Genomic DNA, 108,538 nt, shown 5'->3' with positions numbered 1-108,538 from the left:
AACAGACTAAAGTCCATAACACAACACTAGGGTGATATTCTTGCGAATCTCACCCTAGTTATTAATTCAATTCCAGAAAATTTTAATGGATTTCTTTATCTAATAACCCACTACATATTTTTCATAAAAGACTAATTAAACACTATCCTTCTAAATGCAATATTTTCTCAATTTTATCTACATATCTCGTTATTATCTTAATTGTATATTTTAACACTGGAACCCAATACCGATTTGCAATATTTAACAAAACAAAAACATAAATATATGTTGCAAGTGGGGTTTGTAATGCAAGTGTTATTCCAAAAATAGATAAGAAATGCCAAACCAACATTTCTATCATATATTCACTTCCACAAAGATAAAGTGAATTTTTTCCTATATCATTAAACATTTTCACATTTTGAATTATATTCGCTATAATAATCCAAAACCAAATAACAATTAAGGTTTCTATAATTGGTATAAATCGATTTATAAATTTAATATTTCTAAATTCCCCCAATAAATTTACCCCGAAAAATAAAACCACTGTGTAAAATACTGTTCCACATGTTGTAACTATCAAAAATATTTTATTTTTCAAAGAAGAATCTGTTAACAATCTATTTATTTTCTCAAAAGATACATATCCTAGAACAAAATAGATTATATAATATAACATACTACTAATATTATAAAAATCAATATGGATTTTAGATGCCATCAAAAAACATGTGAGTCCTAATGCCAATAAAATAACTTTATTTTGGATTTTTTTAATAAATTGAAATAATATGCTCATTATAAATAAACATGACAAAAACCATAAGCCCGCTGCAAAAAATGTATTTCTTACACATCCTCGTAAAACTAAATATATGTATTCTTTTACATTTCCTAAATTTTCATTTAAAGTTATAACTTTGATAAAAATATCAAAGATTGCGAACATAACAAAAGGAATCCATAGATTTTTTATTTTCTTCCAAATATTTTTTTTAATCGAAGTTTCCTTATTTAACATTTCTGTACAACCAGCTAAAAAGAAAAATAATGCTACATGATGAGTGAAAACAAACTCATATGCCAAACCAGATTTTTCAAAAAAATGTCCTAAGTATATTTCAAACATCCCTATAAACTTCAAGGTATCAATCCAATGTACCCTTTGTTCCCCCGCTTCTTTTTTTACACTTGCCATACCTTACTCTCCTATTTTTACACTTTATACGTTTGGATCTGTAGGATCCCATGTTTGCCATGAAGGAATTTTAATTGTATTCGGTTTCCCTAATGGTCCCGGACTTGTTGCATCATAAATAGTAACTTTTGTTTTCAATGAGCAATTATCATAAATCCATTTTGCATCTCGTACACACAATCTAACACATCCATGTGACGCCGGCTGCCCTAACATATTATAATCTTTTGCATTCAAATTATAACTTGTCATATTTTTCCCTGCCACTGAATGAAAAAGAATATTTCCGGTAATTCTTGTACAATATTGTCCGTAAGACGGTCCCATTAATGTATGCCACCTGTATTTTGCCGGAGTATAAAAAGTTCCGACAGGAGTAGGTGTATTCGGTTTTCCCACTGAACAGGCAAACCTTTTCACCGGAATAATGTAACCGTTATTCCCGTCTTTCGCATAAACAGTTACTGTACAGGCACTTCTATTTACTTTAATATAATAATTTGACTGTTTTGGAAGAATACCGTCTAAATCTAACTGTTTAACACCGTTTTTATAATAAAACTTATATCCTCCCTCATAATACCAGCCATTTTTGAGATTCTTCACTTCTATCCTAACACTTTTTGTTTGAACTTTTCCATTTGCTTTTACATCAATTATAATATAATAAGTTCCTTCTTCCGAAGGCGTCCAATTAATACTGGATGAAGAAGAAAATTCTTTAATTACTCCCCATTTTTTCCAGTTATCTTTTTGCCATACATATTTATATTGTAATTCACCTTTTCCACCGGTAATCTCAGGATATACATTTACCGTCTGTCCTTTTGAAATAGTTGTACTTGTAGATTTTGCAGATAAATATTTATGCCCTCTTACCTTAACCGTTTCTGCATCAAATGTGACTCCTCTATTATCTTTGATGTCAACATAAATATTATATTCTTTATCTTTTTCTATTGGAATTTCTATATGATTTTGTGTTGAAAACTCCTGAACAACTTCCCAATCTTCCCAACCGTTTCCTCTGCGACATACAAATTTATATTGCAAACCGTCAGTTTCTCCCGATGTTTTTGCTTCTACCTTGAGAGTGTCCCCTACAAATCTATCTGGCCTTCCGTAAATTTCCAATTTATCTAATTGCCACGGTGCCTCTAACACCTCATATTCTTTTGTTATTGTTTTCTTTCTTCCGTCCACGTCTTTTATATCAACATAAATTGTATAGATACCTGCTTTTTTCGGATACCAGTTGTCTGTTCGATTAGAATTTCCAAATTCCTGAAGTACTCCCCATTCTTTTCCCCAATCATCTTCGACAGATCCCTTTTTCCAAACAAACTTATATTGCAGATTTTCCGTTTCTCCTGATGCCTTTGCCTCAATAGGTATCTTCGTATATACCTGTTCTTCTATTCCCTCATTAACAACAATCTCTTCCGCATTCCACAACTGTGTAGCAACAAAATAATCCAAAGATTTTGTTCTCGTTTCACCATCACGATCTTTTACATCCACATACAGTTTATACTTTCCACTCTTTTTCGGAGTTTTCCATACTGCCTTATTTTTTTCCGAAAGTTCTTGAATTACTCCCCATTCTTTCCAATCATCTTTCTGCCATACAAATTTATACCGAAGCCCCTTTGTATTTCCACTCATCTCCGCCTGAATTTCTACCGTTTCCCCTTTTTTCTGTATATCTTCAGGAGTTGTCTTTATCTCCTCATATTTCCAGTTTACAGGAATTATCTTATACGGTATCGTTTTGGTTATTATTGTTCCATCGACATCCTTTACGTCCACATAAATCGTATACTCTCCCACACTGTCCGGTTTCCACTCCGCTGTATTTTTTGTTGAAAGTTCTTGAATTACTCCCCATTCTTTCCAATCATCTTTCTGCCATACAAATTTATATTGAAGTCTTTGCGTATCCCCAGAAGTTTTTGCCGTAATACTTATTGGTTCTCCATATTTTTCTTGTGGTGATACATAGTCTGTTACTATTTCGTCATATTTCCAAATATCTGTTTTTACATTATATTCTTTACTCTTTGTAATTACATCTCCGTCCTGATCTTTTATATCGGCAATAATAGTATACTTTCCTATTTTTTTAGGTGTAAATGACACTTCTCTTTCTTCCGAAAATTCTCTGATAACCCCCCACTCTTTCCAGTCATCTTTCTGCCACACATATTTGTACCGTAAACCGCTTCCATTCCCCGATACTTCTGTTGAAATTGTAACTTCTTTATTCCTTTTCAACCCATATTCTTTTGGTAATAAGCCACTATAATTCCATTTGTTTTTTACTATCGTATATTCCCTGCTCAAACTTTCCGTCTTTTTCCCCGGTTCTTTTACATCAACATATATGTAATACTTTCCTGAAGTTTTCGGTTTCCAATTCACTGTCTTTTCTTTAGAAAAATCTCTAATTATTCCCCATTCTTTCCAGTTATCTTTCTGCCACACATATTTATATAGTAAATTCTGATTTTCACTTTTTACATTTACCGAAACATTAATACTCTCTGAAACTTCCTGTGGAGATACTTTATCAAATTTTAAGCCTTCTAATTTCCAGTCTTCTTCACTCACACTCTGAACTATTTTCTTTTCTCCCCGATTATCTTGTGCATAACTCAAGTTTCCTAATGTTGTAACACACAAAGTAACAGCTAAAATAAAACTAACCGTCTTTTTCCTCATATTATTCACCTCTATTGAACATTAAATACTTTATTGACTGTTTTCACATTCCCTGCTGCATCCTTTACATCTACTATCATTGTGTATTGTCCTTTTCCGTTCGGTTTCCATGACATCATTGAATTTCCACTAAAGTCTTTTATCACTCCCCATTCCTTCCAGTTATTCTTCATCCACACATATTTGTAGGCAAATCCATTCGTATTCCCCTGAATAATTGGTTTGATTTCTAATTCTCCATTCTGTTTTTTATTCACCGAAACTTCATTATATGCCCATTTACCTACTTTTATCTGTATCGTTTTTGTTTTTGCCGGAGTATTTCCCTGTTTTACGTCAACGCATATTGTATACGTCCCCTCTTTCTTAGGTATCCAGTCTGTATTATTTTTAGTGGAAAGATCTTGTATTACTCCCCACTCTTTCCAATTATCCTTTTGCCATACAAATTTATATTTCGTATTGCTGTCGCTACCTCCAACCAGTGCTTTTATGTTGACTTTACCTCCCACATTCTGATTTGTATTCGGCTGTAATTGTATTGTTACTTCTCCTGCACTTTTTACGGTAAATATTTTAGGATAACTTGCTGTTGCTCCGTCACTATCTTTCACATCCACATAAATCGTATATGTACCACTTTTCTTCGGCGTCCATTCCGCAGTATTTTTTGAAGAAAACTCCTGTATCACTCCCCATTCTTTCCAATTATCTTTTTGCCATACAAATTTATATTTTAACCCTGCTGTATTTCCATACACTTTCGCTGTCAATTTTATCTTCTCTCCTGCTATCTGAGGAGATGGATTATCTGCAGCAATTTCAGAAAATGTCCATTTTCCTTTTTGAACATAATAATTTGATGTTTTAGTCGCCGCATTTCCACAATCATCTTTTATATTTACAATAATCTGACAGTCGCCTGACACTTCCGGAATCCAATTTACCGTATTAGAGGTCGAAAAATCTCTAATTACGCCCCATTCTTTCCAGTTATTCTTCTGCCATACAAATTTGTATTGTAAATTCACATTATCTTCTGTAACTTTCTTCATATTTTGCGTGATTTTAATTGTATTTCCAATTTCCGCTCCAGTAGGACTAAATACCGTGTTCTGTACTTCCCATGCTTTTTCTACAATTCGGTATGCCTGTCTTCTTGTACTAACAAATCCCTCTTTATCCTTTACATCTACAATAAGTTCATACTCTCCCGTTTTTGTCGGTATCCAAGTCGCACTATTCGTAGAAGAAAAATCTCTAATCACTCCCCATTCTCTCCAATTATCCTTTTGCCACACAAATTTATATTGCAGACCTGTAGTTGTTCCCTTTACATCTGCAGATAAGTTAATCCGTGCTTTCAATGCACTTGGGGATGTTACGCTTGTTTTCACCCCTGTATAACTCCAATTTTTGATTTGATATGGAATACTGACTGTAACGACCTTTCCTAGTTTATCTTTTACATCCATTAAAATTGTATAGTTTCCTTCTGCTTTTGGAGTCCATGTCGCATAATCTGTTGAAGAAAAATCTTTTATTACTCCCCACTCTTTCCAATCATTTTTTTGCCATACAAATTTGTATTGCAACCCCGTCTTGTTCCCGCTTATATTTGCACTCACCTTTATGGAAGTATCATATAATTGCGGAGAAGAAGGATTTGTATCAATCGTATTTACTGACCATGCTGACTGTCCATCCGACACAATCTTCAAATAATCCGAACTCAAATATGCATACATATTTGAAAAATTATACACTCCGCTACTTGAATTAATTCCTGTTCGTCCGCTATTCAACACCGGCTCACTCTGAATTTTATAAAACTTATTTACAGGATTTTTATCCAAAACCAAAAAGGCACAGTTTGCATTTTTTTTCGTCTTATAAAATGCTGTCGAAGACGTTGTACTTTCTTTTCTTACATTTACTGTGTTTGACGGATAAATCGTATCTTTAATTCCAATTGTGTATCTACGGACATCTTTACTACCGCCATTACCATCTAAAAGCCATGCCATTGCTGCCGCTTTCTCTCCCCAATATGGGTCAGAAGCGTACTTTACATTCATTCCGCTTGCCTTATTTCCCAGAAAAGCACCGTAATATTTCCAATTCTGTGGGTTCAAGTATTCTTTTGACAACCATTTTTCACCGTATTCTTTAATGCACTGAGATACGCTAGCGAAATAATTTGCACTCTGCCCCGGAGAAGAATCTACCGCATTCAACCCGAATAAATTGTTTTTTGTCTTTGCAATATTGCTTGTTCCCCATGCACTTTCATTTGCTGCAATTCCCACCATTAAAATCGCATTTGCTCCGTATGTATTCTGCGTTCTGACAAAGTCATCACCCATATCACGCATTTTCGATGTGGAACTTACTTTATTATTAATTATTGTGGCAAAACTGCTCTCACTGTAACTTGTTTGACTTCTTAAAGGAAGATACTGAAAATAATTATAAAACGGTGTATTCGGATTTACCGAATATGTTCGTGTCTTCTTATTATAATCATCAATCATGTTTCCGAAATTAGATTCTGTATAAAAATAATGTCCGTCATAACTGTAATAATTCACTCCCGATTTTAAATACGACGGTGCCGGACCATTATCTAATGTACTTCCCGAAGCTGCATTATTAATATTCGTGGCAATTTTATGATATAGACGATTATTTGATACATAGTAATAACTGAGTGATTTTGCACTGGATTTATTTACAACCTGCACTTCACTCGCATTCACCGTACCAATAACTCCCGCTAACATAAATCTGACTTTCCCACTGCCTGTTTGTCCAAGATATACTGCATCTGCCGCATATGGTCCATAAGTATAACCTGCTATTCCTGTTTCTTCTTCAATGTAATCCGTTGTTTGTCCTGAAGGTTTTATATTAAAATTGACAATCTGTGGAGTAGCCGCATAAAAAGAAGTACCCTCCTCTTCTACTACACCGCTTTCTTCTTCTGCATAACTTGGCATTCCGGTTAGACTGCCTACAATCAACGCCGCTGTAAGAACCCCTGCTACAAACCGTTTTCCTATCCTTTTTATCATTTTATATTCTCCTTTTCTCTTCCCCTAAAACAACTTCTCCGGATACACTCCCTGCTCCACAAGATTTTTAATTGATGTCACTACAGACTCTTTATCTTCCTTATAAGTTACTCCAAACCACTTATCATGAGATTTCAACACTTTTACATCAATCTCACCATCCTCTAAAAGTCCTCCGATAATTGTCGGAAGAAGATATTCTGCTTTCAAGTTGCTCTCTTCTACATTTTCCAGAAATTCTATGAAACCATTTTCTAACACATGGAAGAAATCCTGATGTAATCCCCACATATTCATAGATACAGGCGCATGTACATCTACCGGAATAATTTCTTCTTCTGTTCTGATTCCTGCACCATCTTCTGTCTTTTCGATATTAGATGTTTCAACAATATCCGTCAGCATTCCTTTTTCATCTACCTGACAAATTCCTCGTGTAACACCACCATTTTCACTTAATGTATTTCCAAGAACAAATCCAATCATAGATGCCTGTACTTTTTCACTATCTGCCTTTTCCTCTGTTAAATACCGGAATGCCTCTCTATATGCTTCTTTTCCATAATAATCATCCGCATTGATAACTAAAAACGGCTCATTTACTACATCTTTACAACATAAAATAGCCTGTCCCGTTCCCCACGGTTTTGTTCTCTCTGCAAATTTCGTCTGAAATTTTTCTGGAATATCCATAAGTTCCTGATAAGCATAAGCCACTTCAATTTCTTTTTCAATTCTGTTACCGATAACTTCTTTGAAATCTTTTTCTAAGTCTTTGCGGATAACAAAAACAACTTTATTAAATCCTGCCTGTTTCGCATCATATATAGAATAATCCATAATAATTTCCCCATTCGGTCCAATAGGTTCTAACTGTTTAATTCCTCCACCAAATCTACTGCCAATTCCTGCTGCCATAATAACTAATGTTGCTTTCTTCATCTTTATAACCTTTCCTTTATCATCCTAATATTGCTTCTAACTATAGTTTTAACATAATTCAAGAGAGCATTCCACAGATTTCTCTATAAAATGCTCTCCAAATTTTTCCTTCTAGTCTTCCAGTTCTTCTTCTACAAGGCGAGCCATTGCTTCTAATGCCTTCTCTTCATTTTTACCTTCACAGATAATTTCAATTTCATCCCCCTGTTTAATACAGGCTGCCAAAACGCTTAATACACTTTTTGCGCTTCCCGTTGTAGCCCCTACATGAAATGTAATTTTGCATTCCTCAAACTCCGCCGCCTTTCTGCAGAACATTCCGGCGGGTCTTAAATGAAGTCCTGTCGGATTATTTATTTTTACTTTCTTGCTAACCATTCACTTCTCCTTTCTTCTGGAGTAACTATTTCTGTTGCCCCGTAAGGACAACCGGAACTGTCACATTTCCAACAAGGGTACAGCCCGGCGGCAATTCTGCCTGCAGTGGAACAGTTATTGTTCCCGCCGTTGTATATTTCTGTAAATCTACAAATACCTTCGGCGCTTCCGTCAGTTTTTCTAATGCAGCCCTCGAACCTTTCACCTGAATTTCTATATTCTCTATTGTTCCTATATTCGCTTTCAAACCTGCCAGAGCATTTTCCAAAATAATATTATTAGCAGGAATACTGAATGCTTTCGTACCGTATTTCTCAACCGAAATCGTAACAATAATCGTTCCCGCCGTATCATCAACTAATTGCAATTTCTTTGGCAAATATTTACTCACATCTACTTTTACCTCGGTTGTTTCTGAAATATTATTCATCTTCAACGCTGTGGCAGGAATATCTATAACATCCAACTCTTTTATGGCGTCCGCCTCACCTGCTACAAGAATCTTTTTCGGCTCATAGAAAATATTTCCGAGAGTATACCCTGACGCCGTACTTATATCCGACATATCAAAACGAAGTGGTATTTCTTTCGTCTTTAATATTTCAACATCCACTTTCACTCCCTCTTTTCCTAAATTATTATCGAAAAGAGCCTGATCAATTACTTTTTCGTTTTCATCATACAGAATTAACTCTGCGTCCACCTGTCCGCTGGAAGAAATTCCTGATACATCTGCTTTTGCCACAACTTTCTTCACACGGTTAATCTGCGACTCGCCGCCCGCCAATGTGATAAATTCCGGATTTGCTGTCGTACTTCCGATTACATTTCCATCTCGCGGTGTTCCAATTGTTGTCACACTAACCGGAAACTTCTTAGTTGTACTCGCCTCTATTTCAATATCAAGATTTTTCGGCGTTGTATACGCATCCTGATACTCTCCCTCAAATCCTACTATAGTCACTTCTGTAGGCAGTGTTGCCTCGGTCAGTGAATTTGTCACTCTGTCCTTAATATCTGCTGTTACGATAATATCAGACGATTTAATTTGCGAAAGTACTTTACGTCTTGCACTTACCGTTACATTTACCGTATCTTTATCATCCACAATTGTATAGGTGCTAGATTTAGACGTAAATATTTCTTCATGAAGTACTTTTACCGGAACATTTCTGAAAGTAATCTCTGCAATCGGGTCATCAATATTGACAACCAAAAGCCACAGCACAATCGCAAAAAGAAGCGACAAAGCTTTCAGACCGAAGTTATTTTTCAATCTTTCTTTCATCTTTCGCCCTTCCTTTCCACAATCTGCTCAACCCACGTTTTTTCTGTTCATCAACTTTTCTGCTTATTTGATTTAATTTTTCCGTGAGTTGTCTTTCATTAACGTGTCTTACAATTCTTCCTCCCTGTGCATATGACACTGCTCCTGTTTCCTCAGAAACAACTATAATCAATGCGTCGCTGACTTCGCTCATTCCAACTGCCGCACGATGTCGTGTTCCCAAATCTTTACTTAAATTGCGGTTGTCTGAAAGAGGCAGATAACAAGTTGCCGCCACAATTCTATCTCCCCTTACGATAATCGCACCATCATGAAGCGGTGTATTATGTTCAAAAATATTAATCAAAAGTTGACTGGAAATAACGCTGTCCAAACGTATACCTGTCCGTTCATACTCCGTCAGTTGAATGGCATCTTCCACAACAATCAACGCACCCGTTTTCACCTTTGCCATCTCAAATGTTGCAGTTACAATACCGTCTATTGTTTCCTGACTGAATTTTTCTTTTTCCTTTGACTTGTCAAACGGAACAACTGCACTCAATAAATTTCTCTCCCCCAATTTTTCGAGTGCTCTTCTAAGTTCCGGTTGAAATACAACGACCGTAACCGTTGCCAAAACCCCTATTGAATTTTTCACAAGCCACAATATTGTGTTCATCTGAAATATTGCAGCGACAGAAATGAATACGGCAAGCACAAGCATTCCCTTTAACAACATCCACGCTTTTGTATTTTTAATCCAAAGCGCTATCTCATACACGATAAAAGCAATGATAATAATCTCAACTACGTCCGTTACCGTTATATGAGGTACATATGAAAAATATTCGTTCATTAATTGTGCTATCCATTCTTTCATCTCGTCACCTCCCCTTTGTAATCTTTCTTATGTTTTACAGAAATTTTATTTTTTCATCAATTCCTGCTCGATAATCTTATCTATATCCGCTTCTCCGGTCAATTGAAGTCTTCCGGTAGCGCCTTTGTTTTCTGCCGTATCAGTTTCCTGACGTTTGTTAATTCTCTTCACCTGTTTCTCCGGTGCAGAAACAGAAACTTTCGGCAATGCTTTTACATAATAATAGTATTCGTCATCTTCAAACTGTAAATACTCTGTTCTCGCATAATCTACAGAAAACAGCATCAATTCCAATATAAATCCAATAAGCACTGACACTATACTTCCAAATATCAACGTAATATAGTGTACCTCCACATCCAAAGCAACGCTTGCAATTACCATAACGATAATGTAAGCAACCGTTCCCGAAACAATCGCTATTTCCCACGCACGATTAATTGATTTTCTGCGTATTGTGTACACGATAAGCAAACAAATCACAATCGCTATAATAACTGTCCAAAGTTCTTTGCTCTGAAAAATCTGTTTGGCAAATGTACCGACAGCCGACAGCATTCCGTTCTCATTTGCCCCCGTAATTGTTGTGGAAAATGTTTTTGCAAATTTAATCATAAAGTAAACCATCGTTCCACAAATAACCGGCACAATATAAATCGGTGTTCCCGCCAATCCGTAAGCAATTGGAATAAGCATAGGTACTTTAAACGCAAATGCTATCGGTGTGAGCAATAAAATAATTGCTTTCTTCGGCGTAAACCGAAAATAAAAAATAAACATCAATATAATGATCCCTGCGACAATAAGTGCAATTCCTTCAGATAAGGCAAACATATGAACAAGCATAAACCCTGCTGAAGCAATTACCGTGACAATCATCGGAAGAAAAGCACATACAACAGCCAACGCAATCGAAAGAATCGGTTTCGCCAATTTCTCCATAAAACCGATATTACTGCTAATTAACAGGAAACTTGTCAGTGCCACAACAAACCGTATTCCCTTATCTATATATGTTGAATATCCGGCGTACAGTAATTGTAGTTTTTCCTTCCACTCCAGTAATCTACTCATCTATCTTATCTCCTTTTCATACATCTTGCTTAGTTGAAGCAGTTCACGATTAAATCTCTTCACACGCCTTCTCGCATCCGCATGTTTCTTCTTATAAATGTTACGTGCTACAACTATTGATATGACAACTGTTGCAATGTATCCGCCAAGCACAATACCTCCCAGTATTAAAAACCGCAAAAGGCTGGGATTGGCAAGAATCTCGTCCAGAAAAACAAGAAGAATTGCTCCGGCTGTTAGTCCATACCCAATAGTCGACCATATAACTGTAGTCCATGTGTGCAGACTTATGTAATCTTTCTGATAATATCCGCTTATTTGAAAATCCTTCTGCCCTTCTTTTGCTTCATACATCGCCATTTGAGCCATGAGTTTCACTCGTTTTTCATTTAACATTACATCACCTCAACACTCGTTTTCTTTCTTTGGCATTATGTTTTAGTATAACATTAATCACAATCCTTGTCCAATACTTATAGTTAGGAAATATGTTTTTTCCGCACCTGCATTTTTCAGCAAAACACTTATAGAGTGGATTGTACTGCCTGTTGTATAAATATCATCAACAATCAGCACACGTTTTCCACATAACTTTCCTGTCGTTTCAAAAGCATTTTCCAAATTTTTCTTTCTCTCTTTTCGTGTAAATTCTTTCTGCGGTACTGTATTTATTTTTCGCCTTACCAACGTTGTATCTACCGGAATACCGATATGCAAACCGATTTCTTCTGCCAAAATTTCAGCCTGATTATATCCTCTTTTTTTCTGCTTCTTCTTATGCAGGGGTACAGGAACAATGACATCAATCTCCCACAAGCGAATTAATTTTCCAAAGGTTTTTGCCATTTCTTTCCCATATACTTCACCATATACCCGTCTGTTTTTATATTTGAAAGCATATATCGAACTGCTTACCGGCATTTTATGAAGCCACAGACTTCTCCCTTGTTCATAGCACAGTTCTTCCCGTTCACAATCATAACAAAATTCCTTTTCTTCCTGCCGAATCGGTTTTCCGCACTTCTTACATCTTGGCTCTCCGATTGCTCCCACCTTTTTCCTGCACTCCGTACAAATTCCTTCTTTACAAATTTTTCCGCAAAATACGCATACACTCGGATATAACCATTCCAATATTCTTTTTATCATGTTTCTTTACAGACTCTACTACATAAATTCCCTAATACGTTCCGCCAGACTTGTATGTCTGTTCTGTTCGTTTGTATTTTCTATCATTTCATAAAACGTACTGTCGCTTCCCACTAGCGTAACACATTTTTTTGCTCTTGTAACCGCAGTATAAAGTAGATTGCGGTGATATAACTGTCTTGGTCCTTGAAGAAGCGGAATAATTACCGCCGGATATTCACTTCCCTGAGATTTATGGATAGTGATAGCATATGCCAGTTCCAGTTCGTCCAATAACTGAAAAGAATACGTCACCTTTCGTTTCTCATCATATTCCACTTCTAAAGTTTCGTTATATGTATTTATTTCCGTGATAACTCCCATATCACCGTTAAATACACCGACTCCTTTATCCACAACAAGACCGAATTTCGTGGAAATTTCCCACTCCAATTGATAGTTATTCTTTATCTGCATCACTTTATCGCCTTCACGGAAAAGTTTTTCCCCATATTCCTTCTCCGCTTTTTTCTTATCCGGCGGATTCATATACTGTTGTAAAATCTTATTAAGCCTTTCCACACCTAAAAGTCCTTTTTTCATCGGTGTTAAAACCTGTATATCATAAGGTTGTGCATCTACATATTTCGGCATCTTTTTCTGCAGCAAAGTAATAATGACACTGATAATTGTGTTGGCGTCCTGTCTTTTCAAGAAAAAGAAATCTCTGCTTTTATTATCTAGCACAACCCTTTCTCCTCTGTTAATTTTATGGGCATTCATCACAATGTCACTCTCCGTTGCCTGTCTGAAAATTTTTGTCAACCGCACAACCGGAAAACATTCTGACGCTATCATATCTTTTAATACATTTCCCGCTCCTACTGACTGTAACTGATTACCGTCCCCAACTAAAATAATCCTTGTTCCAATGGTAACCGCACAGAGAAGTGCATACATCAGCGCCAAATCCACCATTGATACTTCGTCAATAATAATCACATCTGTTTCCAACGGGTTTTCTTCGTTTCGACCAAAACCCGCTCTCTTTTCACTATCCTCAGGATTGCCGATCACCTCCAAAAGTCGATGTATCGTCTGCGCTTCATAACCAGTCGCCTCCGTCATCCTCTTCGCCGCTCTCCCTGTAGGAGCGGCTAAAGTAATATCCAACCCTTCACTTTCAAAATAATGAATCATCGCATTAATCGTTGTTGTTTTCCCTGTCCCCGGTCCTCCGGTCACAATCAAAATCCCATGTTTTGTCGATTCAATAACGGCTTTTCTCTGCATTTCATCTAAGATCATTCCTGTATTATCTTCGATTTTATGCAAACGCCTCTCTACCATATTCTCCGCAATCTCTTCATGAATATCCAAATCATGTAACATTTTCGCTGTATTTAACTCCATATAGTAATATCCTGACGGATACACTCGAATCTGTCCTTCTTTTTCTTTTAAGACAACCTTCTTTTCTATAGATAAATCCATTAAGTATTTTTCTATATCTTCTATATCTACTTCCAAAATTTCTCCCGCTTTTTTCAACAGTTCTTCTTTCGGAAGGTAAATGTGACCGTCCGCCACACTTTGAATAAGCGCATAAAAAATCCCACTGCGAATGCGAAAATCCGAATCCGTATGAATACCAATCCGTAAGGCAATCTCATCTGCTGTCTTAAACCCTACTCCCTGTATATCATCCGCAAGCCTATATGGATTTTCCTCCAAAACCCGATACACACTGTCTTTATATTTTTTATAAATTTTTGCCGCAAGTGTAGTAGAAATTCCATATTTCTGCAAATAAATCATTGCATTTCGCATCTCTTTTTTTCCTTCCACCTGCTCTGCAATTTCCCTCGCTTTTCTCTCGCTGATTCCTTTTACTTCCGCCAACCTCTCCGGTTCTTCTTCAATAATGCGAATGGTGTCTTCCTTAAATCTTCTCACAATCCGTCCCGCCAAAGCACTTCCCAAACCTTTTATTGCCCCCGAACCGAGATACCTCTCAATAGAAAACAAATCTTCCGGCTCTTTTGCCTGATGCGAAAGGACCTGTAACTGTACACCGTATACTTTATGTGTCACATATTCCCCACTCAGTTCCAACATTTCACCTTCACTGATATAATGGAAGTTTCCCACACACGTCAAATCTCCATCGTCCGTATTAAACTGAAAAACTGTATAACCGTTGTCTTCATTGCGAAAAACAATATGCTCCACATATCCTGTAACAACTTCCACCCTGTATTTCCTCCTTTTTAATCGGATTAAAAAAGGCAAGGGATTAATCCCTCGCCCTCTATTTACGCATCTTTTCTTCCACTCATAAATTCAACGAACTGTCCTGTTCCAATTGCAACTACTTTCATCGGGTCTTCAGCAGTCATTGTATTAATTCCGGTTCTTTCTTCAATCAACTCTTCCAATCCGCGAAGCATTGCTCCACCACCTGTAAGAACGATACCTCTATCCAAAATATCCGCCGACAATTCAGGTGGAGTTCTCTCAAGTACTCCGATTACCGCTTCTACAATCTGTCCTGTTGTTTCACGAAGCGCTTCCTCAGTTTCTGAAGATGTTACTGTTACAGTCTTCGGAAGTCCTGTAACAAGGTTACGTCCTCTTACTTCCATTGTTTCATCTTCTACCAACGGATAAGTTGTTCCGATTTTGATTTTGATGTCTTCCGCTGTACGCTCTCCAATCAAAAGATTGTGTTTTTTCCTCATATAACGAACGATTGCTTCATCAAAATCATCCCCTGCAATTTTAATTGATGTATTTACAACTGTACCACCAAGAGAGATAACTGCAATATCCGCAGTACCTCCTCCTACGTCTACAATCATATTTCCACATGGTTTTGCAATATCAATTCCCGCTCCGATTGCTGCTGCTACCGGCTCTTCAATCAAATGAACCTCTCTTGCTCCTGCTGCAAAAGTAGCCTCTTCTACTGCTTTCTTTTCTACTTCTGTAACTCCACTTGGAACACAAATACTAATGCGTGGTTTCTTAAATGTACGTTTTCCCATAGCCTTCTGAACGAAGTATTTAATCATTTTTTCTGTAACAGTGTAATCCGAAATAACACCTTTTCTAAGTGGTCTTACCGCAACAATATTGCCCGGAGTTCTTCCGAGCATCAAACGTGCTTCTTCCCCAATTGCTTTAATTACATTTGTATCTCTATCAAATGCCACTACGGACGGTTCTTTCAAAACTACACCTTTGCCCTTTACATACACGAGAATACTCGCGGTTCCTAAATCAATCCCGATATCTATTGACATCTAAATTCTCCTTTCCAAAACTCATCTATTCTTATATCCTTTGTACTTGTTGATACTAAATCATCACATATGATTCTTATTATAATCAAAATTGTAATAAATGGAAAGACTTTTTTTCTATTTTTAGTTTTTCTTAAGGATTGCGTCAATATACTTTCCTGTATAAGAGTTCGAATTCTCTGCAATTTCTTCCGGTGTTCCTGTCGCAACAACAGTTCCTCCTCTATCGCCGCCTTCTAAACCAATGTCAATAATATAGTCTGCCGTTTTAATCACATCTAAATTATGTTCAATAACTATAACTGTATTTCCGTCTTCCGCCAGTCTTCGCAAAATCTCCGTCAGTTTATGCACATCTGCAAAATGCAGTCCTGTTGTAGGCTCATCTAAAATATAAATTGTTCTTCCCGTACTTCGCTTACTCAATTCGGTTGCCAATTTAATTCTCTGGGCCTCCCCGCCGGAAAGTGTAGTGGATGGCTGTCCCAAACGAACATAGGATAATCCCACATCATATAGTGTTTCCATTTTTCTTCTAATAGAAGGAACATTCTCAAAAAAGTGCATCGCCTCTTCCACGGTCATATTCAGTACATCATAAATGCTTTTTCCTTTATATTTCACTTCTAATGTTTCTCTATTATAACGTTTTCCACCGCACACTTCACATGGCACATATACATCCGGTAAAAAATGCATTTCTATCTTCAAAATACCATCCCCGCTACAAGCTTCACATCTTCCGCCTTTCACGTTGAAACTAAACCTTCCTTTTTTATAACCACGTGCTTTTGCATCCGCCGTTGCCGCAAACAAATCACGAATTAAATCAAATACCCCCGTATATGTTGCCGGATTTGAACGTGGTGTTCTTCCAATCGGTGACTGATCAATATCAATCACTTTATCCAACTGCTCTATTCCTTCAATTCTGTCATGTTTTCCCGGAATCGTTCTGGCTCTGTTCAACTCCTTCGCCAATTTCTTATATAATATCTCATTAATCAGTGAACTTTTTCCAGAGCCCGATACCCCTGTAACACAAGTCAAAACTCCTAAAGGAATATCTACATCGATATTTTTTAGATTATTTTCTCGTGCACCGATAATTTTCAAAAATCCGGTAGGCTGCTTTCTCACTTCCGGAACAGGAACCTTAATGCGTCCGCTTAAGTAAGCACCGGTAATCGAATTTTTATTCTTCATAATCCGTTTCGCCGTTCCTACTGCCACGACTTCTCCGCCATGTTCGCCTGCTTTTGGTCCAATATCTACAATATAATCCGCCTCTAACATTGTATCTTCATCATGTTCCACTACAATGAGAGTATTACCCAAATCTCTCAAATGTTTCAATGTTTTTAACAATTTATCATTATCTCTCTGATGAAGCCCTATACTAGGCTCATCTAGAATATACGCTACACCAACTAATCCTGAACCGATCTGAGTTGCAAGTCGGATGCGCTGTGCTTCTCCGCCTGAAAGTGTCCCTGTTGCTCTTGACAGCGTTAGATAATCTAACCCTACATCAATTAAAAACCCTGTTCTTGCTTTGATTTCTTTTAATATCTGTCCGCCAATCAATTCCTGTGTAGGCGTAAGTTCCAGCGTTTCCAAAAATTCCTGCAATTTTCCTATGGAAAGATTTGTCACTTCCGCTATATTTTTCCCACCTACCGTAACCGCTAAGGCACTCTTCTTCAAACGCTGGCCACCACACTCATGACATGGCGTAATTCTCATAAAAGACTCATACTCCGCTTTCATTGTTTCTGAACCGGTTTCTCTATAACGCCTTTCTACATTTCTGATAATTCCTTCAAATGCCACATCATAAATGCCCTCTCCACGCTGACCTTTATAATAAACTTTCACTTCTTTTCCATTCGTTCCATGAATTAAAATATCCTGTATTTTCTGTGGATAATCTTTGAACGGTGTATCGAGAGAAAAATGGTATTCTTTCGCCAGAGCATCTAATATCGCCCTTGTATAACTTCCCTTTTCGGCACACGACTGCCACCCCATAACAGTAATCGCACCCTCATCAATACTAAGACTCTTATCCGGAATCATCAAATCCACATCAAATTCCATCTTATATCCCAAACCATAACACACCGGACACGCACCAAATGGATTATTAAACGAAAAACTTCTTGGTTCAATCTCTTCAATACTGATTCCACAGTCTGCACACGAAAAACTTTGGCTGAAATGAATTTCTTCCCCACCAATAACATCTACCGTCATCAACCCTTCTGCAAGTGCAAGCACGCTCTCCACAGAGTCTGTTAATCTCTTTTCTATCCCCGTTCTTACAATAAGTCTGTCCACAATGATTTCTATATTATGTTTAATATTTTTATCCAAAACAATTTCTTCAGTCAGTTCATATAAATTACCGTCCACGCGAACACGCACATAACCGCTCTTTTTCGCACGTTCAAACAGTTTCTCATGACGCCCTTTTCTTCCACGCACAACCGGTGCAAGCAATTGTATTTTTGTTCCTTCCGGAAGTGTAAGAATCTGATCCACCATTTGATCTACAGTCTGTTTCTTAATTTCTTTCCCACATTTGTAGCAATGTGGTATTCCTATTCTCGCATAAAGAAGTCGAAAATAATCATAAATCTCCGTTACCGTTCCAACCGTAGAACGAGGATTTCGGTTTGTCGACTTCTGGTCAATGGAAATCGCCGGAGAAAGCCCTTCTATACTTTCCACATTCGGTTTCTCCATCTGTCCCAAAAACTGTCTTGCATAAGAAGACAATGACTCCATATATCTTCTCTGCCCCTCTGCATAAATCGTGTCGAAAGCAAGAGATGATTTGCCCGAACCGCTAAGTCCTGTCAGCACAACCAGTTCATTTCTCGGAATATCCACATCTATATTTTTCAAATTATGCTCATTTGCACCTCTGATTTTAATATATTGCTTCTGCTCTGTTTTCTTTGCCATTTTATACTCCTAATTTTCTATCTCCTGTAATTGTTTCTTTAATTCCACCAATTTATCCCTTACTTGAGCCGCCATCTCGAAATTCAACTCCGCTGCCGCTTTTTTCATCTGTTTTGTCATATCTTTAATCATTTTTTCCAATTCTGACTTACTCATAGATTCAGGATCTTTTTCCATTTGCAATTCTTCCGCTGCAACTTTCTTAGAAATACTTATTAAATCTCGAACCGCCTTCTTTACCGTCTGCGGTGTAATTCCATGTTCCTCGTTATATGACATCTGAACCTTTCGTCTTCTCTCCGTTTCCCGTATAGCATTTTTCATAGAATCCGTCATTGTATCTGCATACATAATCACATGACCTTCTGCGTTACGGGCAGCACGACCGATTGTCTGAATAAGTGATGTTTCCGAACGCAGAAAACCTTCTTTATCCGCATCCAAAATAGCCACAAGTGTAATCTCTGGAATATCCAATCCCTCTCTTAAGAGATTGATTCCGACCAAAACATCAAATACATCCAATCTCATATCTCTGATAATTTCCGTTCTCTCTAACGTATCAATATCGGAATGCAGATATTTTACGCGTATTCCCAGTTCTCGCATATAGTCCGTCAGGTCTTCCGCCATTCTTTTTGTCAATGTTGTCACCAAAACTTTATTTTTCTTCGCAATTTCTTTATTTACTTCGCCAACCAAGTCATCAATCTGTCCTTCAACTCCTCTGACCTCTACTTCCGGATCCAAAAGACCTGTTGGTCTGATAATCTGATCTGCCCTCAGCAGTTCATTCTTCTCTTCATACTCGCCCGGGGTTGCGGAAACAAATAAAATCTGATTGATTTTACTCTCAAACTCTTCAAAATTCAACGGACGATTATCCTTAGCAGACGGAAGTCTGAATCCATAATCTACTAAGGTCGACTTTCTCGACTGATCTCCGGCATACATTCCTGCAATTTGTGGAATTGTTTTATGTGATTCATCTATCATAATCAAAAAATCATCCGGAAAATAATCTATCAGTGTATGTGGAGGTTGTCCTTCTGCAAGTCCTGTCAAATGTCTTGAATAGTTCTCAATTCCCGAACAAAATCCTGTTTCCCTCATCATTTCTATATCAAAATTTGTTCTTTCTGAAATTCTTTGTGCTTCCAGCAGTTTATCTTCACTCTTGAAGTAACGTATTCTTTCTTCCAATTCTTCCTCAATCGCTTTCGTTGCACGTTCCATATTTTCTTTGGAAACAACATAGTGCGAAGCTGGAAAGATTGCCACATGATTCAACACATTTTTAATTTCCCCTGTAAGCACATCTATCTCCGTGATGCGTTCCACTTCATCTCCAAAAAATTCCACACGAACGGCATATTCCTCTGAAACTGCCGGAAAAATCTCCAAAACATCTCCCCTGACACGAAATGTTCCTCGTTTAAAATCTATATCGTTTCTGTCATATTGTATTTCAATTAATTTTGCCACAACCTCATCTCTGTCTTTTATCATTCCCGGACGCAAAGAAATTACCATCTCCTGATAATCAATCGGCGAGCCCAAGCCATAAATACAGGAAACACTTGCCACAATGATAACATCCCGCCTCTCTGAAAGCGCTGCCGTTGCCGAATGACGTAACTTATCAATCTCATCATTGATAGATGAGTCTTTTGCAATGTATGTGTCTGAGGACGGAACATAGGCTTCCGGCTGGTAATAATCATAGTAGGATACAAAGTATTCAACCGCATTATCAGGGAAGAATTCTTTAAACTCTCCATATAACTGGGCAGCCAGAGTTTTGTTGTGGGCAATTATTAATGTAGGTTTATTTAATTGTTGTATAACATTTGCCATGGTAAAAGTCTTACCGGAGCCTGTAACCCCTAGTAAAGTCTGGCATTGATTGCCTTCTTGAAACCCTTTTACAAGCTGCTCGATGGCTTGTGGCTGGTCGCCGGTAGGCTTATATGGTGATTCTAATTTAAAGATTTTTTCTTTACTCATACACGCTTCTCCCTCTGCTATTATTGAATACTTGGGTAGTAATTACACAGATTTTTCGTGTAATTAAAATTTCTATTTTATTATCGCTTCACGAGAACAAATGTTCTTATTCCATTTTATCTTATGTGTTGTTTCATGTCAACTTTTCTTTTAAGATTTCTCAGCATTTTGAAATATTCCTTCAAAAAAGGAAACTGCCGCTTTACGATTATTCAATCGTTAAAGCGACAGCACCTTTAAAAAAATCATATTCCATATTTACAAATATTTTTTCAAATTTAAAAGGAGAAAGTTCCCTGATTATTTTTAAAACAACTCAAGCAACATCATTTTCCTTGCTATTCCACTCCTGATATTCTTCTATATAATGCTCGTGCATACCCGTCTGTCATTCCACTGATAAAATCGGTTGCTATAAGTATTCTTCGATATAAAAGTTCTGTTTCATCAGTAATTTTATCAATCTCTTTCACCTTATAATAATCATCAATATAATTTTGGGAAATCAATGTCATTACTTTCTTGTCTTGAGTACTCATTTTACCATACCCATCAAATTTTACAACCGCTGGCACAAACTTATCTAACAAAAAACTAAGCATAGTTTGTGCAGATAATTCAGGTTCTGTAATCATTCGTGAATCAAAGACAAATTCACTCATTGCCTTTCTTAATAATTTTACTGTTAAACTATGATTATTATCATAAAACAAATCATACTTATATGTTCCTTCTAAAATCTCATTATAACTTTTTGAAAATCTCCAGCAAGCAACATACATCAACCATCTTCGGAGATAATTTCCCCATCGGCTCATAACTTTAGTCTTATCTTTTTCATCGCAATTAATAGAACATAACTTATTAATTATTTCTTCTGTCCTTTTTAAATGTTGTTTTTGTTCTGCATATTTTTTTGACAATTGCTTATATTCTTCTTTAAAAAATGCTATCAATTCTTCTACACTAACAACACCTGCTTTTACGGCATCTTCCAAATCTGCAGTCATATAAGCAATATCATCCGCCGCCTCAACCAAATATGCCAGAGGATGTCTTACAACATTTCCATCTGAATTAATAGTCCCCACTTCTTTTGCACATCGAATAAAAACACGCTCTTCTGACTGATAACATCCCAATTTATGTCGGATATGTTCCTTTCCTATTTCATTCGAGCGTGTTGGATATTTAATCAAAGCACTATCAATAGAAAACGGCAAATTAATTTCTGACTGATGACGTGCTTTTGCTAAAATCCTAAAAGCCTGTGCATTACCTTCAAAATTTTCCAAATCAGTAATTTGATTTTTATTCAATAAATCTGCAACTGATTTTTTATTACCATCACTCAGATATATATTTTTCAAATTATCTTTAAACCATTCTCTGATTATTTCTTCCCCTACATGTCCAAACGGCGGATTTCCCAAATCATGCAATAATCCTGCACAGGATAATATAGCCTCAATATCTCCAATTCTCTGAATCCGCAGTTCTTCTTGTTCTATTTCATTCTCATCCAATGGTACACAACGATAGGATGATGTATTCTGGAAACACATAATTCCCAGTTGTTTTGCAATAGTAGATACCTCTATAGAATGAGTTAATCTAGTTCTCACAAAATCACTTTTAGCTAAAGGAAATACTTGTGTCTTATCCTGTAGTCTTCTGAATGCAGCACTTGAAACAATTTTTTCATAATCCCTTTCAAAAGGACTAATGTAGTATTCATTAAATACTTGTGAAGGTTTTTCTTCCTCTTCCAATCGAGTCTGTGTCAATAGTCTTTTCCATTCCATGCTTTTTTCTCCTTTGTTTCTTAACTTTTTACACATAACCTTCCTATCTCTCTTAAATACACTATAAAATAATTATATCAAACATCTGCTTTTCTTTCCACATCCGTTTTATCAATCATCCACCGTCTAAGCGTTAGCACTTTCCTCACCTTCAATCATTTTCAGATAATCTCCCTTATCAATGTGCATCATAGAAATCTGATTTTGATGTCTGCGGAATCCGTACACACTATCCACATTTCTAATAAGCGACTGCAAACGCTCATCAGGCACACAGACAATTAACTGTAATTCCAATTCCCTCGCATAATGAAGGCAAACTTCACTTCTCTCCTTGTCCATTTTTGAAAATGCTTCATCCAAAAGAACTAATCGGATTTTGGAATCTCTGTTGCTTTGGTTCATATAAAGCATTGCAAATCCGGCAAGAAGTGCAACATATTTCGGATTTTGTCCCTCTCCGCCGGAATCTCTTCCCGCCATATCATCAACCGCATTTTTTCTTATATTTCCCTCTTCATCTTCCACCTGTTCATACATACTGAAAGTAAGATAGTTTCGATAATCAGCGTAACGCTCCATCTCTTCTTTGTAAACCGCACGCTTTCCATTATCCTCATCTCTAGGCGGCATAAATTTCTCAGTCAGTTTTAAAATTTGTGTTTCATATTTTTGATAAAACTCGTCTTCACCAAGACTTAACTGTCCCTCATATCCACCATTGTCAAGCACTTTACTATCTAACTCCGGCGCCATAAGCATCTCGTAAAACTGTCTATTTTCATTTTCTGCCGGAAGAATATCAATCTGATAAATACTGTCAGAAAAACGAATTTTTCCAAGCATCCTATTAATTTCACGTTTATGACGAAATGCTGCTTTAATTTCTCCGTGAATTGTCGCAATAACGTTCTCTCTTAATGTATGATAGACAAGTTGATACTGCTGCTCAAATTCCGCTTTGTACTTCGGCTCAAAGTCTTTTTTGCACTGCTCAAGCACTTTGTCATAAACATCATTTTCATGTTCTATTCCCGTAAATCCGTATGCGGAATATGTATGATTAAATTTATTTCTGGCAGTTAATCGTTCTTCCATTTCTATTTCAATGAACTGTTCCAGTTTTTCCAATTCTCTTACTTTTTCCTTGCGGTAAACATATTCATTTTTTGTTTCCATTTCACGAAGAACTTCCTGCTCAAGTATTTCATTGGCAATATAACCCTGCAATTCCTGTTCTAGTCTTTCCTGTAGATTTTTCAATTCTGTTTCCGCATTTACTTGCGTTTTAATACGTTCCAAACGCTCCCGATTTCTTTCCTGTAACTCTTCCCGAAGTACTCTTATCCTTTCTTCCAACTGTTTTCTCTTTTCCTTCAGTTGTGGAAGAAGTGTTCCCTCATTTAATTCCTGTAATTCTTTGAGCAATTTTTCTTCCTTTTTATAATAGTTTGCCAAATCTTCAGATGCGTTTGACATCTGAATTAACTGCTCTGTGCTATAATTATTCAATTGCTCGAACGTTCTTGCATCTTTTAAACTACTCTGCATCTGCATATCCGACATCAACTGTTTTTCTAAATGATAGACTTCATCTTCCAGTTCAATCATTTTTGCTTTGGATACTTTTGTACCAATACACGCATAATCGCCATAGTCCTTTTCCTTCAAATGACGGAAAATATAATTGCTGTAAGAATAGCAGTCCGGTGTAACTCCTTCTCTGACTTCGTGCAATTCCTCTATTGTTTCGCACTTAACTATTCTTCCCAAATATTGTTTCAGACACAAGTCTACATAAGGTTCACTTGCCTTTACTGCCTCATACAATGTATTTTCTCTCGCTTTTGGCTCATCTCGTTTAATTGCCGCCGTATTGATAAGATTAAATTCTTCAAATTCTTTTTCCCGCATTTTCCGAAAAATTTTGGCTGCATCAAGCGCATACTCCGGCGCAGTAACAAGACTATATTTTATTCTCCCAAGTCTTCCTTCGATTGCGTTTTTCCACTTTTCATCGGTAATATCAAACAAATCCGCAAAGATTTCTACATGAATGGTTCTCCCGTATCTGTCACTCAATGCACTCTGCAATCTTGCTCTTGCTTTTTTCAATTCTTTTTTATACGGTTTTCTGTCATTTTTTAAGTCTTCGATAATTTCCTTTTTCTCCGTTAAGATCTTTCCAGTCCTACGGATATTATCCTGTAACTCCTGTAACTCCTCTTCAATATTTTCCAGTGTATCTTTCAAATATTTTTTCAACTTTGCAAGAACTTCTTCATTTATATTTCCGTCTGCCACCTCTTCTATCGTATGTAACGCCGGATTAGATATATAAGCACTGATGTCATCATTTTCTTCCCACTTTTTCAGTTCCTGTAAGAGTTTTCGCCACTGTGCCGAGTTACCCGCTAAAATTTCTATCGTATGGCGTACTTCTTCCAATTCCTTTTCTTTCTGCCCGTAGTCACTCGCACGAATCTGCGTTTCAACCTCTACCTTTTCATCAATATATTGTTTTTCCTGCTCTTCTAAAACCAGACAACGTTCTTCAATCTTTTTTACTGCCTTGATAACTGCTTCCAAAGTTTCTTTTTTAGACTGTAGTTGTATTTTCAAACCTTCAATTGTAATTATTTTCAAAATCGCCTGTGTGCGAACGGCATCACTTTTAAATTGAATCAGTTTCAAATTATGCTCTCTGATTGTTTCAAGCATCTGTATACGATTTTCCAAGTCTTCCACTCGTTCTTTAATTTCACGATATGCACCCAACTGCTCGCTGATTACCGACACTGTTCCCTCTTTACTTTTGGGAAACATATAATCCCGTATAAACTGTCCCGTTCCGTTTGTCATGCGAAGTGCAATGGCACTTTTTTCCATTGTCATAAAACGTCCCGGTTCAATATAACCTAAAATAACGTCATAAAGTGTATTCAGATAAGATTCTTTTGACGGATACAGTCTATTCACTTCTCCTCTTCCCCGATTGTCCTCGGATTCTTTTCTGCTTTCAATAAAATTTTTCAACCGTGTAAGAGTATACGGGCTTCCGTCTTCCGCAATATATCCATCCTCCGCTATTCTTCCCGAATGACTGAAAAAACTGTAACGTTTTAATTCTAAATCTCTTTTCCCTACTTCAAAAGCAACACCGATACAATTTACAATATGAGTTGTCTTATCTTCCACTTCCAACACAATCTGAGAGCAGAAATCCATTCCTTCACGGTTTGCCGTTCCGTCTTTCTGTTCACCTCTAAGATAACTTAAAACACTTCTTCTGTTTTTCGCATCGTCCGCCGCCTTATTTAAGAAAGTTGCAGCCACACTTCCGTATAAAATAACTTGTATTGCATCCATAACAGTTGATTTCCCCGAACCGCTTTTACCGCTGAACAGGTTGACATATTCATGAAATACCAATTCTTTATGACTGATTCCACCCCAATTATTCAGCAACATTTTCGTAAAGATTTTCTTCGACTGTTTCATTTTCAGCAATCTCCTCTCTGTATTCTTCCAACAACGCATTAATATTTAGCGAACTGCAATATAAATTAATCGTACTGTAAAGATAAATCGGCGTTGTATCTTCCACATCACGAACCGCCCCCGGAAGTTCAATCATCTGATGTTTACTCAGCAGATAAAGTGCATCCTGCCATTCCGTCACCTTCAGTTTCTTATTTAAAAGATTTGTGTTTTTCCCATACTCGCGTATTTCTTCCAGTGTAGTTACCGTTGCTTCCAGCCCTTCTCCTAAAATTTTATCGCGGTAAATCATCTTGATAAGTAAAATAATAATTGTTGTCGTAAGACTAAATCTTTCCGTTTCTGCGCCTTCTCCACCCAGTCGGAAAATATGTTCCTGTGGGTCATGTGTCACTTCACATCCAAGTACCATTAAATAATCCTCGATAAATTTTTTGTGTCGCACACACATTTCGTAATAAATATTATCTCGTGGTGTCAATGTTACCGGATCATATTTCACCTGCAAGATACAAGTCTGTCTGAACAGATTGGATATTGTTTTTCTTAAATTTTCTGCCTCTGTCACGGATAACTCTTCCATATATTTAAACATCTACTTCTCCTTTATTCTAAGCCCCGAAAAGCCAAATCCTTTCGCCTGCATTTCTTTTTCCACTTCTACAATTGTATTACTCTCTGCCCGTTCGGTTACTTCCTGCCATACAAAGAACAGTTTTTCCAAATCTTCTATGGACTGCACCGTATTTTCCGTCACTCTAAACTCTCCGTCACTTTCGTTTTTCCTGCGGAAATCCCGAATTTCTTTCTGGGTGTAAAGTGGTTTCAAAATAAATTCTTCCAGTCCGTCTTCCGAAACATTTATCTCCTTTACCGTAGCCGGAACGAACTTTTCTTTTTCTGTATTTTTCTGCTGATACATACTTCTGTCGGTTACTTCTCTATACCGCTCTGTTAAACGCATATCTTCCGCTAATTTTCCCAAAATTTCTTCCCGCTTATTACTTTGATTTAACAACCGTACAAGCCTGAGCGTTCCGTCTTCTTCCGACATTCCTTCCATTAAAAGATACCTTATTCTCGCTGCGGCACGGTTGGCAAAAATAGTTTTCTGCTCAATCAGTTTATTATATCTTCTCTCAATCGTGTCAAATTCACGCTCAATTCCATAGATAATATCCATTGCCTCCTCGCACAACGCTATTGACCTTTCATTTCTCACATATCCCGGACTGCCTTTTTCCAACTGCTGTTTCTTTTCCACAAAAGACTGCCTTCGCATTTCATTCTCTCCCAAGTTCTGCTCTATCAATTCTTTCACAGCCTCTTTATAACGATAAAAACTGTCTGTTGTCGTTAAAATCGCATATTTTTTACTGTCACTATTATTAATTTCTTTTACAAGCACTTCCTGAATACCAAGAAAACTTTTCTGCTTAGACAATTCATCGAAATACCCTCTCATTCCCTCCTGCATATTTGCAAGCATCTGTACTAATGTGCGGGACGTATTCAATGCACTTTTTAAAATGTCATTATTCTTTTCTTTATCCGAACTGTATGTATATAACTGACTGTACACGGCAAGTACACTTTCGCGCTCTCTGTTTCCTTCCTCACTGAACAGTTTCTCAAATAGTTCTACATATAATCGGCTGTATTCAGGAAATGACACAACATATTTATTCAACGTTTCATCATAATCCTGACGAAGCCAACCCCATTTCTCCAAGTTTTTCAAACAGACGGACGCCATGTTTGCCCTTGTAAGAAATTCGCCTTCCTCGTCAACCTGCTCTTCACTCCACTCCAACGCCATATCCGCTATATTTTCATTCATAACGGCTTTACATTCCTCTTCCGTCAAACCTAAAAGAGAATAAGATTTACTTATCTCCCCATAAATCGCCAACAGAAATTTTTGATAATATGGTCTGTATTTACTTGCAAAAAGTTTATAAAATTCCGGTGGGATTTTATTTATTAAATTCACTCGTCTACCTCTTTTCTTTCGATATATACTTTTTATTATACCAAAAGGGATATTAAATGTAATTGCTTTTTTCACAAATCCTATGATATGATTTCTATTAGGATGAGATTTTTGAGAGGAGTGATTTTATGAAGAAAAATAAAGTAGCAAATCCTATTACAGAAGGTGTTATCTGGAAACAATTGTTAATATTTTTCTTTCCGATAGTTGTCGGAACATTATTTCAACAATTATATAATACAGTTGATGCGATTATTGTAGGACGTTTTGTCGGTAAGGAGGCGCTTGCCAGCGTTGGCGGTTCCGCCGCAGTTCTTGTCAACTTTGTCATCGGATTTTTTACCGGACTTTCTGCCGGAGCAAGTGTAATTATCTCCCAGTTTTACGGTGCAAATGACCACGATAATATGCAGAAAGGATTACATACCGCTTACGCATTTTCCATTGTGTTCGGTATCGTCATTTCCATTGCAGGCTTAATTCTAACACCTTGGTTATTAAAAATTACTAAAACCCCTGCTGACATCTTTGATGATTCTGTACTTTATCTTAGAATTTACTTTGCAGGCTTGATTTTCATGCTAATTTACAACATGGGATCCAGTATTTTGCGAGCAATCGGCGACTCTAAACGTCCGTTATACTACTTAATCGTATGCTGTTTTATCAATATCGGATTGGACATTTTGTTCGTTGTCTATTTCCATATGGGAATTGCCGGAGCGGCCATTGCCACATTAATCGCACAGGCAGTCAGCGCCGTTTTAGTTACACGGGCATTAATGACTTCTTATGATATGCTAAAACTAATTCCACGGGAAATACGAATACATTTTGCACTATTGAAATCAGAATTTAAAATCGGACTTCCAAGCGGTGTGCAGTCCTGTATGTACAGCCTGACAAATATTATTATTCAAGCCGCTGTAAATAACTTCGGAACGGACACAACTGCCGCGTGGGCTGCCTATGGAAAACTTGATGCTATTTTCTGGACAATATGTGGCTCATTCGGAATTGCCATCACAACATTTGCAGGACAAAATTACGGTGCAGGACTTTATGAGCGTGTGAAAAAAAGTGTTCGCGTCTGTCTGCTAATGGCATTCGGTGTTTCAGCGGTACTGTTGACTTTCCTCATGGTTGCCTGTCGTCCGTTATATTATATCTTTACGACAGACTCAAATGTTGTTGAACTCGGTGTCTATATGCTGAGATTGATTACACCTAGTTATATGATTTTTATCTTTATTGAAATCTTTTCAGGGGCTCTTAGAGGTATCGGAGATGTATTTATCCCCACTTTAATTACACTGGGCGGAGTTTGTTTTATTCGTATTCCGTGGGTGATGTTTATTACCCCTATGAGAAATGAAGTGTCGACACTTCTATACAGTTATCCGGTGTCATGGGCTGCCACTGCGTTGTTACTTCTTCCGTATTATCTGTATCAGAAAAAGAAAAAGCTTTCTGAGTAAGGGCGAAAGACGAACGAGAAGACAGCGAAAAGAAAGCATTTTCAAAGATATAACAAATATTCTATTAATGTTTTTGTCTAAATTCAGCGTATTATCAGATGAACTTCAGAAAAAAACAATTAAGAAATAGATGAAAAAGTTTTAAAGAATTGGATACAAACGGCAAGCCAAGTAACTTCTTTCGAAGAATTTATTTCTAAAAGATAAACCTTTCTACTAACCGCAAATCCAAATAAAAGGATTTGCGGTTAAAAATAAACAAGTCATTCCTATTCAGGTATATATGTAAAGAAAACAAGGAATTCTATACAAATATAAGTTTATACTATCTTCACCTCATATCCGTATTCATTAAAAGATAAATCCTCATCTATCTTTTCTTCATAAATTCCTTCCCTTTTCTCAAACTTTGCTTTTTCATAAAGTGCAATAGCAGGAAAATTATTATCCACAACAAAAAGTCGTAAATACTCTCCGCCTAACTGCTTTACAAGAAAACATGCTTCTCTTAAAGTAAGCACCCCTATACCTTTTCGTAAATATTTAGCATTAACACCTAATCGGTCTATATATAACACATTTGCCTTTTCCTTTTCCCAAATAATACTATCTTCTCCCTCATGAAAAGAATTTAGTGCAAATCCGGATAGAATTTCTCCTTTATCATTTACTAAAATATAGAATTGCTTCTTTTTTATATCTTCTTCCAAAAACTCACACGGATAAATTTCATCCCAAATGTATGTCCCATTTTTTTCCATTTCACAAACAATATCTTTGTACATCTCTTTTATCTGAAATATATCTGCTATTCTTGCTTCTCGTAATTTCATAATCTTTTTCTCCTATTCCTTAAACGAATGCAGCCAATCCGCCTTCTTATAATAAATGAAAAAGATAATTGAACTTAATCCCCATGTAATCGGATATACCCAATATACAATATCAATTTTGCCAACCAACTTTCCAAATACAACAAGTATCGTCACTCGGATAACACACCAACAAATAAGCATAACAACCATCGGAACCATTGATTTCCCGGCACCTCTAAGCACCGCTGAAATCGCATGGGAATACGCCAGCAGACAGAAGAATAACGCCGCAGTCCTTGCCCTCGCCACACCATACATAATTACTTCCGGATTACTATCAAATGCTCTTGTCAGTGGTGAGGCAAAAATAAAGATAAGAACCCCGATTAATTCCGCGAGAACAACTGTTGTAAGTATCCCAAATCTCGCTCCTTTTTTCGCTCTCTCTTCTTGTTTCGCTCCCAAGTTCTGCCCTACAAAAGTTGTCAATGCCATTGTAAAACTTGTAATTGGTAAAAATCCGAAACCTTCTATTTTAGAATACGCACCACATCCCGCCATTGCCGTTTCTCCAAATGCATTAATATTAGACTGTACAACAACATTTGCAATGGCAATAATAGAATTTTGAATACCTGACGGTAAACCAATACGGATAATCTGCCCCAGCATTTCTCTGTCAAATCGGATTTTCCTCAAGCACAAACGATATTCTTCTTTCGTCCTCATCAGTTGTCCCATGCATAAAAACGCACTGACAAACTGAGAAATAGTTGTCGCTAAAGCCGCAGCCCCCACTCCATAATGAAATCCTGCGATAAACACAAGATCCAATACAACATTTATAATGGATGAAATAATCAAATAATACAATGGATGTTTACTATCTCCAACAGACTGCAAAATTCCCACAAAAACATTATACATAACAAATCCGAGAGAACCCATGAAATAAATTCGGAAATATGTAACCGACTCAGGCAATACATTTGCCGGAGTATCCATCCAAACCAAAATCTGCGGGGCAAAGAAAACACCTACGATTGTTAAAAGCACGCTGGCAGCCAGACCAAAAGCAACTGTCGTATGCACCGCCTTTTCCACTTTTTCTTTGTTTCTCGCCCCAAAATACCTTGCAATAACAACTCCCGCACCGATAGCAATTCCGTTAAAAAATCCAATCATCAGAAAAATAAGATTTCCGGAAGAACTGACTGCCGCCAACGCATTACTTCCCAAAAAATTCCCAACAATCAGCGAGTCCGCCGTATTATACATCTGTTGAAAAAGATTTCCCAAGAAAATCGGCATCGCAAAAAATGTTATCTTTTTCCAAATAGACCCTTCTGTCATCAAATTCTTTGACGTAGTTGTTTCCATACTCATTCCTCCATTTCTATTCTTTTATTTTATCAAAAACAAATCATTTTGCAAAGTTTTTCATTTTGTGTGACATAGTCACTGATAAAATCGGGTATAACAACTATACTGACAATAACAAATACAAATGAAAAGGAGATTTTATTATGGAAGCATTAAATATTACAATAGACAATTTTGAAACAGAGGTTATGCAGTCAGATAAACCTGTATTAATCGACTTTTGGGCATCATGGTGTGGTCCATGTCAGATGGTACTCCCAATTATTAAAGAATTGGCAGAAGAAGTAACTCACGCAAAGATTTGCAAAGTCAACGTAGACGAACAGCCTGAATTAGCAAAGAAATTCCGTGTACTCAGTATTCCTACTCTTATGGTAATCAAAAACGGAGAAATTGTAAAACGTGAAGTCGGTGCTAAATCAAAAGAAGAAATTTTAGAATTAATCGGATAATACTGATTTTTAAATTCTAAATTTTAAAATAAGAATCTCTTATAGAAATTCGTGTTTTTACACGTCTTCTTTGAGAGATTCTTATTTTATGTGTTATTCTGTCAAACTATAACACTGATACATAATGCTAATGATTGTCTTTTTATCCGTACCTCTTACACCAATAGACCTCAAATCTATATCTTCACTTTCCAATTCAGATAAAAATCTTTTCATATCTCCTGCTATTTCCACACCGAGATTCTGTCTTGTATCAGATGTAATCAACTGTGCAAGACGAAACACATCATTTTTGTGCTTTTTGATATTTTTATCGTCTACCTGTTCACCACGTGCTTTGCGTTCTTTTAAATCCAACCACGCCTTTGCCTTAAATGGTATCAGACACGTCGGGCTTAACACTGGAATACCGTCAATCAATATCTGTCCGTTTTTCAACAACTCATAATATGCTTCATTCAAAAGAATTGCAGACAAACTGGAAATTTCCTCATTTATCGGAAGGGGCGTAAGAATTGCATCATCTTTCAACACAATGAACTCCGGATTTCTTGAAAATATCTCTATCATATACGGATATTCTTTACTTTTCGGAGAGGTGAAACGATAAAACTGCGCTTTACCTGTACTCTTGTTTAAATGTTCATACCCTGCCTCCTTGACATATTCCCAAAACTGCTTTCCAAATTCTGCTGTTATAGACTCAACAATCAGAACAATATCAATATCCCTAGTTGCACGAAAAGGAAGCTCCTCATTTTCCATAATTAAATCACAAGCCGTACCGCCGATGATTACATATTGATTTTCATATCCCCGAAATCTTTCTTTAAATTTTGTAAATCCATTAACCATTATCTTTAAGTTCTCCTTCTATCAACTCTTCTACTGCCTCTTCAATTCTTTCATCAGAATTACCCATAAATGATAACGCAACTGAGAGAGCATCGGCAATATTGTCGTTCGAAAACATCTTTGGGTTATATGCCCACAACTCAAGTCTAACCTGCTTTTGAGGATCAATCAGTTCATCAGTCAGCAACTTCTTATCAAAATCCTTATTACTTACCGCATATGTGATAATCCTGCTTGAATTTAACATTGTTTTCTCAGCAAGTGCAGTTTCTCCAGCATATATCATATCAGAAACAACTCTTGATTTATCTATATACCCTACCTTACGAACCGGAGTTAATAAATACTGCTTAGCCTTTTCAAATAACTCTAACCTTTCGTATTTCGACTCGACTACCTTATTTACACCATGTTTTGTGACAAAGAACAAATCTGTAGTTTCTAATTGTTTTACAGCTCTTGTTAATGTCATTGCAGTAAACGGAAGTATTTTTGCCGCCTCGGAAATATACAACCGTTTTCTCTTACTATACAGATAAAACAAAAACAACTGCTGTGTAGAAAAAACAAATTTCTCCATTCTTTTCTCCGGCTCCTTTTCATCTGTCAGCATTGTTCCGATAAAAGGAAGAAATACCTGCTTTTCAGTTATGAACGGTATATTATTTTCTATCAAACTTTTCCTTCGATAAGAGGATACTGCTCTAAGTTCAAGAACTACAGGAACTCTATCTGCTTCCTGAATTTTTGCTATCTGCTTTTTTAATGCCGGCAATGTAACAAGTTCTTCTTTCGGTTTAATCATAATGCAGCGTTTATCAGCGATATAGGCTGTGCGAAAATTATAACTTCCCGCTATATATAAAGGCATTGAACTTTTATTCCAAGTTTCATATTTTATGGAAATTCCAAATATACTCTCAAGCATATTTTATCCCCCTCATTTTAACTTAATTTATTTCATTTTAACTTAACAAATGTTAAAAGTCAAGTTTTTAAGTTAAATTTTGTGGACGATAGCATTAGAGAACGACTACCTGATACCCCTTTTCTACAACAACTTTTTCAATTTCTGCCTATCCACAATCCTAATACTTCCTCTGGAAAGTTCTACCATACTTTCCTTTGCGAAATATTTCAACATCCTTGATACAACTTCTCTCGCACTTCCCACATATTTTGCAATCTGCTCATGCGTAAGAGAAAGCGTATCCGCCCCTGTTTTCGCTGTTTCGTCCAATAAAAAGATTGCCAGCCTTCTGTCAAAACTCATAAATAAAATCTGTTCCATTGCCCACATCACATCTGAAAATCTGTCCGCAGTCAGCCGGAGGCTAAATGCCTCCACATAGATGTTTTTCTGGCTCAGCGAAGAGAATACAGATGAATTAATCAACAACACTTCACTATCTTTCTCTGCGTCTACATGAACATCAAATGTAATATTTTTCAGAATACAGGAAGCAGATAAAATACACACATCGCCATCTCCCAAACGATACAACGTAACCTCTTTTCCCTCTTCCGAGAGAATATAAGTTCTCAGTTCTCCGCTTTTAATAAGTAATACTCCGACACACTCCTGCTGGGCATCATAAATATTCTGCCCTTGTGTATATTTTACTACGGCTGTATTCTGTATTAGTATTTCCTGCTCTTCTTTTGTAATCTCATTCCAAAAGGTAAGCCTTTCCTCTAAATATTTTCTATTCTGCTCTGTCATCTTCGTCTTCTTCCATTGATTCTACCAAATCCCAAATTTCCTCTCTTCCCTGTTTTGTCACAGAAGAAAATGGAATTACTTTTGTACCCGGAACTAAATCTAATCCCTGTTTTACCATTTTTACATGTTTTTGAATTTGACTCCGTTTTAACTTATCCAGTTTTGTTGCAATAATAATTGGATTATAACCATGATATACAATCCAGTCATACATCATTTTATCATTGGCAGTCGGCTCATGACGTATATCTATCAAAAGGAAAACTGCTTTCAATTTCTTTGATGTATTCAAATATCTCTCAATCAATTTCCCCCACTGTTCTTTTTCTTTCGGAGATACTTTTGCATACCCATATCCCGGAAGGTCAACAAGATACAATTCTTTATTTACATTATAAAAATTGATTGTCTGTGTTTTTCCCGGTGTGGCAGATGTTCTTGCCAGTGATTTTCTGTTTAATAAAGCATTAATCAGTGAAGATTTTCCTACATTTGATTTCCCTGCAAACGCTATCTCCATTAAATCCGTATCTGGCAGTTTGCTTGTAATCCCGCACACAATTTCTAATTCTACATTTTTAATTACCATATGCCCTCCTATTCTTTGACAAGTGCAATTTCTAAAACTTCTCTCATATGATTTACCGGAATGATTTCCAATCCCTTTGTGATTTCAATAGAGAGTTCCTCCACATCTTTTTTATTTTCAAACGGAACAATAACTGTTTTAATTCCCGCAACTTTAGCCGCAAGTAATTTTTCTTTCAAACCGCCTATCGCAAGCACACGACCACGCAATGTAATTTCTCCTGTCATTGCCACATCTGCCCGCACTTTCCGATTTGTAATGGCTGAAAAATTGGCAGTCGCCATAGAAATTCCGGCGGATGGTCCATCTTTTGGCACTGCTCCTTCCGGTATGTGAATATGAATGTCATGTTCCTCAAAAAATTCTTTAGGAATATTAAATTCTCCGGCTATGGAACGAATATAACTGATTCCAGTCCTTGCAGACTCTTTCATTACATCTCCCATTTGTCCTGTCAGCATCAATTCACCTTTTCCCTGCATTACATTTACCTCAATCTGCAGAGTATCACCGCCTACGCTTGTCCATGCAAGCCCTCGAACAATTCCAACCTCATCTGTTTCATTTGCTTTCTGATAAGTATACTTTTCTTTACCGAGGTATTTTTCCAGATTGCTTTCCGTTACTCTGATTTTTTTCTTATTTTTTTCCAATATTTCTCTGGCGGATTTTCTGCAAATATCACCGATTCTTCTTTCTAATTGACGAACACCCGCTTCTCTTGTGTAATTATGAGAAATTTTCCAAATCGCCCCTTTACTTATCGTGAGCATCTCTTTCTCTAAACCGTGTTTTTCCAATTGTTTCGGAATGAGATGTTTTTCTGCAATATGGAATTTCTCATTGTCCGTGTAACTTGTCACTTCAATAATTTCCATTCTATCCAACAACGGTCTTGGAATAGTCTGTAATGAGTTTGCCGTTGTCACAAATAATACTTCCGACAAATCAAGAGGCACTTCTAAATAGTGATCTCGGAATTTTACATTCTGCTCGCTGTCCAGCACCTCCAATAACGCGGAGAATGTATCTCCCTTATAATCTGTGCTGACTTTGTCAATTTCATCCAGCAACATAAGCGGATTTCTAACACCCGCTGTTTTCAATGCATTTGCAATACGTCCCGGCATTGCACCCACATATGTTTTTCGGTGTCCTCGGATTTCCGCCTCATCCCTTACTCCACCCAAAGAAATGCGGACATATTTTTTATGTAAAGCTTTCGCAAGAGATTTTGCGATAGAAGTTTTTCCTGTTCCCGGTGGACCGACAAGACAGAGTATCGGACTGCTTCCCTTTGAAGTTAATGCTCGAACAGCCAAAAATTCCAATATTCTCTCTTTTACCTGCTCTAAACCGTAATGTTCTGCTTCTAAAATTTCTTTCGCATAGTGAATATCTAAGTTGTCTTCACCCACCCTATTCCACGGCATTTCCAACATCGTTTCAATATAAGTTCTTGTCACGCCGTTTTCAGCCGGACCGTTCATTGTGTTACGAAATCTTCTTACTTCTTTGCGGAGTTTTTCCTTTATCTCCTCAGGTGCATCCAACTCTTTCACTGCCTTTGCAAATTCATCGGCATCCGAAATAGTGGAATCATCACCCAGTTCTTCCTGAATGACTCTCAATTCCTCCCGAAGCAAATACTCTTTCTGATGCTTATCAACTCTCGCCTTTACCTTTTCCTGCAATTCCTCTTTAATTTGAGATACCTGTATTTCCTTTTCCAACATTTCTGTTAAAAGCAGGTAACGTTTTAATGCATCTGTTTCCTCAAGCAATTTTTGTGTATCCTCATAACGAAACGGTACATTTGCACAAACTTCATCCACAAGTCTTTTCAAATCATCAATTCCCGCTATCTGCTCCACAATCTCTTTTGTCATCTTAGGATTTTTTACTGCATACTGCAAAAAAAGTTCCTGTAATGTCCTAAGCATTGCCTCTTGTTTTACCGGTTCTTCTTCCACATACGGATATTCTTCCAATACAGTAATCTCCGCCTCCAAATATGGTTCTGTCTGTACAAGATCGTTCAATTTCGCTCTCCGCTCCCCTTCTACAAGTACACGCAAAATCTTTTTTGGCATCTTGACAATCTGTTTAATGGAAGCGACCACACCCATCTCATATAAATCGCCCTTTGTTACATTTTCTGTTTCAATATATTTTTGTGTCAACAGGAAAATCTGTTGTTCTTCTGCCATTGCCTTCTGGATAGCCTCCAATGACATCTCTCTGCTCACATCAAAGTGTACAACTTCTTTTGGCATAATTGTCATTCCTCTAAGCGCCACCATAGGCAGTCTTTTTATCTGTTCATTCATCTATTTTCCCTCTATTCAAAAAGACGGCTCTCTGGTTACCCATTAACGCCGTCTTAATTTCTTTTCAAGTTTACGCACTGACTACTTCTCTATTTTCCGTTTCATAAATCGGCTTGCCGATTCCCTGCACAACTTCTTTCGTAATTCTGCAGTATTTAATACTGTCATCTGACGGAACGTGGTACATTGTATCCATCATAATTTTCTCCATAATGGCACGAAGTCCTCTCGCTCCTGTTTTTCTTGCTAAAGAAGTTTTTGCGATTTCTACAAGTGCATCTTTATCAAAGACTAATTCAACACCGTCTAACTCCAACAGTTTCTGGTATTGTTTTACAATCGCACTCTTCGGTTCTGTCAAAATACGAATCAATGCTTCTTCATCCAACATTTCAAGTGATACCGTTACCGGAACACGCCCCACAAGTTCAGGGATAAGCCCGAATTTCACTAAATCCTGCGGCAATACCTGTCCAAGCAATCTGTCAATGTCATACTCGTGTTTCTCTGCAATTTCCGCATTAAATCCGATAGATTTTTTATCAATACGAGTTTCAATAATCTTATCAATTCCTTCAAATGCCCCACCGCAAATAAATAAAATATTTGTCGTGTCAATCTGAATTAATTCCTGATGAGGATGTTTTCTTCCTCCCTGTGGCGGAACGGAAGCGATTGTTCCCTCAATGATTTTTAAAAGCGCCTGCTGTACGCCTTCACCTGATACGTCACGGGTAATAGATGGATTTTCTGATTTTCTTGTGATTTTATCAATTTCATCAAGATAAATAATTCCATATTCTGCTCTGCGAATATCTCCATCTGCCGCTTGAATAATTTTCAACAAAATATTCTCTACGTCTTCTCCGACATATCCCGCCTCTGTCAATGCTGTAGCATCTGCGATTGCAAACGGTACATTCAAAACTTTTGCCAGTGTCTGAGCGAGAAGTGTTTTACCACATCCTGTAGGACCTAACATCAAAATATTGCTTTTGTGCAATTCCACGCCCAAATCTTTCTCCGCCATAATTCTCTTATAATGATTGTATACGGCTACTGATAAAACTTTTTTCGCCTCATCCTGCCCAATTACATAATCGTCAAGAAATGCCTTCATTTCTTCCGGTTTTAGCAGATTGATTTCACTAAACTCATTATCTTCTTCGTATTCCAGTTCTTCTTCTATAATCTCTGAACAAACGTCAATACATTCATCACAAATAAAGACACCGTTTGGTCCTGCAATTAATTTGCGTACCTGCGCCTGTGATTTGTTACAAAATGAACATCTGATTGCCTCGTCCACTTTCGCCATACTTTCACCTCTTTTTTACACACGCAAAGGAGATGTCTGTCAGACACCCCCTTTGTTCTTATTAACGGCTTACAACTACTTTGTCGATTAAGCCATATTCTTCTGCTTCTTTAGCAGACATAAAATTATCTCTTTCTGTATCCGCAGAAATCTGTTCAAAACTCTTACCTGTTCTTTCGGCTAAAATTTCATTTAATTTCTTACGGGTTTTTAAAATATGTTCCGCAGCGATTTGAATTTCCGTTGCCTGCCCCTGTGCTCCACCTAATGGCTGGTGAATCATAATCTCAGCATTTGGAAGTGCGAAGCGTTTGCCTTTTGCTCCTCCTGCCAACAAAAATGCACCCATGCTCGCAGCCATTCCGATACAGGTTGTAGATACATCACATTTAATGTACTGCATTGTATCATAGATTGCCAGCCCTGCACTTACAGAACCACCCGGACTGTTGATATATAACTGAATATCTTTTTCAGGGTCTTCCGCTTCAAGATGTAATAACTGTGCCACAATAATACTTGCCGACACATCAGTTACTTCCTCTCCAAGAAAGATAATTCTGTCTTTCAAAAGTCTTGAATAAATATCGTAGGAACGTTCACCGCGACTTGTCTGTTCAATAACATAAGGTACTAAACTCATGTTGCTGCCTCCTTATTTAAAATACCATTAATTATTTTTCTACTGTGTTATCCACAACTAATGTTACTGCTTCCTGCACTGCAAGATCCATTTTCATCTGTGCTTTTTCATTTTCGCCCATAAATTCTTTTAATTTTTCTACTTCCATCTTGTATGCTTCAGCCATTTTTGCTAATTCTTCATCGATTCTTTCATCTGTGATTTCAATATTTTCTGCTTTAACGATTGCTTCTAACACTAATCTTGTCTGAATGCGTTTTACAGCCTGTGGTCTTAATTCTTCAAGCATTTTTTCTGCTGTCATTCCTGTAAACTGGAAGTACTGCTCCATGCTTAATCCTTGCTGCTGCATTCTCTGTGCAAAATCATCTGCCATCTGACGTACCTGTGTTTCAATCATTGCTTCAGGAATATCCATAGTTGCATTTTCTACAGCCTGTTCCATAGCCTGATCTTCTTTCTGTCTTTTTCCGTCAGCGTTTTTCTGTTCTTTGATTTTTGCTTTAATATCTGCTTTTAATTCGTCTAATGTATCGAACTCAGAAATTTCTGATGCAAACTCATCATCTAATTCAGGAAGTTCTTTTGCTTTGATTTCGTGTACTGTACATTTAAATGTTGCTGCTTTTCCTGCTAATTCCGGTGCGTGATATTCCTGTGGGAATGTTACGTTTACTTCCACTTCTTTACCTGCTTCAGCGCCGATTAACTGTTCTTCAAATCCAGGAATGAATGCTCCTGAACCGATTGTAAGCGGATAATTTTCTCCTTTTCCGCCTTCAAATGCAACACCGTCAACAAATCCTTCAAAGTCTAATACAACTTCATCTTTATCCTGTACAGGACGACCTTCTACTGTGATTGTTCTTGCATTTTTTTCCTGTTCTTTTACAAGTCTTTCTTCTACTTCTTTCTGAGTTACTCTGTTAGAGTATTTATCAACTTTTAATCCTTTGTATTCACCTAAAGTTACTTCCGGTTTTAAAGCAACTTCTGCTGTGAAAATAAATGGTTTTCCTTTTTCAATCTGTACTACTTCGATTTTTGGCTGAGAAACGATTTCTAACTCAGATTCATCATATGCTTTTGCATATGCTCCAGGGATAATTGCATTTGCTGCATCATCATAGAAAATTTCTACTCCGTACATCTTCTCTACCATCTGACGAGGTACTTTACCTTTACGGAATCCCGGAATGCTGATTTTTCCTCTTTGTTTCATATATGCACCGTTAAGTGCTTTTTCAAATTCTTCTGCTGAAACTTCTACTGTAAGTTTTGCCATATTGTGCTCTAATTTTTCTACTTGTAAACTCATTTACCTTTTCCTCCTTATATGAAAAACGCCTTTTGGCTTTCTTCTTTCACACTCATTAGCGTAGTATATCATAATCTCTTTTAAATTTCTAGTCTTGAATTGCATCTAAACGCAGTATTTTCGTGATTAAATCGGATATTTCTTCCTCTTTTGGAGCAAATTCCTTGTTTTCGCCCTTTTTAATTGTCAGCGTAACTAATTCTTTCTCTCCGTAAGATGCTTCCGTGTATGCTGTTTCAAGCAATTCATAAGACTGCGCCGTAATATCAAAAAGCATCTGCTGAAGAATTTCTTCCTCTGTTCCTTTGTACTCTCCCCGTTCAGACTTCTGCTGAATCTGCATCATACTTTCCTTTAACAATTCTTTCCATTTTACAAATATATCTGTCGGCTGAATTTCTACGGTTACTTTATATTCATCACTGCTGATTTTTTCCTCTTTAGTCACATTATATTTCATTGAGCGGAAAATTTCCTTACATACCGTATAAAATTGTTCTTCCATTTCCCCACTGGCATTCAGTCCTTCTGTCAATCCTTGCGAAAATGTACGAATATACTGTTCATAATCTTCTTTTAATTTTTTCTTCTCAATGTCTTTATCAAATTTGAGTAACTCCTCCGTATCTCCTTGAAATCTGTGGTCTAATAATGCCTGCACATACCCTTTCGCATCAAATTTTCCGCAGGCTGTCATACTAAACATAAGACTACAACATAGGAGAATCATTACCCCTTGTTTTAATCGTTTCATTCCATTCTCCTTATCCATAAACAATAGATTCTCTGATTTCCTCTGCTTTCTCGCTTCCTATAAGTAATTCTACAAGTCCCAGTGCAAACGGAATTGCCGTTCCCATTCCTCTGCTTGTCACAACATGACCGTCAACAACGACCATATCTCTTATTACATCTGCACCGAGCAGACCTTCCTCCATCGCCGGATAACAGGTAGCCTTTCTGCCTTCCAAAAATCCCAACTTTCCAAAAATAGTCGGGGCAGCGCAAATTGCAGCCACATATTTTTTGCTTCCATAAAATTTTCTCAGCAATGCTTCAAGTCCTTTATGCTCCTGTAAATGAATCGTCCCAGGCATTCCTCCCGGAAGAACAAGCATCTCGGCATTCTCAAAGTTCGCCTCTTCAAACAACGTATCTGCCTGCACGTTTATCTCATGTGCTCCATGTATTTCCCTGTTACCTGTCACAGATACCATTTCAACCTTAATATCGGCTCTTCTTAGTATATCCACTACAGTCAATCCTTCGATTTCTTCAAATCCATCTGCAAGAAATACACATACCTTTTTCTCCATATCTTTTTTCCTCCTTATTACAGATTACCTGCATTTTAGCAGACAACCGAAAAAAAAGCAAATATTTACATTTTCTCTGCCCTATATTATGATATTTGTCAGAAGAAACATTTTTCATACACAAAGAAAGGCGGAAAACATATGGAAATCGAAAGAAAATATTTAGTCAGCCATCTTCCCGACAACCTCTCCTCTTATCCGCATCGTATAATCGAGCAGGGGTATCTTTCCACAGATCCGGTTATCCGTATACGAAAAGACGGAGAAAAATACGAACTCACTTATAAATCAAAGGGGCTGATGATTCGCGAGGAATATAATCTCCCACTCACACAATCTTCCTACGAACATTTAAAGCCTAAAATTGACGGATATCTCATTACAAAAGAAAGATATAACATCCCTTATAACAATTATTTTACAATAGAACTGGACTGTTTCTTGGGAGATTTTTCTCCGCTTATTTTAGCTGAAGTGGAATTTCCTGACGAGGCTTCCGCTAATTCCTTTGTTCCACCGGACTGGTTCGGCAAAGACGTTACGTTTTCTCCCGAATATCAGAACAGTTCATTAAGCCAAAAAGGCCCGCTTCGCTAGAAGCAGACCTTTTTTTATTCTCCAAGATTAAATTCTTCATGGACGGCATTTAACGCTCTATCCACGTCCTTTTCATCAATCAATACGGTAATGCGGATTTCCGATGTAGAAATCATTTTAATATTCACTCTTGAATTGTAAAGCGCCTCGAACATTCTGGATGCCACACCCGGATTACTCATCATTCCTGCACCTACAATGGAAATTTTCGCCACATTTTCATCGTATCCCACTTCCTGAATGGTAAGAACTTCTTTCTTTTCTTCCAACAATTCGATTGTTGCCTGTAAATCATCTTGCGAAACGGTAAAGGAAATATCTTTTGTTCCGTTTCTTCCCACAGACTGTAAAATAATTTCTACGTTAATATTATTTTTCGCAAGAGTATGGAACAGACTGAACGCAATACCCGGCTCGTCTTTCACACCGATTGCGGACACTCTCGCCGTATTTTTGTCGCCTGCCACACCTGTGATTAGCATTTTTTCCATTTTCTTCACTGCCTCCTTCACTATCGTTCCTTCTTCATTATTTAAACTTGAACGTACAATCAGCGTCACACCATATTTTTTCGCCATTTCCACTGAACGATTATGAAGAACCTTTGCTCCTAATGTGGCAAGTTCCAACATTTCATCATAGGTGACTACCTCTAATTTTCTTGCGTTTTTAACAACTCTCGGGTCTGCCGTATATACTCCGTCTACATCCGTGAAAATTTCACAGACATCAGCATGAAGTACTGCTGCCAAAGCGACTGCCGTCGTATCTGAGCCGCCTCTTCCAAGAGTCGTATAATCGTCATATTTATTTATCCCCTGAAATCCGGTTACGATAACAATTTTTCTGTTTTCCAGTTCGTGCGTAATACGTTCTGTATCAATTCGCTTAAATCGTGCATTTCCGTATTTTGAAGTAGACTGCATGGAAATTTGAAACGCATTTAAAGAAACCGCCGGAACTCCCATTGACTGCATCGCCATTGCCATAAGAGATACTGACACCTGTTCTCCCGTTGTCAAGAGCATATCCAACTCTCTTTTGGTTGCTCTTGGATTGATTTCTGTCGCTTTCGCAAGCAGTTCGTCTGTCGTATCTCCCATTGCCGAAAGTACAACAACAACGTCATTTCCTTTTTGCCAATCTTCTATACAACGTTTCGCAACATTAAAAATTCTTTCTTTATTTGCTACGGAACTCCCTCCAAATTTCTTTACAATTAACATAAATTCCTCCTGCTCTCACGGTCAACTCTCATTAAAGCCATTTTATTCTTCCACACGCATCATATGCAGAATATTGGAAAACTGTGATGCTTTTTCTTCATAAACACTTTCTTTTATTTTCTCTGTCATAAATCCAAACTCACCCGTTATATCTTCCAAAATCACCTGTTCTGTTTTGCCAAACACTGCTTTTATTTTCTCAGCATATTCTTCCGGTGTTCCTTCCATTCTGACAAAGAAGTTTTTCTCTGTATCTGCCTTATCTCTCAATATCATTTTTTCTTTTGTCCAAACAGGCATTACAACTCTTCCCATATTTTTCACTGCGTCTACCACATCACCGACAACTGCACTAGCTGTAGGAAGTTTTCCCGCACCACTGCCATAGAACATAGCATCTCCAAGCATATTTCCTCTTACAAACACTGCATTAAACACTCCATCCACATGATAAAGCGGATGACTGTCGCTTAACAGGCAAGGAGAAACCATAGCGCTGATTTTATCTTCTTCTCTCTTCGCAGAAGCGAGAAGTTTAATCGTTTTCCCCAGTTTCTTTGCGTATTTCATGTCCGTAGCAGTAATCTTCGTAATTCCCTCTGTATAAATTTCTTTATAATCCACACATTTCCCAGAAATTACGGAAGACAAAATAGCAATCTTTCTACAGGCGTCATGCCCTTCTACATCCGCCTCCGGATTTCTCTCCGCATATCCTTTATCCTGTGCCTCTTTTAATACTTCATCATACTCCGCACCTTCATTGAACATTTTTGTCATCATGTAATTCGTTGTTCCATTTAAAATTCCGGTAATCTCTTCAATTTCATCTCCGGTCAATGCCTGATGAAGAGAGCGAATAATAGGTATACCTCCACCGACACTCGCCTCATATAAAAAGTTCACCTTATTTTTCTCAGCAAGTGCGAGAAGTTCTGCCCCGCACTGTGCCACTAATTCTTTATTAGAAGTCACTACGCTCTTTCCCGCTTCTAAAGAACGTTTCACAAAAGTGTATGCAGGCTCAATGCCCCCAAGTACTTCCACAACCACTTTAATTTCTTCATCTTGAACAATCTGCTCAAAATCAGTTACAATTCGATTTTCTATCGGTGTACCGGAAAAATCCCTTCTATCCAAAACGTATTTTACGTCAATTTTTTCTCCTGCACGTTTTGCAATAAGTTCTCTATTCTTCTCCAGTACTTCCACAACGCCGGAACCTACTGTTCCATAGCCCAATACTGCTGTTTTTATCATTTGTATCACTCCCTGCCTACAATTTTTAAATAATGTACGCCTTCATTATTCTCTATCTCATTCACCATATCAGAAATATTTCCCGTTGTAGAAAGAATTTCCACACTGATTGTCAGTGTGGCTACTCTGTTCAACGGAATGCTCTGATGAATGGTGAGAATATTGGCTTTATACTCCGCAATCTCCTGCAAAATCTCGGCAAGAAGTCCCGGTATATCATCCATTTGAATTGCTAAAGTAATCGTCTGTCCTTTTTCATTTTCATGAAACGGAAAAATATCATCTTTATATTTATAAAAAGAACTTCGGCTCAGCCCTATCTTTTCTGTCGCTTCCTGAATCGTCATAAAACGCTCCGCCGCAAGCAATCTTTTTACCTCTACCACTTTAAGAAGTACCTCAGGAACTGCTTTTTTCTTAATGACATAGTAGTTTGAATCCATGCCGCACCTTCCTTTCGCCTTCGTTATTCATCTTCATTTCGTTTTTTTAAATATGCGTTAATAAACGGCTCTATATCTCCATCCAGCACCGCAGTTACATTTCCATTTTCAACATTTGTGCGATGATCTTTCACTAAAGTATATGGTTGCATAACATAGGAACGTATCTGATTACCAAAGCCGATTTCTTTTACCTCTCCTCTTATACCAGACACTTTATCCGCCTGTTCCTGCTGTTTAATCAAGTACAATTTCGCCTTCAGCATCTGCATCGCCTTCTCACGATTAGAATGCTGCGAACGTTCATTTTGGCATTGCACAACTATTCCTGTAGGTAAATGTGTAATACGGATAGCAGAGGACGTTTTGTTTACATGCTGTCCTCCCGCTCCGCTCGCTCTGTATGTGTCCACTTTCAAATCGTCCTCATTGATTTCAATATCAATATCGTCTTCTATATCCGGTATGACATCGCAGGACGCAAAAGAGGTCTGTCTTTTTCCCGCTGAATTAAACGGTGAAATACGCACAAGTCTGTGAACTCCTTTCTCAGACTGTAAATAACCGTATGCGTTTTCCCCATTCACTTCAAATGTAACGGTTTTTATCCCCGTAATATCTCCATCCAAATAGTCCAGCACGGAAATGGAAAATCCTTTTCTCTCTGCCCACCTGCTGTACATTCGGTAAAGCATACTCGCCCAGTCACACGACTCTGTTCCTCCCGCTCCTGCATGGAGTGTTACAATCGCATTGTCTTTATCATACGGACCTGAAAGCAACGTGTTAATACGAATCTCCTCAAAGTTTTTTTCAAACTGACGAATTTCTCTGCGGATTTCACCAACCATACTCTCATCGTTATCCTCGTAAGCCATCTCAATGAGCATACCTATATCTTCATAACTTGTAAGCAAGTTTTCCGCCGTTTCCAAAAAACTCTGCAATCCCTTCAGTTCACGCATAATCTTCTGCGAACGTTCTGTATCTTCCCAAAATCCCGGCTCTTCTATCTTCTTTTGCAGTTCTTCCACTCTGTCCTGTTTACCTGCAAGGTCAAAGTGAATCCCTCAATTCGTTTAATGGTTCCTCATATGAATTTATGACGCTTTTGAACTGGTCTAATTCAACCATTTTTTCACCTCTTTTTAATTATTTTCGTCCACAGCACTGTTTGTATTTCTTTCCGCTTCCACATGGACATGGATCGTTCGGATATACTTTCTTTTCTTCTCTTTTCTTCGGTTCTCTTACAGATGTGTCATCTTTATTTGTACCTGTCACCTGTGCAACCTGCTCTCTTTCCACTTTCTGTTCAATTCTAACGTGGAATAATAAGCGTACCGTATCCTCTGCAATAGCGTTTGTCATTGCTCCAAACATATCATATCCAAGCATTTTGTATTCTACCAATGGGTCTTTCTGTCCATATGCCTGAAGTCCGATACCCTGACGCAACTGATCCATATCATCAATATGATCCATCCATTTTGCATCAATAACCTTTAATAAAATAACACGTTCTACTTCTCTTAAATGTTCAATTTCAGGGAACTCAGCCTCTTTTGCTTCATATGCTTTTACGGCTCTCTCCTTTAACACGTGTTTCAATTCTTTCTGACGCATATTTTTCACTTCATCAGGAGTAACAAATTTCATCGGAATTGTTGCAAGAAGGCTTCTCTCCAATTCTGCCAAATCCCACTCATCTGATTCCATGTCCGGTGATACGCAGGCATCTACAAGATTTTCCACATATTCCGTAATCATATGATAGATAGAATCTCTCATGCTTTCCCCGTCTAATACACGACGTCTTTCTTCATAAATAATTTCTCTCTGTTCGTTCATTACCTGATCGTATTCCAACAGGTTTTTACGAATACCGAAGTTGTTATTTTCAATCTTCTTCTGTGCTTTTTCAATTGCATTTGAAAGCATCTTATGTTCAATCTGTTCTCCGTCCTCTACTCCGAGTGTATTAAATACACCCATGAGTTTTTCCGAACCGAATAATCTCATCAAATCATCTTCCAATGAAATGTAAAATCTTGATTCACCCGGATCTCCCTGACGTCCTGAACGTCCTCGCAACTGATTATCAATACGTCTTGATTCGTGTCGTTCTGTACCGATAATCTTGAGTCCACCTGCATTTTTGGCATCCTCATCCAATTTAATATCAGTACCACGACCCGCCATGTTTGTAGCGATTGTTACCGCACCATGCACACCTGCCTGTGCAACAATTTCCGCTTCCATCTCATGAAACTTTGCATTCAATACGTTATGTGGAATACCTTCTTTTTTCAGCATTCTGCTCAACAATTCAGAAGTTTCAATTGTAATTGTACCAACAAGAACCGGCTGTCCTTTTGCGTGTGCTTCCACAACCGCATCTACAACTGCCCTGAATTTCTCATCTTTCGTTTTATATACGGCATCATCTAAATCTTTTCTCTGTACCGGAAGGTTTGTCGGGATTTCTACAACGTCCATTCCGTAAATATCACGGAATTCTTTTTCCTCTGTCAGAGCAGTACCTGTCATACCGCTTTTCTTTTTATATTTATTAAATAAGTTCTGGAAAGTAATTGTCGCAAGCGTTTTACTTTCTCTCTTCACTTTTACGTGTTCTTTTGCTTCAATTGCCTGATGAAGTCCGTCAGAGTAACGGCGTCCCGGCATAATACGTCCCGTAAATTCATCGACAATCATAACTTCTCCGTCCGGAGTAACAACATAGTCCTGATCTCTGAACATTAAGTTATGTGCACGGAGCGCTAAAATAACGTTATGCTGAATTTCTAAGTTCTCAGGATCTGCTAAGTTCTCTAAATGGAAGAATTTCTCTACTTTCTTTACACCATCTTCCGTAAGGCTTACATTTTTCTCTTTCTCATTAACGATAAAGTCACCTGTTTCTTCGATGTCTTCTCCCATAATGGCATTCATCTTAGAAAATTCACCGCTCGCCTCTCCACGTTCCATTTGTCTTGCCAAAATATCACAAGCCTCATATAATTTTGTGGATTTTCCGCTCTGTCCTGAAATAATAAGAGGTGTTCTTGCTTCATCAATCAACACGGAGTCAACCTCATCAATTACTGCAAAATGAAGTCCTCTCTGAACTAACTGTTCTTTATAAATCACCATGTTATCTCTTAAGTAATCAAAACCAAGTTCATTGTTTGTTACATAAGTAATATCACAGTTATATGCTGCACGGCGTTCGTCATTGTCCATAGAGTTTAATACAACGCCGACTGTAAGTCCGAGGAACTCATGCACCTGTCCCATCCACTCAGCATCACGTTTTGCTAAGTAGTCATTGACTGTGACAATATGTGTTCCTTTTCCTTCCAAAGCATTCAAATATGCAGGTAATGTAGAAACCAAAGTTTTACCTTCACCTGTTCTCATCTCGGAGATACGTCCCTGATGTAAAATAATACCACCGATTAACTGTACTCTATAGTGTCGCATATGTAATGTACGGACAGCGGCTTCTCTTACCGTAGCAAATGCTTCAGGCAAAATATCATCAAGCGTTTCTCCTTTTGCAAGTCTTTCTTTAAATTCTTTTGTCTTACCTCGTAATTCCTCGTCCGATAATTTCTGCATATCCGGCTCTAAAGCTTCAATCTTATCGACAATCGGATAAATACGCTTTAATTCATGTTCGCTGTGTGTACCAAAAATTTTTTCTAATAAGCCCATATCTTTCTCCTTGTTTGAAAAATTCAAGAATCTTCGGTGTCCTTTCCCGAAGTCCAACTATGTTCCATTTTATCACTATATATACGTCAATTCAACCATTTTCTCTTACAAATGTCTTTATAGGAAATACAAAAAAGACATATATCTTTTCCCCATGATATATGTCTTTTCCTGTAATTTTCTATTTATTGTTTTTGATCTTTTTAACCGTTTTCAAATACTCCGTCTATTTTTGTTTTCACCCCTTGACTTTTTCTGATAATCTGCATATATTTATCGTTCATACATACTCCCCTATTGTATTAAAAAATAAATCCATGTTTCTGACATATCTCATGTACTGCCATTGCAAAAATCGCCCTTGAACGACAATAAGGATTATAATTTGTATTTTTCTTCTTGATATACAAATTTCTCAATTCTCCCCATAAATCACTCTCTTTTATCCACTCCACTTTTTCTTCCAACATATAATATCCATTCCCTTGTTCACACCATTCATATGTATTCTGTTTCTTATTAAAGCGGATATATTGCTGACCCTCGCAATTCACATCACTATAATTATTAACTATTGCAAAATCACAACTATGCAAAATACTCGAATTCTTTTTATCTTTAACTTTAATTGTCAGAACACGGGTAGAGTCTTCCGGATAATCATACCCATATTTCTTTACAATTTTATTTAAAGCCTCCCGAATAATATTTCTTATTTTTTCTTCCGAAAATTTTTCGTTATCATCATTTACTTCAATATTAAAGTCAAAATCAAATCCCACATTTGATTTCAAATCATAAGTAATCATATTTCTCTTATAACTGCCTACCACATCAAATCGAAAAGTAAAATCTTTTCTCACCAAATCTTGTACCTCTTTAATAAGGCTCGTAACATTATTGTAAGCCTTCTTTACTTCGGGAGTTCTCTTAGAAATATAATAGAAATTGTAACTCATAATTTTTCTCCTTTTTTCATTCATCTCCCAAACCGTCCATTTAACATCACTTTGTCAAATCATTTCATTATACACCCATACTCTTAAATGTCAATATATTTTCTCCTCATATTCAAAAAGAGTGTTGCATTTCGCCCCACTCTTTCATTCCAAATTATTTTGATGTCATGTTTTTATTATTATTTGTTGTGTTGTCCGTAATATCATCTACAGTGTCTTCCACGCCGTCTACAGCATCACGAACACCATTGTCAATCCCCTCGCCAACATCTTCCATTACTCCGTCACCGTCTGTATTTTTCTTGTCAGTATTTGTTGTTGTGTTGCCATTATCATTCGCATTTTCCTTTGTTCCACAGCCAACCGCAAAAAGCATACATACGCATAATAACGCTACCACTGTCTTTTTTATCTGTTTCATCTGAACTCTCCCTTTCTGTGTATTGTGATTCATTAAGAATTTCTTCTTATAAATAATATCTGCAAATCACTTTTTTCTATACACATTTCAAGTTCGGGAAGTTTTTCCATTTTATAAAAACACATTTTCCATCGTATACAATCCCGCTTCCTGTCCTGCTAAAAATTTTGCCGCTTCCAACGCACCTTTTGCAAAAATAGTTTTAGAATACGCAGTATGTTTTATTTCAATCACTTCATCTTCGCCTGCAAATTCCACTTTATGCTCACCCACTATTGTTCCACTGCGAACCGATAAAATAGGAATACTTTCCTCTCCTAATGCTTCTTTTAAAGCAATTGCCGTTCCGCTTGGAACATCTTTTTTGTATCGGTGATGCTTTTCTATAATTTCCACATCATATCCTTTCGGGAACAATTCTTTCCCCAGTTTTTTTAGGAAACCTAATAATATCGTAATACCTATCGACATATTTGCCGATTGTAAAACAGGAAACTTTTTTGCAAATTTCTCTATATTCTCCTGCTGCATTGTCGATAATCCGGTTGTACATAATACAAGAGGAATTGCCTTTTCTTCACACGCCCTCAACAACTCATCTGTTCCCGAAGCGTCCGAAAAATCAATTACTACATCCGCTGAAACACTACATTCAAGAAGGCTGCTAAATATCGGATAGTTTTCCATGTTTCTAATACATTTATCCACTCCTGCCACAATTCGCACTGTTTCATCTTTTTCAGCCAGCATAGTAACAAACTTTCCCATTTTACCGTTACAACCGTGTAAAATTATGTCAACCATATTTCACCTTCCTGCGATAACTTTATACCGTATTCACACATAATACGCGCCAAAGTTTTTCCTTTTTCTTCCTCCAAATCCAACAAAGGCATACGAAGATTTCCCACATCTTTTCCCATAAATGATAATGCTTTTTTTATCGGAATCGGATTTGCTTCGCAAAACAACTGTCGTATTAAAGGAAGCGCTTTTAGTTGTAATGCACAACTTTCTTTTATATTCCCTGATAGAAAATTTTCACATATTTTATGTACTTCTCTTGGCGCTATATTTGCCAGAACAGAAATTACACCCTTTCCACCAAGCGATAATACAGGAACAATCTGATTATCATTCCCTGCATATACATCTATCTTTCCGTCCGTAAGTTCCATTATCTTAGCCACCTGCGAAATATTTCCCGATGCTTCTTTTACACCTATAATATTTTCATTTTTCCTTGCCAACAGGAAAACTGTTTCCGGCTCAATATTACAGCCGGTTCGATTTCCTACATTATATATAAGTATCGGAATTTTAATATTTTCCGCAAGTTTCCCATAATGTGCCAAAAGTCCTTTTTGAGTTGGTTTGTTATAATAAGGTGTGACTACAAGCACGCCGTCTGCACCACATTCTTCCGCTTCTTTTGATAATTGCACTGTTGTTCGCGTACAATTTGTTCCTGTTCCCGCTATAATCGGCACTCTTCCTCTGGCAAATTGTACTGCTCTTTTTATGCAGAGCAGTCTTTCTTCTTCTGACAAAGTAGCAGATTCTCCCGTTGTCCCGCAAACGATTATCGCATCGGTCTGATTTATGCAGTGATACTCCACCAATTCTTCCAGCATTTCCTCATTGATGCTCCCATCTTTACAAAACGGCGTTACGAGCGCAACCCCCGAACCGATAAAAACAGATTTCATTCTCTATTCTCCAACACATTCTAATTTGCTGACAGATACCTCATAGGCAACTCGTTTTTCCGTTTCCACCTCCGATAGTTTTTTGACATATTCTCTACTCTGAATACGTCCGAGAACCTGAACGTGTTCTCCTACCTCAAAAGAAGACGCATATCTCGCATTTCTTCCCCAACAGATACACGGTATGTAATCAGATTTTCCATACGGTCTGTTGACTGCCAACAACAAATCTGCTATTTCCCTTCCAAGTGGTGTCTTTCTATAAACCGGCGTCTTACAGATATATCCGTCCAACAAAATATTATTTGTTTTTGCTCCGTCTAATTCCTCTTCCACAAATGAAATTTCTCTTGCAAACACAGACAGTACAAGTCGGTTTCTGTCCTCCTCGTGTCTGTTATATGAGCGGAATTGTCCTGTTACCATAATATATTCTCCGCGATAATCCTGTGTCACATCAATAAGTCTTTCTGAAACCATCAATGGAATCCTATCATCCGAATTGCTAAGTCTTCGTACTAAAACTTCAACCATGTAAAATCCTTCACCAAATACCTCGTGGCTGAATGTAAATTCAGATACTACCTCTCCCATAATTGTAACTTGATTGTTTTCAATAACCTTATCCGACATAATTTGTAATTCTCCCTTCCTCTTCGTCGTATTTTCTTGTCTATACTATCTTATTCCCTCATTTTCCCTTTAAGACCAAATCTTCCCGAAAACCGTATGCCTTTTCTCGACAACTTTTCTCGACATTTTTCTTACCTTGAAATAATTAAAGGAAACAAATGACCATATAGAAATGGTATGATATAGTGAACACAATAAAAAATCGAAATTATTATAAGGAGGACAGCGTATGATTTTATATAAAGATATTTTTAATTTTGATATTATTTTGATGAAAACAATTTTAAAAGAATATGGAGGAAATGAGAACGCATGGAAATTGTTTCGTCATTTTTATAAAGATCCAGATAGTTATGCAATCACTAATAAAGGATGCAAAAGTATACAAGGTATAGAATGTACAGTAGACGGTCTTCTATCCATTAACAGAATTCGAGAGCATGAAAACTTTGGAAATAAATTTGTTGATACGTTTGCCATTTATCGAAAAATACCCATCATTTTTTCCCACGTGAAAGAGGAGGTATTAATCAAAGAAGATTTTCTGTGTTCGGAGATAGAATTGACCATACACTATTTGATCTAAAACAATATTGTGAAGGAAAATATTGTATGCTCAAAAATACTTATGAACTACCAAAAACAAATACATGGATACGGTCATTCGATAATAACTTTGAAGAAATAGTTAAATGGCTAAAAATAGACAATATTTTTGTAAATGAAGATAATGAAATATATGATTTAGAAAAAAATGACGAAACAATAATTTCTAATTACTCTAAAGGTTACAATAAAAAATGGAGTGAACAATACTATATAAATCTAAAAAAGAAAATTTTAAAGTTTACAGAAAAAAATAATATTAAACTATGATACTAAACTAAATATCAAAAATAACCTCCGATTTATTCAAATAATACTATATTATCTCTTTTATATAAGTAAAGACTCATGACTGTATTTTCGTATTTTTCCCTCAAACCCCTTGTAATCTAACGATAATGTGATAAACTGTATAAGTTGTAATTTGGTAATAAGCCAACTATCTGACTGGCTTTTGATAAAAGAAAGAAGGTAACTTATAATGAAAACCAAAAGAGAAGATATAAGAAACATTGCCATTATCGCCCATGTAGACCACGGAAAAACGACTCTCGTTGATGAGTTATTAAAACAAAGCGGTGTATTCCGAGAAAATCAAGAAGTCGCAGAACGTGTTATGGACTCTAATGACATCGAACGTGAACGCGGAATTACCATTCTCGCAAAAAACACAGCAGTATATTATAAAGATACAAAAATCAATATCATTGATACACCGGGACACGCTGACTTCGGAGGAGAGGTAGAACGTGTATTGAAAATGGTAAACGGGGTTATCCTTGTTGTAGATGCTTTTGAAGGTGCAATGCCACAAACAAAGTTTGTTCTTCGTAAAGCATTGGAATTACAACTTCCTGTTATCGTTTGTATCAATAAAATCGACCGTCCGGAAGCACGCCCTGACGAAGTTATAGATGAAATCTTAGAACTTTTCATGGATTTAGATGCTTCAGATGAACAGTTGGATTGTCCGTTTATTTACGCTTCTGCAAAAGCCGGACACGCTATTTTAGATTTAACGGATGACCCGAAAAACATGGTGCCTTTATTTGAAACAATTTTAGACTACATCCCTGCTCCTGAAGGCGATCCTGACTCAGATACACAAGTATTAATCAGTACAATCGACTATAACGAATATGTCGGACGTATCGGTGTAGGAAAAGTTGACAACGGTACAATTTCCGTAAATCAGGACATGGTTGTCGTAAATGCTCATGAACCGGATAAACAGAAAAAAGTAAAAATCAGCAAACTATATGAATTTGACGGTTTAAATAAAATAGAAGTAAAAGAGGCAGGCATCGGTTCAATCGTTGCTATCTCAGGAATTTCTGATATTGCTATTGGGGATACACTTTGTTCACCTGAAAATCCTGTTGCCATCCCATTCCAGAAAATTTCTGAACCTACTATCGCTATGCAGTTCATTGTAAACGACAGCCCATTTGCCGGACAGGAAGGAAAATATGTAACTTCCCGCCATTTAAGAGAACGTCTTTTCAGAGAATTGAACACAGACGTAAGTCTTCGCGTGGAAGAATCTGAAAATGCAGACAGTTTCCGTGTATCAGGTCGTGGAGAACTTCATTTATCTGTATTGATTGAAAATATGCGCCGTGAAGGATACGAATTTGCCGTTAGTAAAGCGGAAGTATTATACAAAAAAGATGAAAAAGGCAAATTACTGGAACCAATTGAAACTGCATACATTGATGTTCCTGATGAATTTACAGGAACGGTTATTGACAAATTAAGTCAAAGAAAAGGTGAACTCCAAAACATGAGTGCATCAAACGGCGGATATACACGTTTAGAATTCTCCATTCCAGCCAGAGGACTTATCGGCTACCGTGGAGAATTTATGACTGACACAAAAGGTAACGGTATTTTAAATACAGCATTTGAAGGCTATGCTCCATATAAAGGGGATATTCAGTATCGTAAACAGGGTTCTCTTATCGCATTCGAAACCGGAGAATCTGTAACATACGGACTTTTCAGTGCACAGGAGAGAGGAACATTATTTATCGGACCGGGCGAAAAAGTTTACTCCGGAATGGTTATCGGCCAGAACGGAAAAGCCGAAGATATTGAATTAAATGTCTGCAAAACAAAACATCTGACAAATACTCGTTCTTCCGGCTCTGACGATGCCCTGAAATTGACAACTCCTCGTATTTTAAGTTTGGAAGAAGCTTTAGACTTTATCGACACAGACGAATTACTTGAAGTCACTCCGAAAACATTGCGTATTCGTAAGAAAATTCTTGATTCTAAAATGAGAAAAAGAGGAGCAAAATAGTGGACTTTTTAAGATTGCTTGAGGGGATTCGTTCCCCTCTTTTAAATGATTTTTTCCAATTTATCACTTATTTTGGTCAGGAACTGTTAATCATTGCGTTTATCTGCACACTTTATTGGTGTGTAAATAAACGCTTTGCTTATTTATTGGGATTTACTTATTTTACTGCCGGACTTTGCGTACAGACATTAAAAATCACCTTTCGTATTCCTAGACCATGGGTATTAGACCCAAATTTTCATCCGGTGAAAAGTGCCGTTCCCGCTGCTACGGGATATTCATTCCCAAGTGGACATACGCAAGGAGCAACCTCGCTTTTTGCACCACTTGCCCTACACGCAAAAAAACGTATTCTTTCTTCTGTGTATGCGCCTTTTTACTTGTAGGATTTTCTCGTATGTATCTCGGTGTACACACACCGAAAGATGTGCTTGTTTCCATGGGAATTTCCATGCTTTTTGCATGGTTGATTACACATTTTTCCCATGTTTTATTAGATAAGAAATGTTATCGCAAACAAATCGCACTCTGCTTAACAGGCATTGCTGTCCTTATTTCTGCATACGCACTCTTTCTGCTGCACTCGGAAATAATCGCTTATAAATATGCTTCCGATTGTCTAAAAGCCTGCGGAGCAGGTATTGGATTTGCAGTCGGTTGGTATGTGGAGCAGACTCATTTACAATTTGATGTAAAAACTAAACATATTTACACACAAATTTTAAAAGTGGTTGTCGGACTCCTTTTTGCCTTGTTGATAAAATCCGTTTTTTCTTCTTTTATCGGAAACAATATTTTTGGAAAAATGGCTGAATATTTTATTCTTGTACTATGGATTCTCGTTCTCTATCCATACTGTTTCAGTCAAATGCAGAAATCTTCTTTACAGAAAAGCAGAGATTAGATAAAATAAAAGAAAAGGGAAACGAGGGCTTTTTTATGACAAAATATCTATCTGCCATTTTAAAAAAACTGGCGAACGCAATGGAACTGTTCATTGCATTCCTGCTTGCTATCGGGATTATTTTACTCTCCGCAAGACTTACATTGGATTTAATTCACATTCCGAATTTAGAAGTTTCTCCAAACTATGAAGACTTATTGGAAAACTGTTTTAATCTCATTATCGGAGTAGAATTAATCCGAATGGTATACACACACAGACCCGGAACGGTATTTGAAGTATTGCTTTTTGCCATCGCACGACAAGTAATTATTGAACACGGTTCTCCGCTAAACAGTCTTATCGGAGTCATTGCCATCTCTGTCCTGTTCGCTACAAGAAAGTTTCTTTTCTGCGAATTTGATGAAGCAGAAAAAATACTTTTCCGTGCAACGCAAAAAGTATTTCTTGTCAACCGGCTTATTCATGTAAGCATACCTTTTGAAGAGGGTGATACCCTTCGGGATGTTATCATTCGTCAGTTGGAAAAACATAACGAAGACATTGGAGTTGGCGCTTGTGCCTATTTCTCTAACCTTGGACTTCGCGTTGCCAAAATGCACAAAGGAGAAATTTCTCGTGTGGAAGTTATCCGCTCAATTAAATAGCCTAAAAGACTGATATATAATTGTCAGTCTTTTATTTTTTTTTAATATTTTTATCTTTCTTTTTGTTGCATTTATTTTGGTTTTTATGTATAATATACCCATAGTACAAACTATCCTTTGTACAATATATCGAAAAGGAGTTGGACAGCATGAACTTTATTATTAGCGGAAAAAACATTGAGGTAACACCTGGTTTAAAAGAAACCATTGAACACAAACTCGGAAAATTAGAGAGATACTTCACTCCTGACACGGAAATTATTGTAACACTTAGTGTAGAAAAAGATCGGCAAAAAATTGAGGTTACTATTCCTGTTAAAAAAGACATTATTCGTTCGGAGCAGGTAAGCAATGATATGTATGTATCCATTGATTTAGTAGAGGAAGTTATTGAAAGACAACTTCGAAAATACAAAAATAAATTGGTGGCAAGACATCAGGCCGGAGGCAACTTTAATCAGGCTTTCTTTGAATCAGAAGATAACACAGCCGACTCTGATGAGATTAAAATTGTTCGTACAAAACGTTTCGGTATCAAACCAATGTTCCCTGAAGATGCTTGTATGCAAATGGATTTATTAGGACATAATTTCTTTGTATTCAGCAATGCGGAAACAGAACAGGTAAATGTAGTTTATAAACGTAAGGACGGTTCGTTTGGTTTAATTGAGCCAGAATTTCAATAAGTACCCCCTTTCAAAAGAGCCTTCACAATTCAAATGTGAAGGCTCTTTTATTCTTAATCTTCTTCAATTCGACGAATTACTTTACAAGGATTTCCAACTGCCACCGAATTATCCGGTATATCTTTTACAACAACGCTCCCACCGCCAATAACAACATTGTTTCCTATGCAAACTCCCGGCATCACATGGACGCCTGCACCAATCCATACATTATCTCCAACTGTAATTGGATAAGCATATTCTAATCCTGCATTCCTTTTCTCGACCTCTATAGGATGACCTGCCGTATAAAATCCACAATTTGCACCCACAAAAATATTATCATCAAAAACAACTTTTGCACCATCTAAAATCACTGTATTATGATTTGCAAAAAAGTTTTCTCCAATTTCTATATTATATCCATAATCACACCAAAACGGTGCAACAATACAAAACTTTTCTTTCGTATTTCCTAAAAGCGATTTTATAAGTTTTATCTGATTTTCTTCATCAGAAGGTCGCAACTGATTATATTCATAGCATAAATCTTTTGCAATTCTTCTTTCCTTCAACAATTCCACGTCATTATTTGCATCATACAGCATTTGCTTTTTCATTTTTTCTTTTTCAGTCATAGCATTTCCTTTCTTTATATTTTCTCTACTCCTGAAAAATAATCATTTCCCCATCAATCTTAGCAAAATAACATTCTTCACCCTTCTCTATAAGTGCCTGACCGTTCGTTCCCTCCACAATTTCATCTACCAGTCCTCTTTCCTCATCTTCCGGAACCAACACCTCTAATACTACTTTATCTGTATACACAGGTTCTAAAACAGTTATCCCCCTCTGCCCTAAAATATACTGAATTTTCCCCAATCCCGTATAATCCGTGGTGATTTTCAGTTTACACCCGTGCATTTTGGTTATAATCTTACTAACGGAAATTCCTTCTTGAGTTGCTTTTGAATAAGCACGGACAAGACCACCCGTACCAAGAAGTGTTCCCCCAAAATACCTTGTAACAACAACTACTATATTATGTATTTTTTCTCCCAGAAGTACATCCAGCATAGGTTTACCGGCAGTTCCACTCGGCTCACCATCATCACTGCATCGCTGTATTTCAAACCGCTCTCCTACGGTATATGCAAAACAGTTATGAGTTGCACTCCAATGCTGTTTTCTTATTTTCTCAATAAACTCCAACGCCTCATCCTCTGTGCTGATTGGCTGAACAGATGCAATAAATCTTGATTTTTTTTCTACAATTTCAGCCTCTCCGCCTGTATATACTGTTTTATATTCTGATAACATATTCATTTCACCTTTTCTTAAGATACTTATTTGTCACTATTACTATAAAAGAATTTCTTTCCATTCACAAGATTTTCTTAAGTTTTTCCTACTATTTATGAACTTTTTATTTTTCGCTTTATTTAAAATTAGTTATTTGATATAATATCATGGTAAAAGGAGGCAAAACTCATGAATTATGGAAAAAAGAACGCTTCAAAAAAGCAGCGGGAAATCACTTCTAAAGCGAATATGCAGAAGAAACGAATTTTCTCCCGCCTTTTTAAATCCGTTATACTTTGTATTGTAATCATTGGGATTGTCGGTATTATCGGTGCCGGTTTCTTTGTAAAGAAAACAATTGACAACGCACCTAATATTTCTCCTGCGAATGTAAAACCTACGGGATACACAACATTTGTTGTCGATAAGGATGGAAATGAAATCGAAAAATTTGTTTCTTCCGGTTCTAACCGTGTATACAAAACCCTTGATGAAATTCCCGTTCATCTCCGTCAAGCATTTATCGCTATTGAAGATGCACGTTTTTATCAGCATAAGGGAATTGATTTAAAAGGAATTGTTCGTGCAGGAGTTGTCGGACTAACCAGTGGAAACTTTTCAGAAGGTGCCAGTACAATAACACAACAATTAATCAAAAACACAGTTTTTCCTGATTTTATGAATGAAGACAGTTTTTTCGAGAGTCTTGAACGTAAAATTCAGGAACAGTATTTGGCTTTGGAAATCGAAAAACAGATGGATAAAAAATTAATTTTAGAAAATTATATGAATACCATCAACTTAGGACAAAACACTTTAGGTGTACAAGCCGCTTCCAAACGTTATTTTAATAAGGATGTTTCTGAACTGACTTTATCAGAATGCGCTACTATTGCAGGTATCACACAAAGTCCAAGTACATTTAACCCTGTAACAAATCCTGCGAAAAATAAACAGCGCCGCCAAAAAGTTCTTACCAAAATGTTGGAACAAGAATTTATTTCACAAGCAGAATATGATGAAGCGATGGCTGACGATGTATATGCCCGCATTCAAAATGTAAATACACAACTTGCAAGTTCCGATGTAGACTCTTACTTTATCGATGCCCTTGCAGAACAGGTGATTGAAGATTTACAGCGTACTGACGCAGGTTATCCCGGATATTCCGAAACACAGGCAATCAATGCATTATATAGCGGTGGTTTAACTATTTACGCCACACAGGATGCTAAAATTCAAAAGATTGCCGATGAAGAGATGAACAATGACAGCAACTATCCCTCATCTGTATACACGGGTGTTGAATATGCTTTAACCATCACAAGAAAAGACGGTACACAAGAAAATTATAGTTCCGGTCATCTCAAAAAATTCGGAAAAGAAAAATACAACGATAAACAGGGACTGCTCTTTACTTCAGAAGAAAAAGCAAAAGCCCGTATAGAAGCATTTAAAGCATCCATTGCACAGGAAGGAGATAAATATGACGAAAAAATCATCTTTTCTCCACAGCCTCAGGCTTCCGCAGTTGTTATGGATCAGTACACCGGAGAAGTCAAGGCACTTGTAGGCGGTCGTGGAAAGAAACAATCCAACCGTAGTTTGAACCGTGCAACAGGTTCTTTAAGGCAACCGGGATCTGCATTTAAAATTGTAGCAGTTTACGCCCCCGCTTTAGACAGCGCCGGACAATCTCTCGGAACTGTAACAAAAGATGAACCTTTTGAAAGAAATGGAAAATCTTACAAAAATGCTTACAAAGGTTTCAAGGGTAATGTTACAATGAGAACCGCTATCCAAGATTCCGTTAATATCAGTGCATTAAAAACGTTTGAGGAAATCACTCCTCAACTTGGATTTGAATACTCAGAAAAATTAGGTATTCAAACATTAGTTAAGTCAAAAAAAATCAACGGAAAAGTATATAGCGATTTACAACTGCCAACTGCTCTCGGCGGTATTACAGACGGTGTTTACAACTTGGAAATGACAGGTGCATATGCCGCAATCGCTAATGGTGGAGTTTACAATACTCCTATCTTCTATACAAAAATTTTAGACCACGAAGGAAATGTTCTTATTGATAATACAAGCAAATCAAAAACAGCATTACGCGAATCTACTGCTTACCTTCTGACAAGCGCTATGGAAGACGTTGTTAAGCAGGGAACCGGTAAAGAAACTATGCTTCCAAATATGCCTGTCGCCGGAAAAACAGGTACAACAACTTCTCGAGTAGATATTTGGTTCTGCGGATATACACCATACTACACCTGCTCTGTGTGGGTTGGTTTTGATGACAATAAAGAACTTCCAAACGGAAACTATAATCAGAAATTGTGGAAAGGAATTATGTCTAGAATACACAAAAACCTTCCATATAAAGACTTTAAAGTGCCGAATACCGTAGCGAAGAAAAAAGTATGTTCCATTTCCGGCAAGGTCGCCGCTGATTCTTGCCCATACCATATGGAATATATCGCATTAGACGGTGGCTCAGACAAGGTTTGTTCAAGTCATGCCGGATATCCAGGATCTGTAGGAGGCATAATATCACCTGAACACGAAAACACTACTTCCGACGAAAACGGTGATATTTCCGATGAAAATAATACAACGGAAATGCCTTCTGACAATAATGGTGCAAACAGTGGAAATGGATTTGAAAATCCTAATGATAATAATTCTTATGAAAACGGAAATTCTGATACAAATCAGAACGCGGAGCAACCTATTCCTCCGACATTTCCGTAGAAGTAGAAGGGGACGTAGTGTTTTAGTAAAACACTACGTCCCCTTCTTGCTATATCTCTGTCCCTTTTTGAAAAATACCCTGTCCCTTTTTACTATTTCACCTCTTTTTTATGGTAATTTTCAAAAAGGGACAGGGCGTTTTACATTTTGGGACACACTAAAACTCAATTCGGGACGCCACAAACTTCAATTTTACTACGTCCCCTTTCACAGTTTTTTCACACTTATTTTAGTACTAACTTCGCCGCACCGTAAATTCCCGCATCATTTCCAAGTCGTGCCAATTCAAATCGGCACTCTTTATTTGCAAAAAACACTCTTTCCTTAAATGGTTCTGTAATATAGTCTAAAAGTATTGTTCCTGCCTTTGAAACTCCGCCTCCAATTACAATAATTTCAGGGTCTGCTGCCGCTGCCAAATTCGCCAACGCATACCCTAAATATTTTCCAAATTCTTTTGCAATTTCAATGGCAACCATATCACCTGCTTTTACCGCATCAAATACAGTTTTTGCGCTGACTTCTTCATTTCGCAGTACTGTTGCATCATCATTTTTTCCAAGTCGTCTTTTTGCAAGTCTTACAATTCCCGTTGCAGATGCGTACTGCTCTAAACATCCTCTGCTTCCACAACCACATTTTTCGGTTTCATCATAATTTACACAGATATGTCCGATTTCTCCGCCTGCACCGTGTCCTCCTACTACCATATGTCCGTTTGAGATAATTCCACCACCGACACCTGTTCCAAGCGTTACCATAATCATGTTTTTATGACCAAATCCGCCGCCTTTCCACATTTCACCTAAAGCCGCTACATTTGCGTCATTTCCAACCTTTACAGAAATTCCTACTAATGTTTCTAATTCATGTTTTACTTCTTTGTATCCCCAACCTAAATTAGCAGTTGCCTGTACAACTCCTGCATCTGTAACCGGAGCAGGTATTCCCACTCCCACTCCTAGAACATCCTCTTTTTCTAAGTTGTGTGCTTTCATTTTATCTTGAATGGAATACGCTACATCAGGAAGAATATTTTCTCCGTGATTTTCTTTTCTTGTTTCAATTTCCCATTTTTCTACTAATGTGCCGTCAAAATGAAATAGCCCCATTTTAACTGTCGTTCCGCCAATATCAACTCCAAAACAATATCTCATTTTTTCACTCCTATTTCTTTTGTGTTAAGTTTTCCTGTACTCTTCTATACAATTCCTGTGCCGCATTGTATCCCATTTGTTTTTGTCTGTGATTTACTGACGCAGATTCTACGATAATTGCAAGATTTCGTCCCGGACGGATTGGAATGGAGTGGCATACCACCTTATTTCCAAGAAATTCCGTATATTCTTCTTCCAACCCTAGTCTGTCGTATTCTTTTTCCTTATTCCAGTCTTCCAGTGTAATGACAAGGTCAATATTCTGTGTTTCTTTTACGCTTTGAACACCGAAGAGCATTTTTACGTCCACGATTCCGATACCGCGCAACTCAATTAAATGTCTTGTAATATCCGGTGCTGTACCTACAAGTGTTTCATCGCTTACTTTTCTGATTTCGACAACGTCATCTGTTACAAGTCTGTGTCCTCGCTTAATCAACTCTAAAGCAGCCTCGCTTTTTCCGATACCGCTTTCACCCATAATCAACACACCGACACCATATACGTCAACTAAAACACCATGAATAGAAATGCAAGGTGCAAGTTCCACATTTAACCAACGTATTGCCTCTGCCATAAAATCAGATGTTTTTTTGTCTGTAGCAAATACCGGAATATTTTTTTCATTTGCTTTTTTCAACATCAATTCATCCGGATATACCTTTGTACTGTATATCAGGCATGGAATATCATATGATAATAACTGCTCGTATATAATTTCTTTTCTCTCTTCCGGCATTTTTTGCAAATAAGTATATTCCACATATCCAATTACCTGAATACGTTCTGAATCAAAATGGTCAAAAAATCCTGTTAACTGCAATGCAGGACGGTTAATATCCGGTACAGTGATAACTCTTTCTGTCATATCTATATCCGGTGTAAGATTTTTCAGTTCCATTTTTTCAACTAATTTTTCTAATCCGACACTTCCAGTGCAACTCATAAAGTTCCTCCTTCTATTTAAAATATTCACTCTGTTTAGTATATCATTTATGGAAAAAGTTGTACACTTCTTGAGCCGATTTTTCATTCATTGACGGTAAATTTTTCAATTCTTCTATTGTCGCCTCTTTAATTGCATCTAAATTCGCAAAATGTTTCATCAAATCTTTTCTTCTCGCCGGTCCTATCCCTTTAATATCGTCTAAAATCGAATGAACCTGCCCTTGCCCTCTCAGTTTCCGATGAAATTCAATTGCAAATCTATGTGCCTCATCCTGTATGCGTGTAATAAGACGAAACGCCTCTGAATTTCTATCAATCGGTATTTCCACATTGTTATAGTATAACCCTCTTGTCCTGTGATTATCATCCTTTACCATACCACAAACAGCAATGTTTAAATGCAGTTTTTCTAATACCTGAAGCGCCACATTTACCTGCCCTTTTCCGCCGTCCATCATAATCAAATCCGGAAACGAGGTGAAACTTCCCAGTTCTTTTCCTTCTTCTTTTTCTTTTATACCGTGTTCAAATCGCCTCGTCAACACTTCCTCCATACTTGCGTAATCGTCTGCACCCTGCACTCCTTTGATTTTAAATTTGCGGTAATCATTTCTTTTTGGCTTTCCTTTTTCATAAACAACCATAGAACCTACCGAATTAAATCCATTCGTATTTGAAATGTCAAATGCTTCCATTCTGGAAAGGTTCGACAATCCCAGCAACTTTTCTATTTCTTTTACTGCACCGATTGTTCTTCCTTCTTCCCGTTTCAACCTTTCCTTGTCTGTAGAAAGAACAAGTTTTGCATTTTTCTCCGCCAAATCTACCAGTTTCTTTTTCTGCCCCTTCTGATGAACGGTTATATACACTTTATGCCCTTTCTTTTGTGTAAGCCATTCTTCCAAAAGGTTACTTTCTTTCAATTCTTCTTGCACCATAAGTTCTCGCGGAATGTAAGGTGTCCCCGCATAAAATTGTTTAATAAAATTTTCTAAAATTTCACTTTTTTTCTCATCCCTGCTTATTTTCATATAGAAATGATCTCGTCCGATCAGCCTTCCCCCACGAATAAAAAACACCTGTACAACCGCATCGTCCTCTTCTGTTGCAACTGCCAAAATATCTTTATCTTCTCCGTCGCTATTTGTTATTTTCTGCTTTTGGGCAATCTGCTTAACACTATTTAATAATTCTCTATATTCAATCGCTTTTTCAAAATCAAGTTCTTCTGATGCCTGATTCATTTTTTCCTCTAACGTTTTTAAAATTTTATCATACTCTCCGCCGAGAAACCGTAACGCCTGCTGCACCGATTTCCTATATTCCTCTTTAGAAATATAATCCTGACACGGAGCATAGCATTGTTTGATATGATAATTCAGACACGGACGCTCTTTTCCAATATCTTTTGGCAGATTTCGATTGCAGCTCCGTATATGATAAAGTTTACGAATTAAGTCTATAGTGTCTTTTACCGCACCTGCACTTGTATACGGTCCAAAATATTTTGCCTTGTCTTTTTTTATTTCTCTGGCAAATAATACTCTCGGATACTCTTCGTCTACCGTCACCTTAATAAACGGATATGTTTTATCATCCATAAGCATCGTATTATATTTCGGTCTGTGTTCTTTTATCAAATTACATTCTAAGACAAGCGCCTCTAATTCCGAATCTGTTACGATGTATTCAAAACGGGAAATATGCGTAACCATCTGTTCAATTTTAACTCCCTTATTCCGACTACTTTGGAAATACTGGCGAACACGATTTTTCAGACTGATTGCCTTTCCCACATAAATAATCTCATCTTTCTCATCATGCATTAAATATACCCCGGGCTTTCCCGGCAATTTTTTTAATTCTTCCTCTATGTTAAACATTTTTCTTTTCCTTTCTCCCCCTATATTTTAACATATCTTTCATAGTCAAAAAAGGCATATCCCGCAAAACAGGATATGCCCTTCGTTTTATTTTCTCTTATTTTTTTGATTTCTTTGCAAGAATCGGCATAATTGCACCTAATCCTAAAAGAATGAATGGTGTAAGAATATTTAATGTAAGCTGGAATAAATCATCCGAATAAATACCTCCGATGCAGGCCATCGCTGTAAAGATGAAGCACCATACTCCAAAGATAATACCGATTGTTTTATTCTTCACAAATTTATATTCAGGAGCAAATTTTTCTCCCGCTTTCTTCAATGCAACATACGCAACAAATACCCACAAGTAACGTAATGGCATACATACAGAGTTCAATTTTACAAGCCATTTAACTAAAACGTCTACATTTTTGATACCAAATGCAGGAATAATAATTAAAATACTTACAATTACTGCTACTAATTTATGTCCGTTTGTATATGCACCATGTTTGTTCTGTTTGAACATTGATTTTGGAATGTAGTTTTCATCAGAATTTCCAAGTAACATACAAAGCGGTGCATCGATAGAAATAACCATAACAGAGAACTGTCCGAGGAACTGTGTAATCGCATATAAAATTACAAATAAGTTTCCTACATGGTAGTATTCACCTAATTTCTGGAATGCATAGTAAGCACCGTTTGTCATAAGGTCAGCAGGAATATTTTTTGAATCAAACATCATTCCCATTGAAATTGTTCCCAAAATAGCACATACAGAAACCATGACAGCCAACGCAATCATACCTTTAGAGAAGTCTTTTGCAGGATTTTTTGTCTTATTTACATATGGTGAGAATTTCTCACAACCACCTACCGCAAAAACAAGAATAGATAGCCCTGTAAAGAATTTCATATCAAATGTCGGCATAAATGTTTTCAAAGACCAGTCAATTTCTAATAACGGTGCATTTGTGATTGCCGGTGCAGCCATCATTAATACAATGTACAAAATAGACATGATGAACATTGTTGTTCCCGCAAGTGTAGAAATTTTCTTCAGCATAGAAATTCCCTTAGATGCAAGATATAATGCTAAAAAGAAAATTGCAAGACATAACAACTGCATTACTGTTGTGTTCATCTTACTTGCTCTGTTGTCCTGAAATAAAATCCAACTTGTTGCAATAACCGCTGAATTCGGTTTCTGTGAAATGTAAGGCATATGCACTACCCAGTATGTCCAACCGGCATAGTATGCAAGTCTTTTTCCCATAGTTGCTGAAATCCATGAACTCACTCCACCATTGGCATTTTTAAACGCCGAACCAAGTTCACCTACCATCAATGCATATGGTACAAAATAAATACCGAATACAATTATCCAAGCAACAATTGCCTGTAAACCATTATATTCTGAGAATCCGTTGATAACGTTACCGAATCCCCATACACCGCCAAACGCCATAAACGCAAGACTGTACCACAAGATTTTCTTTTCGTTTTTCTGATTCATAATTTTTCTCCTTTTGTTTAGTCACTATGTTAATAGGATAACAATCTTTTTGTTTTTGCAAGAAATATTTCATTTTTTCATTTCCGATTTTTGCTTTTGCATTTTTTAATGCAATTGTATCATCCATTAAAACAATTCAATCTAAAAAGGAATGTACTGAACCTTTGGGAAAGAAAATCGTTACCCTTGTATACTTTTCTTCTTCTGAAGCAACCTGCAACTCTAACCCTAATCTGTCACATAATTTTTTTGCCAAATACAACCCCATCCCTGTAGAATTAACTTTTTTTCGGTTAGAACCCGTAAATCCTTTTTCAAATACTCTGGATAATTCAGACTTTTTTATTCCACAGCCATTATCTTCCACAATAAGAGCAATATTCTCTCTGTTATCATTGCTGTAAATCACAAGTCTTTTCTGCTGTTTATCCATATATTTCACTGCATTCTGCAAGATTTGAGAAAGAATAAAATATAACCATTTTTCATCTGTATAAACAGTATTATTCATATCTCGAATGTCCAAAGTCACTTTTTCTTCCAACAATACGTACCTGAATTTCAACAAGACCTGATGAATCATTTCATTTAGCAATAATTCCTTAACGAAATAATCCTTTTCTGTATTTTCACTTCTCGCATAATATAACATCTGTTCCACTAACTGAAAAATCTTATCTGTTTCTTTTTTCAGCAAATAGTTTCTTGTATTATCAAATGTCAGCGATAATGCTCCGATTGGTATTTTTATTTCATGGGCAAAACTTTCTACATACTCCTGATATGCTAACTGTTCTTCTTCCAACACACTGATTTTATCATTCATCGCCTTACAGGCACTTTTTAAAGCGTAATAATACGCTTCATTTTCCAACTCTTTCGGTTTTGGAAGAATTTCAGAAATATAATACGTTTCCTGAAGTCTATCCGTCATCTGTATTATCTGACAGTTTTTTCTGCATTTACTCCGGTAAGTCAGCCATAGAAATCCCGCATGAAAAACAACGCATATAAGAAGCATCAGAAAAATATATAATCCGTCCACTCCCGAGGAAAAGAGAAGAAATGAAATCATGACGAGAAAAAACAGTTGAAATAAAATATATACTATTTTTTCCTCTAAAAAGGTAATAAAACTCATAATTTCCATCCTTTCCCTCTAACATTTTCCAATAAATGTGAAACACCTATTTCCTTTAACTTCTTTTTCAATCTTGTCATATTAACAAGAAGTACATTTTCATCCAAATAGTATTTATCATTCCACAATTTTTCCAGCAATTCTTCCTTTCCTATCACTTTCTCCCCATTCATAAAAAAGTAGTATAAAATACGAAATTCATTCCGTGTCAATTCAATCGTTTCTTCTTTATATTTCAATATAGATAAATGTAAATCCAAAGTACATCCTCTTTTTGTAATTTCCCTAAAGTTATTTGGATTGGAAAGTTGAAGTGCTCTTTTTATTTTCTCAAGTAAAATCAATGTATCATATGGCTTTGAAATAAAATCAATACCGCCCGCCTGAATACTCTGCAATTCATCTGCTGTTGTATCTCTACTCGTAACAAATATAATCGGTATCCGCTGTACGTTCTTTACTTTTTTACATATCTCATATCCATTTTCATATGGAAGGTTTACATCCAGCAATATTAAATCTAATACACTTTTCTCTAAACTTTCCGGTATATTTTCAAAATCGGTAAACAATTCCGTTTCATATCCTTTCCCATTCAATAATTTTGCCAATTCCTGACGGGTAATCTCATCATCTTCAATAATTCCTATTTTCATTTTCCATACCTCCCTCCATTTTTTATTATACACACATTCGACAAAGAGAGTTAGCCAAACTAACTCTCCTCATTAATATTTCTTTTAAAACTAATATAAGTAACTATCCAATATACCGCATAAATACAGAGAAACAATATAAGCCCGCTAAAAAAGTAGAAAATATATGTAAATTTACTTTCCAAAAAAATATAATACACATTATTAATTGATTTTATCAGAAAGAAACAAAGTATGAGCGGATAAATCAGCGGTAACCCAAACAGTACAATTAACTGTTTTCTTATCGTCTTATACAGGCTCTTATCATTTACTCCCAATCTTCTCAATGTAAGATAACGATACTTATATTTTGTGGAATCACTAAGCGACTGCACTGCCAGTATAGTTCCTACAACTGCGATAAAGATAAATGCCATATAAAGACAAATACTCGATAGCATCGCTGTCATTGTATTTTGTTCTTCAATCATCGCTCCCCGTGAAGATATTTTATAAAGTCTTTCATTCAAATGCCACTCCATTCTGTCACGAATTTTTTCAAGTAGTTTTGCATCTGCATTTCCTCTTACATTAACTACAAGATGACTCTCCCCCACTTCCATATTTTGCACATATTCATCGGGGAAAATCATAATATAGTCCGCCTGTTCATTCATAAAAGTCCAAAAATTCTTACTTGTAATTTTCTTTAATTTTAATGTTTTTCCATTTACTCCCTCAATTTCTTTAATTTGGGGTACATCCTTTAATTTTGTTTCTGTTGCTGACACGGCTACAATCATATATTCATTATTTTTTAATGAAACCGTTTTTTCATTTCTTAACTCCATCAGCCGATTATAATCACTTAATTTTACAATACAATCACTGTCATGAAACTGACTTACATGTTTCTGTACCTGACATTTCTCATCCCAATAAATATCATAAGAAAAAGTATCCTCTATCGTATAATCTTCCTCTATAATTTCAATATATTTATCGTAGAAGTTTTTATCATCCGTAACCGCTACATCATAGGGGGCTTCCTGATTAATCATGGAATCATACATCCCCTTTGTGATACTTGACATATTAAAACTTAACAGGACCAACAAAATCAATATAGAAAATGTTCCCAAAACAAAACTCATTGTTCTCGCTTTTGATGCAAATGTTCTTGCCACAAACAGATTATCTTTGTCGTATTTCAATGCCTTACTTCTCAACACAACCGAAAGAATCATATCCGAAACTGTTGTGTATACACCATACATACTGACAACAAAACCGATAATACAAAACATAAGGTAATTCATCGTTTCCTGTTCAAAGAAGTTTTTCATATCAAATCTGGAATGCCATATAACAACTGACACAATTCCTATCAACACGCTGACAATGAAAATTCTGTTTCTATTTTTCTTACTATGAAACATTTTCTTTTCATTCTGTCTTTCCAAATAGAGAAAACTATGTACGGACATTTTCCACATCTTTCTCCATAGATTAACGAGAACAAGCATATAAATTGCCACAAAATAAATAAACAAAAGTCCTATTGCTTTCCACTCAAAAGAAATAAATACCACTCCGGTAAAATCTAATATATGAACAATAATTAAAGAAATAAACTGGCTGAAAATAAATCCAATAGGAATTGACAACACTAACGCAAAACAACCAAGCAGGATATTTTCCAGTACAAACATTTTCGTAATTTCTTTTTTCTTAATTCCAAGCAACATATACGTTCCAAATTCTTTGCTTCGTTTTTCAAACATAAATTTTGTCGTATAGTTAATCAAAAAACATACAACAAAAATAATAATAGCATTTACAAATAACAAAATATTTTTAAATGTATCCATACCCGTTGACAGTTTTACCACTGCATCACTATTCGACACAAGATTAAAGGCAAACATCAGTGAAAAGGACATCGTAATTGTAATCAAATAAATAAGGTAATCTTTTAAACTTCGTTTCGCATTGCGAAAGGCTAATTTACTTAACATCTCCCACTTCACCTCCCAACAGGGTCAAAATGTCTAAAATTTCATTAAAAAATTCTTTTCTGCTCTTCTCTCCTTTTTGTATTTCATTAAAAATCTTTCCATCTTTCAAAAACAAAATCCGTTTACAAAAAGATGCACTAAACGGGTCGTGAGTAACCATTAAAATCGTTGCCTGCAGTTTCTCGTTCATATTCGACATTGTTTCCAACAAAAGTCTTGAAGATTTAGAATCAAGTGCCCCTGTAGGTTCATCTGCCAGTATGAGATTCGGCTTATTAATCAACGCTCTTGCACAGGCACAACGCTGTTTCTGTCCGCCTGAAACTTCGTAAGGAAATTTAGATAAAATATCGGAAATATCCAGTTTGTTAGCGATAGATTTCACCTCTTCTCCAATTTTCTGTGGATTTCCTTTATTGATAATTAACGAGAGAGCAATATTTTCTTCTATCGTCAATGTATCCAACAGATTAAAATCCTGAAAAATAAACCCTAAATTTTCCCTTCGGAAATCTGCAAAATCTTTCTCTTTTATTGCTGTAATATCCTTTCCATTGACTACGATATGCCCTCCTGTCACCGTATCAATTGTGGAAATACAGTTCAATAATGTTGTTTTACCCGAACCGCTCGCTCCCATAATTGCAACAAACTCCCCTTTATCTACATACATGGAAATGCCGTCCACCGCTTTTGTTATATTATTTCCATTTCCGCCATAATATTTTTTCACCTGTTCCAACTTCAATATATGTTCCATAATCCTTCCTCCTTTTGCCTATTTCTATAAGTGATATAGGAATTATAGCAAGAGTTTTTTCGAAAAACACTTACAGTTTTGAAAGTATTTATCCACAAAAAAAGATTGCGATAATGATAGCTACTCATAAAACAGTATGAACCAAGAAACTGAAATAGGGTAGTTGCCATACAGGGTGCAAAGTGAAACGGACATATCACTTTAACAGTAGTATGTCCGTTTCACTTTGCAGAAAACACCTATTTTAAGCTAATATTAATACAAAATTATTGCATGTAATGCAGTATATCATCTACTGTAATAGATGTAGAAAAACATTTAATTTCATGATAGAATAATGTGGAAAATATTGAAAGGTGGCAAGTAGATATGGGAACCATAAGAGCATTGTTAGTAGGAGTATGCGAATATTTAAAGATTAAGTGCCAACCTTTGCCCTTGTGCAAAAATGATTTGTTTGCGATGAAAACGGCCCTTGTGCAAGGGTTAAATGTAAGTTCAGATAATATACTTTTATGTGGTGAAACTGGGATAGTAACAAGGAATGAACTTATTACATCAATACATACTGTGCTTAAAGATGCAACAGAAGACGATACTTTCATTTTTTACTTTTCTGGTCATGGTGGTAAAAATTGCTTAGTGTTAAGCGATAGCTTAATCGACCTGCAAGACCTTATTTGCACAATAGAGCAAATACAAACAAAAAATAAAATTGCAATCTTAGATAGTTGCCATTCAGGAGGCTTTGCACTTGATTGTGTTCCAGCAATAGATATAAACGAAACAGTTGAGCATTTTGCTGGGCGTGGCTTTGCGATTTTAGCTTCTTGCGGAGCCGAACAATTTTCTGGCTTTAATGAAGATCGGCAAATAAGTTTATACACAAGCTTTGTATGTGATGCGCTAACTTCTCGTTTTTTGATTAGAAAAGGTAAGAAATCTCTTGAAGCAATAAATGAAGCAATATTTCATTTCTCAGAATTATCAAACAAGAAAGGAGAACATAATTTTCAGCAGCCTATATTTCGTTCAAGTGTTGGAGGAACTATCTTTTTTGATGTTGAGGAATACAATCCTTATAAAGTCGCAAAAATTTACGAAGAATGTGATAATTATATAATTTATAGTGTTGAACCAGTGCATCATGGAAACGTTAAAAGATTATCTGCAAAGGTCATTTTACGTTATCAAAGTTCAATGGAACAAATTGCGGAAATAGCAGACGAAATTAAAAACAAAGTACTTTATTACGAGGTCCATCAAAACAAAATCTCTGAAACTCGTTATGCCGGTAGAGCAGCAAATATTGTATGGTGTTATTTCGGATACGATGAAGACGATATGGTAGATTGCAATTTTATTTGTCACACCACATGGGTTGATGATTTACAAGATAAAGAATGGTGGTATCGAAATTCAAAAAATACTACTATTGTAAATGGTGTTCATATTAATGTGCATAGTTCGTATGAGTTAATAAAAGGTCTTAAAGATAACCCCATGAGTGTTGATGAATTAATTCAAATCACAAGAGAATATACTGCAAATCTTATATCAGCGGCAGAACAATATATCAAAATATTTAGAGAATACCTTAATAATACATTGACAGAAGAGCAGCTTATAGATAGCGTTGCTCCTCTTAATATCGAAATTACAAAATGGTTTTTTAAACAAAGTGATTTACCAATACCGCCTAAAGAATTGCATGATTGGACAAATATGCACACAAAACTTGCCTGTACCATACATGATTTCTCGCTTTTCTATGATAGGAAAAACTTAAAGACTTGGAAAAGCGAAAACCGTAAATGGCTACTTAAAAATGCAATCAAGCAATATGAAACAGAATTAGAGGAACTGAAAGTAGCAGACAATATAATAGGAAAATGAGGTGAGGTAGCTACTCATAAAATAATATCAACCAACAAACTGAAATAGGGTAGCTGCCATACAGGGTGCAGAAAAGAGCGAGTAAGAAAAAAAGCGTTTCTTGTCCGCTTTTTTCATGCTCCTTGTTACGCAATAGGGGGTGAAAAAGCATTGATATAAGCGGCTTTGCAGGTGCGTTTTCCGCGTGGCAAGGGTTTTATACCTTTTCCCTCAAAAACGCCTTTCTACTGCGTAACAAATCTGTGGTAATTATCTGAGGAAGCATAGACCACCTATCTTGGAAAAGCCTACGTTGGAAAATCCAACGCAATTAAATAAAGATATAAATAACTAAAGAAATACTAAATACGGATTTAATTAAATATCCATTCCCTTCCTATCCTTTCCCTAATCCCTCTCCTTTGGGGCAAGGCAAAGCGGCAGAGCCGCCGGAATGGAAAGGAATGGAACGGAAACAGCAATATAAAAATATCGTTTGTTATGTTACGCAGTAGAACCTTATTTTTAAGAGTGGGAATATAAAACCCTTACTCCTGCCCTTATCTCCGCTGTTATGCCGTTTAAATCAAGCGAGAAGCACTCTTTATCGCATAACATTCCATACTGGATAGAGAGCGTAAGCGGTTTATCCGATTGCGCTCTCTTGGCTTTGCTACTACCTGTCAAAACGGAATTGCAGGATAGCTTTGATAAGCTGTGCTTTCAGACGGTCTTGAATATCGTCGTTGATATGTCCACGATAGGTAGACAGATATTTAATCCGCGCAGTGTAATGCCGCAGTACCGCGTCTATGGCTTCCGGCTCGCCTGCAACAGCTTTCTCGATGGTTTCAAAGGGTATCAGTTTCTTATTCCTCATGTTTAGTTTCCTCCAGTTCTTTTCTTAACTGCTTCAATGCCGCCAGTTTCCAGTAGTTGACTGTACTTCTGCTTCTTCCGTACTCATTCCCGATTTTTCTTTCGCTGTAACCGAGGAAGAAATTCATCAGCAGAGCAGTACGCCTTTGTTCTGACAGATTAGCTAATGCGTCGGCTAATCGTTTACTTGTCACGACCACTTCTTTCCCTTGAACGACAAAAACAGTCGGCTTCTCATAAACATACTGCTCAAAATAGTTATCGGTTGCTAACGGTTCAAAAGACGTTTCCGACATCAGATAGTCAAGCGACACTTCATGCTTCTGTTTCCGTCCAAAATCGCGGTACGCGCTGATTGCCGCATTGCGGAGAACGATTTTGCAGAACGCGGCAAAGGCATATTCGATATGCTCCATGAATTGTTCAGAATACTTCATCATAACTCACCCCCTTTCTTCCCAGCAGGGGGCTATTACAACAAACGCCCATGCAGGCATAAAACCGCATAGGCGTTTGGTAATATGAGTTATTTAAGTAATTATGATGATTTGTGTATTCATCTTCATAACCGCAAAATCCCGTTGCATGGAATAGGCTTTTTTTAACAATGGAATAGAATTAAAACTGTGAAAAAGAAACATGGCAATATCTCCCGACACCGCCATGTCCATAAAAATAATTGTGTATTTACCGCTATTCCATTTTATATACAGGAAATGGCGGTTTGCTTTCCTATCACAAAACAGAAAGAGCCAATAATCATAAGATTTTCTTGTGATTATCGGCTCTGCGTCAATGCGTCTGGCTCTGTGATAACTGAAATATTCAAATTTTTTACATTGATAAGATTTTCCTGCTTACACTTCGGACAGTATAGTGGGAAATTCTTTATTTCTGTATCTTCCCGTATTCTTAATCGGGTTTTATTATTGCATACAGGACATAAAATCCATTTTTCTTGTTGCAATACACCACCTCATTTCTAATCAAACTACCTTTAATGAAAATCAGATACAGTGTGCTGAAAAATCACTTGTTTACCCAAAATGGTAATTGCTTTCTTGCTACATTGATTTACACACCGATAGCATAACGTACACCGTCCGTCTGCTATAATCTTATCTTCTGATAATGACAAATTATTCATAGGACACACCAATGCACATTTCCCGCACTTTATACAAGTGTCGGTATCTATCTGTATTTTGTCTGAATATTCTTGTGTTTTATGGTAAAACCAAAGCCGCTGTCCCAAAAGCCCTGCAATATGGCATAAAAATCCCAAACCGTCTTTAGTTGGAGTACCATTTTTCAAATTGGACACCGCTGATTTTATGCGTTCTTCTGCTTGTATAACAATTTGCTTATTTTGAGCCGGAGTACGCTTTAAGGCTTTTACATCACAAATGCAATCCGGCATTTTCAAATGAAGTCCACCCCATACCTGTGCGCCGTATCGTTTGAACAATCTTGCAGCTACACCCGTACCGTCGCCGCTAAACAGTCCCATTGTTGCAATAATGAAAACACGTTTTCCTTTCCATATATCAGAATTTTCGCAGATAAAATCCCGTACAATTTTAGGCAAGTTACTGTAATAGATTGGATAAGCAAAAATAATGTCTTTATGATATGTAACTTTTTCCATTGTACCTGTATCTTCTAAAGGGGTTATTTCAATGTTCCTATCATATAGAGCAACAAACTTTTCTAAACAATATTTTGTATTTCCTGTTCCGCTAAAATAAATCCCTATCATATTTTTTCTCCCGTATTATCTAAAAAGGAAAGTTGAAAAACGTCCATAAAATCAATGACCTTCTCTCTCCAATCATTATCATAATTTACATTATTCATGGTGGCTAATGAAGTAACGCCATGTATAAAAGCCCAAATGGTTATGATAATATCATTTTGCTTTTCTTCTGAATAGTGCGCTTGCTCTAATAATTTACTTACAATATTTTTATAGATAATATAAGGTTTATAGTTTTGGTCGTCTGGTATTGATAATGATAAGTCAATTTTTATATTGGATTGAGAATATAAAAATTGAAAATAAACAGGGTTCTCTACAAAGAAAGATACATAGGCTATCCCCATGTCTTTCAATATTTCTGCGACATTATTATTCTTTTGAACGGTACTTTCTAATTGTTTAGAAAATCTATCTGTGATAAATAATTGCATTGCTTCAAGCAGTTCTTCTTTATTTTGAAAATGACTATAAGGAGCAGCATGGCTGACACCACACGCCGCAGCTACCTTTCTCAAAGAAAAAGCATTTATTCCCTCTGTACTTACAATCTGAATGCCTGTTTCAATCAAAGCATTTCGCAAGTCCTTGTGATGATAAGTCTGTCGTTGCTTTGCCATTCTAATTCCTCCAATCTTTACACTGTCTATATTATAAGGCTTAAACTTTACAGTGTCAAGTTTGAGAGGGTTTTAAGTTATGACGCTCAAATAATTTTTCTCTAAACGGTTATTTATTTGGCATTTCAGAAACATTTCCGTATTAAGAGATAAGAAAAACTTTTTGAAAAATTTCTTTCAAAACTTTGGCAAAATCGCTCTGTCCGGTGTTGTAGGTAGTGAGAGGAAAATCAGAGGGTTTGGGAAACTTCCCAACAAGCAAAATGCAGGGCATTTTCGGAAAAGGGTACTCTTTTCCTATGCTTGCTACGAAACTTATCACATTACAAATCAAAGAAAGGACGGGAAAGGAATGGAACGGAAACGAAAAATCAAGGACGGGCATATTGTAGTGGAAAATCCGCTGTTTCAAGAATTGCCAACGCATGAAGTAACGATAAAATCTGGCAGGACGCTGTATCGCTTTACAGGCAGTTATGACGGGGAAAGGAGCCTGCCCCACAAGATTTTACGCCTTATGGAGCAGGAAAAGGGCAAAAAAGATGTTGATTAAAAATGCCGGAGCCGATAAAATAGGGGTAAGCAATCCTGTATTGGCAGACTGCCCGCCGATGAAAGGAGCAGAAACTATGTTAAGGCAGTCTGACAAAATTACCGCCCTCTATTGCCGCTTATCACGCGACGACGAATTACAGGGCGACAGCAACAGCATTGTTAATCAAAAGGCAATTTTAAGTAAATACGCAAAAGAAAATCATTTCTCAAATACTGCGTTTTTTGTGGACGACGGATATTCTGGAACGAACTTCAACCGTCCGAGTTGGAGCGAACTTCTGGAACGGATTGAAAACGGAGAAGTGGCGACGCTGATTGTCAAAGATATGTCGCGGCTTGGGCGCGACTATCTGAAAGTGGGCTTTTACACCGAAGTCCTATTCGTGGAAAAGGGCGTGCGGTTTATCGCTATCAATAACGGCATAGACAGCGCAAACCAGCAGGACAGCGACTTTACCCCCTTTTTGAACATCATCAACGAGTGGTACGCAAAAGATACAAGCAAAAAAATCCGCGCTGTGATGAAGTCAAAAGGAGAAGCAGGAGAATACCTTTGCACAAACCCGCCCTATGGTTACATGAAAGACCCTGATAACAGAAAACGGTGGATTGTGGACGGAGAAGCCGCCGAAGTAGTTAAGCGGATATTTGCCCTTTGTCTGGACGGTTACGGACCATCGCAGATTGCCCGTATTCTGAAAGAGGATAAAGTCATAACGCCGACAATCCATTTTCAGCAGACAGGCAGGGCAACGAGGAACACATCGCCGGACAATCCCTATAACTGGACGGGCGATACCATAGCTGACATTTTGGAGCGTCCAGAATATCAAGGGCATACGGTAAATTTCAAGACTTATAAGCAGTCCTACAAAAGCAAGAAAACCTGTTACAATCCAGAGGAAAAGTGGCTTGTGTTTGAGAATACCCACGAGGCAATCATTGACGCTGACACATGGAAACGGGTGCAGGAATTACGGAAGAACAAGCGCCGCCCGACGAGAACAGGAAAGACGAATATGTTTTCCGGCATTGTGCGCTGTGCCGATTGCGGCGAAAAGCTGTATTATTGCACAAGCAAGAATTTTGAAGCAAGGCAAGACCATTTTGTCTGCTCTACTTCAAGGCTCAAGGGGAAAGAGATTTGCTCTACTCATTTTATCCGCGCCGTTGTCTTGGAACAGGGCGTACTTGCTCACATGAGATTGACGATTGCCTGTGTCGCTAACCACGAAGAACAATTCCGAAAAGCTATGGGTGCGAAACAGAAAGCCGAAGCGAAAAAGGAACTGGCGGCAAAGCGGCGGCAACTGACGCAAGCGGAACGCCGAATAGAGGAACTTGACCGATTATTCAAGCGTATTTACGAGGACAACGTGGGCGGGAAACTATCTGACAGCAGATTTCAAATGCTCTCCGGCGATTACGAGCAGGAGCAGGAAGAACTGCGGGAAAAGCTGTTGCGATTGAACGAAGAAATTAACGAACAGGAAGAACAAACAGAGAACATTGATAGGTTCATCAGCAAAGTACGGAAATATCTTGACTTGGACGAATTAACGCCCGCCGTCTTAAATGACATGGTAAAGGCGGTGTACGTTCACGCGCCGGACAAGTCAAAGGGGTATAGGGAACAACAGATTGACATTTCCTATGACCTTGTGGGAATACTCCCCGCGTCTTTACTGAATGACCTGCAAAATGGAGAAACGGCATAGCTCGCAAGCTATGCCGTTTCCCGAAAACATTTCTAATACTGTCTTATGAGTGCCTCCCTAACACTCGCAATCTTTTCCTTTTTATTCTTCTGTTGTATCAGATAGTTCTGCTTTTTCTTCCTCAGACTGTACCGGCTGTTCAGTTTCTTCCATTTTCATTTCAATTCTCTGTTTCTGTGGCTCTTCCTCTTCTTCAATTCCCTGTACTTCGCGGAAAATCTTCATAAATTCTTTGCCGGTGATTGTTTCTTTTTCGATTAAGAATGCTGCAATCTTATCCAATGCCTCACGGTTTTCTGAAAGAAGACGTTTTGCTTCCTCATAGGCATCTTTCAACATCTTCATTACCTCTCTGTCGATTTCTGCCGCCGTTTCCTCGCCACAATTTGTTACCGGACGTCCGTCCAAATATTTATGCTGAACAGATTCTAAACCGATTAAACCAAATTTCTCGGACATACCATACTGTGTAATCATTGCTCTGGCAATCTTTGTCGCCTTTTCAATATCATTAGAAGCACCTGTTGTTACTGTATCAAAGACAATCTCTTCCGCTGCCCTACCTGCAAGCATACCTACAAGCATTGCTTCCAATTCTTTCTTCGTATTCAGGAATTTCTCTTCTTCAGGCGTCTGCATAACATATCCTAAAGCTCCCATTGTTCTCGGTACGATTGTAATCTTCTGAACAGGTTCTGCATCTTTTTGCAATGCACTTACAAGCGCGTGTCCTACCTCATGATATGATACAATTCTTCTTTCTTCCGCATTCATAATACGGTCTTTCTTCTCTTTTCCGACAAGGACTACTTCCACTGCCTCAAATAAATCTGCCTGTGAAACAACCTGTCTGCCATTCTTAACCGCATTGATTGCAGCCTCATTTATCATATTTGCAAGGTCTGAGCCTACTGCCCCTGAAGTCGCAAGAGCAATTGCTTCCAAATCAACCGTTTCATCCATTTTGACATCTTTTGCGTGTACTTTCAATACATCTATACGGCCTTTCAAATCCGGCGCATCTACGATAATACGTCTGTCAAAACGTCCCGGTCTTAACAGTGCCGGATCAAGAATTTCCGGTCTGTTTGTAGCCGCTAATAATAAAAGCCCTTTGTCTGTATCAAAACCGTCCATCTCTGCTAATAACTGGTTCAATGTCTGCTCACGCTCATCATTACTTCCCATAGCATTGTCACGACTCTTTCCGATAGCATCAATCTCATCAATGAAAATAATACATGGCGCCATAGACTGTGCCTGTTTAAATAAATCTCTCACTCGTGATGCACCTACACCGACATACATTTCCACAAATGCTGAACCCGAAAGTGAAAAGAAAGGTACTTTTGCTTCTCCCGCAACAGCCTTTGCCAAAAGTGTTTTACCTGTTCCCGGAGGTCCTACAAGCAATGCACCCTTTGGAAGTTTTGCACCGATACTTGTATATTTACCCGGATTATGAAGGAAATCAACAACTTCCTGTAAAGATTCCTTCGCCTCATCCTGACCTGCCACATCCTTAAATGTAACACCGGTCTGTTTCTCCACATACATCTTGGCATTACTCTTGCCAATTCCCATCATACCTCCGCCCTTAGACATTTTTCTCATAAAGAATGAGAACACTCCAAATAACAGCAATGTAGGCAATACTAATGTAAGCATAATATTCCAGAAAATCTCAGAACCTGAATCCGGAATTTCCTGTGCATATTTTACTTTTGCTTTGTATAATCGTTCTGATAAAGTATCATCTTTCACAACACCCGTATAATATTTCGGTGCTACTGCCGGAAACATAAGTTCCGAATCCTTGCTGCCGTCTTTTTTCTTCGGGGTAATCTCTATTTTATCCGAAGCAATCTTGACTTTCGCTACTTTTCCTTCATCGACCATCTTTAAAAACTGATCGTAAGTAATCTCTTTCGGATTGCTTCCCGGCATAAACTGATATAACGCCAACACTAAGAATAATGTCATCAGTGTTGTAAAAAGAATAATACCCCAACCCTGTTTGTTGTTTTTCTGGTTTTTATTCTTATTTTTATTATTTTGATTGTCCATATCCTTCCTCCTATTTCTCATCTATTCTATTATAAAGATGGCTTTCCCATAAATCAATAAAAAGATTGTGAAAACTACCATTCATTTCTAAAACTTCTATTAAATAGTTTTAGACAAATCTATATTTTTGTAGTATACTGTTTTTTTAGGTGTAACAAGTTACTTATACAAATTAAAGGAAGAGGAAGCAAGTTTATGAAAATCGGATTTGATAATGACAAGTATTTAAAAATGCAATCGGAGCATATCCGTGAACGCATCAACCAATTTGATAACAAATTGTATTTAGAATTTGGAGGAAAACTATTTGATGACTATCACGCATCCAGAGTGTTGCCGGGGTTTGCCCCTGACAGTAAACTCCGCCTCCTCATGCAACTTTCCGATCAGGCGGAAATAGTTATTGTTATCAGTGCGGGAGATATTGAAAAAAATAAAATTCGCGGTGATTTAGGAATCACATATGATACGGACGTTCTTCGTTTAATGGAAGCATTTAAGGAAAATGGTCTGTTTGTTGGAAGTGTTGTAATTACTCAATATTCCGGACAGAGCAGCGCCAACTTATTTAAGAGCAAACTGGAACATTTAGGAATTAAAGTATATATTCATTATTGCATCGAAGGTTATCCTTCAAACATTCCTCTCATTGTCAGCGATGACGGATACGGCAAAAATGATTATATTGAAACTTCAAGACCTCTTGTTATCATTACTGCCCCAGGTCCCGGCAGCGGAAAGATGGCAACCTGCCTTTCTCAACTCTATCATGAACATAAGCGTGGTGTTCGTGCCGGATACGCCAAATTTGAAACCTTCCCTATTTGGAACATTCCGCTAAAACATCCCGTAAATCTTGCTTATGAGGCCGCTACTGCCGACTTAAATGATGTCAACATGATTGACCCTTTCCATTTAGAAACATATGGTGTGACTACGGTAAACTATAATCGTGACGTAGAAATTTTCCCTGTACTCGACGCAATTTTCGAGAAAATTTATGGCGAAAATCCTTACAAATCTCCAACCGATATGGGCGTAAATATGGTTGGCAACTGTATTTCTGACGATGAAGTCTGCCGCAACGCTTCTAAACAGGAAATTATCCGCAGATACTATGATGCATTGAACGGACTTGCTGAAGGCACTCATTCAGAAGAAGAAATTTTTAAAATCGAATTGTTAATGAAACAGGCTCACGTTACAACCTCTGATCGTATTGTTGTTTCTGCCGCTTTAAAACGTGCCGAAGAAACAGGAGCGCCTGCTGCTGCAATTGAATTAGATGACGGAACAATTATTACAGGAAAAACTTCAAACTTACTCGGGGCATCTGCCGCTCTTCTATTGAATGCATTAAAATACTTATGCAAAATAGACGATGAACTCCATATGATTTCACCGGAAGCGATTGAACCGATTCAGACATTAAAGACCAAATATCTCGGAAGTAAAAACCCTCGCCTACACACAGACGAAGTTCTTCTCGCTCTGTCTATTAGTGCGGCATCTAATCCTAATGCTGAACTTGCCTTAGAGCAGATTCCAAAATTAAAAGGTTGTCAGGTGCATACAACTGTTCGTTTATCTTCCGTAGATGTGAAAATGTTTAAACGTCTTGGAATTCAATTAACAACAGAGTCAAAGGACGAAAATAAACGAATTTATCAATAAAGAAAAGGAAAGAGGCTATAAATCGTCTCTTTCCTTTTCTCTATTTGGAAACGCCTATAATCGTCGCTCCCATTTTTTCCAGTTTCTCCTGCTCTTCCTTATTAAATACTTTGTCTGTCACAACACCAGTATAATCTCCCAGACAATTAATCTTTGACATTGCCTGTCTACCGAATTTTGAACTGTCCACCGCCAAATAAACATTTCTGCATTGCTTTGGCGTTTCCCGTTTCAACCACATTTTGTCTACAGTAGGCGTCATCACTTCAAATTCATCATTTATGGAAGCCGCACCAAAAAATCCTATATCAAATTTAAAATCCTTTAACATTTGTGTCGCATACCGTCCAAACATACTTCCTGTAGACTTTTGTACATATCCTCCGCAGAGAAATAATTCTGCCTGACTGTTTTTCAGCAACTGTGCAATTTCCAAATCATTTGTCACAACTAAAATATCCGGTATTTCCATAATCTTTCTCGCAATTTCATAAGTTGTCGTCCCCGCATCCAAAAACACAGTATTTCCCGAAGACACATATTCCGCACATTTCTCCGCGATTGCCACCTTTTCTTCGCAATGACTTGTCTGCTTATCAATATAAGTCACTTCCTGTTTCACTACCGCTCCGCCGTGACAACGCTCAATTTTTCCGTCCTGCTGTAGTTTTAATAAATCCCGTCTTATCGTCATTGTACTTACTTGTAATTTCTGTGCCAACTCTTCAACATGTACACTCCCATATTTACGAAGGAATTCTGTAATTTTCTCTCTTCTTTCTGCCGCCAGCATATCGTTCTCTCCTTGCTCTCCCGTACTTTCTTACGCCAAGTATACCATAATTTATTAAAAAAAACACCTGAAATACTGCGTTTCATCACGCAATATTCCAAGTGTTCCTCTTACATAAATATACTCAATATCAAGACTTCTACTACACCGACTGCCCACGCTACCGTTGAAGTAACTGACCAGACACGAAGTTGGTCTTTCGCCTCGCTGACTCCTAATGTTCGGTTAACTACCCAGAAATAACTATCATTAAAGTAACTGAAGAATAATGAACCTACGCAGCAGGCGATTGCACCTAAAAGCGGGCTTGCACCTGAAGCAATAATAATCGGAGCAGAAATACTTGCCGCCGTTGTCATGGCTACTGTTCCGGAGCCTTGAATAAATCTCATTGCCGTAGCAATCAACAATGGTAAAATAATAATTGGAATTGCTGTTTCTGCAAGTCCTTCTGCCATGAAGTTTCCAAGTCCTGAATCTTTAATAATCTGTCCAAGAGCACCACCACCGCCTGTAACAAGCATAATGATACCTGCGGACATCATTCCTTTTTCCATTTCTGCTAATGCTGTATGTCTATCTAATTTTCTTCCCAATGTGAAAATAGCCACTACTAATCCAAGTCCTACCGCAATAATCGGCTGTCCTAAGAAGATAAGTACACTCATAAACCCTTTTGTCTGCCCCATTGCCGTTGCAACTGTATTAATTAAAATCAAAATAATAGGAATAATCAATGGCATAAATGATTCTAATACACTCGGAAGTCCTTGCATATCCATAGAAAATGCAGCATCATAATCCGGTTCCTGATATTTTGCTTCTACAATTTCCCCATTCTCATTTGGAATACGATAGTATTTTTTTGACAGATACAATCTTGAATATGCGATACAGGCAATCGCCATAGGAATTGCCAAAAGGATAGACATTAAAATAAAACTTCCAACATCAATTCCAAAAATGCCGCATACCCCCAATGGTCCCGGTGTAGGCGGAACTAAAGAATGTGTGATAACAAGTCCCGCTGCCAACGCAACACCTAAACCGATAACTGATTTTTTCGTTACTCTTGAAATCGCCTTTGCAATCGGAGAAAGTACAACAAATCCTGAGTCACAAAAAATCGGAATAGATACGAGAAATCCGGTAAAAGCCAACGCCTCTTCTTCTCTTTTCTTACCGAACAATTTCAAAAAAGTATGAGCCATTCGTTTTGCCGCTCCGGTCACTTCAAAGATTTGTCCCATCATAACTCCAAAACCAATTATAATTCCGATACTGGATAACGTTCCGCCAAATCCTGTCGTAATTGAATTTAAAATTCCAAATGTTGTTCCGTCTTCCAATGTAATATTATTCAATGGCATTCCGCCTACAACACCTACAATAACCGTACAAATGATTAATGCTAAGAACGCCTGTATTTTTGTCTTTAATACTAAAAAAATTAATACTGCAATCCCAATTGCAAGTCCGAGTAACATTCTTTCTCCACTAAGTCCATTTACCATAATTCTGCCCCCTCCTATCTTTTAAAATTCGGAGCATATTTTGCTGCGAGCAGAATGGCTTCAATCATGCTGACCGCGCTCACTACTCCTTTGCCTGCAATATCAAACGCTGTTCCATGGTCTACCGATGTTCTGAGAATTGGCATTCCATTTGTAATCGCAATTGTTTTCTCAAAATCCAATGTTTTTGTAGCAATATGACCTTGATCATGGTACAGAGATAACACACTACTGTATTTTCCCTGTGCCGCCTGATGAAATACAGAATCTGCTCCTATCGGTCCTTCCACACGATAGCCCTGTTTTTTCAATTCTTCTACTGCCGGAGCAATTTCTTCTACTTCTTCGCAACCAAATAATCCATGCTCTCCACTGTGTGGATTTAATCCCGCTATTGCCATAACTCCGTCTGTCACGCCTAATTTTTCCAATGCTTCCGTACAACGTTTTACATAATCTATAATTCTGTCCTTTTTAATCATATCGAGCATTTCCCTTAACGAAACGTGTCTTGTAAGGAAAAATACTCGCAACCCATTTGTCTCAAACATAGTCAACGGGTCTTCCGTATGTGTTAATGCACCGAAAATCTCAGTATGACCGATAAAATTAATACCGCCTGCACGGAGAGATTCTTTATTAATCGGAGTAGTAGCAACCGCATCTACTTTTCCTTCATTTGCCAATTCAATACTTTTTTCAATATAGTCATACGCAGCCTTTCCGCACATTCCGTTCACCTTTCCAAATGCAAATTGGCTCATATCCATATTGTCTATATGAATAAGATTTAAAATTCCTTCCCGATAATCTCCCTGTTCTACTTCTTCAATTACATTGATTGTCAAATCTTCTCCTGTAATTTTAATGGCATTTTCCATAACCTCTTTGTTTCCGACAATCACACAATTTGCAACTTCCGAAACTTCTTTTGACGCTACAGATTTTGCAACAATCTCCGGTCCAACGCCCGCCGGGTCCCCTATAGGAACTGCTATAAATGATTTGTTCATACTTTTCTCCTCCTTAGATGTATAATTTTTCTTTTAAATATGTAATACAGCAATTAATGGCGTTACTCTCTCCCTGACTTCCTCCTTTCGTAATAATATGTACACCGTCAAACTCGCCTTTTAAAAACTGTCCGTATGCCGCCAAAGGAAGTACTTCGTCTTCCAGTAAAAGACCTGCCGTTTTAAACTTCCTGCAAACAGCCACCGTTATATCTCCACCGCTTGTATAAAGTCCTTTAAAACTTGTTTCTTCTTTGAAAATACGATAAGTAATTTCCGCAAAAGCGCTATTGATACGATCGGTAACTTCATCCATTGAACAATTATACCTTTCCATATATGGCGTGAAATCAATTCTGTTCTCAGGATAAATACCATCTCCTACTACTGTGGACACAATATTTTTACTACTCTCTGCTAAAATTTCTTCTGTCACCCGTTCGATTTCTTTTGCTCTTCTTGTTTCTCCTTCCAGTAATTCTCTTGTCTGTACAAATACGTTGTGCGTACGCTGTGACAGCCACAATTCTTCAATCTGATTTTTTGTATTTGGATTTACACTTCCGACTACTGCAAGTATTCGGCTCTTCTCTTTTTTCTCAACGGGAACAATTAATTTTCTTGACAACGTTGCTGTAAATACACCCGGGTCCACTGCCACCGTTTTTAATCCGCTTGTAATAACCGCATCTGCAATCAAATCCAAGTCTTCCTGCGTCACACAATCTAAAACTAAAATTCTGCTTCCCGCATTTACGCATTCTTTCATTTTGTCCGCCAGATAATGTTTTCCGTGCATCAAATCTTTCATACAGATTAATGACACCTTATATTTACTCTGTTCTTCAAATAGTACTGCGATTTCTGATTTCGTAACCGGAGTTTTTGGGTCTATTGCAATGTCCGTCTTATGTAAAGGAATACCGTTCACTAGCATATATCCGCCAATCGCAATTCTCTTTGAACTTGGAAAGCACGGTGCAACAATCGCCACATAATCCTCACCAAGTTCATCTAACATTGCATCCGTCTCACTTCCCAAATTTCCTCTGAGCGTACTGTCAATTCTCTTTGCATACACTTTCACATCATCATGCTTTAGCAATTTGCATACATTTCTTACTCGATTATAAGATATTTCCGCATCTACTCCTCTGCTGTCTGTCGGATATAATACGCAATCACAATCCGATAACATTTCCAGTTCAATTCGTTCCATATTCATAACGGTGTATGCCCTATAGTTCATTTTTTTCAACAGAACTCCCGTAGCATTCGCTCCCGTTAAATCATCTGCTATTACCACACATTGCGGCATATTCTCACTTCCTCTCCTTTAACATTTTGTTCATATTCACCCATTCTTCCGAGTTTGTTTGTGTTTGAATTTGTTTTGTTATGTTATTTTGTTTTAGATTACTACATATTCAAATATTTGTAAATAGTTTTTCATTAAAATTGTTTGATTTTCTCTATAATCGAACACTTTCAAACATTCATAATCATATACCTTTCGACTAAAAATTAAATATACTATATTGGGCTTAAAGAATACTTATATAATTCATTCATTAGGAGGTGGATCTATGAACAAGAAATCTTTTAAGAAATACGCAATTATTTTCTTTTCTATCCTTCTCTTCATCGGATTGCTGTGTGCCATACAATTCCTGTACTCCGCCTACAAAACTCCAATGATAGAAAAGAAATCACAAACTTTACAGGGATTTTTACTGATAAAAGATACACAGGACAAACTTCCCGTAGAAGTAAATATCCATTTCGAACTATCCACTTATCGTTTTCACAACGAAACAGCCTCCGTACAGGGCAAGATAACTGCCACATATAAAGGAAAAGAAATATATTCCACCGACTTTTATAGTTCCAATATAGAAAGAAACTATATTGCTGTGGAAAATAATACTTCTTTTCCGTCTACAATTGTGGCATTTACCAAAAATTTTGATTGTTTTTTACTTGGTGTTCCAACGAAAGATATTTCTTCGATAGAAAATATTAGAAATGAGGAAACCGCACTTTTCACGGTTTCCCAAGAAACAACTAAAGATTTTAAACAGATTTTTTCACTCTTCCCCGAAAATTCTAAACAGGTAAATGAGTGGCTTATAAAAAATCAGTGGAAATAATTATAAGAACATCGCAAAGACAGATGCTCCCACCACTGTCATCAGTCCCGAAACTACGATTGAAAGACTGCTCATAGCCCCTTCCACTTCTCCAATTTCCAACGCCTTCGCCGTTCCGATGGCGTGGGCGGAAGTGCCAAACGCAAGTCCTACCGCAATCGGTTCATAAATCTTAAACACTTTACAGACCGCCTGTCCGATTACATTTCCAAGCACTCCTGTCACAATAATAACCGCAACGGTAATTGTTGTAATTCCGCCAAGTTCATCTGCCACCCCTATTCCAATGGCAGTCGTGATAGACTTTGGCAATAAAGTAACATATTCCCTATGGGACAATCCAAACATATAGGACATTGCCAAAATACTCAGCAAACTGGAAAGTACACCGGAGAAAATACCGAGAAAAATCGCCAGCCCATTCTTTTTTAACAAGGTAATCTGCTGATACAACGGAATGGCAAGCGCCACCGTTGCAGGTGTCAAAAGATAACTTAAATATTTTGCCGTTTCATTATATGTATCATAATCAATATCAAAAAGAAGAAGAAAGCCGACAACAAATAAAATCGAAATAAGAAGCGGATTTAAAATTCCCCATTTTAATTTCTTCTTTAAGAACAATCCGATACCGTAACCGACAATGCTGATTGTCACTCCAAAATAAACGGATTCGGTAAGTAATTCTTTCATGACTCTATTTCCTCCCGTTTTCTCATGCGAATGACTGCCTGTGTAACTTTTCCTGTACAAACCATAACAATGACTGTCGTTACAAATGTAATCACCACTACCGGCACTAAAATTTCCTGCAAATCCGCCCAAGCCGCAATAATTCCTACCGCTGCCGGAATAAACATCGGCGGCATAATATCAATCAGAAAATCACCCGCTACTTTTACCTGACTTAATTTTACAATCTTTGTACACAGACAAAAAAGCATAAGTAAAAGCCCGTAAATACTTGCAGGAATCGGAAGAGGAATAACGCTGTGTAAAACCTCCCCGATAAATGTTACGGTTAAAATAATACCAAACTGATATAATAATTTCATTTTCTTATCCTTTGCTATAATAATATTTTTTCTAAATCGTTCACCTTTTCCGCAATATATGTTGCACCATGACTTTCCAACTCTTCACGTTCCCCAAAGCCGTAAAGAACACCTACAGAATCCACTCCACACGCTTTTGCACCCATGATGTCATGTTCCTTATCGCCAATCATCACCACTTTATTCAAGTCTGTAATGCCATTTTGTTCTAAAGCATACTGTATCACTTCCGCCTTATTTACTCTCGTACCATCTAGTTCACTTCCCGCGATAAACGTAAAATAGTCTTTTAATCCAAAATGCTTCAATATTTTTTCAGAATATACTGTTGGTTTTGATGTAGCAACAATAAGCGTTTTCCCCTGTTCTTTAAGTTTACTCAACACTTCAGGAACACCTTCATACACTTCATTTTCATATAAACCGACAGTTGCAAAACGTTCTCTATATTTTTCAACTGCCTTATTCCCCTCTTCATCCGTCATATCATAATATTTTATAAAAGATTCTTTTAGTGGCGGACCGATAAATTTTCTAAGTTCCTCCAAGTTTTCCGTATGTATACCAAAATCCTCTAAAGCATAGGCAACACAGGTTGTAATTCCAAGTTGCGAGTTTGTAAGTGTTCCATCCAAATCAAATAAAATGTATTGATAATCTTTCATCTGTTTTCCTCCTTCAAAATAATGAAGGGACGCACACCGTCCCTCTTCTTATCCCCTAACTTTTTTCTTTACATTCCACTCCCCGATAACTTCATTTACAGTAGAAACCGTCACAAAAGCACGCATATCCACCGTATGCAGATATTCAAGAAGTTTTCCGTATTCATTCTGTGTAAGAATTGTCACAATTTCAATTCTCTCTGTCTTATTATATCCTCCCATGGCTGTATACAATGTCACACCACGTTTCAATTCTTCTGTAATAAATTTTTGTACAACTTCATAGTGATCTGATAAAATACAGACACGTTTTCTTCGATTAAATCCACCGATAAAGTTATCAATAACAATACCGTTTACATAAGTGGCCAAAATACTTAAAATGACTTCCTTTGTACCGTATACTAAAATAGAACTTACGGCAACGCACATTCCCGTAATCGTCATCGCCTTTCCTATTTCTACATGAAGATATTTGTTTACAATTTTTGCCACAATATCAAGTCCGCCTGATGACGCATTTGCATTGAACAACATGGCAAGTCCCACGCTCACAACAAGTATATAACATATCGTATCGATTAAAATATCTCCTGTCAGCGATTTATTATTTGGCACGATTTTTTCAAAGATAAATAAAAATGCCGGAAGCATAATGGACGTATACACCGTTTTTGCTCCAAATTCCTTCCCGATAAAAATAAATCCAATAACGAGCAATACCGCATTTAAAATAAATGTCATTACGGAAATCGGAAGCGGAACAAAGTTTGCAAGCACAATAACAAGACCGGACAAACTTCCCACAATGACATTGCTAGGTATCATGAAAAAGTACACTGCCATTGAAATAATAAAGATACCAAGCGTAATAACACCATATTCTTTGATAAACTTTTTCTTATCCATGTTTTTCCTCCTGATTTAACTTTCCTTAAATAAAATATCATGATTCATCGTCTGATAAAAAGTTTTCTTGATTTCCTCAAAATTCAAATCCGGCAGGGTCATAATCCACATCAGTTTCGTAATAATGGATTCTAATGTCATATCATATCCTTCAATCAAATCAAAATCCTGTTTTACTTTTTGTCCAACTTCATACACCGTCATATTGCTTCCTTCATTTGCAACCTGCGTTGTCATAACGACTAATTTTCCCTTTTCCTGCCATGCTGACATCTGTTCATAAAACTCATGAACTATACTTTCCGGCATTCCTCCCACGCCAAAACTTTCAATCACAATACAGTCATAGTCTTTAAAAATATAAGATAAAATATCCGGTTTCATCCCCGGTATAAGTTTCAGCACATAAATACTGTTTTTCATCTCGTGATAAAAACGTACACGGTTTTTATGAGGTATCGTTGGAATGTAACGAATAATATTACCGTCCTGAATAACTGCAACATATGGGAAATTAATACTTTCAAAGGCATTATAACTTTTCGCCCTTACTTTTTTTGCCCTTGTTCCTACGATTACCTTCCCATCAAATACAATATTAACATCCTGTGATTCATCATCTGCCGCATAAATAAAACTATCTAATAAATTCGTCTTAGCATCTGTTACGTCCATGTTAATCGGCTTTTGAGCGCCGGTAATAACAATCGGTTTTCTTGAATTTTGGATCATATAAGAAAGCGCTGAAGCCGTATATGCTAATGTATCTGTTCCATGGCAGATAACAAACCCATCATATTTATCATACTGTTCTTCAATCATCTTAGACAATATTGTCCAATGTTCAGGAGTTACATTCGTACTGTCTATATTGCAAACCTGCATTGTTCTAACCTCACAAACCTGCTCTACCTGTGGAATGTAAGATAAAATATCTTCTGAGGACAATCCCGGTTTCAATCCGTTTTCCGTCTTTTTGGACGCAATCGTTCCCCCTGTTCCAATCATCAATATTCTTTTTCTCATCTGAAGTTTTCTCCTCTGTTTCAAATTAACATTATTATTTTATCGCAAGACGAAAAGATAATCAACCCAATCATTGATTACCCAAAATTTCTCTCTACCAGCCTACAATATTCCTCATAAGCAGGAAGCCCCTGCAAACTGCGAAGAGATTTTTTGATTTCCTTATAATACCAGCCGATTACCTGTTTATCCTTCATACGAAAACGATTCCAAAGTTCTTCCTTATATAGAGGATAATCTCTGTCAATATCCCGTATATTTGATAATTTATCCGCCAGTCCTATATACTGCACTTCCGATGACGCCGTTTTTAACCGTTCAATCGTTGCACTCTTTCTCTCTTTCCAACTTTTTGTCTTATCTTCACTTTCATGCAACACCAACTCCGTAATTCTTTCTCCAAATTCCTGTCTTAATATCTCTTCCGTCACTTCCGCACAGTCTTCAATCGTATCGTGTAAAATGCCTGCCGCAATCACTTCCTCATCGGCAGTCATCTCCGACAAAATCTTTCCTACTTCAAGCGGATGAACAATATAAGGCCTGTCCGTCCCTTTTCTAAACTGACCTTCGTGTGCCTTTGTTGCAAATTGGATTGCTTTTTCTACCATAGACATTTTCCTTTCTTTTTCCGTTGTGCAGTTATAGTTTTATCATACCACTTTTCCCTGTCAGTAAAAAGGATTTTCCTTTCATTCTTCCTTTTTTTCATATATAATATCAAAAGATGCTATATGGAGGAAATAAATCTATGGATAAACGAAATGTACTTATTACCGGAGCGTCACGGGGCATTGGAAAAGCCATCGCCCTTCTCTTTGCAGAGAAAGGGTTCCGTGTCTTTATAAACTGCACGCGTTCCATTTCCACTTTAGAAAAAGTGAAAGAAGAAATTGACTTAATGGACACTAGTGAATGTCATCTCGTTATTGGAGATGTCGGAAACCCTGATGATGTTGCGAAAATGTTTGCCAAAATAAACCGACACTGTGACGGCATTGACATTTTAATTAACAATGCCGGAATTTCTTATATTGGTCTTCTCACGGATATGACAACTGATGAGTGGAATACTTTACTGCAAACTAACCTTTCTTCTGCTTTCTACTGTGCAAAAGAGGTAATTCCTCATATGGTTTCCCAAAAATCCGGAAAAATCATACAGATTTCTTCCATTTGGGGAAGCGTAGGAGCATCCTGTGAAGTTGCTTATTCCGCTGCCAAATCGGGATTGCACGGATTTACGAAAGCGCTTGCAAAAGAACTTGCCCCAAGTAATATCCAAGTCAATGCGATTGCCTGTGGTGCAATCGATACTGTTATGAATCAACAACTCGACAAAGAAGAGCGTCTTGCGTTGGAAGATGAAATCCCGGCAGGTCGATTCGGACTTCCCGAAGAAGTGGCTCGACTTACATTTGACATTGCCACAGGGCATAATTATATGACAGGTCAGATTATCGGCTTAGACGGTGGCTGGTAATATGCAAAATAGGTGAAAGCAAAATGCTTTCACCTATTTTATCAATGCCTGTATTTTCTTAAATGTATCTGTTCCCGCTTTTTCCAAAAGTTCAAACAGAATAGATTCGTAAGTCGTTAAAATAACGCCCTCCTGTTTTGCCCTCTCAAGTGCAATCTCCTTATTGTGTAATTTACGGGAAGAAAGACAATCTTCTACCAAAACCGGAACATATCCTTTTTCTTTCAAATCAATCAACGTCTGCAATACGCATATATGTGCCTCAATTCCACATACAATTACAAACTTTTTCCCTTGAATTTTTTCTTCTACTGCTTCAAATGAACTGAACGCAATTTTTTCCAAAGGTTCATATTCACCAAGTACATTCTCAATTTCCTTCACAGTCGGCCCAATCCCCTTCGTATACTGTTGAGTAACGATAATCGGAATCCCTAATTCTTTTAAACCTGCTAAAAGAATTGCTGTATTTTTGAGCAATTCCTCCTTCTCATACATAACCGGCATTAGTCTTTCCTGATAATCTACCACAATGGCAATTGTATCTTTCGCATTTATTCTCATAATATACTGCCTCCTATTTTAAATCCAGTTCAACAGGACAGTGGTCTGAACCGAATACGTCCGTCAAAATTTTCGCATCCGCAAGTCTTTCTTCCAAACTTTTTGATACGCAGAAATAGTCAATTCTCCAACCTGCATTCTTTTCGCGTGCCTTAAAACGATATGACCACCAAGAATACATTCCCTCCATTTCAGGATAAAAATAACGGAATGTATCTATAAATCCCGCATCCAAAAGTTCCCCGAATTTTTCTCTCTCCTCATCGGTAAACCCTGCGTTTTTCCGATTCGTCTTCGGATTTTTCAAGTCAATTTCCTTATGTGCAACATTTAAGTCACCACAGAAAATAACCGGTTTCTTCTCTTCCAGTTTTTTCAAATATGCTAAGAAATCCGTTTCCCACTGCATACGATATTCTAATCTTGCCAATTCACTCTGCGAATTTGGTGTATATACTGTCACAAAATAAAACTCCGGAAACTCTAACGTAATTACTCGCCCCTCGTTGTCATGTTCTTCAATCCCCATTCCATATACAACTGAAAGAGGCTCTTCTTTCGTAAAAATCGCTGTACCCGAATATCCTTTTTTCTCCGCATAATTCCAGTACTGATGATACCCTTCTAAATCTAACTGTAATTGTCCTTCCTGCATTTTACTTTCCTGTATACAAAATATATCTGCATCCGCCTGATGAAAAAAATCTAAAAATCCTTTCTGTACACAGGCACGGATCCCATTTACATTCCACGAAATCAGTTTCATTTTCCAGCCTCCTTAATTTAATATTCTACTTTTTTTAATGTAAGGGCAAGCGCCGGCACCAAAAATCCCGCTTTCGCCCTCTCCTTTGTTCTCAATGCCTCTCCCACACTTTCCACACTTCTTTCTCCTGTCCCCACTTCCAAAAGTGTTCCTGTGAGAATGCGTACCTGATGGTACATAAACCCATTTCCATAGAAACAAAAATGTATCTTTTGTCCATGTTTTTCTATCTTCACACTATACAATTCACGAATCTTTGATTTCTCATCCTTTTTGTCCGTAAAGGCTGAAAAGTCATGCCTTCCGATAAGAAGAACCGCCGCTCTTTTCATTTTCTCTATATCCAGCACTCTTGTATAATGATAGCAATATTTCCTTGTAAACACATCCTGTTTCTCCCTTGTATCCACAACGTATTCATATATCTTTGCCACCGCATCCAAACGGCTATGAAAACGATTAGAGACAAGTTCCACATGGCAAATCCGAATATCCTCCGGTAATCTTTCATTTAATTTTCTTTGAAATACATTTTCTTCCACCTTGCCGGAAAGTTTTACATTTGCCACCTGACCGCTTGCATGAACACCGCCATCCGTTCTTCCGGAACCGTCTATCTCTACGGGATAGCCGACAACTTCCTCTATTGTCTTTTCTATAATGCCTTGGATTGTCAGCGAAGTAGTTGACTGTCTTTGCCACCCCTGATATTTTGTGCCATCATAGGCAATTATCATTTTATAATTTCTCATAGTATTTACTTATTTTTCTCATAGATTAAACGAAGCCCTTTTAATAAAAGTTCATCATCAATCAAAATTTCCTTCTCACAATGCGGAACTATTTTCTTTGCCAGACCGCCTGTGGCAATTACAGTTGCCTCCTGTCCCAATTCTCTATTGATGCGTGAAATCATACCGTCAATGCAGGCAGCATTTCCATTGATAATTCCGCTCTTCATACAGTCAATCGTATTTTTTCCAATAATCTTTTTCGGTGCTTCAATACTAATGCGGGAAAGTTGAGAAGTCCCCGATGTAAGAGCATCCAGCGAAATGCGTACTCCCGGCAATATCATACCGCCAATATAATTTTTCTTTTCATCTACAACACAGAATGTCGTTGCCGTACCCATATCAATGATGATAAGAGGAGCAGCGTACTCATTAATTGCCGCCACCGCATTTACAATTCTGTCACTTCCTACCTGAGCAGGATTGTCCATTAAAATATTTAATCCTGTTTTTACCCCAGGCCCTACAATCTTAACTGATTTTCCAAGCACTTTTTCTGCTGAGGCACGAACAATATTTGTTATCGGAGGAACAACAGAAGAAATAATTCCCCCTTCGATTTCCTTCGGATTAATCTGATATAACTCTAAAACATTTTTAAAACTGATAGCATACTCTAATTCTGTTTTCGTATTATTTGTAGATAGACGCTCTACAAAATAAATTTTTTCTTTATCACAACAACCGATTACGATATTTGTATTTCCTATATCTATTGCTAAAATCATGTCCTTCTCCTTAACTTATCACACTTCTTGATTTCAACAGTACCCTTCCGACAAAAGTAACAATCACTCCCGCAACAATCGCCTCCGGCACTCCGTTTATTCCAATAATAGACAAAATAAATCCATATACTGCATTTGATGCCACATCATTTGCCATTGCATAAGCATCTTTAAAGAAAACAAAAATAAGATTCATCACAAGCAATGTATTTGTCAGTGAACCTATAATTCCTGAAACTCCGAGTGAAAAAATCATGGATGATTTCCATTTTTTTGTTATCTTTGTCATAAACTGATATACATAATACGGAATGACTCCAACTAAAATTCTTGGTAAAAAACAGATAATAATGCTTCCAAGTCCTCCGTGAATTTCTCCCAATGAATAAAATGGTGAGAATACAAAAGAAGTTGCCGTAGGGTTCATTGTATTGTTGATAAGACTTGTCAGTCCGAATACAAATCCCAAAATCGCTCCTTTTCTTGCTCCGAGTACTATAGCACCTATAATGACGGGTATGTGAATAATCGTCGCTCTCGTAAATCCGAGCGGGATATATCCTAGAAATGGGGTAAAAGCCATAATGATAATCAGTGCTGCGAAAAGTGCAACCTGAACCATTCCCTTTACCTGTGTGTTTGGCTTACTGCCTGTTTGTGTGTTATTCATTTTTTCTCCTCCTTGTTATTATTCTCTTTACGAGATACAATACAATACCGCGTAATTATAACACGCCGGCTTTCTCATCGCAATATTTGTTTTTTATTTTCCCATGAAAGCGTTGGCGTTCATTTTAAAATTATGCTACAATCGTACATAGAAAAAACTACGGAGGTAAATTATGTTAAAAGGAAAAACCGTTGTTCTCGGCGTAACGGGTGGAATAGCCGCATATAAAATCGCAAACTTAGCGAGTATGCTTGTGAAACTTCACTGTGATGTACAAGTCATTATGACAGAAAACGCAACCAATTTTATTCACCCAATCGCTTTTGAAACACTAACAAAGAATAAATGTCTGATTGATACATTTGACCGCAACTTCCAGCATAAAGTAGAACATGTTTCTATTGCCAAACGTGCTGACGTTGTTCTTATCGCACCTGCCACCGCCAATGTTATCGGCAAAATGGCAAACGGCATAGCGGACGATATGCTCACAACAACCGTTCTCGCCTGCAAATGCAAAAAAATCATTTCTCCTGCAATGAACACAAATATGTACTGTAATCCGATTGTGCAGGACAATCTGAAAAAGTTACAGCACTACGGATTTGAAATTATCGAAGCGGATACCGGTTTTCTTGCCTGCGAGGATATCGGAAAAGGAAAAATGCCCTCCCCTGAAGTATTACTTCAATATATTTTAAAGGAAATCGCATTTGAAAAAGATATGAAAGGCAAACGTGTTCTTATTACTGCCGGACCAACCTGTGAGGCGATTGACCCTGTACGCTATATTACAAATCATTCCACAGGAAAAATGGGCTATGCCCTTGCAAGAAACTGTATGCTGCGAGGAGCGGAAGTTACTTTAGTAACCGGTCCTACAAGTATTGACCCACCGCCGTTCGTTCACATTGTTCCTGTCATATCCGCTAAGGATATGTTTGCCGCAGTATGTAAATACGCCGAAACACAGGATATTATTATTAAATCTGCGGCGGTTGCCGATTACCGCCCAACTACCGTTTCAGAAGAAAAAATGAAAAAATCGGACGGCGAACTTTCCATTTCACTTGAGCGGACAGACGATATTCTGCAATATTTGGGGCAGCATAAAAAAGAAAACCAATTTATATGTGGTTTCTCCATGGAAACAGAAAATATGTTGGAAAACTCCAGACAAAAACTGGAAAAGAAAAATGCAGATATGATTGTTGCCAATAACTTAAAACAGAGCGGAGCTGGATTTGGAACAGACACAAATATTGTCACTCTTATTACTAAAAATGATGAACGTCACCTTGATGTCATGTCAAAAGATGATGTAGCAAATGAAATCGTAAATACTATACTTGAAAAGATTCCATCATATACATAAGAGTAAAAATAAATTCCAATATCCTCAATTTAAACTAAATATATTATTCAAGATTTTTAAAGAGAAGACTATGATTTAACATAATCTTCTCTTTAATTTCTTTTTTCCTATTAATTTATTTCATTCGTCTTTTAAGAATAAAATATATTGCTCCCATAGATATTACCATTGTTGTCATAAATGGAAGGCTTTTCGAATCATCTCCTGTCTTCACGGGTACTTCATTTGGTTTTTGCTGATTCGGATTTCCCGACTGTGAAGTCAAAGGTTTTTCTAGTTTTGGCTCTTCTGGCTTTGGTAACTCTGGTTTTGGCTCTTCTGGCTTTGGTAACTCTGGTTTTGGCTCTTCTGGCTTTGGTAACTCTGGTTTCGGTTTTTCTACTTCTACTTTTTCTGAAATTGCCCTATTAAGTTCTACGGTTGCTTTATCTACTTCTTCTTGAGTTGCCTTTTCATTCTCTAATAAAGCCTCTGCTACATTTAACGCTTTTAAAATTCTTTGATAACTTTCTTCCGTATACTTTTCTTCTTCCAATGACTTCGCCAACTGGATTGCTTTTTGTAGTTCTTTTTTATTTACTTCCTGTGGTTTTTCTTTAGATACTAAAGTAAAAAACATTTCCTTATCAGAAAGTTTTTCCCCATTTACTGATACAATTTTCGCTGAAGCGTTTGTTTCAAATGTCATTTTTTCTGGTTGAGAATTATACTTTTCTTCTAATGGTTTTACCGTAAAAGTTAAATCATAATCATAACTTTGCACCTTATATTCCAAAATTCCTTTTTCATTTGTCAAAAGTTCATATCTGCAATCTGCAAATCCTCCATCAAGTAAAAACTTCATATTTTCCAATACTTTTCCGCTCTCATCTACTACTTTCACACGGAAAGTATGTTCATCACAGATAACTTTGTCTTCCAGTTCAGGTTTCTCTACTTTTTGCTCAATCGCAAGATTCAGTTCTTTTGTTATTTTATCCACTTCCTCCTGTGTTGCCTTTTCATTTTCTAATAAAGTTTCCGCTTCCTTTAACGCTTTTAGAATTCTTTGGTAACTTTCTTCCGTATATTTGTCTTCTTCCAGCGTTCTTGCCAATGCAACTGCTTTCTTTAATTCTTCTTTATTTACTTCTTGTGGTTTTTCTTTCGATATTAAAGTGAAAATCATCTCTTTATTAGAAAGTTTTTCTCCATTTACTGACACAATTTTTGCTGAAGCATTTGTTTCAAAAGTCATTTTTTCCGGTTTAGAAATATAAGTTTCTTCTAATGATTTCACTGAAAAGCCTAAATCAAAATCATAACTTTGTACTTTATATTCCAAAATTCCTTTTTCATTTGTTGCAATTTCATATCTGCAATCTGCAAATCCTCCGTCTAATAAAAATCGCATATTTGACAATGCTTTCCCTTTTTCATCTACTACTTTTGCACGGAAAGTATGTTCATCGCAAATGATTTCTCCCGGCACTTCAGGAGTAGGTTTTTCCTGTAAATTTCCAATTGCTATTTCTAAATTTTTAATCTGAATATTTACCTGCTCCTGTGTCACTTTAGAATCATTTAAAATCTTTTCTGCTTCTGAAATTACTTTCTGTAATTCTTCAAATCCACTTTCATAGTCTTCTTTCTTCAGACTTTTCGCTTCTTTTAATTTTTCCTGTAATGTTGCTTTATCAACTTTTTTCTTTAGATTCTCTCTTGCTTCCTGCGTATTCTTTAACGCTTCCTCAATTTCTTTTTTAGTTGCATTGATATTCTGATTTACTTTTTTTGCGTTTTCTAATGCTTTTTGATATTCTGTCCAGCTTTCTTTTGTGTACTCTTCTTCTTTAAATTGAAATTGTAAATTGATTTCTTCTTGTAATTCTGTTTTGTCAAATACAATTTCTAATCCTTGTTCTGCACGTCTGATTTTTGCAACCGCCTCATTATAATCTTCCTGAACAACGTTTTTCTTATCTAAAATTGTTTTTGCATTTTGAATCGCTTCCTGAAGTACTCTATATGTGTTTGGGGTATAATCTTCCTCTGCATACTTTTCCGCTTTTGCCAAATACTCTTCTAACACTGTACTGTCAGGTTTTATCTCCTGAGAGGGATCCGGTGCTTGTGGCAATTGTTTTACCATTACTTCTTTTTCAAAATCAACATCTACTGTCTTTCCATCTACTTCTTTAAAATATCTCTGTCCGTCTTTGTCCACTCCTATTTTCACTACAATCGATTGCATATCATAACGTTCATGATTACAAACAAGAACTTCCCATTCCTGTCCTTCATGCCATGCTGGAGAAGCATTAATATATACAACACTTGTATACTTGTCAGTCCACTCATTCCACGCTCCTGCGCCTGTTTTCACTTCCCTCACCTGCAACTTAAATGGTCTTGTAAATAAATTCCCTCTGGAATCTTTTACTTTAATTTTCAATGTTGTAAGCATTTTTTGCTTTTTCAGATTTTTTATCGCTTCCTTTAAATCTGTTACTGCTTTTTCTACCTGATTTCTCGTTGCATCTATATTATGATATATGTCTTTCGCTTTATCTAAAGCTTTTTCATAAATAACATAACTTTCTTCCGTATACTTATATCCTTCTTCTACAGATTCCGTATCTTTTATCGCCTGTCCTAATTCCGTTTTATCTACATACTCCTCTTTTGGAATTAAAACAAACTGTAATTCTTCTAATCCTGTCGCTTTTTTCCCATTAATTAAATCTGTAGATTTATTTAGCACTGCATAACTAATTTTCTCTGGCTGTGCCACATATTTTTCTCCCTTTGGCCTAACTATAATCTGGTCATACCAGCCGTCTGTAGATGAATGCATCAATACTAATTTTCCTAGTGAATTTGTTGAAACTACTGATTCATCTGAACTGTATGCCGTTTCTCTCTTTTTACTAAACTCAACATTCGGCAACGGTTTTCCTTTTTTATCTATAACGGATATTTCTACTCTATCAAATACAGGGACTCTGTCACCCCCTTCATCATACTCTGGATAATATACAGGTGGTTTTCCTTCACTTACTAACTGCATATTTTTTCTTGCCGCATCTATTTTTTCCTGTTCAATATAGTCCTTTTGCTCTGCTGTAAGATTCTCATACATATCTAACGCTTTTTTCACAGCATCAAGGTTTTCCTTCGTCATTTTACTGATATTAAATTCATTAAATAGTTTATTTACTTCTATTGCAGAAAACAAATCATCTTTCACGCTATTATCCGGAAGATATGTCTTATCTTTTTCTAAGTGAATAAGATTTGCCAATGGCTTAATATCCTTTATACCTGTATTACCTGAAAGATTTAACTCTTTTAAATGTTTCATTCCTACAATGGTAGATATATCTGTCAACTCATTGTTTGATATATCTAAAAAAGTCACTTCCGTTAAATTTTTCAAATCAGGTAGTGTAGTAATTTTATTATTTGAAAGATTTACATATTCTAATGCTGTGAGTCCTGCTATCTCATCTACATTTTTTATCTTATTAAAGCAAAGATTTAAAGTTCTTAATTTTTTCATCTCTTTAATTGCAGATATATCTGCAATCTCTAAATTCTCAGAAACGTCCAATTCCTGAAGATTTACAAGCGTTTTTAACGGAGTAATATCCGTAAGTCCGTCCTGTTTTAATAAAAGTGTCTGCAACTGTGTCAAATTAGATAATGGCTGTATATTTTTGATTCTTTTTCCTTCAACACCTGCTATGTAACAAATATTAATCATTTTAGCTGATTTTGCATATTGTATTCCTTCTAAGTTTTCAATCCAATATTGTTTTGTCCACCCCGCAAAATCTTCTGGGTGTCTTGTCTGCTCAAAAGAAATATAAGAAACCATCTTGTTTCCTACCATCTCTTCTGTCAATACCACTTTCTCTTTTACTGCATTCATTGCTGAACGTATTGCCCAATGTAATACTGGGTCTTTAACAACATCATTTTCTTCCGGCTGATAAATATCTTCTTCCTCTAGTCCCCCACACATATCTGCCTTAACTGTGATTCTATTTATAAAACATCCTGTCAACATGACACACACAGTTAAAATAGTTGCCACTATTCTTTTTTTTGCTCTCATAAACTTCCTCCTTATCTCATAAACTATAATTTCACTTTGAGTATATTCGTCCGTCCTTTAAAAAGTCAAATTATTTATTTCTATAGTAAAATAGTAGTTTATAGAATTTGTCTATAGTGAACACTTTACTGTAAAATAAAATTTTTCTATTTATTCACTCTCTTCCAAAACAAAAGAAAAGACTATGCTTTTAACATAATCTTCTCTAAAAGGGCTTTTTATTTATCCAATATTTTTTTCAACTCAGCCATAAACGTATTTACATCTTTAAACTCGCGATATACTGAAGCGAACCGCACATAAGCAACGGCATCTAAATCTTTTAGTTTATCCATGACAATCTCTCCGATAACATTGCTGGAAATTTCCTTCTCCTCCCGCCTGAAAATTTCTGTTTCAATGGCGTCAATCGTTTTCTGTATCTCTTCCGCTGACACAGGCCGTTTATAACAGGCACGAAGAACTCCTGCTTCTATTTTCGAACGGTTATATTGTTCTCTATTGTTGTCTTTTTTAATTATAATAAGCGGAATGGTTTCGACCTTTTCATAAGTGGTAAAACGCTTACCACATTCATCACAGGAACGTCTTCTGCGAATGGAAGTCCCGTCTTCTGCCGGTCTTGAATCTATTACTCTTGTATCCGCATGGTTACAATATGGGCATTTCATGTTTTTTCCCTCTTTTCACTTATTTTCTTTAGTATATAAGTTCGTCTGAAACTTGTCAATATTTACAGTTTTTTAGAAATTTTTCTTCCTTTATCTCTACCAAAATAATATCCTTCCCTATTTTCTTAATACACTCCACCGGAATAATATACTCCGTATCACTTCCAAGAAAACCGCATATTCTCCCCGGTCCCGGAATAATAATTGCCTCCACATTACCTGTACATAAATTTACTTCCAAATCCACTACGCAGCCAAGCCGTTTACAATCACATGAATTAATAACTTCTTTTTCCCTCAATTCACAAAGTCGCATATACTACCGTCCTATCTTCCAGATATTATTAGTAGTATATGCGACCTGTTATAAATCTTATGCTGACATTACCTTTTCGCTTTCAAATGCTTTTGCAATTACACCGGTCAGAACAAGTCCTGCGCCTAATGTAATAGCCAATGTAATTCCATACTGTACCATCGTTACTTCCTGTGTTAAAATTCCCTGTAATGTAATGGCACTGTTATAGAATGGAACGAAATAAGCAGACATTGTCGGCTCTTTCGTTGTATACATTGTCAGTAAGCCAACTACAAGGATAATCATGTAGACCGGCATAACAAATGAATTTGCTTCCTTAATTGTTTTCGCAAATACGGATACAAGAGCAATAATTGTCGCATACAGAAATGCCAGTGCAATAATCAATACTGCCAACATAATAATCTGCTGCGTACTCCATTTCATATCCATTCCCTGCATTGCTCCGCCCATCATCTTATCCTGTATAATCGGCATACTTATTACCATTCCCACGACGGAAACAACTGCAGATATTCCCGAAATAACCATAAGTGCAAACACTTTTCCAAATATAATGGAACTTCTCTTAATCGGAGTAACTAAAAGGCTTGCCATTGTTCCTCTCTCTTTTTCTCCGGCAATCATATCTGTTCCGATTGACATTGCTCCTGCGAATAAAAGAAGAGTTAATAAATATGGAAGCATTGTTCCAAGCGCTTTTCCCCCGGCCTTATTGTTATCCTGAATAATTGTTTCCTCCGTACCTGCGTTCACTGTAAAAATAGAAATACGGCTCATATCCCCTACTCTCGCATTCAACAGCGTCTGTCTGTAAGCCTCAAGTGTCTGCACACCTATTTTATTATACGCTGCCTGAGAATATTCCTCCGATGGATTGTGATAAACAGTTACTTCAGGTACTTTATCTCCTATTTTATAGTTCTGAATGCTTTCCTCAAATCCTTCCGGAAATGCAATATATAAATCTGCTTTTCCATCTTTTAATTCCTGTTTAATTTTCTTTTCCGTAGTTTTTTCTGCATCTTCCACTTTCATATCCAATTTTGCACTTTCGCAAAACGCCTCAAACCCTGCGGGTCTGTTCTGCATATATACTTTAGACTGATGCGCCTCAATATCATCCTGCATATTGCTTACAATATTTCCCATTAAATACAACACACCGAGCATTGCGGCAACAGGAAGAATAAATACGGAAAAAACCATTTTCTTGTCTTTAAATACACGAATAATCTCTTTTTTGAAAATCTCTTTAATTCCACTCATTTATGCTTCCCCCTTTTTTGCTTTATATAACTCAAAGAAAGCGTCTTCCAGATCATTGCTGTTTGTTTCCTCTAATAATTCAGCAAGTGTTCCTTCCGCCACTTTCTTTCCGTCTATAATAACTCCTATTCTGTCGCAGAGTTTTTCTGCTTCAGACATAATGTGCGTAGAAACAATAACAAGTTTTCCCTCATCTCTTAACTTTTTCAAGTAATCCGTAACACTTCTCGCTGTCACAATATCCAGCCCATTTGTTGGCTCATCAAAAATAACAATTTCCGGGTCATGTACAAGACTGACCGCAATTGCTGCCTTCTGCTTCATACCCGTTGACAACTCTTTAATTTGTTTATGTGCAAAATCCTTAATACCAAAATAAGTAAATAATTCTTCTTTTCTTTCTTTTAACACATCTTTTGGCACGTTATGTAATCTTCCGAAAAAATCAAACATATAATCCGGCGAAAACTGTGGGTCTAACTTAATATCACTCGTCAGAAAACCGATACTGTTGCGGACTGCTTCCGCCTCTTTCTGCACTTCATGTCCGGCCACATAAATTTCTCCGCTTGTTGCTCTTATAATTGTGGCAATACATCTCAATGTTGTCGTCTTTCCTGCACCGTTTGGTCCCAACAACCCATAAATTTCTCCGTTATTTGCAGTCAAACTTACATTATCAACCGCAACTTTTGTATTCCTTTTTGTCTTTGATTCTTTCATTTGTTTTTTATTTAATTTAAATACTTTGGTAAGGTTTTTAATCTCAATCATCTTTCCCTCCCCTTTCCTTTTGTATTAGTATGGTAATACAATACGCTTTTCTTTTTCATTTGTCAATAGGGAAATTTCATCTATATATAATTGTATTTTTCTTTTTTTCTTACAAAGAAATACCCTGACAAAAATACGCTCATAAACTCTGCCAACGGTACGGAAAGCCAAACTCCATTCACTCCGATTAGTGCAGGAAGTACAAGTATATTTATAACAATTAAAACAAATGTACGAACGAAAGAAATAATTGCTGAAGTCTTCCCATCCGAAAACGCCGTAAACATAGAAGAAGCAAAAATATTAATTCCCGCAAAAATAAAGTTCAATGAAAACAAAAGAAATCCTGTCTTTGCAAGAGTGTATGTTTCCGTTCCAACCGGAGTGAACACTTCCACAATAATCGGCGACATGACAAGTGCAAATACCGTAACAACAACCGAAGAAACAGTGATAAACAGCATACATATTTTGAAAATTCTCTTTAACATCCGATTATTTTCACTGCCGTAGTTGTAACTGATAACAGGCGCTACCCCCATTGAAAATCCCATGTACAGTGCGTTAAATAAAAACTGTCCGTACAGTACAATAGTAATCGCCGCAACTCCAGCCGCTCCTACCAGTTTCAGCATCATAATATTATATAGAAAAGTTACGATTGCACCTGAAAGATTTGTTACCATTTCCGATGAACCGTTAAAAGAACTTTCCACTAAAACAGACCATCTTACTTTCGGTTTCACAAGGTAAAGAGAATGACGCACAAACAGAAAATAAATCAATCCGATAATCGCCGGTATTAACTGCCCAATCCCTGTCGCAAGAGCCGCTCCTTCCACCCCCATGTGAAATACGCCCATAAAGAGATAATCTAAAACCATATTTGCCACTCCGCCGCTTATTGTAAGAATAAGTCCCAAGATTGGCTTTCCCGCAGTTACAAAAAAAGTCTGAAACAACAACTGTAAAATACAGGCAGGCGCTAAATATAAACAGACACTCAAATATCCTACACAGTAATCCATAAGCGCATCTGTTGAACCGAGCATTCGCACAATCGGATCAATAAAAATATTTCCGACTACCATGAAAATAAGTCCGATAATAAATCCCGTGAGAACAATAAAAGAAAAATCTTCTCTAGCCTCCTGCTCTTTCTTCTCACCCATTTTTTTCGCAATAATGGCGCTCCCTCCGGTCGCCAGCATAACGCCCACGGCAATAAGCAGACTAATCGCAGGATAGACAATGTTCGTTGCCGAGAGGGCGTCTGTTCCCACCAATCTTGAAATAAAAATTCCGTCTACGATTGTGTACAGTGACATAAATACCATCATAATCATAGTCGGAAACGCAAAACGCAGTAATGAAAAGAATTTGAATTCTTTCGCAATTGAATTTGACATACGATGTCCCCCTTTTCTTAGATATTTACGCATTATCTTTCATATGATAAACTATAGAGTAGGTCTATAGTCAATAGGAGGTACATATGAATTTAAACAGATATTTAACAACAGGAGAGTTTGCCAAATTAACGGGAGTAACGAAGCATACACTCTTCTATTACGATAAAATCAAACTTTTTTCTCCCGAAATAAAGGCAGAAAACAGTTATCGATTCTATTCTCTTGAACAACTGGAAATATTTGATGTCATTCAGATTTTACGAGAACTGGATACACCTTTAGAAGAAATCAGAACATATATAAATACACGAAGTCCCCAACATCTTTTAGACCTGTTTCAAAAAGAAAGTCGGCTCATTGATAAGCAGATAGATAAACTGTTTCACATAAAAGACTGGATAGAAAAGAAAAGCCAAAATATTCACACACTGCTCAAAACGGATATGAATAAGATTTCCATTGTACATGAACCCGAAAAATATATGATACAATCGGAAGTTACTTTAGATGACGAGCGGGTTTGGGCAGAAAAAATCGGAGAATTATTTAACTACTGCGAGAAAAATGATGTAAAAAGCCTTGATCCTATCGGGTATAGACAGGACACCGAGAATATTCAAAAGGGAATTTTTAATCACTACCGAATTTTTTATGAATTATTTGATGAAATGCCACAAAAAAGAGGCTATCGGTT

At 37.0% G+C, this 108,538-nt stretch carries 94 protein-coding genes and 1 pseudogene; 18 read left to right on the top strand and 77 right to left on the bottom strand.

The genetic code is table 11. The features are described 5' to 3' along the window. Window positions 1-142 precede the first annotated feature (142 nt). The 18 genes from ACYPXO_RS04360 to ACYPXO_RS04275 form a co-directional block, all read right to left on the bottom strand. Window positions 143-1,183 (bottom strand): acyltransferase family protein, encoded by a 1,041-nt coding sequence (locus ACYPXO_RS04360; protein WP_459639457.1) that lies wholly within the window; start codon window positions 1,181-1,183, stop codon window positions 143-145. A 24-nt stretch (window positions 1,184-1,207) separates the two neighbouring features. Next, window positions 1,208-3,904 (bottom strand): L,D-transpeptidase family protein, encoded by a 2,697-nt coding sequence (locus ACYPXO_RS04355; RefSeq protein WP_459639456.1) that lies wholly within the window; start codon window positions 3,902-3,904, stop codon window positions 1,208-1,210. A gap of 11 nt (window positions 3,905-3,915) precedes the next feature. Next, a complete protein-coding gene (locus tag ACYPXO_RS04350) occupies window positions 3,916-6,978 on the bottom strand; it encodes a triple tyrosine motif-containing protein (protein ID WP_459639455.1) in 3,063 nt (1,020 codons plus the stop codon). Window positions 6,979-7,002: 24 nt separating this feature from the next. Beyond that, window positions 7,003-7,920: a nucleotidyltransferase family protein gene (locus ACYPXO_RS04345; RefSeq protein WP_459639454.1), complete on the bottom strand. Its 918-nt coding sequence runs from the start codon at window positions 7,918-7,920 to the stop codon at window positions 7,003-7,005. 111 nt (window positions 7,921-8,031) lie between these two features. Further along, window positions 8,032-8,298, bottom strand: a complete 267-nt coding sequence (locus tag ACYPXO_RS04340; protein ID WP_459639453.1) for an HPr family phosphocarrier protein — start codon at window positions 8,296-8,298, stop codon at window positions 8,032-8,034. Window positions 8,299-8,323: 25 nt separating this feature from the next. Next, entirely contained in the window at window positions 8,324-9,586 is a 1,263-nt protein-coding gene (locus tag ACYPXO_RS04335) for a CdaR family protein (protein WP_459639452.1), read from the bottom strand. After that, a complete protein-coding gene (gene cdaA / locus ACYPXO_RS04330; RefSeq protein ID WP_459639451.1) occupies window positions 9,564-10,448 on the bottom strand; it encodes a diadenylate cyclase CdaA in 885 nt (294 codons plus the stop codon). The genes ACYPXO_RS04335 and cdaA overlap by 23 nt, the downstream gene beginning before the upstream one ends. A 45-nt stretch (window positions 10,449-10,493) precedes the next feature. Beyond that, on the bottom strand, window positions 10,494-11,522 hold the full coding sequence (locus tag ACYPXO_RS04325; protein ID WP_459639450.1) for a hypothetical protein: 1,029 nt from the start codon (window positions 11,520-11,522) through the stop codon (window positions 10,494-10,496). Further along, on the bottom strand, window positions 11,523-11,918 hold the full coding sequence (locus ACYPXO_RS04320) for a hypothetical protein (protein WP_459639449.1): 396 nt from the start codon (window positions 11,916-11,918) through the stop codon (window positions 11,523-11,525). It abuts the gene before it with no gap. Window positions 11,919-11,975: 57 nt separating this feature from the next. Next, the gene (locus tag ACYPXO_RS04315) at window positions 11,976-12,671 is read right to left on the bottom strand and encodes a ComF family protein (RefSeq protein WP_459639448.1); all 696 of its coding nucleotides are present in this window, start codon (window positions 12,669-12,671) and stop codon (window positions 11,976-11,978) included. 18 nt (window positions 12,672-12,689) lie between these two features. Continuing rightward, window positions 12,690-14,903, bottom strand: coding sequence for an SF1B family DNA helicase RecD2 (gene recD2 / locus ACYPXO_RS04310; RefSeq protein ID WP_459639447.1), 2,214 nt, complete (start codon window positions 14,901-14,903; stop codon window positions 12,690-12,692). Between the two features lie 62 nt (window positions 14,904-14,965). Next, entirely contained in the window at window positions 14,966-15,955 is a 990-nt protein-coding gene (mreB, locus tag ACYPXO_RS04305; RefSeq protein ID WP_009460446.1) for a rod shape-determining protein, read from the bottom strand. A gap of 123 nt (window positions 15,956-16,078) precedes the next feature. Continuing rightward, entirely contained in the window at window positions 16,079-18,925 is a 2,847-nt protein-coding gene (uvrA, locus tag ACYPXO_RS04300; protein WP_459639446.1) for an excinuclease ABC subunit UvrA, read from the bottom strand. 9 nt (window positions 18,926-18,934) lie between these two features. Beyond that, window positions 18,935-20,932: an excinuclease ABC subunit UvrB gene (gene uvrB, locus ACYPXO_RS04295; RefSeq protein WP_459639445.1), complete on the bottom strand. Its 1,998-nt coding sequence runs from the start codon at window positions 20,930-20,932 to the stop codon at window positions 18,935-18,937. Window positions 20,933-21,270: 338 nt separating this feature from the next. Continuing rightward, entirely contained in the window at window positions 21,271-22,737 is a 1,467-nt protein-coding gene (locus ACYPXO_RS04290) for a deoxyguanosinetriphosphate triphosphohydrolase (RefSeq protein ID WP_459639444.1), read from the bottom strand. A gap of 126 nt (window positions 22,738-22,863) precedes the next feature. Next, the gene (locus ACYPXO_RS04285) at window positions 22,864-26,238 is read right to left on the bottom strand and encodes an SbcC/MukB-like Walker B domain-containing protein (protein ID WP_459639443.1); all 3,375 of its coding nucleotides are present in this window, start codon (window positions 26,236-26,238) and stop codon (window positions 22,864-22,866) included. Next, the gene (locus tag ACYPXO_RS04280; protein WP_459639442.1) at window positions 26,195-26,833 is read right to left on the bottom strand and encodes a DUF4194 domain-containing protein; all 639 of its coding nucleotides are present in this window, start codon (window positions 26,831-26,833) and stop codon (window positions 26,195-26,197) included. The genes ACYPXO_RS04285 and ACYPXO_RS04280 overlap by 44 nt, the downstream gene beginning before the upstream one ends. Further along, window positions 26,834-28,231: a Wadjet anti-phage system protein JetA family protein gene (locus ACYPXO_RS04275; RefSeq protein WP_459639441.1), complete on the bottom strand. Its 1,398-nt coding sequence runs from the start codon at window positions 28,229-28,231 to the stop codon at window positions 26,834-26,836. A gap of 128 nt (window positions 28,232-28,359) precedes the next feature. Between ACYPXO_RS04275 and ACYPXO_RS04270 the strand changes: the two genes are divergently transcribed. Next, window positions 28,360-29,709: an MATE family efflux transporter gene (locus ACYPXO_RS04270; protein ID WP_459639440.1), complete on the top strand. Its 1,350-nt coding sequence runs from the start codon at window positions 28,360-28,362 to the stop codon at window positions 29,707-29,709. A 320-nt stretch (window positions 29,710-30,029) separates the two neighbouring features. Here the strand turns inward: ACYPXO_RS04270 and ACYPXO_RS04265 are convergent, their stop codons facing one another. After that, window positions 30,030-30,542 (bottom strand): GNAT family N-acetyltransferase, encoded by a 513-nt coding sequence (locus ACYPXO_RS04265; RefSeq protein ID WP_459639439.1) that lies wholly within the window; start codon window positions 30,540-30,542, stop codon window positions 30,030-30,032. 12 nt (window positions 30,543-30,554) lie between these two features. Then, window positions 30,555-31,904: an MATE family efflux transporter gene (locus tag ACYPXO_RS04260; RefSeq protein ID WP_459639438.1), complete on the bottom strand. Its 1,350-nt coding sequence runs from the start codon at window positions 31,902-31,904 to the stop codon at window positions 30,555-30,557. A 146-nt stretch (window positions 31,905-32,050) separates the two neighbouring features. Here ACYPXO_RS04260 and trxA point away from each other — a divergent pair, with 146 nt between their 5' ends. After that, entirely contained in the window at window positions 32,051-32,359 is a 309-nt protein-coding gene (gene trxA / locus ACYPXO_RS04255; RefSeq protein WP_459639437.1) for a thioredoxin, read from the top strand. Between the two features lie 93 nt (window positions 32,360-32,452). Here trxA and ACYPXO_RS04250 read toward each other — a convergent pair whose 3' ends face one another. The 10 genes from ACYPXO_RS04250 to ACYPXO_RS04205 all read right to left on the bottom strand — a co-directional run bounded on the left by ACYPXO_RS04250 (window position 32,453) and on the right by ACYPXO_RS04205 (window position 42,451). Next, a complete protein-coding gene (locus ACYPXO_RS04250; RefSeq protein WP_459639436.1) occupies window positions 32,453-33,214 on the bottom strand; it encodes a hypothetical protein in 762 nt (253 codons plus the stop codon). Continuing rightward, entirely contained in the window at window positions 33,207-34,142 is a 936-nt protein-coding gene (locus ACYPXO_RS04245; RefSeq protein WP_459639435.1) for a MarR family transcriptional regulator, read from the bottom strand. Before ACYPXO_RS04245 ends, ACYPXO_RS04250 begins: the two co-directional genes overlap by 8 nt. A 123-nt stretch (window positions 34,143-34,265) precedes the next feature. Continuing rightward, a complete protein-coding gene (locus ACYPXO_RS04240; protein ID WP_459639434.1) occupies window positions 34,266-34,937 on the bottom strand; it encodes a Crp/Fnr family transcriptional regulator in 672 nt (223 codons plus the stop codon). After that, window positions 34,921-35,526 (bottom strand): ribosome biogenesis GTP-binding protein YihA/YsxC, encoded by a 606-nt coding sequence (gene yihA, locus ACYPXO_RS04235; protein ID WP_459639433.1) that lies wholly within the window; start codon window positions 35,524-35,526, stop codon window positions 34,921-34,923. The genes ACYPXO_RS04240 and yihA overlap by 17 nt, the downstream gene beginning before the upstream one ends. Before the next feature lie 8 nt (window positions 35,527-35,534). After that, window positions 35,535-37,856 carry an endopeptidase La gene (gene lon / locus ACYPXO_RS04230; protein ID WP_459639432.1) on the bottom strand — a complete coding sequence of 774 codons (2,322 nt, stop codon included), beginning with the start codon at window positions 37,854-37,856 and terminating at the stop codon, window positions 35,535-35,537. Window positions 37,857-37,926: 70 nt separating this feature from the next. Beyond that, window positions 37,927-39,174: an ATP-dependent Clp protease ATP-binding subunit ClpX gene (clpX, locus tag ACYPXO_RS04225; RefSeq protein ID WP_459639431.1), complete on the bottom strand. Its 1,248-nt coding sequence runs from the start codon at window positions 39,172-39,174 to the stop codon at window positions 37,927-37,929. 61 nt (window positions 39,175-39,235) lie between these two features. Continuing rightward, on the bottom strand, window positions 39,236-39,817 hold the full coding sequence (clpP, locus tag ACYPXO_RS04220; RefSeq protein WP_459639430.1) for an ATP-dependent Clp endopeptidase proteolytic subunit ClpP: 582 nt from the start codon (window positions 39,815-39,817) through the stop codon (window positions 39,236-39,238). A 31-nt stretch (window positions 39,818-39,848) separates the two neighbouring features. Then, window positions 39,849-41,135 (bottom strand): trigger factor, encoded by a 1,287-nt coding sequence (gene tig / locus ACYPXO_RS04215; protein WP_459639429.1) that lies wholly within the window; start codon window positions 41,133-41,135, stop codon window positions 39,849-39,851. Window positions 41,136-41,223: 88 nt separating this feature from the next. Next, window positions 41,224-41,889 carry a hypothetical protein gene (locus ACYPXO_RS04210; RefSeq protein WP_459639428.1) on the bottom strand — a complete coding sequence of 222 codons (666 nt, stop codon included), beginning with the start codon at window positions 41,887-41,889 and terminating at the stop codon, window positions 41,224-41,226. A gap of 10 nt (window positions 41,890-41,899) precedes the next feature. Next, entirely contained in the window at window positions 41,900-42,451 is a 552-nt protein-coding gene (locus ACYPXO_RS04205) for a DJ-1 family glyoxalase III (RefSeq protein WP_459639427.1), read from the bottom strand. Between the two features lie 141 nt (window positions 42,452-42,592). Between ACYPXO_RS04205 and ACYPXO_RS04200 the strand changes: the two genes are divergently transcribed. Beyond that, window positions 42,593-43,048: a CYTH domain-containing protein gene (locus ACYPXO_RS04200; protein ID WP_459639426.1), complete on the top strand. Its 456-nt coding sequence runs from the start codon at window positions 42,593-42,595 to the stop codon at window positions 43,046-43,048. A gap of 14 nt (window positions 43,049-43,062) precedes the next feature. Here ACYPXO_RS04200 and ACYPXO_RS04195 read toward each other — a convergent pair whose 3' ends face one another. The 10 genes from ACYPXO_RS04195 to ACYPXO_RS04150 all read right to left on the bottom strand — a co-directional run bounded on the left by ACYPXO_RS04195 (window position 43,063) and on the right by ACYPXO_RS04150 (window position 53,419). After that, window positions 43,063-44,274 carry an aspartate kinase gene (locus tag ACYPXO_RS04195; RefSeq protein WP_459639425.1) on the bottom strand — a complete coding sequence of 404 codons (1,212 nt, stop codon included), beginning with the start codon at window positions 44,272-44,274 and terminating at the stop codon, window positions 43,063-43,065. A 42-nt stretch (window positions 44,275-44,316) separates the two neighbouring features. Further along, the gene (locus tag ACYPXO_RS04190) at window positions 44,317-45,534 is read right to left on the bottom strand and encodes a homoserine dehydrogenase (RefSeq protein ID WP_459639424.1); all 1,218 of its coding nucleotides are present in this window, start codon (window positions 45,532-45,534) and stop codon (window positions 44,317-44,319) included. Between the two features lie 5 nt (window positions 45,535-45,539). After that, entirely contained in the window at window positions 45,540-45,977 is a 438-nt protein-coding gene (locus ACYPXO_RS04185) for an ACT domain-containing protein (RefSeq protein WP_459639423.1), read from the bottom strand. A gap of 23 nt (window positions 45,978-46,000) precedes the next feature. After that, a protein-coding gene (gene prfB, locus ACYPXO_RS04180; RefSeq protein WP_459639422.1) for a peptide chain release factor 2 occupies window positions 46,001-47,111 on the bottom strand; the annotation gives its coding sequence in 2 pieces (ribosomal slippage) (window positions 46,001-47,035 and window positions 47,037-47,111; 1,110 coding nt in all). An 18-nt stretch (window positions 47,112-47,129) separates the two neighbouring features. Then, the gene (gene secA, locus ACYPXO_RS04175) at window positions 47,130-49,697 is read right to left on the bottom strand and encodes a preprotein translocase subunit SecA (protein ID WP_459639421.1); all 2,568 of its coding nucleotides are present in this window, start codon (window positions 49,695-49,697) and stop codon (window positions 47,130-47,132) included. 302 nt (window positions 49,698-49,999) lie between these two features. Beyond that, window positions 50,000-50,656 carry a hypothetical protein gene (locus ACYPXO_RS04170; RefSeq protein WP_459639420.1) on the bottom strand — a complete coding sequence of 219 codons (657 nt, stop codon included), beginning with the start codon at window positions 50,654-50,656 and terminating at the stop codon, window positions 50,000-50,002. A 154-nt stretch (window positions 50,657-50,810) separates the two neighbouring features. Continuing rightward, the gene (locus ACYPXO_RS04165; RefSeq protein WP_459639419.1) at window positions 50,811-51,077 is read right to left on the bottom strand and encodes a hypothetical protein; all 267 of its coding nucleotides are present in this window, start codon (window positions 51,075-51,077) and stop codon (window positions 50,811-50,813) included. Between the two features lie 111 nt (window positions 51,078-51,188). Beyond that, entirely contained in the window at window positions 51,189-51,881 is a 693-nt protein-coding gene (locus tag ACYPXO_RS04160; RefSeq protein ID WP_459639418.1) for a 4-hydroxy-tetrahydrodipicolinate reductase, read from the bottom strand. Continuing rightward, window positions 51,869-52,786, bottom strand: coding sequence for a 4-hydroxy-tetrahydrodipicolinate synthase (gene dapA / locus ACYPXO_RS04155; protein WP_459639417.1), 918 nt, complete (start codon window positions 52,784-52,786; stop codon window positions 51,869-51,871). The genes ACYPXO_RS04160 and dapA overlap by 13 nt, the downstream gene beginning before the upstream one ends. A gap of 3 nt (window positions 52,787-52,789) precedes the next feature. Next, window positions 52,790-53,419, bottom strand: a complete 630-nt coding sequence (locus ACYPXO_RS04150; RefSeq protein WP_459639416.1) for a single-stranded DNA-binding protein — start codon at window positions 53,417-53,419, stop codon at window positions 52,790-52,792. A gap of 229 nt (window positions 53,420-53,648) precedes the next feature. On the opposite strand from ACYPXO_RS04150, the gene ACYPXO_RS04145 reads away from it, so the two are divergent. From ACYPXO_RS04145 to hpf, 6 genes and pseudogenes are all read left to right on the top strand, one after another. Next, window positions 53,649-54,005 (top strand): hypothetical protein, encoded by a 357-nt coding sequence (locus tag ACYPXO_RS04145; protein WP_459639415.1) that lies wholly within the window; start codon window positions 53,649-53,651, stop codon window positions 54,003-54,005. A 26-nt stretch (window positions 54,006-54,031) separates the two neighbouring features. Next, complete coding sequence (locus ACYPXO_RS04140) at window positions 54,032-54,295, top strand: hypothetical protein (protein ID WP_459639414.1); 264 nt, start codon at window positions 54,032-54,034, stop codon at window positions 54,293-54,295. Window positions 54,296-54,506: 211 nt separating this feature from the next. Continuing rightward, a complete protein-coding gene (gene typA, locus ACYPXO_RS04135) occupies window positions 54,507-56,330 on the top strand; it encodes a translational GTPase TypA (protein ID WP_459639413.1) in 1,824 nt (607 codons plus the stop codon). Then, window positions 56,330-57,234: pseudogene (locus tag ACYPXO_RS04130) on the top strand (phosphatase PAP2 family protein). Before typA ends, ACYPXO_RS04130 begins: the two are co-directional and overlap by 1 nt. A gap of 35 nt (window positions 57,235-57,269) precedes the next feature. Further along, on the top strand, window positions 57,270-57,881 hold the full coding sequence (locus ACYPXO_RS04125) for a phosphate-starvation-inducible PsiE family protein (RefSeq protein ID WP_459639412.1): 612 nt from the start codon (window positions 57,270-57,272) through the stop codon (window positions 57,879-57,881). A 149-nt stretch (window positions 57,882-58,030) separates the two neighbouring features. Continuing rightward, window positions 58,031-58,567, top strand: a complete 537-nt coding sequence (gene hpf, locus ACYPXO_RS04120) for a ribosome hibernation-promoting factor, HPF/YfiA family (protein WP_459639411.1) — start codon at window positions 58,031-58,033, stop codon at window positions 58,565-58,567. A gap of 53 nt (window positions 58,568-58,620) precedes the next feature. On the opposite strand, the gene ACYPXO_RS04115 is transcribed toward hpf, so the two are convergent. Together ACYPXO_RS04115 and ACYPXO_RS04110 are read right to left on the bottom strand one after the other, a co-directional pair. After that, a complete protein-coding gene (locus tag ACYPXO_RS04115; RefSeq protein WP_459639410.1) occupies window positions 58,621-59,184 on the bottom strand; it encodes a sugar O-acetyltransferase in 564 nt (187 codons plus the stop codon). 25 nt (window positions 59,185-59,209) lie between these two features. Continuing rightward, complete coding sequence (locus ACYPXO_RS04110) at window positions 59,210-59,866, bottom strand: YigZ family protein (protein ID WP_459639409.1); 657 nt, start codon at window positions 59,864-59,866, stop codon at window positions 59,210-59,212. Between the two features lie 171 nt (window positions 59,867-60,037). Here ACYPXO_RS04110 and ACYPXO_RS04105 point away from each other — a divergent pair, with 171 nt between their 5' ends. Beyond that, on the top strand, window positions 60,038-62,605 hold the full coding sequence (locus tag ACYPXO_RS04105) for a transglycosylase domain-containing protein (RefSeq protein WP_459639408.1): 2,568 nt from the start codon (window positions 60,038-60,040) through the stop codon (window positions 62,603-62,605). Window positions 62,606-62,829: 224 nt separating this feature from the next. Here ACYPXO_RS04105 and ACYPXO_RS04100 read toward each other — a convergent pair whose 3' ends face one another. The 8 genes from ACYPXO_RS04100 to ACYPXO_RS04065 all read right to left on the bottom strand — a co-directional run bounded on the left by ACYPXO_RS04100 (window position 62,830) and on the right by ACYPXO_RS04065 (window position 72,651). Further along, window positions 62,830-63,762, bottom strand: coding sequence for an ROK family glucokinase (locus ACYPXO_RS04100; RefSeq protein WP_459639407.1), 933 nt, complete (start codon window positions 63,760-63,762; stop codon window positions 62,830-62,832). A 10-nt stretch (window positions 63,763-63,772) separates the two neighbouring features. Then, window positions 63,773-64,708 carry an HPr(Ser) kinase/phosphatase gene (gene hprK, locus ACYPXO_RS04095; RefSeq protein WP_459639406.1) on the bottom strand — a complete coding sequence of 312 codons (936 nt, stop codon included), beginning with the start codon at window positions 64,706-64,708 and terminating at the stop codon, window positions 63,773-63,775. A 43-nt stretch (window positions 64,709-64,751) separates the two neighbouring features. Beyond that, window positions 64,752-66,593 carry an excinuclease ABC subunit UvrC gene (gene uvrC / locus ACYPXO_RS04090; RefSeq protein WP_459639405.1) on the bottom strand — a complete coding sequence of 614 codons (1,842 nt, stop codon included), beginning with the start codon at window positions 66,591-66,593 and terminating at the stop codon, window positions 64,752-64,754. A gap of 97 nt (window positions 66,594-66,690) precedes the next feature. Next, complete coding sequence (locus ACYPXO_RS04085; protein WP_459639404.1) at window positions 66,691-68,094, bottom strand: APC family permease; 1,404 nt, start codon at window positions 68,092-68,094, stop codon at window positions 66,691-66,693. 136 nt (window positions 68,095-68,230) lie between these two features. Then, complete coding sequence (locus ACYPXO_RS04080) at window positions 68,231-69,244, bottom strand: sensor histidine kinase (RefSeq protein WP_459639403.1); 1,014 nt, start codon at window positions 69,242-69,244, stop codon at window positions 68,231-68,233. After that, complete coding sequence (locus ACYPXO_RS04075; protein WP_459639402.1) at window positions 69,232-69,891, bottom strand: response regulator transcription factor; 660 nt, start codon at window positions 69,889-69,891, stop codon at window positions 69,232-69,234. The genes ACYPXO_RS04080 and ACYPXO_RS04075 overlap by 13 nt, the downstream gene beginning before the upstream one ends. A 59-nt stretch (window positions 69,892-69,950) precedes the next feature. Further along, the gene (locus tag ACYPXO_RS04070) at window positions 69,951-71,891 is read right to left on the bottom strand and encodes an ABC transporter permease (protein WP_459639401.1); all 1,941 of its coding nucleotides are present in this window, start codon (window positions 71,889-71,891) and stop codon (window positions 69,951-69,953) included. Next, a complete protein-coding gene (locus ACYPXO_RS04065) occupies window positions 71,881-72,651 on the bottom strand; it encodes an ABC transporter ATP-binding protein (RefSeq protein WP_459639400.1) in 771 nt (256 codons plus the stop codon). Before ACYPXO_RS04065 ends, ACYPXO_RS04070 begins: the two co-directional genes overlap by 11 nt. 369 nt (window positions 72,652-73,020) lie before the next feature. On the opposite strand from ACYPXO_RS04065, the gene ACYPXO_RS04060 reads away from it, so the two are divergent. Continuing rightward, window positions 73,021-74,547, top strand: coding sequence for a caspase family protein (locus tag ACYPXO_RS04060; RefSeq protein WP_459639399.1), 1,527 nt, complete (start codon window positions 73,021-73,023; stop codon window positions 74,545-74,547). Between the two features lie 655 nt (window positions 74,548-75,202). On the opposite strand, the gene ACYPXO_RS04055 is transcribed toward ACYPXO_RS04060, so the two are convergent. The 5 genes from ACYPXO_RS04055 to ACYPXO_RS04035 form a co-directional block, all read right to left on the bottom strand. Continuing rightward, complete coding sequence (locus tag ACYPXO_RS04055; protein WP_006876091.1) at window positions 75,203-75,406, bottom strand: helix-turn-helix domain-containing protein; 204 nt, start codon at window positions 75,404-75,406, stop codon at window positions 75,203-75,205. Then, window positions 75,396-75,842, bottom strand: coding sequence for an RNA polymerase sigma factor (locus ACYPXO_RS04050; protein WP_459639458.1), 447 nt, complete (start codon window positions 75,840-75,842; stop codon window positions 75,396-75,398). Before ACYPXO_RS04050 ends, ACYPXO_RS04055 begins: the two co-directional genes overlap by 11 nt. 341 nt (window positions 75,843-76,183) lie before the next feature. Beyond that, window positions 76,184-76,372, bottom strand: coding sequence for a cysteine-rich KTR domain-containing protein (locus ACYPXO_RS04045; protein WP_093988343.1), 189 nt, complete (start codon window positions 76,370-76,372; stop codon window positions 76,184-76,186). A gap of 30 nt (window positions 76,373-76,402) precedes the next feature. After that, the gene (locus ACYPXO_RS04040; protein WP_459639398.1) at window positions 76,403-77,164 is read right to left on the bottom strand and encodes an EFR1 family ferrodoxin; all 762 of its coding nucleotides are present in this window, start codon (window positions 77,162-77,164) and stop codon (window positions 76,403-76,405) included. After that, entirely contained in the window at window positions 77,161-77,781 is a 621-nt protein-coding gene (locus tag ACYPXO_RS04035; RefSeq protein WP_459639397.1) for a TetR/AcrR family transcriptional regulator, read from the bottom strand. Before ACYPXO_RS04035 ends, ACYPXO_RS04040 begins: the two co-directional genes overlap by 4 nt. A 352-nt stretch (window positions 77,782-78,133) precedes the next feature. Between ACYPXO_RS04035 and ACYPXO_RS04030 the strand changes: the two genes are divergently transcribed. Both ACYPXO_RS04030 and ACYPXO_RS04025 read left to right on the top strand, forming a co-directional pair. Then, window positions 78,134-78,334 carry a hypothetical protein gene (locus ACYPXO_RS04030; protein ID WP_231358302.1) on the top strand — a complete coding sequence of 67 codons (201 nt, stop codon included), beginning with the start codon at window positions 78,134-78,136 and terminating at the stop codon, window positions 78,332-78,334. Beyond that, window positions 78,324-80,054 (top strand): recombinase family protein, encoded by a 1,731-nt coding sequence (locus tag ACYPXO_RS04025; RefSeq protein WP_459639396.1) that lies wholly within the window; start codon window positions 78,324-78,326, stop codon window positions 80,052-80,054. The genes ACYPXO_RS04030 and ACYPXO_RS04025 overlap by 11 nt, the downstream gene beginning before the upstream one ends. An 81-nt stretch (window positions 80,055-80,135) precedes the next feature. Here ACYPXO_RS04025 and ftsH read toward each other — a convergent pair whose 3' ends face one another. Next, window positions 80,136-82,121, bottom strand: coding sequence for an ATP-dependent zinc metalloprotease FtsH (gene ftsH / locus ACYPXO_RS04020; protein ID WP_459639395.1), 1,986 nt, complete (start codon window positions 82,119-82,121; stop codon window positions 80,136-80,138). 195 nt (window positions 82,122-82,316) lie between these two features. Between ftsH and ACYPXO_RS04015 the strand changes: the two genes are divergently transcribed. Next, the gene (locus ACYPXO_RS04015) at window positions 82,317-83,795 is read left to right on the top strand and encodes a DUF1846 domain-containing protein (RefSeq protein ID WP_459639394.1); all 1,479 of its coding nucleotides are present in this window, start codon (window positions 82,317-82,319) and stop codon (window positions 83,793-83,795) included. 40 nt (window positions 83,796-83,835) lie between these two features. Here ACYPXO_RS04015 and ACYPXO_RS04010 read toward each other — a convergent pair whose 3' ends face one another. From ACYPXO_RS04010 to ACYPXO_RS03995, 4 genes are all read right to left on the bottom strand, one after another. Beyond that, complete coding sequence (locus tag ACYPXO_RS04010; protein WP_459639393.1) at window positions 83,836-84,588, bottom strand: DeoR/GlpR family DNA-binding transcription regulator; 753 nt, start codon at window positions 84,586-84,588, stop codon at window positions 83,836-83,838. Between the two features lie 110 nt (window positions 84,589-84,698). After that, on the bottom strand, window positions 84,699-86,102 hold the full coding sequence (locus ACYPXO_RS04005) for a GntP family permease (protein WP_459639392.1): 1,404 nt from the start codon (window positions 86,100-86,102) through the stop codon (window positions 84,699-84,701). A 14-nt stretch (window positions 86,103-86,116) separates the two neighbouring features. Then, the gene (gene pdxA, locus ACYPXO_RS04000) at window positions 86,117-87,115 is read right to left on the bottom strand and encodes a 4-hydroxythreonine-4-phosphate dehydrogenase PdxA (RefSeq protein WP_459639391.1); all 999 of its coding nucleotides are present in this window, start codon (window positions 87,113-87,115) and stop codon (window positions 86,117-86,119) included. 13 nt (window positions 87,116-87,128) lie between these two features. Then, a complete protein-coding gene (locus tag ACYPXO_RS03995; RefSeq protein WP_459639390.1) occupies window positions 87,129-88,433 on the bottom strand; it encodes a four-carbon acid sugar kinase family protein in 1,305 nt (434 codons plus the stop codon). A 268-nt stretch (window positions 88,434-88,701) separates the two neighbouring features. Here ACYPXO_RS03995 and ACYPXO_RS03990 point away from each other — a divergent pair, with 268 nt between their 5' ends. Beyond that, window positions 88,702-89,265, top strand: coding sequence for a hypothetical protein (locus ACYPXO_RS03990; protein ID WP_459639389.1), 564 nt, complete (start codon window positions 88,702-88,704; stop codon window positions 89,263-89,265). Here ACYPXO_RS03990 and ACYPXO_RS03985 read toward each other — a convergent pair whose 3' ends face one another. The 6 genes from ACYPXO_RS03985 to ACYPXO_RS03960 form a co-directional block, all read right to left on the bottom strand. Continuing rightward, window positions 89,266-89,958: an LrgB family protein gene (locus ACYPXO_RS03985; protein ID WP_459639388.1), complete on the bottom strand. Its 693-nt coding sequence runs from the start codon at window positions 89,956-89,958 to the stop codon at window positions 89,266-89,268. Further along, a complete protein-coding gene (locus ACYPXO_RS03980; protein WP_459639387.1) occupies window positions 89,955-90,320 on the bottom strand; it encodes a CidA/LrgA family protein in 366 nt (121 codons plus the stop codon). Before ACYPXO_RS03980 ends, ACYPXO_RS03985 begins: the two co-directional genes overlap by 4 nt. Before the next feature lie 14 nt (window positions 90,321-90,334). Beyond that, window positions 90,335-90,985 carry an HAD family hydrolase gene (locus ACYPXO_RS03975; protein ID WP_459639386.1) on the bottom strand — a complete coding sequence of 217 codons (651 nt, stop codon included), beginning with the start codon at window positions 90,983-90,985 and terminating at the stop codon, window positions 90,335-90,337. 48 nt (window positions 90,986-91,033) lie between these two features. Beyond that, the gene (locus ACYPXO_RS03970; protein WP_459639385.1) at window positions 91,034-91,894 is read right to left on the bottom strand and encodes a YitT family protein; all 861 of its coding nucleotides are present in this window, start codon (window positions 91,892-91,894) and stop codon (window positions 91,034-91,036) included. Between the two features lie 15 nt (window positions 91,895-91,909). Beyond that, entirely contained in the window at window positions 91,910-92,920 is a 1,011-nt protein-coding gene (locus tag ACYPXO_RS03965) for an asparaginase (RefSeq protein WP_459639384.1), read from the bottom strand. 77 nt (window positions 92,921-92,997) lie between these two features. Further along, on the bottom strand, window positions 92,998-93,531 hold the full coding sequence (locus tag ACYPXO_RS03960; RefSeq protein ID WP_459639383.1) for an HD domain-containing protein: 534 nt from the start codon (window positions 93,529-93,531) through the stop codon (window positions 92,998-93,000). A gap of 140 nt (window positions 93,532-93,671) precedes the next feature. On the opposite strand from ACYPXO_RS03960, the gene ymfI reads away from it, so the two are divergent. Then, window positions 93,672-94,403: an elongation factor P 5-aminopentanone reductase gene (ymfI, locus tag ACYPXO_RS03955; protein ID WP_459639382.1), complete on the top strand. Its 732-nt coding sequence runs from the start codon at window positions 93,672-93,674 to the stop codon at window positions 94,401-94,403. Window positions 94,404-94,436: 33 nt separating this feature from the next. Here the strand turns inward: ymfI and ACYPXO_RS03950 are convergent, their stop codons facing one another. From ACYPXO_RS03950 to ACYPXO_RS03930, 5 genes are read right to left on the bottom strand one after another with little or no spacing between them, the layout of a single operon-like run. Continuing rightward, on the bottom strand, window positions 94,437-94,967 hold the full coding sequence (locus ACYPXO_RS03950) for an isochorismatase family protein (protein ID WP_459639381.1): 531 nt from the start codon (window positions 94,965-94,967) through the stop codon (window positions 94,437-94,439). A 13-nt stretch (window positions 94,968-94,980) separates the two neighbouring features. Continuing rightward, the gene (locus ACYPXO_RS03945) at window positions 94,981-95,733 is read right to left on the bottom strand and encodes an exodeoxyribonuclease III (protein ID WP_459639380.1); all 753 of its coding nucleotides are present in this window, start codon (window positions 95,731-95,733) and stop codon (window positions 94,981-94,983) included. 17 nt (window positions 95,734-95,750) lie between these two features. Further along, complete coding sequence (gene truA / locus ACYPXO_RS03940) at window positions 95,751-96,485, bottom strand: tRNA pseudouridine(38-40) synthase TruA (protein WP_459639379.1); 735 nt, start codon at window positions 96,483-96,485, stop codon at window positions 95,751-95,753. A gap of 5 nt (window positions 96,486-96,490) precedes the next feature. Continuing rightward, window positions 96,491-97,255, bottom strand: a complete 765-nt coding sequence (locus ACYPXO_RS03935; protein ID WP_459639378.1) for a type III pantothenate kinase — start codon at window positions 97,253-97,255, stop codon at window positions 96,491-96,493. Between the two features lie 10 nt (window positions 97,256-97,265). Continuing rightward, window positions 97,266-97,925: an ECF transporter S component gene (locus ACYPXO_RS03930; protein ID WP_459639377.1), complete on the bottom strand. Its 660-nt coding sequence runs from the start codon at window positions 97,923-97,925 to the stop codon at window positions 97,266-97,268. A gap of 172 nt (window positions 97,926-98,097) precedes the next feature. Here ACYPXO_RS03930 and coaBC point away from each other — a divergent pair, with 172 nt between their 5' ends. Continuing rightward, window positions 98,098-99,300 (top strand): bifunctional phosphopantothenoylcysteine decarboxylase/phosphopantothenate--cysteine ligase CoaBC, encoded by a 1,203-nt coding sequence (gene coaBC / locus ACYPXO_RS03925; RefSeq protein WP_459639376.1) that lies wholly within the window; start codon window positions 98,098-98,100, stop codon window positions 99,298-99,300. Between the two features lie 115 nt (window positions 99,301-99,415). Here the strand turns inward: coaBC and ACYPXO_RS03920 are convergent, their stop codons facing one another. The 6 genes from ACYPXO_RS03920 to ACYPXO_RS03895 form a co-directional block, all read right to left on the bottom strand. After that, window positions 99,416-103,399 (bottom strand): leucine-rich repeat domain-containing protein, encoded by a 3,984-nt coding sequence (locus tag ACYPXO_RS03920; protein WP_459639375.1) that lies wholly within the window; start codon window positions 103,397-103,399, stop codon window positions 99,416-99,418. 218 nt (window positions 103,400-103,617) lie between these two features. Then, a complete protein-coding gene (gene nrdR, locus ACYPXO_RS03915) occupies window positions 103,618-104,070 on the bottom strand; it encodes a transcriptional regulator NrdR (RefSeq protein ID WP_459639374.1) in 453 nt (150 codons plus the stop codon). A 55-nt stretch (window positions 104,071-104,125) separates the two neighbouring features. Next, window positions 104,126-104,386, bottom strand: a complete 261-nt coding sequence (locus ACYPXO_RS03910) for a PRC-barrel domain-containing protein (protein ID WP_459639373.1) — start codon at window positions 104,384-104,386, stop codon at window positions 104,126-104,128. Between the two features lie 57 nt (window positions 104,387-104,443). Next, window positions 104,444-105,658 carry an ABC transporter permease gene (locus ACYPXO_RS03905; protein ID WP_459639372.1) on the bottom strand — a complete coding sequence of 405 codons (1,215 nt, stop codon included), beginning with the start codon at window positions 105,656-105,658 and terminating at the stop codon, window positions 104,444-104,446. Next, the gene (locus ACYPXO_RS03900) at window positions 105,659-106,432 is read right to left on the bottom strand and encodes an ABC transporter ATP-binding protein (protein WP_459639371.1); all 774 of its coding nucleotides are present in this window, start codon (window positions 106,430-106,432) and stop codon (window positions 105,659-105,661) included. 80 nt (window positions 106,433-106,512) lie between these two features. Next, a complete protein-coding gene (locus tag ACYPXO_RS03895; protein ID WP_459639370.1) occupies window positions 106,513-107,841 on the bottom strand; it encodes an MATE family efflux transporter in 1,329 nt (442 codons plus the stop codon). A gap of 86 nt (window positions 107,842-107,927) precedes the next feature. On the opposite strand from ACYPXO_RS03895, the gene ACYPXO_RS03890 reads away from it, so the two are divergent. Further along, the coding region (locus ACYPXO_RS03890) for a MerR family transcriptional regulator (protein ID WP_459639369.1) at window positions 107,928-108,538 on the top strand (611 nt) is incomplete at its 3' end.

It is taken from the genome of Faecalimonas canis (assembly GCF_054601575.1).
The sequence above is the reverse complement of the archived record's forward strand: the minus strand, read 5'-3'. Positions and strand labels throughout refer to the sequence as shown.

Bases quoted from the DNA above. Each gene is read 5' to 3' on its own strand.
- ACYPXO_RS04315 (WP_459639448.1), bottom strand. From the start codon at position 12,671: ATGATAAAAAGAATATTGGAATGGTTATATCCGAGTGTATGCGTATTT.
- hprK (WP_459639406.1), bottom strand. From the start codon at position 64,708: ATGAGTTGCACTGGAAGTGTCGGATTAGAAAAATTAGTTGAAAAAATG.
- hpf (WP_459639411.1), top strand. From the start codon at position 58,031: ATGAACTTTATTATTAGCGGAAAAAACATTGAGGTAACACCTGGTTTA.
- ACYPXO_RS04250 (WP_459639436.1), bottom strand. From the start codon at position 33,214: ATGGTTAATGGATTTACAAAATTTAAAGAAAGATTTCGGGGATATGAA.
- ACYPXO_RS04100 (WP_459639407.1), bottom strand. From the start codon at position 63,762: ATGAGATATTGTTTTGGAGTTGATATTGGCGGAACGACAGTTAAAATG.
- ACYPXO_RS04280 (WP_459639442.1), bottom strand. From the start codon at position 26,833: ATGTTTAAATATATGGAAGAGTTATCCGTGACAGAGGCAGAAAATTTA.
- cdaA (WP_459639451.1), bottom strand. From the start codon at position 10,448: ATGAAAGAATGGATAGCACAATTAATGAACGAATATTTTTCATATGTA.
- ACYPXO_RS04140 (WP_459639414.1), top strand. From the start codon at position 54,032: ATGCTCAAAAATACTTATGAACTACCAAAAACAAATACATGGATACGG.
- ACYPXO_RS04260 (WP_459639438.1), bottom strand. From the start codon at position 31,904: ATGGAAACAACTACGTCAAAGAATTTGATGACAGAAGGGTCTATTTGG.
- ACYPXO_RS03935 (WP_459639378.1), bottom strand. From the start codon at position 97,255: ATGATTTTAGCAATAGATATAGGAAATACAAATATCGTAATCGGTTGT.
- ACYPXO_RS04195 (WP_459639425.1), bottom strand. From the start codon at position 44,274: ATGTTAATTGTAAAGAAATTTGGAGGGAGTTCCGTAGCAAATAAAGAA.
- ACYPXO_RS04185 (WP_459639423.1), bottom strand. From the start codon at position 45,977: ATGGATTCAAACTACTATGTCATTAAGAAAAAAGCAGTTCCTGAGGTA.
- ACYPXO_RS04085 (WP_459639404.1), bottom strand. From the start codon at position 68,094: ATGAATCAGAAAAACGAAAAGAAAATCTTGTGGTACAGTCTTGCGTTT.
- clpP (WP_459639430.1), bottom strand. From the start codon at position 39,817: ATGAGTTTAGTACCTTATGTTATTGAACAGACAAGTCGCGGTGAACGT.
- ACYPXO_RS04350 (WP_459639455.1), bottom strand. From the start codon at position 6,978: ATGATAAAAAGGATAGGAAAACGGTTTGTAGCAGGGGTTCTTACAGCG.
- ACYPXO_RS04005 (WP_459639392.1), bottom strand. From the start codon at position 86,102: ATGGTAAATGGACTTAGTGGAGAAAGAATGTTACTCGGACTTGCAATT.
- ACYPXO_RS03990 (WP_459639389.1), top strand. From the start codon at position 88,702: ATGAACAAGAAATCTTTTAAGAAATACGCAATTATTTTCTTTTCTATC.
- ACYPXO_RS04065 (WP_459639400.1), bottom strand. From the start codon at position 72,651: ATGGAACATATATTGAAGTTGGAACAGGTGAAAAAATATTATGGCGGA.
- uvrC (WP_459639405.1), bottom strand. From the start codon at position 66,593: ATGTTTAACATAGAGGAAGAATTAAAAAAATTGCCGGGAAAGCCCGGG.
- tig (WP_459639429.1), bottom strand. From the start codon at position 41,135: ATGAGTTTACAAGTAGAAAAATTAGAGCACAATATGGCAAAACTTACA.
- ACYPXO_RS04205 (WP_459639427.1), bottom strand. From the start codon at position 42,451: ATGGAGAAAAAGGTATGTGTATTTCTTGCAGATGGATTTGAAGAAATC.
- ACYPXO_RS04320 (WP_459639449.1), bottom strand. From the start codon at position 11,918: ATGTTAAATGAAAAACGAGTGAAACTCATGGCTCAAATGGCGATGTAT.
- nrdR (WP_459639374.1), bottom strand. From the start codon at position 104,070: ATGAAATGCCCATATTGTAACCATGCGGATACAAGAGTAATAGATTCA.
- ACYPXO_RS04060 (WP_459639399.1), top strand. From the start codon at position 73,021: ATGGGAACCATAAGAGCATTGTTAGTAGGAGTATGCGAATATTTAAAG.
- ACYPXO_RS04345 (WP_459639454.1), bottom strand. From the start codon at position 7,920: ATGAAGAAAGCAACATTAGTTATTATGGCAGCAGGAATTGGCAGTAGA.
- truA (WP_459639379.1), bottom strand. From the start codon at position 96,485: ATGAGAAATTATAAAATGATAATTGCCTATGATGGCACAAAATATCAG.
- ACYPXO_RS04160 (WP_459639418.1), bottom strand. From the start codon at position 51,881: ATGGTTGACATAATTTTACACGGTTGTAACGGTAAAATGGGAAAGTTT.
- ACYPXO_RS04030 (WP_231358302.1), top strand. From the start codon at position 78,134: ATGGAACGGAAACGAAAAATCAAGGACGGGCATATTGTAGTGGAAAAT.
- ACYPXO_RS03970 (WP_459639385.1), bottom strand. From the start codon at position 91,894: ATGGATAAGAAAAAGTTTATCAAAGAATATGGTGTTATTACGCTTGGT.
- ftsH (WP_459639395.1), bottom strand. From the start codon at position 82,121: ATGGACAATCAAAATAATAAAAATAAGAATAAAAACCAGAAAAACAAC.
- ACYPXO_RS04200 (WP_459639426.1), top strand. From the start codon at position 42,593: ATGGAAATCGAAAGAAAATATTTAGTCAGCCATCTTCCCGACAACCTC.
- ACYPXO_RS03960 (WP_459639383.1), bottom strand. From the start codon at position 93,531: ATGGTAGAAAAAGCAATCCAATTTGCAACAAAGGCACACGAAGGTCAG.
- ACYPXO_RS04265 (WP_459639439.1), bottom strand. From the start codon at position 30,542: ATGAAATTACGAGAAGCAAGAATAGCAGATATATTTCAGATAAAAGAG.
- ACYPXO_RS04325 (WP_459639450.1), bottom strand. From the start codon at position 11,522: ATGAGTAGATTACTGGAGTGGAAGGAAAAACTACAATTACTGTACGCC.
- lon (WP_459639432.1), bottom strand. From the start codon at position 37,856: ATGAATGAACAGATAAAAAGACTGCCTATGGTGGCGCTTAGAGGAATG.
- ACYPXO_RS04335 (WP_459639452.1), bottom strand. From the start codon at position 9,586: ATGAAAGAAAGATTGAAAAATAACTTCGGTCTGAAAGCTTTGTCGCTT.
- clpX (WP_459639431.1), bottom strand. From the start codon at position 39,174: ATGGCGAAAGTGGACGAGGCAATCAGATGTTCATTTTGTAACAAATCA.
- ACYPXO_RS04110 (WP_459639409.1), bottom strand. From the start codon at position 59,866: ATGTTATCAGAATATAAAACAGTATATACAGGCGGAGAGGCTGAAATT.
- ACYPXO_RS03900 (WP_459639371.1), bottom strand. From the start codon at position 106,432: ATGATTGAGATTAAAAACCTTACCAAAGTATTTAAATTAAATAAAAAA.
- ACYPXO_RS04355 (WP_459639456.1), bottom strand. From the start codon at position 3,904: ATGAGGAAAAAGACGGTTAGTTTTATTTTAGCTGTTACTTTGTGTGTT.
- ACYPXO_RS04125 (WP_459639412.1), top strand. From the start codon at position 57,270: ATGACAAAATATCTATCTGCCATTTTAAAAAAACTGGCGAACGCAATG.
- ACYPXO_RS03985 (WP_459639388.1), bottom strand. From the start codon at position 89,958: ATGAAAGAATTACTTACCGAATCCGTTTATTTTGGAGTGACAATCAGC.
- ACYPXO_RS04290 (WP_459639444.1), bottom strand. From the start codon at position 22,737: ATGGAATGGAAAAGACTATTGACACAGACTCGATTGGAAGAGGAAGAA.
- ACYPXO_RS04270 (WP_459639440.1), top strand. From the start codon at position 28,360: ATGAAGAAAAATAAAGTAGCAAATCCTATTACAGAAGGTGTTATCTGG.
- dapA (WP_459639417.1), bottom strand. From the start codon at position 52,786: ATGAAATCTGTTTTTATCGGTTCGGGGGTTGCGCTCGTAACGCCGTTT.
- ACYPXO_RS04050 (WP_459639458.1), bottom strand. From the start codon at position 75,842: ATGAAGTATTCTGAACAATTCATGGAGCATATCGAATATGCCTTTGCC.
- ACYPXO_RS04040 (WP_459639398.1), bottom strand. From the start codon at position 77,164: ATGATAGGGATTTATTTTAGCGGAACAGGAAATACAAAATATTGTTTA.
- coaBC (WP_459639376.1), top strand. From the start codon at position 98,098: ATGTTAAAAGGAAAAACCGTTGTTCTCGGCGTAACGGGTGGAATAGCC.
- ACYPXO_RS04360 (WP_459639457.1), bottom strand. From the start codon at position 1,183: ATGGCAAGTGTAAAAAAAGAAGCGGGGGAACAAAGGGTACATTGGATT.
- mreB (WP_009460446.1), bottom strand. From the start codon at position 15,955: ATGTCAATAGATATCGGGATTGATTTAGGAACCGCGAGTATTCTCGTG.
- ACYPXO_RS03920 (WP_459639375.1), bottom strand. From the start codon at position 103,399: ATGAGAGCAAAAAAAAGAATAGTGGCAACTATTTTAACTGTGTGTGTC.
- uvrB (WP_459639445.1), bottom strand. From the start codon at position 20,932: ATGAGTAAAGAAAAAATCTTTAAATTAGAATCACCATATAAGCCTACC.
- ACYPXO_RS04010 (WP_459639393.1), bottom strand. From the start codon at position 84,588: ATGCTGGCGGCAGAAAGAAGAGAGAAAATTACAGAATTCCTTCGTAAA.
- ACYPXO_RS03950 (WP_459639381.1), bottom strand. From the start codon at position 94,967: ATGAGAATAAATGCGAAAGATACAATTGCCATTGTGGTAGATTATCAG.
- ACYPXO_RS04015 (WP_459639394.1), top strand. From the start codon at position 82,317: ATGAAAATCGGATTTGATAATGACAAGTATTTAAAAATGCAATCGGAG.
- ACYPXO_RS04285 (WP_459639443.1), bottom strand. From the start codon at position 26,238: ATGAAACAGTCGAAGAAAATCTTTACGAAAATGTTGCTGAATAATTGG.
- ACYPXO_RS03965 (WP_459639384.1), bottom strand. From the start codon at position 92,920: ATGAGAAAAAGAATATTGATGATTGGAACAGGGGGAACGATTGCGTCC.
- ACYPXO_RS04170 (WP_459639420.1), bottom strand. From the start codon at position 50,656: ATGAGTTACAATTTCTATTATATTTCTAAGAGAACTCCCGAAGTAAAG.
- ACYPXO_RS04165 (WP_459639419.1), bottom strand. From the start codon at position 51,077: ATGAAACAGATAAAAAAGACAGTGGTAGCGTTATTATGCGTATGTATG.
- ymfI (WP_459639382.1), top strand. From the start codon at position 93,672: ATGGATAAACGAAATGTACTTATTACCGGAGCGTCACGGGGCATTGGA.
- ACYPXO_RS04245 (WP_459639435.1), bottom strand. From the start codon at position 34,142: ATGCTTGAGAGTATATTTGGAATTTCCATAAAATATGAAACTTGGAAT.
- ACYPXO_RS03930 (WP_459639377.1), bottom strand. From the start codon at position 97,925: ATGAATAACACACAAACAGGCAGTAAGCCAAACACACAGGTAAAGGGA.
- ACYPXO_RS03980 (WP_459639387.1), bottom strand. From the start codon at position 90,320: ATGAAATTATTATATCAGTTTGGTATTATTTTAACCGTAACATTTATC.
- ACYPXO_RS03975 (WP_459639386.1), bottom strand. From the start codon at position 90,985: ATGAAAGATTATCAATACATTTTATTTGATTTGGATGGAACACTTACA.
- ACYPXO_RS03910 (WP_459639373.1), bottom strand. From the start codon at position 104,386: ATGCGACTTTGTGAATTGAGGGAAAAAGAAGTTATTAATTCATGTGAT.
- ACYPXO_RS04035 (WP_459639397.1), bottom strand. From the start codon at position 77,781: ATGGCAAAGCAACGACAGACTTATCATCACAAGGACTTGCGAAATGCT.
- ACYPXO_RS04055 (WP_006876091.1), bottom strand. From the start codon at position 75,406: ATGAGGAATAAGAAACTGATACCCTTTGAAACCATCGAGAAAGCTGTT.
- ACYPXO_RS03995 (WP_459639390.1), bottom strand. From the start codon at position 88,433: ATGCCGCAATGTGTGGTAATAGCAGATGATTTAACGGGAGCGAATGCT.
- ACYPXO_RS03905 (WP_459639372.1), bottom strand. From the start codon at position 105,658: ATGAGTGGAATTAAAGAGATTTTCAAAAAAGAGATTATTCGTGTATTT.
- uvrA (WP_459639446.1), bottom strand. From the start codon at position 18,925: ATGGCAAAGAAAACAGAGCAGAAGCAATATATTAAAATCAGAGGTGCA.
- ACYPXO_RS04080 (WP_459639403.1), bottom strand. From the start codon at position 69,244: ATGGAAATTATGAGTTTTATTACCTTTTTAGAGGAAAAAATAGTATAT.
- ACYPXO_RS04210 (WP_459639428.1), bottom strand. From the start codon at position 41,889: ATGAAACGATTAAAACAAGGGGTAATGATTCTCCTATGTTGTAGTCTT.
- yihA (WP_459639433.1), bottom strand. From the start codon at position 35,526: ATGGTAATTAAAAATGTAGAATTAGAAATTGTGTGCGGGATTACAAGC.
- ACYPXO_RS04025 (WP_459639396.1), top strand. From the start codon at position 78,324: ATGTTGATTAAAAATGCCGGAGCCGATAAAATAGGGGTAAGCAATCCT.
- ACYPXO_RS03945 (WP_459639380.1), bottom strand. From the start codon at position 95,733: ATGAAACTGATTTCGTGGAATGTAAATGGGATCCGTGCCTGTGTACAG.
- pdxA (WP_459639391.1), bottom strand. From the start codon at position 87,115: ATGAACAAATCATTTATAGCAGTTCCTATAGGGGACCCGGCGGGCGTT.
- ACYPXO_RS04070 (WP_459639401.1), bottom strand. From the start codon at position 71,891: ATGTTAAGTAAATTAGCCTTTCGCAATGCGAAACGAAGTTTAAAAGAT.
- ACYPXO_RS04240 (WP_459639434.1), bottom strand. From the start codon at position 34,937: ATGACAGAGCAGAATAGAAAATATTTAGAGGAAAGGCTTACCTTTTGG.
- trxA (WP_459639437.1), top strand. From the start codon at position 32,051: ATGGAAGCATTAAATATTACAATAGACAATTTTGAAACAGAGGTTATG.
- typA (WP_459639413.1), top strand. From the start codon at position 54,507: ATGAAAACCAAAAGAGAAGATATAAGAAACATTGCCATTATCGCCCAT.
- ACYPXO_RS04150 (WP_459639416.1), bottom strand. From the start codon at position 53,419: ATGTCGGATAAGGTTATTGAAAACAATCAAGTTACAATTATGGGAGAG.
- ACYPXO_RS03895 (WP_459639370.1), bottom strand. From the start codon at position 107,841: ATGTCAAATTCAATTGCGAAAGAATTCAAATTCTTTTCATTACTGCGT.
- ACYPXO_RS04115 (WP_459639410.1), bottom strand. From the start codon at position 59,184: ATGACTGAAAAAGAAAAAATGAAAAAGCAAATGCTGTATGATGCAAAT.
- ACYPXO_RS04145 (WP_459639415.1), top strand. From the start codon at position 53,649: ATGATTTTATATAAAGATATTTTTAATTTTGATATTATTTTGATGAAA.
- ACYPXO_RS04075 (WP_459639402.1), bottom strand. From the start codon at position 69,891: ATGAAAATAGGAATTATTGAAGATGATGAGATTACCCGTCAGGAATTG.
- ACYPXO_RS04190 (WP_459639424.1), bottom strand. From the start codon at position 45,534: ATGATAAAAACAGCAGTATTGGGCTATGGAACAGTAGGTTCCGGCGTT.
- secA (WP_459639421.1), bottom strand. From the start codon at position 49,697: ATGGGCTTATTAGAAAAAATTTTTGGTACACACAGCGAACATGAATTA.
- ACYPXO_RS04340 (WP_459639453.1), bottom strand. From the start codon at position 8,298: ATGGTTAGCAAGAAAGTAAAAATAAATAATCCGACAGGACTTCATTTA.
- ACYPXO_RS04105 (WP_459639408.1), top strand. From the start codon at position 60,038: ATGAATTATGGAAAAAAGAACGCTTCAAAAAAGCAGCGGGAAATCACT.